96 protein-coding genes (2 of these 96 only partly in view) are annotated in these 115,343 nt (G+C 41.7%); 53 read left to right on the top strand and 43 right to left on the bottom strand.

What is annotated here, in order from left to right:
- The 6 genes from H8S90_RS09660 to H8S90_RS09635 form a co-directional block, all read left to right on the top strand.
- Positions 1–490, top strand: the 3' portion of a protein-coding gene (locus H8S90_RS09660; protein ID WP_187339332.1) for an IS256 family transposase. It extends 737 nt beyond the left edge of the window; only the last 490 of its 1,227 coding nucleotides appear in the window; its start codon lies off the left edge, out of view; its stop codon occupies positions 488–490.
- 173 nt (positions 491–663) lie between these two features.
- Complete coding sequence (locus H8S90_RS09655) at positions 664–1,551, top strand: dienelactone hydrolase family protein (protein WP_187342342.1); 888 nt, start codon at positions 664–666, stop codon at positions 1,549–1,551.
- Positions 1,552–1,782: 231 nt separating this feature from the next.
- Positions 1,783–2,217 (top strand): DinB family protein, encoded by a 435-nt coding sequence (locus tag H8S90_RS09650; RefSeq protein WP_187342341.1) that lies wholly within the window; start codon positions 1,783–1,785, stop codon positions 2,215–2,217.
- A 295-nt stretch (positions 2,218–2,512) separates the two neighbouring features.
- Positions 2,513–2,866 (top strand): helix-turn-helix domain-containing protein, encoded by a 354-nt coding sequence (locus H8S90_RS09645; protein WP_187342340.1) that lies wholly within the window; start codon positions 2,513–2,515, stop codon positions 2,864–2,866.
- Positions 2,867–3,482: 616 nt separating this feature from the next.
- The gene (locus H8S90_RS09640) at positions 3,483–4,106 is read left to right on the top strand and encodes a bifunctional 2-polyprenyl-6-hydroxyphenol methylase/3-demethylubiquinol 3-O-methyltransferase UbiG (RefSeq protein WP_187342339.1); all 624 of its coding nucleotides are present in this window, start codon (positions 3,483–3,485) and stop codon (positions 4,104–4,106) included.
- A gap of 731 nt (positions 4,107–4,837) precedes the next feature.
- Positions 4,838–5,344 carry a DinB family protein gene (locus H8S90_RS09635; RefSeq protein WP_187342338.1) on the top strand — a complete coding sequence of 169 codons (507 nt, stop codon included), beginning with the start codon at positions 4,838–4,840 and terminating at the stop codon, positions 5,342–5,344.
- 9 nt (positions 5,345–5,353) lie between these two features.
- On the opposite strand, the gene H8S90_RS09630 is transcribed toward H8S90_RS09635, so the two are convergent.
- On the bottom strand, positions 5,354–5,509 hold the full coding sequence (locus tag H8S90_RS09630; protein ID WP_222852270.1) for a hypothetical protein: 156 nt from the start codon (positions 5,507–5,509) through the stop codon (positions 5,354–5,356).
- 417 nt (positions 5,510–5,926) lie between these two features.
- On the opposite strand from H8S90_RS09630, the gene H8S90_RS09625 reads away from it, so the two are divergent.
- The gene (locus H8S90_RS09625; RefSeq protein WP_187342337.1) at positions 5,927–8,287 is read left to right on the top strand and encodes an ABC transporter permease; all 2,361 of its coding nucleotides are present in this window, start codon (positions 5,927–5,929) and stop codon (positions 8,285–8,287) included.
- Between the two features lie 408 nt (positions 8,288–8,695).
- Here the strand turns inward: H8S90_RS09625 and H8S90_RS09615 are convergent, their stop codons facing one another.
- From H8S90_RS09615 to H8S90_RS09605, 3 genes are all read right to left on the bottom strand, one after another.
- Positions 8,696–9,082, bottom strand: a complete 387-nt coding sequence (locus H8S90_RS09615; protein ID WP_187342336.1) for a BlaI/MecI/CopY family transcriptional regulator — start codon at positions 9,080–9,082, stop codon at positions 8,696–8,698.
- Entirely contained in the window at positions 9,063–10,730 is a 1,668-nt protein-coding gene (locus H8S90_RS09610; protein ID WP_187342335.1) for a TonB-dependent receptor plug domain-containing protein, read from the bottom strand. The genes H8S90_RS09615 and H8S90_RS09610 overlap by 20 nt, the downstream gene beginning before the upstream one ends.
- Positions 10,731–10,894: 164 nt before the next feature.
- Positions 10,895–11,845, bottom strand: a complete 951-nt coding sequence (locus H8S90_RS09605; protein ID WP_187342334.1) for an NAD-dependent epimerase/dehydratase family protein — start codon at positions 11,843–11,845, stop codon at positions 10,895–10,897.
- A gap of 134 nt (positions 11,846–11,979) precedes the next feature.
- Between H8S90_RS09605 and H8S90_RS09600 the strand changes: the two genes are divergently transcribed.
- The 5 genes from H8S90_RS09600 (at position 11,980) to H8S90_RS09580 (ending at position 17,149) form a co-directional block, all read left to right on the top strand.
- Positions 11,980–12,813, top strand: coding sequence for a helix-turn-helix domain-containing protein (locus H8S90_RS09600; RefSeq protein WP_187342333.1), 834 nt, complete (start codon positions 11,980–11,982; stop codon positions 12,811–12,813).
- Positions 12,814–12,942: 129 nt separating this feature from the next.
- Positions 12,943–15,258 (top strand): TonB-dependent receptor, encoded by a 2,316-nt coding sequence (locus tag H8S90_RS09595; RefSeq protein WP_187342332.1) that lies wholly within the window; start codon positions 12,943–12,945, stop codon positions 15,256–15,258.
- Positions 15,259–15,262: 4 nt separating this feature from the next.
- The gene (locus H8S90_RS09590) at positions 15,263–16,075 is read left to right on the top strand and encodes a DUF4249 domain-containing protein (RefSeq protein WP_187342331.1); all 813 of its coding nucleotides are present in this window, start codon (positions 15,263–15,265) and stop codon (positions 16,073–16,075) included.
- A 52-nt stretch (positions 16,076–16,127) separates the two neighbouring features.
- On the top strand, positions 16,128–16,565 hold the full coding sequence (locus H8S90_RS09585; RefSeq protein WP_187342330.1) for a hypothetical protein: 438 nt from the start codon (positions 16,128–16,130) through the stop codon (positions 16,563–16,565).
- Positions 16,566–16,678: 113 nt separating this feature from the next.
- Entirely contained in the window at positions 16,679–17,149 is a 471-nt protein-coding gene (locus H8S90_RS09580) for a hypothetical protein (protein WP_187342329.1), read from the top strand.
- 166 nt (positions 17,150–17,315) lie between these two features.
- On the opposite strand, the gene H8S90_RS26420 is transcribed toward H8S90_RS09580, so the two are convergent.
- A complete protein-coding gene (locus H8S90_RS26420; protein ID WP_370525698.1) occupies positions 17,316–17,489 on the bottom strand; it encodes a GNAT family N-acetyltransferase in 174 nt (57 codons plus the stop codon).
- A 269-nt stretch (positions 17,490–17,758) separates the two neighbouring features.
- Between H8S90_RS26420 and H8S90_RS09570 the strand changes: the two genes are divergently transcribed.
- From H8S90_RS09570 to H8S90_RS09555, 4 genes are all read left to right on the top strand, one after another.
- Positions 17,759–19,006 (top strand): ribulose-bisphosphate carboxylase large subunit family protein, encoded by a 1,248-nt coding sequence (locus H8S90_RS09570; RefSeq protein ID WP_187342327.1) that lies wholly within the window; start codon positions 17,759–17,761, stop codon positions 19,004–19,006.
- Positions 19,003–20,373 (top strand): four-carbon acid sugar kinase family protein, encoded by a 1,371-nt coding sequence (locus H8S90_RS09565; RefSeq protein ID WP_187342326.1) that lies wholly within the window; start codon positions 19,003–19,005, stop codon positions 20,371–20,373. Before H8S90_RS09570 ends, H8S90_RS09565 begins: the two co-directional genes overlap by 4 nt.
- 164 nt (positions 20,374–20,537) lie before the next feature.
- Positions 20,538–21,200: an aspartate/glutamate racemase family protein gene (locus H8S90_RS09560; protein WP_187342325.1), complete on the top strand. Its 663-nt coding sequence runs from the start codon at positions 20,538–20,540 to the stop codon at positions 21,198–21,200.
- Between the two features lie 94 nt (positions 21,201–21,294).
- A complete protein-coding gene (locus tag H8S90_RS09555) occupies positions 21,295–22,614 on the top strand; it encodes a bile acid:sodium symporter family protein (protein WP_187342324.1) in 1,320 nt (439 codons plus the stop codon).
- Between the two features lie 60 nt (positions 22,615–22,674).
- Here H8S90_RS09555 and H8S90_RS09550 read toward each other — a convergent pair whose 3' ends face one another.
- Complete coding sequence (locus tag H8S90_RS09550; RefSeq protein ID WP_187342323.1) at positions 22,675–23,004, bottom strand: hypothetical protein; 330 nt, start codon at positions 23,002–23,004, stop codon at positions 22,675–22,677.
- A gap of 985 nt (positions 23,005–23,989) precedes the next feature.
- Between H8S90_RS09550 and H8S90_RS09545 the strand changes: the two genes are divergently transcribed.
- The 3 genes from H8S90_RS09545 to H8S90_RS09535 all read left to right on the top strand — a co-directional run bounded on the left by H8S90_RS09545 (position 23,990) and on the right by H8S90_RS09535 (position 27,411).
- Positions 23,990–24,631: an ATP-binding cassette domain-containing protein gene (locus H8S90_RS09545; protein WP_187342322.1), complete on the top strand. Its 642-nt coding sequence runs from the start codon at positions 23,990–23,992 to the stop codon at positions 24,629–24,631.
- Complete coding sequence (locus H8S90_RS09540; RefSeq protein WP_187342321.1) at positions 24,622–25,752, top strand: hypothetical protein; 1,131 nt, start codon at positions 24,622–24,624, stop codon at positions 25,750–25,752. Before H8S90_RS09545 ends, H8S90_RS09540 begins: the two co-directional genes overlap by 10 nt.
- Positions 25,753–25,824: 72 nt before the next feature.
- Complete coding sequence (locus H8S90_RS09535) at positions 25,825–27,411, top strand: hypothetical protein (protein WP_187342320.1); 1,587 nt, start codon at positions 25,825–25,827, stop codon at positions 27,409–27,411.
- A 151-nt stretch (positions 27,412–27,562) separates the two neighbouring features.
- Here the strand turns inward: H8S90_RS09535 and H8S90_RS09530 are convergent, their stop codons facing one another.
- From H8S90_RS09530 to H8S90_RS09515, 4 genes are read right to left on the bottom strand one after another with little or no spacing between them, the layout of a single operon-like run.
- Positions 27,563–28,477: an AraC family transcriptional regulator gene (locus H8S90_RS09530; RefSeq protein WP_187342319.1), complete on the bottom strand. Its 915-nt coding sequence runs from the start codon at positions 28,475–28,477 to the stop codon at positions 27,563–27,565.
- An 18-nt stretch (positions 28,478–28,495) separates the two neighbouring features.
- Positions 28,496–28,729, bottom strand: coding sequence for an Atu4866 domain-containing protein (locus H8S90_RS26415; protein ID WP_187342318.1), 234 nt, complete (start codon positions 28,727–28,729; stop codon positions 28,496–28,498).
- Positions 28,662–29,228 carry a nuclear transport factor 2 family protein gene (locus tag H8S90_RS09520; RefSeq protein ID WP_187342317.1) on the bottom strand — a complete coding sequence of 189 codons (567 nt, stop codon included), beginning with the start codon at positions 29,226–29,228 and terminating at the stop codon, positions 28,662–28,664. Before H8S90_RS09520 ends, H8S90_RS26415 begins: the two co-directional genes overlap by 68 nt.
- The gene (locus H8S90_RS09515) at positions 29,195–30,031 is read right to left on the bottom strand and encodes an SDR family NAD(P)-dependent oxidoreductase (RefSeq protein WP_187342316.1); all 837 of its coding nucleotides are present in this window, start codon (positions 30,029–30,031) and stop codon (positions 29,195–29,197) included. Before H8S90_RS09515 ends, H8S90_RS09520 begins: the two co-directional genes overlap by 34 nt.
- A 225-nt stretch (positions 30,032–30,256) precedes the next feature.
- On the opposite strand from H8S90_RS09515, the gene H8S90_RS09510 reads away from it, so the two are divergent.
- From H8S90_RS09510 to H8S90_RS09475, 8 genes are all read left to right on the top strand, one after another.
- The gene (locus tag H8S90_RS09510) at positions 30,257–30,703 is read left to right on the top strand and encodes a hypothetical protein (protein WP_187342315.1); all 447 of its coding nucleotides are present in this window, start codon (positions 30,257–30,259) and stop codon (positions 30,701–30,703) included.
- A 196-nt stretch (positions 30,704–30,899) separates the two neighbouring features.
- Positions 30,900–31,133, top strand: coding sequence for a cupin domain-containing protein (locus H8S90_RS09505; RefSeq protein ID WP_255501885.1), 234 nt, complete (start codon positions 30,900–30,902; stop codon positions 31,131–31,133).
- Between the two features lie 52 nt (positions 31,134–31,185).
- Positions 31,186–31,380 carry a TQO small subunit DoxA domain-containing protein gene (locus tag H8S90_RS09500; RefSeq protein ID WP_255501884.1) on the top strand — a complete coding sequence of 65 codons (195 nt, stop codon included), beginning with the start codon at positions 31,186–31,188 and terminating at the stop codon, positions 31,378–31,380.
- Positions 31,381–31,716: 336 nt separating this feature from the next.
- On the top strand, positions 31,717–33,987 hold the full coding sequence (gene katG, locus H8S90_RS09495; protein ID WP_187342313.1) for a catalase/peroxidase HPI: 2,271 nt from the start codon (positions 31,717–31,719) through the stop codon (positions 33,985–33,987).
- A 165-nt stretch (positions 33,988–34,152) separates the two neighbouring features.
- Positions 34,153–34,488, top strand: a complete 336-nt coding sequence (locus H8S90_RS09490; protein ID WP_255501883.1) for a YciI family protein — start codon at positions 34,153–34,155, stop codon at positions 34,486–34,488.
- 54 nt (positions 34,489–34,542) lie between these two features.
- Complete coding sequence (locus H8S90_RS09485; protein ID WP_222852269.1) at positions 34,543–35,790, top strand: RNA polymerase sigma factor; 1,248 nt, start codon at positions 34,543–34,545, stop codon at positions 35,788–35,790.
- Between the two features lie 24 nt (positions 35,791–35,814).
- Positions 35,815–36,201, top strand: a complete 387-nt coding sequence (locus tag H8S90_RS09480; protein WP_187342311.1) for a DoxX family protein — start codon at positions 35,815–35,817, stop codon at positions 36,199–36,201.
- A gap of 4 nt (positions 36,202–36,205) precedes the next feature.
- Entirely contained in the window at positions 36,206–36,772 is a 567-nt protein-coding gene (locus H8S90_RS09475; RefSeq protein ID WP_187342310.1) for a DUF4256 domain-containing protein, read from the top strand.
- A gap of 63 nt (positions 36,773–36,835) precedes the next feature.
- On the opposite strand, the gene H8S90_RS09470 is transcribed toward H8S90_RS09475, so the two are convergent.
- The 3 genes from H8S90_RS09470 to H8S90_RS09460 all read right to left on the bottom strand — a co-directional run bounded on the left by H8S90_RS09470 (position 36,836) and on the right by H8S90_RS09460 (position 41,609).
- Positions 36,836–38,677 (bottom strand): carbon starvation protein A, encoded by a 1,842-nt coding sequence (locus tag H8S90_RS09470; RefSeq protein ID WP_187342309.1) that lies wholly within the window; start codon positions 38,675–38,677, stop codon positions 36,836–36,838.
- Between the two features lie 139 nt (positions 38,678–38,816).
- Positions 38,817–40,139, bottom strand: a complete 1,323-nt coding sequence (locus H8S90_RS09465) for an MFS transporter (protein ID WP_187342308.1) — start codon at positions 40,137–40,139, stop codon at positions 38,817–38,819.
- Positions 40,140–40,172: 33 nt separating this feature from the next.
- Entirely contained in the window at positions 40,173–41,609 is a 1,437-nt protein-coding gene (locus H8S90_RS09460; RefSeq protein WP_187342307.1) for a mannitol dehydrogenase family protein, read from the bottom strand.
- A 187-nt stretch (positions 41,610–41,796) separates the two neighbouring features.
- On the opposite strand from H8S90_RS09460, the gene H8S90_RS09455 reads away from it, so the two are divergent.
- A complete protein-coding gene (locus H8S90_RS09455; protein WP_187342306.1) occupies positions 41,797–42,813 on the top strand; it encodes a LacI family DNA-binding transcriptional regulator in 1,017 nt (338 codons plus the stop codon).
- 6 nt (positions 42,814–42,819) lie between these two features.
- Here the strand turns inward: H8S90_RS09455 and H8S90_RS09450 are convergent, their stop codons facing one another.
- On the bottom strand, positions 42,820–43,278 hold the full coding sequence (locus H8S90_RS09450) for a MaoC family dehydratase (RefSeq protein ID WP_187342305.1): 459 nt from the start codon (positions 43,276–43,278) through the stop codon (positions 42,820–42,822).
- Positions 43,279–43,580: 302 nt separating this feature from the next.
- Positions 43,581–43,952: a DoxX family membrane protein gene (locus tag H8S90_RS09445; protein WP_187342304.1), complete on the bottom strand. Its 372-nt coding sequence runs from the start codon at positions 43,950–43,952 to the stop codon at positions 43,581–43,583.
- Positions 43,953–44,307: 355 nt separating this feature from the next.
- On the opposite strand from H8S90_RS09445, the gene H8S90_RS09440 reads away from it, so the two are divergent.
- From H8S90_RS09440 to H8S90_RS09415, 6 genes are all read left to right on the top strand, one after another.
- Entirely contained in the window at positions 44,308–45,618 is a 1,311-nt protein-coding gene (locus H8S90_RS09440; RefSeq protein ID WP_187342303.1) for a paraquat-inducible protein A, read from the top strand.
- A 408-nt stretch (positions 45,619–46,026) separates the two neighbouring features.
- Positions 46,027–46,365: a hypothetical protein gene (locus tag H8S90_RS09435; RefSeq protein ID WP_187342302.1), complete on the top strand. Its 339-nt coding sequence runs from the start codon at positions 46,027–46,029 to the stop codon at positions 46,363–46,365.
- Between the two features lie 62 nt (positions 46,366–46,427).
- Positions 46,428–47,426: an ABC transporter transmembrane domain-containing protein gene (locus H8S90_RS09430; RefSeq protein WP_187342301.1), complete on the top strand. Its 999-nt coding sequence runs from the start codon at positions 46,428–46,430 to the stop codon at positions 47,424–47,426.
- Positions 47,419–48,777, top strand: coding sequence for an HlyD family secretion protein (locus H8S90_RS09425; protein ID WP_187342300.1), 1,359 nt, complete (start codon positions 47,419–47,421; stop codon positions 48,775–48,777). Before H8S90_RS09430 ends, H8S90_RS09425 begins: the two co-directional genes overlap by 8 nt.
- A gap of 6 nt (positions 48,778–48,783) precedes the next feature.
- The gene (locus H8S90_RS09420) at positions 48,784–50,226 is read left to right on the top strand and encodes a TolC family protein (RefSeq protein WP_187342299.1); all 1,443 of its coding nucleotides are present in this window, start codon (positions 48,784–48,786) and stop codon (positions 50,224–50,226) included.
- A gap of 377 nt (positions 50,227–50,603) precedes the next feature.
- Positions 50,604–51,209 (top strand): NAD(P)H-dependent oxidoreductase, encoded by a 606-nt coding sequence (locus tag H8S90_RS09415; RefSeq protein WP_187342298.1) that lies wholly within the window; start codon positions 50,604–50,606, stop codon positions 51,207–51,209.
- A 58-nt stretch (positions 51,210–51,267) separates the two neighbouring features.
- On the opposite strand, the gene H8S90_RS09410 is transcribed toward H8S90_RS09415, so the two are convergent.
- The 4 genes from H8S90_RS09410 to H8S90_RS09395 all read right to left on the bottom strand — a co-directional run bounded on the left by H8S90_RS09410 (position 51,268) and on the right by H8S90_RS09395 (position 55,630).
- Positions 51,268–51,954 carry an MBL fold metallo-hydrolase gene (locus H8S90_RS09410; RefSeq protein ID WP_187342297.1) on the bottom strand — a complete coding sequence of 229 codons (687 nt, stop codon included), beginning with the start codon at positions 51,952–51,954 and terminating at the stop codon, positions 51,268–51,270.
- A 153-nt stretch (positions 51,955–52,107) separates the two neighbouring features.
- A complete protein-coding gene (locus H8S90_RS09405) occupies positions 52,108–52,857 on the bottom strand; it encodes an AraC family transcriptional regulator (RefSeq protein WP_187342296.1) in 750 nt (249 codons plus the stop codon).
- A 208-nt stretch (positions 52,858–53,065) separates the two neighbouring features.
- Positions 53,066–53,794: a rhomboid family intramembrane serine protease gene (locus tag H8S90_RS09400; protein WP_187342295.1), complete on the bottom strand. Its 729-nt coding sequence runs from the start codon at positions 53,792–53,794 to the stop codon at positions 53,066–53,068.
- A gap of 195 nt (positions 53,795–53,989) precedes the next feature.
- Positions 53,990–55,630 carry an arylsulfatase gene (locus H8S90_RS09395; RefSeq protein ID WP_187342294.1) on the bottom strand — a complete coding sequence of 547 codons (1,641 nt, stop codon included), beginning with the start codon at positions 55,628–55,630 and terminating at the stop codon, positions 53,990–53,992.
- Between the two features lie 771 nt (positions 55,631–56,401).
- Between H8S90_RS09395 and sbnA the strand changes: the two genes are divergently transcribed.
- Genes sbnA through H8S90_RS09380 form a run of 3 tightly spaced genes read left to right on the top strand, consistent with a single transcriptional unit; the run spans position 56,402 to position 60,709 of the window.
- Positions 56,402–57,388, top strand: a complete 987-nt coding sequence (gene sbnA / locus H8S90_RS09390; protein WP_187342293.1) for a 2,3-diaminopropionate biosynthesis protein SbnA — start codon at positions 56,402–56,404, stop codon at positions 57,386–57,388.
- A complete protein-coding gene (locus tag H8S90_RS09385) occupies positions 57,385–59,259 on the top strand; it encodes an FAD/NAD(P)-binding protein (protein WP_187342292.1) in 1,875 nt (624 codons plus the stop codon). Before sbnA ends, H8S90_RS09385 begins: the two co-directional genes overlap by 4 nt.
- A complete protein-coding gene (locus H8S90_RS09380) occupies positions 59,249–60,709 on the top strand; it encodes a Y4yA family PLP-dependent enzyme (RefSeq protein ID WP_187342291.1) in 1,461 nt (486 codons plus the stop codon). The genes H8S90_RS09385 and H8S90_RS09380 overlap by 11 nt, the downstream gene beginning before the upstream one ends.
- A gap of 152 nt (positions 60,710–60,861) precedes the next feature.
- Here H8S90_RS09380 and H8S90_RS09375 read toward each other — a convergent pair whose 3' ends face one another.
- The 5 genes from H8S90_RS09375 to H8S90_RS09355 form a co-directional block, all read right to left on the bottom strand.
- Complete coding sequence (locus H8S90_RS09375; RefSeq protein WP_187342290.1) at positions 60,862–61,698, bottom strand: universal stress protein; 837 nt, start codon at positions 61,696–61,698, stop codon at positions 60,862–60,864.
- A 3-nt stretch (positions 61,699–61,701) separates the two neighbouring features.
- Positions 61,702–62,922: a Na+/H+ antiporter NhaA gene (gene nhaA, locus H8S90_RS09370; protein ID WP_187342289.1), complete on the bottom strand. Its 1,221-nt coding sequence runs from the start codon at positions 62,920–62,922 to the stop codon at positions 61,702–61,704.
- Between the two features lie 109 nt (positions 62,923–63,031).
- A complete protein-coding gene (locus H8S90_RS09365; protein ID WP_187342288.1) occupies positions 63,032–63,709 on the bottom strand; it encodes a TrkA family potassium uptake protein in 678 nt (225 codons plus the stop codon).
- A 217-nt stretch (positions 63,710–63,926) separates the two neighbouring features.
- Positions 63,927–65,708, bottom strand: a complete 1,782-nt coding sequence (locus tag H8S90_RS09360) for a TrkH family potassium uptake protein (RefSeq protein ID WP_187342287.1) — start codon at positions 65,706–65,708, stop codon at positions 63,927–63,929.
- A gap of 352 nt (positions 65,709–66,060) precedes the next feature.
- A complete protein-coding gene (locus H8S90_RS09355; RefSeq protein WP_187342286.1) occupies positions 66,061–66,228 on the bottom strand; it encodes a hypothetical protein in 168 nt (55 codons plus the stop codon).
- Between the two features lie 146 nt (positions 66,229–66,374).
- Between H8S90_RS09355 and H8S90_RS09350 the strand changes: the two genes are divergently transcribed.
- Entirely contained in the window at positions 66,375–66,806 is a 432-nt protein-coding gene (locus H8S90_RS09350; protein ID WP_187342285.1) for a nuclear transport factor 2 family protein, read from the top strand.
- A gap of 70 nt (positions 66,807–66,876) precedes the next feature.
- Here the strand turns inward: H8S90_RS09350 and H8S90_RS09345 are convergent, their stop codons facing one another.
- From H8S90_RS09345 to H8S90_RS09320, 6 genes are all read right to left on the bottom strand, one after another.
- Positions 66,877–69,060, bottom strand: a complete 2,184-nt coding sequence (locus H8S90_RS09345; RefSeq protein WP_187342284.1) for a hypothetical protein — start codon at positions 69,058–69,060, stop codon at positions 66,877–66,879.
- 22 nt (positions 69,061–69,082) lie between these two features.
- Positions 69,083–70,234, bottom strand: a complete 1,152-nt coding sequence (locus tag H8S90_RS09340) for a glycoside hydrolase family 76 protein (RefSeq protein ID WP_222852268.1) — start codon at positions 70,232–70,234, stop codon at positions 69,083–69,085.
- A gap of 69 nt (positions 70,235–70,303) precedes the next feature.
- Positions 70,304–72,112 carry a RagB/SusD family nutrient uptake outer membrane protein gene (locus H8S90_RS09335; protein WP_187342283.1) on the bottom strand — a complete coding sequence of 603 codons (1,809 nt, stop codon included), beginning with the start codon at positions 72,110–72,112 and terminating at the stop codon, positions 70,304–70,306.
- A gap of 26 nt (positions 72,113–72,138) precedes the next feature.
- Positions 72,139–75,453: a TonB-dependent receptor gene (locus tag H8S90_RS09330; protein ID WP_187342282.1), complete on the bottom strand. Its 3,315-nt coding sequence runs from the start codon at positions 75,451–75,453 to the stop codon at positions 72,139–72,141.
- A 201-nt stretch (positions 75,454–75,654) separates the two neighbouring features.
- Positions 75,655–76,842, bottom strand: a complete 1,188-nt coding sequence (locus H8S90_RS09325; protein WP_187342281.1) for a FecR family protein — start codon at positions 76,840–76,842, stop codon at positions 75,655–75,657.
- A 131-nt stretch (positions 76,843–76,973) separates the two neighbouring features.
- Positions 76,974–77,558 (bottom strand): RNA polymerase sigma factor, encoded by a 585-nt coding sequence (locus H8S90_RS09320; RefSeq protein ID WP_187342280.1) that lies wholly within the window; start codon positions 77,556–77,558, stop codon positions 76,974–76,976.
- Positions 77,559–77,830: 272 nt separating this feature from the next.
- On the opposite strand from H8S90_RS09320, the gene H8S90_RS09315 reads away from it, so the two are divergent.
- Positions 77,831–78,541 carry an RluA family pseudouridine synthase gene (locus tag H8S90_RS09315; protein WP_187342279.1) on the top strand — a complete coding sequence of 237 codons (711 nt, stop codon included), beginning with the start codon at positions 77,831–77,833 and terminating at the stop codon, positions 78,539–78,541.
- A gap of 69 nt (positions 78,542–78,610) precedes the next feature.
- Here the strand turns inward: H8S90_RS09315 and H8S90_RS09310 are convergent, their stop codons facing one another.
- On the bottom strand, positions 78,611–80,026 hold the full coding sequence (locus tag H8S90_RS09310) for an arylsulfatase (protein ID WP_187342278.1): 1,416 nt from the start codon (positions 80,024–80,026) through the stop codon (positions 78,611–78,613).
- A gap of 208 nt (positions 80,027–80,234) precedes the next feature.
- On the opposite strand from H8S90_RS09310, the gene H8S90_RS09305 reads away from it, so the two are divergent.
- A complete protein-coding gene (locus H8S90_RS09305; protein WP_187342277.1) occupies positions 80,235–80,648 on the top strand; it encodes a hypothetical protein in 414 nt (137 codons plus the stop codon).
- Here the strand turns inward: H8S90_RS09305 and H8S90_RS09300 are convergent.
- Positions 80,640–82,493, bottom strand: coding sequence for an RCC1 domain-containing protein (locus H8S90_RS09300; RefSeq protein ID WP_187342276.1), 1,854 nt, complete (start codon positions 82,491–82,493; stop codon positions 80,640–80,642). The two genes, H8S90_RS09305 and H8S90_RS09300, sit on opposite strands and share 9 nt — an antisense overlap.
- 124 nt (positions 82,494–82,617) lie before the next feature.
- On the opposite strand from H8S90_RS09300, the gene H8S90_RS09295 reads away from it, so the two are divergent.
- The 3 genes from H8S90_RS09295 to H8S90_RS09285 all read left to right on the top strand — a co-directional run bounded on the left by H8S90_RS09295 (position 82,618) and on the right by H8S90_RS09285 (position 86,200).
- Positions 82,618–84,660 carry a tetratricopeptide repeat protein gene (locus tag H8S90_RS09295; protein WP_187342275.1) on the top strand — a complete coding sequence of 681 codons (2,043 nt, stop codon included), beginning with the start codon at positions 82,618–82,620 and terminating at the stop codon, positions 84,658–84,660.
- Complete coding sequence (locus tag H8S90_RS09290) at positions 84,657–85,445, top strand: LytTR family DNA-binding domain-containing protein (protein WP_187342274.1); 789 nt, start codon at positions 84,657–84,659, stop codon at positions 85,443–85,445. Before H8S90_RS09295 ends, H8S90_RS09290 begins: the two co-directional genes overlap by 4 nt.
- A 92-nt stretch (positions 85,446–85,537) precedes the next feature.
- Entirely contained in the window at positions 85,538–86,200 is a 663-nt protein-coding gene (locus tag H8S90_RS09285; protein WP_187342273.1) for a LemA family protein, read from the top strand.
- A 22-nt stretch (positions 86,201–86,222) separates the two neighbouring features.
- On the opposite strand, the gene H8S90_RS09280 is transcribed toward H8S90_RS09285, so the two are convergent.
- Positions 86,223–87,785 carry a glycoside hydrolase family 43 protein gene (locus tag H8S90_RS09280; RefSeq protein WP_222852267.1) on the bottom strand — a complete coding sequence of 521 codons (1,563 nt, stop codon included), beginning with the start codon at positions 87,783–87,785 and terminating at the stop codon, positions 86,223–86,225.
- Positions 87,786–88,198: 413 nt separating this feature from the next.
- Here H8S90_RS09280 and H8S90_RS09275 point away from each other — a divergent pair, with 413 nt between their 5' ends.
- The 5 genes from H8S90_RS09275 to H8S90_RS09255 all read left to right on the top strand — a co-directional run bounded on the left by H8S90_RS09275 (position 88,199) and on the right by H8S90_RS09255 (position 96,642).
- Complete coding sequence (locus H8S90_RS09275) at positions 88,199–91,354, top strand: TonB-dependent receptor (RefSeq protein ID WP_187342272.1); 3,156 nt, start codon at positions 88,199–88,201, stop codon at positions 91,352–91,354.
- A gap of 20 nt (positions 91,355–91,374) precedes the next feature.
- The gene (locus H8S90_RS09270; protein ID WP_187342271.1) at positions 91,375–92,862 is read left to right on the top strand and encodes a RagB/SusD family nutrient uptake outer membrane protein; all 1,488 of its coding nucleotides are present in this window, start codon (positions 91,375–91,377) and stop codon (positions 92,860–92,862) included.
- 94 nt (positions 92,863–92,956) lie between these two features.
- Positions 92,957–94,201 carry a DUF4185 domain-containing protein gene (locus H8S90_RS09265; RefSeq protein ID WP_187342270.1) on the top strand — a complete coding sequence of 415 codons (1,245 nt, stop codon included), beginning with the start codon at positions 92,957–92,959 and terminating at the stop codon, positions 94,199–94,201.
- Between the two features lie 8 nt (positions 94,202–94,209).
- Positions 94,210–95,397 carry a DUF4185 domain-containing protein gene (locus tag H8S90_RS09260; RefSeq protein WP_187342269.1) on the top strand — a complete coding sequence of 396 codons (1,188 nt, stop codon included), beginning with the start codon at positions 94,210–94,212 and terminating at the stop codon, positions 95,395–95,397.
- A 6-nt stretch (positions 95,398–95,403) separates the two neighbouring features.
- A complete protein-coding gene (locus H8S90_RS09255) occupies positions 95,404–96,642 on the top strand; it encodes a serine hydrolase (protein ID WP_187342268.1) in 1,239 nt (412 codons plus the stop codon).
- A 4-nt stretch (positions 96,643–96,646) separates the two neighbouring features.
- On the opposite strand, the gene H8S90_RS09250 is transcribed toward H8S90_RS09255, so the two are convergent.
- A complete protein-coding gene (locus H8S90_RS09250) occupies positions 96,647–97,504 on the bottom strand; it encodes an AraC family transcriptional regulator (protein WP_187342267.1) in 858 nt (285 codons plus the stop codon).
- A gap of 240 nt (positions 97,505–97,744) precedes the next feature.
- On the opposite strand from H8S90_RS09250, the gene H8S90_RS09245 reads away from it, so the two are divergent.
- The 4 genes from H8S90_RS09245 to H8S90_RS09230 all read left to right on the top strand — a co-directional run bounded on the left by H8S90_RS09245 (position 97,745) and on the right by H8S90_RS09230 (position 102,498).
- Positions 97,745–98,641: a phytanoyl-CoA dioxygenase family protein gene (locus H8S90_RS09245; protein ID WP_187342266.1), complete on the top strand. Its 897-nt coding sequence runs from the start codon at positions 97,745–97,747 to the stop codon at positions 98,639–98,641.
- Positions 98,642–98,683: 42 nt separating this feature from the next.
- Entirely contained in the window at positions 98,684–99,847 is a 1,164-nt protein-coding gene (locus H8S90_RS09240) for a glycoside hydrolase family 172 protein (RefSeq protein WP_187342265.1), read from the top strand.
- Positions 99,848–100,017: 170 nt separating this feature from the next.
- Positions 100,018–101,598: a BCCT family transporter gene (locus H8S90_RS09235; RefSeq protein WP_187342264.1), complete on the top strand. Its 1,581-nt coding sequence runs from the start codon at positions 100,018–100,020 to the stop codon at positions 101,596–101,598.
- 18 nt (positions 101,599–101,616) lie between these two features.
- A complete protein-coding gene (locus H8S90_RS09230; RefSeq protein WP_187342263.1) occupies positions 101,617–102,498 on the top strand; it encodes a universal stress protein in 882 nt (293 codons plus the stop codon).
- Between the two features lie 179 nt (positions 102,499–102,677).
- Here H8S90_RS09230 and H8S90_RS09225 read toward each other — a convergent pair whose 3' ends face one another.
- The 3 genes from H8S90_RS09225 to H8S90_RS09215 form a co-directional block, all read right to left on the bottom strand.
- Positions 102,678–104,045 carry a RagB/SusD family nutrient uptake outer membrane protein gene (locus H8S90_RS09225; protein WP_187342262.1) on the bottom strand — a complete coding sequence of 456 codons (1,368 nt, stop codon included), beginning with the start codon at positions 104,043–104,045 and terminating at the stop codon, positions 102,678–102,680.
- A gap of 10 nt (positions 104,046–104,055) precedes the next feature.
- The gene (locus tag H8S90_RS09220) at positions 104,056–107,088 is read right to left on the bottom strand and encodes a TonB-dependent receptor (RefSeq protein WP_187342261.1); all 3,033 of its coding nucleotides are present in this window, start codon (positions 107,086–107,088) and stop codon (positions 104,056–104,058) included.
- Between the two features lie 274 nt (positions 107,089–107,362).
- The gene (locus H8S90_RS09215) at positions 107,363–108,895 is read right to left on the bottom strand and encodes a DUF4394 domain-containing protein (RefSeq protein WP_222852266.1); all 1,533 of its coding nucleotides are present in this window, start codon (positions 108,893–108,895) and stop codon (positions 107,363–107,365) included.
- Between the two features lie 309 nt (positions 108,896–109,204).
- Between H8S90_RS09215 and H8S90_RS09210 the strand changes: the two genes are divergently transcribed.
- Entirely contained in the window at positions 109,205–110,059 is an 855-nt protein-coding gene (locus H8S90_RS09210) for an ATP-grasp fold amidoligase family protein (protein WP_187342260.1), read from the top strand.
- A 228-nt stretch (positions 110,060–110,287) separates the two neighbouring features.
- Here the strand turns inward: H8S90_RS09210 and H8S90_RS09205 are convergent, their stop codons facing one another.
- The 6 genes from H8S90_RS09205 to H8S90_RS09180 form a co-directional block, all read right to left on the bottom strand.
- On the bottom strand, positions 110,288–110,497 hold the full coding sequence (locus H8S90_RS09205; RefSeq protein WP_187342259.1) for a hypothetical protein: 210 nt from the start codon (positions 110,495–110,497) through the stop codon (positions 110,288–110,290).
- Between the two features lie 38 nt (positions 110,498–110,535).
- Positions 110,536–110,739: a class IIb bacteriocin, lactobin A/cerein 7B family gene (locus H8S90_RS09200; RefSeq protein ID WP_187342258.1), complete on the bottom strand. Its 204-nt coding sequence runs from the start codon at positions 110,737–110,739 to the stop codon at positions 110,536–110,538.
- A 99-nt stretch (positions 110,740–110,838) separates the two neighbouring features.
- The gene (locus H8S90_RS09195) at positions 110,839–111,162 is read right to left on the bottom strand and encodes a DUF2013 domain-containing protein (protein ID WP_187342257.1); all 324 of its coding nucleotides are present in this window, start codon (positions 111,160–111,162) and stop codon (positions 110,839–110,841) included.
- Positions 111,163–111,214: 52 nt separating this feature from the next.
- The gene (locus tag H8S90_RS09190; RefSeq protein WP_187342256.1) at positions 111,215–113,401 is read right to left on the bottom strand and encodes a peptidase domain-containing ABC transporter; all 2,187 of its coding nucleotides are present in this window, start codon (positions 113,399–113,401) and stop codon (positions 111,215–111,217) included.
- A 10-nt stretch (positions 113,402–113,411) separates the two neighbouring features.
- Positions 113,412–114,602, bottom strand: a complete 1,191-nt coding sequence (locus H8S90_RS09185) for an HlyD family secretion protein (RefSeq protein WP_187342255.1) — start codon at positions 114,600–114,602, stop codon at positions 113,412–113,414.
- Positions 114,603–115,125: 523 nt separating this feature from the next.
- On the bottom strand, positions 115,126–115,343 hold the 3' portion of the coding sequence (locus H8S90_RS09180) for a WcaI family glycosyltransferase (protein ID WP_187342254.1). The gene runs 1,084 nt beyond the window's last position; the window shows 218 of its 1,302 coding nt (coding positions 1,085–1,302); the start codon falls outside the window, past its right edge — the gene reads right to left on this strand; it ends in the stop codon at positions 115,126–115,128.

Below are 115,343 nucleotides of genomic sequence, written 5' to 3'. Positions count from 1 at the left end.
ACAGGGTGTTTTTCCCGATACCGAAGTACAGACCTGTATCGTGCACCAGATCCGGAATAGCTTAAAGTATGTGGCCAGTAAGGACCAAAAGGAGTTTATGAGCGATCTAAAGCCTGTCTACCGGGCTGACACATTGGATCTTGCCGGATTGCGGATGGATGAACTTCAGGATAAATGGGGTGAAAAGTATCCGGTGGTCATCGACTCCTGGCGGCGTAACTGGGATCGTCTGACCACCTATTTCCGATACGATAAATCCATCCGAAAATTGATCTACACCACCAATACGATCGAGGGATTCCATCGCCAGGTCCGTAAGGTCACTAAAACTAAAGGTGCCTTCACTTCAGATATGGCGTTATTGAAACTGATCTATCTAGCCCATAAAAACATTAAGAAGAAATGGACGATGCCACTGGCCAATTGGGGAACAACAGCACAGAAATTAGCCATTTGGTTTCCGGGAAGAATGGTGTTAGATTTGCAATAAGCAAAATGGCTGAATTACCGCCCCGCGGGGCGGTAATTCAGCCATTGACACAGTTTGTTTTACACTCCCTCAATGTTTATCCGCCATATATCTATTGTTCTATGGTATTCTCTGTTAACATGTGTATTTTAGACCTGAATTTTTGAACTTTCACCCTGTAAATCGCTATTGCTATGCAAAACCTGAAAAAAGAAGATATCAACCAAGAAGTTTTTGACTTGTATAATGATTATGCGCATAATCGGCTATCTCGGCGAGACTTTATGCAGAAACTTTCCTATTATGCCGTGGGAGGATTGACGGTTGCCTCGCTGATGAGTTTTCTGAATCCTGATTATAAAGGAACCATACAGGTACAACCAGATGACCCGAGAATAGAAACAACATATATCAACTACCCTTCACCTAAAGGCGGAGGCACCATCAGGGCACTTTTGTGTATGCCGAGTGGAAACCAGAAAAAATTAGGCGGAATTGTAGTAATCCACGAAAACAGGGGCCTAAATCCATATATAGAAGATGTGGCAAGGCGGGCAGCATTGGCAGGATTTGTTAGTCTAGCTCCAGATGCGTTGAGTCCACTCGGCGGTTACCCCGGTAATGACGACGATGGACGTGCCCTCCAAAGCGAACGTGATAGGAACGAGATGCTGGAAGATTTTATTGCAGGATTTAAGTATCTGCAAAAAAATGAATTTTGCACGGGCAAGGTAGGTGTAGTGGGTTTTTGCTTTGGCGGGTGGATTTCCAATATGATGGCTACGCAGATTGCAGACTTAACTGCTGCCGTGCCTTTTTACGGAGCACAGGCTCCTGTAGAAGACGTTCCCAACATCAAAGCGCCGCTACAGTTACATTTTGCCGAACACGACACCAACGTGAACGGAGGGTGGCCTGCTTATGAACAGGCATTGAAAAACAACAACAAGGAATACACGGTATACCATTATCCGGGCACCAACCACGGTTTTCATAACGATACTACGCCACGTTATGACAAAGAAGCGGGAGAATTGGCATGGAAGCGTACCGTAGACTTCTTTACACAACAACTGAAGTAAAATATATCAATTCAGTGGACAAACTTTCTAAGGCAACTTTAATAGCTTTGCTATGCTTCACAGTATTGAGTTTGTAAGCAGCACGGCGGAGAAATCCAAGAAAAGAATAACGAGAATTACACAAATCATTATTCGAAGGCAGATTGGATTGGCGTAAAAGGACTTGGATTGCCCGAAATGATGATTGAGATTGAAATGAAAGCTAGAGTTTCAAAAGAACAGTAACGCTATATGAAAACTTTTTTTAAAGAGCTATTTGAATATAACAATCACTTCAATACGAAATTGGCTGAATCATTTTTAGCCAATCAATATATTGTTTCAAAAGAATCAGTAAAGGTATTTTGCCATATTCTCAACGCACATGAGATCTGGAATTCAAGGATCCAGGGAAAAACAAATATTTACGAGATTTGGCAGGTTCATAATCCTGTCGATTTTGCTAAGCTGATGGAATTAAACCAGGAAAACACAAATGCTATTATTGAAGGAAACTCTTTAAACGAGGTTATTCAATATTCCAATGGTAAAGTACAAAGAAAAATACAGGATATTCTATTTCACATGATCAATCATTCCACCTATCATCGTGGACAAATAGCAATAGATTTTAGAGAATGTGAAATTGAACCAATCGCCACAGATTATATACATTATAAAAAATGACTTGAGTCTATTCAGCTATTTTTATGGAATAAAATAGATCATTACCTCTATAACGTGTCTTAACTATCCAAGAATGAGAAATCGTTATAAACATTCGGACTTTCACCGTGCAATCATTCTGATGCTAATCCTCAAAATACGTCCAGTTTTCGCAGCAGCTCTTCTCCTCTCAGATTCTTAGCAAGAATCACACCTTCAACGCCCTTATGTGCAAAAGGGGACGACAAAATTTCATAAATTGTACCCCTTCTTCCTGCTCAGCGGTTTAGTGGGACTTCAAATTTGAGACGATATTATGAAAGAATTTCAGTACGACAATAGAATGTATTACAGTCCTGTTGAGTTTGCAATGGCACATATAGGCGGAACTTGGAAAATTCCAATCCTGTTGTGCCTTCGAAACGGTTCAATGCGATATGGCGATTTGAAAAAGTCTATACCACACATTTCAGATAAGATGCTGATCACCCAGTTACGGGAATTGGAAAATAAAAATATGCTCACCAGACACTCCTTTCTAGAGAAACCCCCAAGGGTAGAATATCAACTTACCGAAAAAGCCATAAGAGCCTTGCCTGTTATTGACCAATTGACAACGTACGGTATTTCGCTGATGAACGAAGCAGGCGTTGATCGAAGTTCTGATTGATGGTCTATAGCCTGACTTTCAACTAAAAAACCGAAAGTTTGATAACCTTTATTTCATTTTTCCTTTATATACAAAAAAGTATATAAAGATGGTACTAAATGCTAAAGCCCTTATGTTTGCAGTAAACAAAATTTTAAAAGAACATGGAGCATGTAAAGCATCAAAAGGAGTAGGTGACAATTCCTACTTTACCTTGCATATTGATAAAAGAAACCCTATCCTTTTGGGAAATATTGGGATTTGAGATTACCTATAAACTAACTCGACCCTACCAATATGGCATCATAGAACGAGGGGGAAATGCAGAATATTGTTGACCCAGGTAAACTTGGCAGACAAAGAGAAAGAGCGTTTAGCCCAGAAGCATGATGTTAAACTTTGACTGGACCAACTACGACAAACGAAAGGGTATGCTGAGTTATATATTTTACAATTATCATAAAATAAAAAGCCTCTATAAAAAAACTATATCAACCAACGCAAGCTCGGAGATTATTATGATTTATCGTAAAGATATATACCTTATTCTAGCAATCATTATCGGTATATTTGTACAAAGCAGATGCTGCTATAAATTGGCAAAATACGTAACTTGACAAAATACTGAGAAACACTTATGATAAACGCGAACGGCAAAACTGAATTTTGGGAAAAAAGCTTTGTTGAGAAACAGGAAATGTGGGGTTTTGAGCCATCCAATTCTGCCATATTGGTAAAGGATTTTTTCCTTGAAAAATCAGTGAAAAACATACTTATTCCTGGAATCGGTTATGGGCGGAATGCACAAATTTTCAAAGATAATGGAATAGCCGTAACAGGGATTGAGATATCGCAAACGGCTATTGAAATGGCAAGAAAACATTATGGAACAGCTCTGACGATCTATCATGGTTCCGTAACCGATATGCCATTTGACAATTCCTTATATGATGGAATATTTTGCTATGCTTTAATTCATTTACTGAACCGTGTGGAAAGAAAAAAATTGATTGCTGATTGCTATAATCAACTAATGGACAATGGATACATGGTGTTTACAGCTATTTCCAAAGAAGCCCCCACTTATGGCAAAGGCAAATTTCTCAGCAAGGATCGGTACGAAATATTCGGTGGGGTAAAAATGTTCTTTTATGATAGAAAATCGATCACCGAAGAGTTTAGCAAGGTCGGATTATTCGAAATCAAGGAAGTCATAGAAAATTATCCATTCTTTTTAATTAAATGCAGAAAGATCCGGTAAGCCGGTTTAACGGTTTTATCGGATAAGAATTGGTCACTAATAAGATTTAGTCATGGTAAAGGCTAATGCTGATAGTGATTTTTTATAAGAAAAATTAGATTTACCCTTTGATGTAATAAAGCATATTTGATAGCTATATGAAGTAAATCACCAAAACTATATGAAAATAAACATACTCCTGATAACGCTATCCTTAATTTTCCAAAAAACAATTCAAGCCCAAAGTGACAATAAAATTGACGATATATTCAAAATTAGGTTACGATAAAGAGATTACATTTAATGGATTTTTCATCTGGTAACACCATTTTATCTATACACAATCCACAGACGAAATGAATGAAAAAGGTATGGATATTCCGCTCCAAAGTACAACACTATTCCCAATATGTACCAGTAATTCCGAGGCAAAGTACACCAGTTTTTAAGTAAGATTGGTTAGCTGTTTAGGTTGCGAATTGAATGGTTATGGATACTCACTTTATGCAGTGTACGGTCTATGTGCCTTCTTCACCTTATTATTATATAACATCTGTAAATGGTTGTTTATGGTGGATAATCAAAGGTAACTTAAGATAAAATAGGCCTCGATGCACATTTAGAGGGATAACGTTAATGCAGAGAAACGGATAAATACTGTTAAAAAGAAAACAATTGCTGATCTGAATTTATTTTTGTTGGTATTCGCGAATGCTGGGCATTTTATCTAAGTTTGTGAAAAATAACCTTTTATGATACTACAATCCTTAATTGCTGAATTTGAACAAGAGGTAAAAAGCACAAGAAAATTATTACAGGCTGTACCTGAAAAAGATATCAATTACAAACCCTCTCCAATTTCATGGACAATGGGCGAACTTGCACAGCATATTGCCACGATATATTACTGGTATGTAGGAACACTCAGCCAAGATGTATATGATTTGGCAGCTGATCACCTTGGGCGTGGAGAGCCTGCAGACATCAAAACTACTCTTGATCTTTTTGAGAAAAACGTTGAAAAATCCAGGGCTGCACTGAACGCGACTACCGAAGAAAATTTACAGGACCAGTGGACCATGAAAATTGGCGATCGTACCGTGCTTGGCCCGATGCCCCGGAGTATTGTGCTCCGCAGTTTTCTTTTCAATCATGTTTATCACCATCGTGGCGAAATGGTCGTTTACTTGCGCGCCACCGGCAATAAAGTACCAGGTCTTTACGGACCAACGTACGAAGAAAATCCCGGAAGTAAGTAGCTAATCGAATCAATCAGTTATTTCCTCCAAAAGAGCAACAGTACACCAAAGATAGGGAACTTGCCCATAGTAGTCGCGGTAGTCGCCTTTGTCATTCTTTTTATTCGTTCCGACACAAACCTCAGTTACATCTCCTTGCTCATTAATGTAGGATACTAAGGCCATCCGTGTTTAACCCCTGTAATGAATGCGTATGTAAAGAAAGGAAAAAGAAGGGACAAAGTGAAGAATCTCTTCCGCATAACATGAAATTTTAAATTGTCCAACATTTCAAGCCATCGCGTTATGAGACGTTACTGTCTGTAAAAAAACACCATTTTCATCCAAAATCGCCTCAAATTTTATGATCTACAACTTAAATTAAGTGGTAATGTAAGGCAATCGAGTGTACTTAAAAATTCCCTGATCGTCAAAAAAGATTAACTCAGCAGTACACAAAGTGTCCGAATCCGAACACTTGCCGTCTGAATTCGGACACCTGCTGAAGCAACTGGATATCCATTTTCCCAGTCCCATCATACTTTTCTACATTGGCAAGTTAGTTGTAGCTTTTTTACCGCAATTCAGATAAACGGAAATACCATGATACGGAATCATCTCAAAATCGCCTGGCGGAATCTGAGTAAACACAGACTACACTCCTTCATCCATATTGTTGGTCTGGCAATTGGTGTTGCAGCCTGTCTACTCATTTTCCTATTTGTGCGGTATGAGCTCACCTACGATAAACACAATAAACACCATGACCGAATAGCACGGATAACATCTATTATACATACCCCAGAGTCGGATGACTTATCCCTTGCCACCTCCCCTTACCCCCTTGCTGACGCGTTATTACGCGAGTATCCTGAAGTCGAGGCCGTTGTACGCCTCGAATCATCACCGGCAGCGATAAGCTATGAAAATGAGTTGATCAGTGAACCAGGCTTTTACCAAGCCGATCAAAGCATCTTCTCTGTATTTTCGTTTTCGGTAATAGCCGGAAACGAGGTTGATGCGTTGACGATGCCAAACAGTATCGTGTTGACCGAAAGTATGGCAAACAAATATTTCAACATGCCGGAGCATGCCCTTGGGCAAACGATTATCTGCGACGGACAACCCAAGCGGGTTACTGCAGTCGTAGCAAATCAACCCGCCAACTCAGATCTCCATATTAAAGGCTTACTTTCAGCAAACTTTTCCGAAACAACTTCTTGGATGGAAGACGATTTCCCGGTATATACCTTCGTCCTTTTTAGAGAACAGGTGAATTTGCGGCTCTTCGAGCAATCATTGGAACGTCTGGCCAAGCAATATGTACAACCTGAGCTGGATGAATGGGGCGCAACGGGTTACCGTGCACGCTTCTTGGTTGAGGCACTTGCAGATGTACATTTCAGCCAAGGAAAGCAGATGGATACACCTAAGGGCAACAAGCTATTCAACTATGTCTTCTTTTTATTGGCATTATTCATCTTAGTTATTGCGCTACTTAACTATATCAACCTATCTACCGCCAAAGCGGCAGAACGAGGGAAAGAAGTGGGTGTTCGAAAAGTAAGCGGTGCCCGATGGTTACAATTGATAAGTCAATTTGTTATCGAATCATTTCTACTTATCGGATTGGCTTGGACTGTTGCCTTTGGACTCGTGCTGCTGCTAATTCCTTATTTCAATCATCTGCTCGATACAAAACTTTCATTCCGTTTGCAGGACTATATGTTGTTTTTGATCGGCACATTTGTGCTCACGACCGTTCTGACGTCACTTTACCCGGCATTAGTGCTATCAGGCTACAGCCCTATTGATGTATTGAAAGGGAAGCGGGATACAGGCTTGAAGGGCATTTCTTTGCGAAAAAGTATCGTTGTGGTGCAGTTTGTTATCACCATCGTACTGATAACAAGCACATTAGTGGTATACAGGCAAATGAAATACGTCACAAATGCAGATCAGGCATTTAATGTCCATCAGGCCGTGAGCATAAGGCTTCCCACAGATGAAGTAAATCGAAGTAAGGTGAATGGTCTCTACGAAGCCTTACAACAACTACCCGAAGTACGGTCAATAACCATGGGGAATGGCGTGCAAGGAGAAGACGTCGCACTAGCGACCACTTTAGGTATGAGCAATGGTGAACAACGCCATTTGTTTTGCAATTATTTTTTCGTTGATACTGATTTTGTACCCTTTTTTCAGATCCAATTATTGGAAGGCAGAAACCTATCCGATAGCCTTCTTACGGATAAGCAGCAAGCATTTTTGGTAAATGAGGCTTTTGTTCGTGTTATGGGATGGTCTGACCCGATAGGCCAGCCTTTGGAGACGGGATTTGACCGTAAAGGAGAGGTAGTGGGCGTCGTAAAGAATTTCTACTACCAATCCATGCATAACCTGGTAGAACCCTTGGTTATGATCTATCGGACGGACGCACCTTGGTTTATTTCTATAAAAATACAACCAAAAGATTTAGTTAAGGTAAAGACATTATGGCATCGTCTCTTTCCAGATAAAGTTTTTGACTATATTTTTTTGGACGATGCGTACGCGGCACAATATCGAAAAGATACCATAACCATGTATCTATTTAGCTATTTCACTTTACTGGCCATACTAATTTCCTCCCTTGGTTTATATGGCTTGGTGGCCTTGATGACGACAAGACGAATAAAAGAAATTGGTATCCGGAAGGTACTGGGTGCATCGGTGGCGGGAATGGTGGCGTTGCTGTCAAAAGACTTTGTTAAACTGGTGCTTGCTGCTGTTTTAGTTGCAGTGCCCATAGCTTGGTGGGCAGCAAGCAGTTGGTTGAATAGCTTCGCCTACCGCATTGAGGTAGAATGGTGGATGTTTACCGTAGCCGGATTAGCTGCGCTGGTGATTACGTTGCTGACAGTAAGCTGGCAAGCAATAAAGGCGGCGATAGTAAATCCAGTAGATTCCTTACGCGATGAATAAAACTGCATAATAGTGAAATAAAAGAAAGTAGTTAATAGGTAAGCCAAAATTAAATTCAATTATATAGTGAGGCTTAGAGGCCATTACTTCCGCTTTGCGAAAATAGAAGAAAGAAATAAACCAGACCTAGGGTTGTCTTATGACGAAGACTTAGACATGGGAATGTGATAGAATCTCTATATATCCATCCGTTCCATGCACGTGAATTCGTTGCCTATCTTTTATCAGTTTCATAGCATTTTCACCTCTGACAACTGCTGGTAACCATATTCATGCGATAACTGCTCAATGGGTCATCAGCCCACCAACTTGGGTAACTAGGCCTTTTATGGATACAAACAATGGTGTCCAACATCTCCCAAGCGGGAATCCATGTTCTGTTATTGCAAAAGTATTCAAGAACTATCCCTACTCTTCTTTTTCAATCATCCGTACAATATCTTTTAAATCTTCCGCAGTGATTTTTTCTTCTTTTGCAAAGAAACTCACAAGTTCTTTATAGGAGTTTTTAAAATAGTCGCTCACGAAATTTTTCATGAATAGCGTTTTGTATTGTTCTTCAGGAACAACTGACTCATACCGATAGGCATTTGCATATTTTACCCCTTTAATATACCCTTTCTTCTCCAGATTCTTGACGGTAGAAGCTAAGGTTGTATAAGGTAATTTGGAATCATCTAAATGGTTGAGTAATTCCTTGACGAAACCGCCATTTAACTGCCATATAGCCTGCATAGCTTGCTCCTCTGCAAAACTTAACTTTTCTAAAAATATTTTATTGCTTTTTTTTGTCATGTTTTTTTGTACTAATGTTGATACGGTCACGTTGTTGTTTTACATCTTTTATCACGTCAATGCTCGCAATAGCTTTCGGATCAAGCGCGCCCTTTTCTTCCCATGTTGCTTTTTTACCATCAATATATAAATCAATCTTCTTTTCATCAATCTGTTTTTTAACATCGACATCCACCTCTACTTGCTTATCTTTTTCTCGTGTTGGCGAAGTCGGAACTTTTCCTTCTTCTGGACGGCGCTGTTCAATGGACTCACTTTTTATTTCCTGAGCGGCTTTTTTTGTGCTTACCAGAATTACGCCATGCTTTCCTTTCTTACCATAGCGCTCGATGGCAGAAGTATTTTTAAGTACCTCTATTGAGCTTATCTCGTTTGGATCTATGCTGTTTATGTCTCCCTCATATTCTTTTCCATCCAAAATATATAAGGGATCAGCCCCACCACCTTTTATTCGAATGGTGCTGGCTTTTTGAGATCTTTTCGTCGTATCCGCGTGCGTTTTACTTTCCATTTCAGCAGAATCTTTTAATTTTTGTTCTTTCGCCCTCGTGGTAACAAATGCCACACCATAGGCAGCTTTTTCTCCATAGATGGCTTTGGCTTCTACTGATTTCACGACAGAGATCGATTCAGTATCTTCAGGCTTCGGCATTTTTTCACTCTCTTTTTTGGGAATGCCATCTATAACGTAGAGCGGTTTTTGCCCTTCCAGCGTATCCAGTTTTAAGGTATCCATCAACGATTGCTGAGGTTCAGCACCGTAGCCGACCACGTGTAACGCATCCTGGAAAGCAAGTGATTTATTAATGGTTAAAACAACCGCTAGCAGAAGCGGGGCCGAAAGAATATATTTGCTAAGGAGCAATTTCGAAGATTTTTTTTTATTCATCATAGCGATTCTATTTTTAAGTGATTTTAGCTTGAAGTAATTGTTTGCTAAAACTGGGTTGGGCTGGCCCAATAGATTAACTAAACTATGTTGATAACGCCTTTTATCTGCGCCATTGGCGAGCACGCGGCGATCAGTCAGGTATTCAAGATTCTCTTTAACAGCATATCTTAACAACCAGACCACGGGATTATACCATAGTGCAATGCTGGTCAACTCGATGAGCAATACATCAACTGTATGAAGCTCTTTGACATGCACAGTTTCATGTACCAGGATATTTTCTAATTCTTCTTCCGAATGAAGCCGTGGATTGATATAGATGGATTTCCAGAAGGAAAAGGGATTCACATAATCTAGGATCTCAAGGAATTCGTATGCATGGTATTGCGTAAGATGAGCGTAGCGATGGATGCGCGCAAGAGAGAAAAGACGTACAAAAAGCAACCCCAAAAGCATGCTGCCAACACCTGTAATTAGCCAGGTCAACCACATCCAATTGTTATCAGGGGTTTCTTCGGCTCGAAAGATCTGCGACCATCTAATGGTACCATCAATAGCGACTTCTACATGGCGGGGCGCTGTGAACAGTTGTTGCCAATCGATTGTTGGAAATGTAAAAGAAAAGAGCACAGCAAAAATAAAATAAAAGCGGTTGAGTTGATAGAAGGTCAGTCTTCGAAAAAAAACAATGTAAAAGACGTAGAATAGGGTAAGTGCTCCGTTCACTTGCACCAAATAATGAATCCATTCATTCATAATAAAGACAATTAACACAACTTAAATACGTTTATATCGTAAAGTTACGAATATTTCGTAAATAAAAAAGTTTTTTGCCCTTTTTATTATCGTCCGGATAAAAATGCCCGACAGACAATATGGAAAGCCTTTATTTTTTAATAAAAGATTTCAATTGTGGTGAATCATTTGTTCTGGCTATCCGACATATTTGAACTAAACCAGCGTGCGGTTTCCTTTATGCCCTCTTCATAAGATGTAGGGACAAAATTAAACGCTCTTTCAAATTTTGAAGAATTAAATACAAATGGGAATTCATCCTGATAGTTCATTTCGTATGCCTCGCGCATAAAAGCATTAAACCATCCTATTACACGCAGAAGCCATTTTGGGACGACGATGATATCCGGTTTTGCACCAAAATGACCGCCGGCTAAACGTACGAACTCTTCGCCGGTAAGCGGCTTAGCAGTAGGCAAATGCCATATCTGCCCGAATGATTGCTCATCTTTTGCAAGCATGTACAATGCCCGAGCGGCATCCGGAACGTAATTGAATGATCGAGGTACGTGGGCATTTATAGGCCATTGCGCTTTTTTGCCTTTCAATAGGTTGGCAAAGACGTACACTCCCGGCGCACTTTTATCGGTTACGCTAGGGCCGTAAAAATCAACTGCTCGGGCAATAGTTGCTTTTATCGTACCTTTGCATATTGCTGATTCCAATATATTGGCAATTTCTGCTCTAATCTCGCCTTTTTTACTGCATGGATTGTATGATGTGTTCTCGGTGATTATGCCATTCTGTTTCCCGTACATATAGGCGTCATCAAAGAAAATCAGCTTAGCTCCGTGTTCCTGGCAGGCTTCGATAACATTACACATAATAATCGGCCATTGTTCTTCCCAAATACTAGCCTTATACTGCAAGCCGACCGTCAAATATACTATAGACGATCCTTTTACCGCGTGATGAACCTGTTCGGGGTGTAATAAATCAGCTGCCAAACAGCTTGTTCCGTTAACAGGATTTGGATTTCTGGAGACTAACCTAACGGTTTCCCCATTTTTCAGTAAAACCGGCACCAATGCTTTGGCGATTGTGCCATTTGCGCCTAGAATGGTATGGATATTCATCTTATTGCCTTTTGTAAATTTTTAATAACACAAAGTTGTCCATTAACAACCTCGTAAAATTGTAGGAAAACGAAATTATTCTACATAATTTTGGAAAAAACGAATAGCAGCTATCAAGAAACAAATAATAACCCATGGCAATTATTAGTAAGAGAGTTCCTGTTGATGATAGATTATTAGACGTTTTACTTCATTTTATTACTATTCAATCTGAAAAGGATGAAGAAAAACAGCTTTTTCACCTTTCACCGACGCTGGAATTGATGGTAGTATTCAACTTCGGATCGCCCATTTCGGCTTCTTTCGGCCATTCAAAAGAAAAGCGACAGGTGATTGATCGTATAACTATTCTCGGCCCCATTCGGAAAACACTAAATTATGAACTCAGTGGAAAGGTGGACGTACTTGCTTTACCATTCATGTACGATGGCGTCTACCGACTTCTACCGGATCTTCAGGTAAATAAACATGTTGCCAAGATCGACAAGACCGTGTTAGAGGCTTATATCAACGGGCTTGAACCTATTTGGGAAAAGCTTACCAAGGAATCCTCAACTGTAGACCGTATTGCCCTACTTACCGATTTTCTATTGAATGGAGGGCTTGCCAAACGCGATATAGAATTAAAACCCCTTATGGCCGCAGAAGCAGACGTGCATGTGCGCAGCATCAATCCGGTAAAATCCATGGCAAATAAAGCTTCGCTATCCGATAGAACGGTACAATTACGTTTCCAGAAATATGTAGGTTATTCACCAAAGGAACTTATCCGTTTTTTACGGTTTAAACTGGTTGTGGTGTTTATCAGAGAACAGGCATTACCGATTGATTGGTTTGATATCATCGTCAAGTTTGAGTATCATGACCAGAGCCATCTTATCAAAGACTTTAAGTACTACACGGGTTTATCACCCCGACAATTCTTAAAAGTATGCAAAGGAGATAATTTTTGCATGAACCATCCATAGTTAGCTACGGCACCATTTCGTTTTTTTACAATTTTAGCTTTTACCACCCCGGTAGTTTTGCATCGTTTTAAAGATTTTACGATGCTACAACAATTAAAAATTTTCACTTTTATGCTAAAGCCGCCTTCCATGAAGCGGTACATCACTCTGCTCTTCCTCGCGTTGATAAGCCTCCCAGCTGCAAGCCAGCAGAAAATCACCATAAGTGGGCACATTAAAGACCACGCAACAGGCGAAGCCTTAATCGGAGCCACCATACAGGTGCAGATGCAAGGAAAAAAAGTCAGCACTCTGAGTAATGCCTACGGTTTTTATTCCCTCACCGTACCTGTAGGAAGTAACGACCTGGTAGCGCGCTTTGTAGGTTTTATAGAACAACAGCTAACCGTCAATCTGCAGGCCGACACCCTGCTTAACTTTCAGTTGCGGCTTCAGGACCAGCAGCTCGATGAAATTGAAGTGGTATCCACCAGAGAGGTAGACCCCATTGCCAGCCCCCAAATGGGTGTAAATAAGATCAGTGCCACAGAGATCAACCGCATGCCTGTGCTATTTGGTGAACGCGACTTAGTGAAGGCGCTACAGCTCATGCCCGGTGTAAAAGATGGGGGCGAAGGAAATGGCGCCATGTTTGTACGTGGTGGTGGTGCCGACCAAAACCTCGTGCTTCTTGATGAGGCCTTGGTATACAACCCAGACCATTTGATGGGCTTCTTCTCTACGTTCAATACCGACGCAATCAAGGACGTTACGCTATACAAGGGTAGCATGCCTGCAACATATGGCGGAAGACTATCCTCGGTACTCGACGTACGTATGAAAGAAGGTGACAACCAAAATTACAAAGTAAACGGCGGTATCGGTTTGATTTCATCACGTTTGAATGTAGAAGGTCCGATCGTGAAAAACAAAGGTTCTTTTCTTATGAGTGGCAGACGAACCTATGCAGACTTATTTTTGCGGGCAAGCTCCGATCCAAACGTGAACAACAACCAGCTCTACTTCTATGATCTCAACCTGAAAGCTAACTACACATTGAGCAGTAAAGACAAACTGTATGTCTCCGGATATCTGGGAAGAGATAGGTTAGGGTTGCGCGACTTATTTGGTCTCAACTGGGGAAATAGCTCAGCAACGCTACGGTGGAACAGACAGGTCAGTCCGAAAGTATTCTCCAACGCGAGCCTTATATATAGTGACTACCGTTACGACATTGACCTGAACACGGCATCCGTTGATGGGAGTATCAAATCGCGAATACGCGACATGAACCTTAAAGAAGAACTGAGTATTTACGCCAATGGAAATAATACGATCACTGTGGGCTTTAACACGATGTACCATCACATTAATCCCGGTCACTACTCGGGCGCCATCACACTAGAAAATATTCCTTCGAATTACTCCCTCGAAAACGCGGTATATGCCAGTAATTCCTGGAAAGCTTCTGATCGGCTTTCCGTTGACTACGGTCTTCGGGTAAGCGCCTTCTCGGTGCTTGGCGGCGAGCAAGAATTTTATACCCTCAATGAGAACGATCAGATCATTGGCATCAACACCTACAGTAGCGGACGGATCGTGCAAACCTACATCAACCCTGAGCCTCGGTTATCGGCTGCATTCACTCTTAATGAGATCTCATCGATAAAAGCTTCCTACACCCGTAATGCCCAATACCTGCACCTGATTTCCAATACCGGTGCCGGGAATCCTACCGATAAATGGGTGCCGGTAAACAATAACATCCGGCCTGGAACAGCAGATATGTTCGCTGCCGGCTATGTACGGCAGTTTGACCAAGCCAACTACACATTCAGCGCCGAGAGCTATTACAAAAACATGCACCGACAAATAGACTATAAAGACGGTGCAAATATACTCAGTAATGAACCTATTGACCCCCAACTACTTTATGGCCGCGGAAGAGCTTACGGAGTGGAACTACTGCTTCGAAAGAACACGGGTAAACTAACCGGGTGGTTGGGTTATACACTGTCTAGAACGGAGTTGCAGATCGACGGCATTAATGGCGGCAACTGGTACAACGCACGTCAAGACCGCACCCACGATATTTCAGTTGTGGCCATGTACCAACTGAGCAAAAAGTGGAATCTGTCTGCCGTATGGGTATATAACACGGGCAATGCTGTCACCTTTCCTAGCGGAAAATACCGCTCTGATGGGCAGGTTGTATACTATTACACGGAAAGAAACGGTTACCGCATGCCGGCCTACCATCGCTTGGACCTTAGTGCCACTTATACGCTACAGTCTAAAAAACGCTACAGCTCCGAGCTAAACTTTGGGCTGTACAATGCCTACGGACGAGCAAATGCTTTAGCCATTAGCTTCCGCGAAAGCCCTGACGACCCTGATCGTACCGAAGCGCTTCGGACAGCACTCTTCAGGTTTGTACCATCTATTTCCTATAACTTTAAATTTTAAGATCATGCACCTATCGGTTAAACGGTTATTTGTGGGCTTCAGCCTGCTGACATTAGCTTCCTGCCAGGACGTTATTGATGTCGACCTCAACTCCTCAAACCCCAGATATGTTATCGAAGGCGAAATAAATGATAGCGCTGGACCCTATTATGTACACATTACGCGAAGCAAAAACTTTGATGAAGATAATAATTTCCCGGTTGTGGGTGATGCCATTGTGACGGTGACCGACGTGGAGGAAGATATCACGGAGAGACTACAATTCGTTGATGGTGTGTACCGGACCTCTTCGCTGAGCGGTGAACCTGGCCATACCTATCATTTGGAAGTAAGAACAGCCGACCAAGTATTCACGGCCAGTTCAACCATTCCCGAGCAAGTAATCGGAATAGACAGTCTTTACATCAGAAGTTCAGAATGGGATGCCAACGAATTTTTTGCCACTGCCAATTATGTAGATCCGGAGGGCAGAGGAAATCATTACCGTTTTCGCCAGTGGATCAATGGACGGCTGATGGGTCTCTCCATTGTCACCAATGACGATTTTAATGACGGTCGATTAAATACACTTATCCTGGACTATAACATCGAAGAGGACAGTGGACGTCCACCGATCCAAACGGGCGATCACATCCGAGTAGAAATGCAGTGTATCGATAAAGCCGTTTATGACTACTACCGCACCCTGGAAAATGCGGGTGGCGGAGATGGTGGCGGTTGGCATAGCCCTGCAAATCCGGTGGGAAATATCAAAGGTGGTGCTTTGGGTGTGTTCAATGCCTGTAGCCATTCTTTTAAAGAAATTCGCGCAGAATAAGGGCTAAATAAAATAATTAACACAGATCAACTCCAAACAAAAATCTTCATCTATGAAAAATAAAATCACACTCGTTATCGGCCTCGTGGCTGCAATGCCCCTTATGAACAGCTGCGGGGTTATATTTGGTGGAAGCAAATATCAAGGATTGATTATCGCAAAAGACCGACCGAAGGCTACCATTTTTGTGAACGATGAAAAAGCAGGTGTAGGGCAAGTTACGAGCTTATACAAAAGAAATCGCCCCCTAAAGATAGAGCTCAAAGAAGAGGGTCATGAGTCTGTAGTCAAAAATTTCGACAACAGGTTGAGAACCGGCAATTTCATTTTATCCGTGGTAACTTCATGGGTAGTAGGTATTGCTGTTGATTTGGGAACAGGCGCTGCTTATAAACCTGATCACAAAGGGGATCCGAACATCCAGAAATTGAGCACCAAAAACTTTTCTTTCACCGTCGATAGTTTAACGGAGGAAAACGAAACGAAATAATAATCGAAGGTGTGTGTTCCCTCACACGACGAAGCGGGAAACTCTACCGAATTTATTAACCTGGGTTCATTGTTTGCTACGCCTGAACTCTTGATCTTTGTAAAAAAAAGAAGATGCCAGAGATTATTTTACCAATCGTTTTTTGTGTCGCGCTGCTTATACTGAAAATCAAACACAAAACCTATCAATTCGCCTTATCAGCAAGGATTGCGATGGCGGCTATGTTGATAATTACTGCTATTGCCCATTTTGTTTTCACAAAGGGAATGTCCATGATGCTTCCTGATTTTATACCTTACAAAACAGAGCTGGTTTACTTGACAGGGATTATAGAAGCTATGGCAGCAGTTGGAATATTAATATCAAAATACCAAAAGCTTACGGGATTGTTATTGATCGTCTTTTTTGTATTGGTTATTCCGGCAAATATATACGCTACCTTAAAACATGTAGATATGGAAAATGCAACATTTGAGGGGGATGGCCCTAACTACCTTTGGTACAGGATTCCACTGCAAGCGTTTTTTATTGCATGGGTTTATTTTTCCTCCATAAAACCCGTTGAAGGTAAAAAAAAGACTTGAGTAAAAACATAGCAGAAGCTGTTGCGCATCAGAAAAGAACACTGGAAAAAGCATAATACCTATATAATAAATTTGGCATTTTTCACCATTTTTTTAATCCTGGGAGTTTCTATCATATAACTAAAACTACAATGACTCACTTTATATTGCTAGTATGTTCGTTGGATTATAAAAACCTATCGATCATTTCCATGCCTATGCTTTCGTAAAAACCGGTTGCGCTTTCTGACAACTGAAGAATTAATTTGCATTCATTTCCCGCTTTCTCTTTCGTGAGTCTGACTAGCTCTTTTCCGATTTTACTATTCCTGTGACTCTTGTCCACACAAATATCCGACAGATAGAATAATGCAATAATTTTCTTCGACCCCTTCTGTCTTTAACAGCCCGAATTCAATACCTTCACATTTTTTAACACCTTACCTTACCAAGTAAGTAGCGTATGATCCAAATCGCTCGATTACCTCTATATCATCTTTACAACATTTTGTAGGATATTATCAAAAGCTTTTTACTCCAATTTTTCTTATGTAATTTCAGCTTTAGTAGACCTATATACACAATAACAGAAAAACTGATTTACCCAATTTCGGGACAAAATAATTAAAAATGGAAAGAGTGGTAGCTCATTATTACATAGAAACCCCTTTGGCCCCTGAGCACGCAGCAGCGGTCTTAGCTGGCGAACAATCCTCGGGCACTTTTGTGCCTATACCTGGCGAAACCGATGAACTAAAGCAAAGGTTCGCTGCAAAAGTCGAGGCCATTGACTTATTGGATGCCGTTAAAGAACCGGCAATGCCTGGAATAGCAAACAACGGAAAACTATATCAAAGAGCCCATATTAAAGTTTCGTGGTCCGTGGAGAACTTTGGCAAGAACCTTCCTGTAATGATCTCTACTTTACAGGGAAACCTTTATGAACTGACGCAATTTACTGGCTTAAAATTGATGGACATAGAGCTTCCCTTATCCCTTACCCAACATTTTAAAGGTCCGGAATTCGGTATAGAAGGAACGAGAAAACTCACGGATGTATACCACAGACCATTAATTGGAACCATAGTCAAACCTAGTATAGGGCTCACACCAGAACAAACCGCAGACATTGTACAGTTATTGATAGATGCGGAAATAGATTTCATCAAAGATGACGAACTTCTTTCATCAGCTGCAAACTCTCCTTTTGATAAACGGGTAGATGCGGTCATGAAAATCATTAACGATCATGCAGATAAAACAGGAAAAAAGGTTATGTATGCCTTTAACATCAGCGATGAAATCGACACCATGCAACGGAATTACGATAAGATTGTAGCCTCTGGTGGCACTTGTGCCATGATCAGCCTCAATAGCATAGGCATTTCGGGTGTCAAAAAGCTTTGTGATAACAGACAACTTGCCATTCACGGCCATCGTAATGGCTGGGGAATGCTCAATCGACATCCTCTTCTGGGGATAGCATTCCCCGCGTACCAAAAATTATGGAGATTGGTCGGTGTGGACCAAATTCATGTGAATGGCTTACAAAATAAATTCTGGGAATCGGATGACTCCGTCGTCAGGTCTATCCAATCCTGTCTAGCGCCTATTGTAGGAACAAAAACCATTTTACCTGTTGTTTCGTCAGGACAATGGGGTGGGCAGGCACCAGAAACTTATCGCAGAACAAAAACCACAGACCTACTATACATGGCTGGCGGCGGTATTCTGGGACATCCCGCTGGAGCTGCCGGTGGTGTAAAAGCACTGCAGCAGGCCTGGGAAGCGGCGATAGCTGGACTCTCTATCGAGGAAGCGGCTAAACGTCATCCAGCATTTGCGCAATCTGTGGCCAAATTTGGAAGAAAGCAATGACAAATGAAAACAGACTATTCCTGGCTTTTTACGGTGATGATTTTACCGGATCTACTGATGCACTCGATTTTCTTTGTAAAGCAGGTATAGAAACTGTTTTATTCATAGACACCCCAAGTGAAGAAAGGCTGAAAAAATTTGAAGGTATAAAGGCCATCGGTATTGCAGGAACAAGCCGGAGCATGACTCCCGAAGCAATGGAAAAAGAGTTAAATAAATCTTTTACCGCTTTACGGGAAATCAACCCAATACATGTGCACTACAAAGTTTGTTCGACTTTTGATTCAGCACCTCATATAGGGAGTATTGGAAGAGCAATAGATACCGGACTAGAAATATTTGGAAACCAACCCTTGCCACTGTTAGTGGCTGCGCCGGCGTTGGGAAGATATTGTGCATTCGGAAACCTGTTCGCAAGGATGGGTATAGGAGGCGGTGGGAAGATCTATCGTTTAGACAGGCACCCCGCTATGCGCAAACACCCTATTACCCCTTCAGATGAAAGTGACCTGCAACTGCATCTATCCAAACAGACTTCCAAATCCATTGGACTTGTCGACGTCCTTGATCTGGAAAAAGGTGAAGAACACTGTTTAAAAAAACTTGAAAGTCTAGTAAAAGATTCGGCAATTATTTTATTTGATTCTTTGAATGAATCTCACTTGACATTGGTGGGCGCTTTAATAGAAAAGAGGAGAAAAAAAGGTAAAGCACTCTTCTCGGTTGGTTCATCTGGAGTAGAAATGGCATTGGGTAGCTATCTGAATACCCAAAAAACCATTAAAAGCAAACAAGATTGGCCACAGCCTGAGCCAGCCTCTCCCCTGTTAGTTGTTTCTGGAAGTTGTTCTCCAATAACAGCTGAACAAATAAGCCATGCCTTAGCTAATAATTTTGCTGAGATTGAGCTAAACACAGATCAGTTAGCCTCCAACGAAAACCATAGCAAACTGGTTGACCGTTATGTGCAACAAGCAGTAGCGTTACTACATCAGGGGCAGCACCTGATTATCCATTCGAGTAAAGGGCCGGATGATGACAGACTACATTCGGCATCCAAACTCTTAATGTCTTCAAATAAAAGCTCGGCTAATGTTTTTGGAACGGCGTTGGGATTAATCGTTAATGGTATATTGTCCCGGATTCAATTAAAAAGGTTAGTAATTGCTGGTGGTGACACTTCTGGTTTTGTTGCTAAAACCATGGGGATAGAAGCTATTGAAATGTTATGCCCTTTTGCCGTCGGAGCACCGATGTGCAAAGCTCATACCGTTATCGGATATCCCGCAAATGGTATTGAAATAAATTTTAAAGGCGGACAAGTGGGTGCAAAAGATTATTTCATTAAGGCCGTAATGAATAGGTGAACAGTATGAGTTAGAAAATTTATGCAAGCTTCATCACCTTTAAAAGGTACCACTAACGAAAATGAGCTCATTAACCCAGTGTAACGGGCCCATCAATATCTTTTGAGAACAAACATTTATGAATCATGCCTTCTAAGGCATACCAATATTAATAATGTAGACAGATGAAAAATAAAACATTAGGATTAGTACATACGTCAGCAACATTAGTTCCCGTATTTCAACAGCTTTGTCAAGAACACTTACCTGATGTAAGCGTATTCAACATGGTGGATGATAGCCTGATCAAAGATGTTATAGCTAAAGGCGAGCTAACGCCAGCTACTGCGAAAAGAGTGGTCAATCAGATAACTTCTGCAGAGCAAGCAGGCGCCGATTTCATCTTGGTTACTTGCTCTTCCATTGGCAAAGCCGTGGAAACGGCTGATACCTTAAGTAATGTGCCGGTTATTCGAGTAGACTTGGCCATGGCGAATGAAGCGGTAAAGATTGGAAAAAGAATAGGTATTATCGCAACATTGCCCACTACACTGGAACCTACAGCAGACCTGGTGTTAAGGAGAGCTGCGCTTGCTGATACAGACATCACATTGATCTGCAGGTTATGTGAAGGAGCTTTTGAGGCATTAATGAGTGGAGATTCAGAACGACATAATAAAATGGTAAGCAGCGCTTTAAAAGAGTTAAATCATGAAGTTGATGTCATTTTACTCGCCCAGGCATCCATGGCCAAGGTCGTTGATACACTCCCCGAAGAAGACAAAAAGGTGCCAATATTGTCGAGTCCAGCGATGGCTATAAAATACTTAGCAACCACTATTTATTAAATTTTGTACGCAAAACCAGGGAAACTTAAGTTGCAGAATGATCCACACGAAGCTTGTAAACTTATCTATATAACTATCTAAACCCGTTTCTAAGATGAATACAATCCGAAAAGTAGCTTTGCTAACAGCTGGGGTTTCCTTTGTGATCTTCCTCCCTGCCGTACTTATGGGCCATCAGCAATTATGGCAGGCAATGGCCGTAACTAGCAGTATAGCGGGGAGCATTGGGCTAGGCGCTATCCCTGTACTCCAGGGCTATCAATATACGGCATGGGTTATATCGGCAGTTGTATGTGGAATGATTTATCCGGAACAATTGCTTCATATCGGATCTGTTGATATGCGCAACAAATGGCTTATTTTGTTTATCATTCAACTGGTGATGTTTGGAATGGGTATGAAGATGAGCATTAAAGATTTTACGGGAATTGCTAAATCCGGTAAGGGAGTAGTTGTAGGTCTACTGAGCCACTTTACCGTTATGCCTCTGATGGGCTTTCTATTGACCAAGATCTTTCATTTCGACATGGAAATAGCCGCAGGTATCATCTTAATAGGATGCTGTTCCAGCGGCTTGGCATCTAATGTAATGACCTATATCGCGAGAGGTAACCTCGTACTTTCTGTAACCGTAACTGCCATAACCACCATCGCTGCACCAATCATGACTCCCTTCTTAATGAAATTGTTGGCAGGAACCTTAATCGAAGTGAAATTTATCTATATGATGATGGAAATCATTAAGATCGTTATTGTACCGCTAAGTGCTGCATTAATTCATGATTTTCTGAAAACCGCTTCCCTCCATCAAGCCAAAAGGGTAAATAATATCATGCTGTTTGCCCTGCTATGGTTATTGGTGAATCTACTGATATGGAACAAGGTGTTCTATCCCAATCTTTCGTTGCCGCTTTTAGAAACTCTTGAAGTCTGCAATTTTTTTGCGGGCGCTATTGTAATCGGCGTACTTTATCATTTACTCGCTAAAAGAACACCTAAGATAGGTGATTTTATGCCTTATTTATCCATGGCAGGTATCGTGTATTTTACAATGGTTACTACCGCAGCAGGAAGAGATAATCTTCTACAGGTTGGATTCCTATTATTTTTAGCTGCTGTTATACACAATGGGGCCGGTTATTTTTTTGGTTATACCTTCAGCAGGCTCTTAGGATTGAACAAAGCCGATGCCCGTACGCTAGCCTTTGAAGTAGGATTGCAAAATGGTGGCATGGCTACTGGATTAGCGGGAACGATGGGCAAACTGGAAACAGTAGGTCTCGCTGCAGCTATTTTTAGTCCCTGGATGAATATCTCTGGTTCTATCTTGGCAAATTACTGGCGAAAAAAAGAAGAAAAAGTTAAGAAGCAGCAGCAAAACCATAAATCGTTGATGAAAAGTGAACTGATATAAAAATAAGCTTGCTACCGTAAACGCACCTATACTTTTTCCGAGATGGATTTAGGTGTTCATCTATTTCATTAAGTGATTGATATATTCCTCTATACTTTTAATATCCTTATCATCAACTCTGCTCCGTAACATATGGGCGAGTAATTCTGCACCTTCATCGGTAATACCTGTCACTAGCAGCTGGTTCTCATCGTGATAGCGTTCGTCCTTACGCTCAAACAATGTAGTATCATCGAACAGTTTAATAAATCCTTTCTGCTTCAGAAAGCTTGCAACGGTAGCCACTTCTTCGTTTTGATAGCCAGCTATCAGCAGGGGCTCACCATAACCGGAATTTATACCATTTGCTTTTTTAAGGATTTCGATAACCAGATTGATCGTTGTTTTCATTCGTCTATTGTTTATTCGTTTTAGTCTGTATGCCAATGTACTTATGGATCTGTTTTGCAGGTTTTATTTTATCGATGTTTTCTTCTGTTTTTTATGCGTCAACGGTGCCTGCAAGCTCGGTTCATTTGTTAGATAGCCCATCAAAATAATCATTGCTCCGTATGTTTAAAACGGAAGCATTCATGAGACTTCTAAAAACAACCAATTGGTGAATAATGATTGTTTTGATCCTTTTAGATTTCATCACAATAAAGTTATTTACGGCTCATCTGTTCTCAATGGCAGGTCATTGATCTCTCGCCTAGATTGCTGTATATCCTTGGCTTGGTAGCATTTAGTTATCAACTAATAAACAGTGATAAGGTACGATTGTTTGCCCGAAGTCATAGATCTAATTTGAACAAGCAATTTCCAAGTGGCTAATCCAAAGCAAAGTTTTTACATTTGCAAATTAACCCGAAGAACTTTCGAAAAACATGTGCTTGTCGTTCAATCGTTCGTTACAAACATTACAATAGCATAATCGTTATACCGGAAAGAGTTATATGAAGTCATCATCAGAAACAACCAAATCAATAATATTCATCATACTGTTTGTTGTAACAGTACTAATTTTGACTTTTTTTGGACTGAGGAGGACTAATAATAAGCTAGCCGATATAGAAAAGGAAAACACGCGGAGAAGTATAGAATCGGGTTATTAGATGTTAGCACTCAAAACGACCGTAGGAAACTAGGCTGGAAAGTATGCAGCACATTTATTTTTATGATCTACTAAACGCTATTAGCTCTCAAGCTGTCGTTTTTTTCAACCTACAGCTATTTCAGGTCCACCTCACTCATAGGAAACAATAATCTTTCTTTCAAAATTCCCAAGACTGAAAATGCCAGGCGAAGGACTTGCATAACAGTTTCACCAATTTATCCTCAAAGACTTGAAAAGGCAGCATTTGTAACAAAGTCCGTCTGTATAAATCTCAATTACATGCTGGAAGTAAAAAATTTATCAAAAAAATACGGAGCTAACACAGTATTAGCAATTTCTCAGCAAAAATTTAACTCTGGAGTTATTTGGATAAAAGGCAGCAATGGCTCTGGAAAGAGTACCTTGCTTAAAATTCTTGCAGGATTGATTGACTTTAAAGGTATAGTAATTTTTAACGAAAAGGTTAACCTAAGAAAACATCCCATTACTTACCGAAAGTTGGTCAACTTTGCTGAAAGCGAGCCGTTATTCCCTCCGTTTTTTACCGGATGGGATATGATTAATCTTTTTATTAAGGCAAAAAACGGCTCTCTCCAAGCGTTATCACCACTTTTGAACGATTTTAATATGGACGGCTATTTGAACTACGAAATAGAAAGTTATTCAGCTGGAATGTTAAAAAAGCTATCGCTTGTTATGGCTTTTACCGGTACACCGGAACTTATTCTATTGGACGAACCCTTTATTACATTGGATAACGATGCTATTGATAAACTTGCTAGCTGGATAACAAAAACTACCGCAGCAGGAACAAATTTCATTATTACGTCTCATCAAAGTATCCCTTCCATCGTACCTACCAGCAGTATTGTTATTCTTCGAGACAGAAAAATTGAAATAGAAACAGCACAATGTCTTTAGCCAAGTATCTTATAAAATCTTTTGGACAGGAATTCTATAAAATCAACGCTGGGTTTTTAATAGTTTCTTTTATTTTAATAATCGGTTATGGCCTCTTTATAAAAACGGCTGGACACATCCCGACTGGACAGGAACGAACAATTTACCTCATCTTATTGCTCAGCTTTGTTCAGTCACCCATCATCACTTTGATGGCAAGTTCACTATGGCTGATATACACGTTAAAATGCTGGTCATATGTATGGAAGGCGAGCTGCTTGGAAGAACACACCTTTTGGCGATATAGTACAAACGCTCTTCCAATATCGAAACAGTTTACCGCTTGGTGTTTATTCCAACTTTATCTCTTTGTTCCGCTAGTTATTTATTGGCTGCTTGCTACAATTTACGGTTTAATAGTAGGTAATCTGATGATACCTTTACTCACTTGTCTCTATCTGGTAGTTTTAGTTATTTTTAGCGCATTGATATACCTATATCGTTTTAATTTTTCGAAATTCAAGAAAGAGTATCGTTTTAACTTGATGGATCTGGTAAGAGAACTTCCTAAAACTCCCTTTAACGCTTTTTTTTATGAAATCTTTTTAAAACAGAAAACACCTTTTTTCATTACTAAAATACTTTCTTTTACTGCATTGTTTATTTTGCTATCGTCAATTTCCGAAATCGATGAACCTCTACGGTTAACTGCAATAATCGCCATTACGCTGGTTGCCAGTCACTGCATCTTGATTTACTTGGAATATAAATTCTCCCTAAACCATTTGTATTTCATTCAGCAATTGCCCTATAGCAGGATAAGGGTATATGCCCAGCTAATGCTTTCCTATTTCGTACTACTACTTCCAGAGTATCTATGGATATATTTAATGTTCCCCATATCTGTTGTGCTGTTATTTGCACCGCTTAGTTTAACTGGTATGTTACTTATTCGATCTATACTTTATTTTAAATCGGCTGCAATGAGGCCATTTTTAAAAATGACTTTTATATGGTTCAGCATGACTTTGACGTTAATTCTATTCGACTTGGCATGGGCACTGATTTTAATAAACCTGGCTTCTTCCTTTGCCTGTTTCTATTTGATGTTCTACAAACGTTCTCACCTAGCGATCAAATAATTATTTATACATCCGTTGAGATACCCACTATTTTTTAACTTCCGGAAATTAACGGCTATATTAGCATTCGTCATGAGATCATACCAGATGAAATTCATCAATTATGCGGCAATTAGTTTGGCATTAATCATGCTAAATCAGTTCGCACAGGCACAAATTACACCCGATTCCATCAAGTTTGTCAGGCAGGCTACAAAACGGATGGTTTTTGACGATGACCAGTCGATTCAACTATCGACCTTAGATCCGAAAACAATAGTGGGACTATCGGTTATGCATCCGGTTACCCACTATACCTCAGAACATGCAAAAATAACCCTTGAAAAGAATGAATTACTCCTTATTGAATCCGAAAGAGAAAGCCAAACAGCAATTTGGTTAGGTGGTTTCAATCCGTTTGCAACGTACACCCTTAATTTAGATTCAGGTGTCGGGGACGGTGAAGTTGGCTTTGAATTTACCAGCCCCATTAATGCCGAACGAATGGTCATAGTTGAACAATTTAAGGATAGCCTGATCATTGGTTTACAATTGAGCGTTTTTGACGCGGAGGGGAATCTGATCACCGACGAGTCAATTGCGACGGCTAATCTTAAAGAACAGAAAGTTTCCAAAGGGAACATCATCTTACAAATGCTGGGTAGCGGGCTGGTATTATACGCGAAGCATGAGGGCTTGCCAAAAGTAATTGGCCAAGCGGATTTTAATAAATATATTGACCTGAGAAAAAAAAAATACATTCATTCATTCCAATCCCGTTTATATGCCAAGTTGAAAGGGGGAGCAATCAAAGTTAAACGTGCTGAAATATCGCTCACCACAGGTGTCGGGTTGGCAGACATCAGACCAATAACCTATGAAAATGGAGAACCTCTACTCGATAACGGGAAGATTTGGTACACGATGTCGATTCGCGGGCGGGCGCTACCTCACCATCTTCAGGGGGTTTTCAGTATGAATCCAAGTGTTTTTGACATCAAATTGGAAGGAATTATTGTGTTTGATCGCCAAGACAGTCTACTGCGAAATGAAATCGCATCTCATATTTTTTTTGATAGAAATGACAAAGTTTGGCGAGGTGTAACAACCGGGTTCAGCGCGTTTGCAAATCCCGAAAAGGAAGAAAAGCAATTACTTCTTGTAGAAAGCGAAACCGATCCCAGGTTTGGGTTCTCTATTATGAATGCAAAGCCGTTTAATATAACTGGGGATATTGAAGATCCACATATTTTGTATGATGCTCATGATAAAAAATGGCGAATGGTTGCCTGCAAAAATCAAAATGGATACAAGGCCATCATGTTGGAATCTCGTTATTGGAATAAAAATTACAGGCAAATTGCCGGTCCGGTAACACATAATTCAACAGGGACTTCATTGCAAATGATAGGAGATAAACGCTACTGTTTCTCGGGCAGCTCTGACAAACAAATTTATATCTATACTTATCCTGATCTTAAGGAAGCGGGAACACTGAAAATGGATTTACCGCCATGGGATGAGCAGGCAGGCACTAGGGTTTGGCCAAATGTCGTCCAGATGCCCAACGGATACCCATTCAAATACATCGCTTTAATGATGGATCGCGTCAATTATCCTGAAATGCAAGAGCCAAATTGGACCTACGGTGCTCTATACCTCTATCATGGCTACGAATAATTATCGATAAAATAAAAATTAAACCACATGCCAGCGGATATTAACACTAAAATCACCTACATTAATAGGGTGTTTTCGGAATACACCTATTCTTATTAACACCTAAAGTATATGGTAATTAACATTTTACAAGCATAGCAATTAAAATTTTTTAGTTAAATAATTTGCGAAATGCGATGGGAGATAGATCCGTTTTGTTTTTGAATAACTTGCTGAAAGATTGTGCGTGTTCAAATCCTAGGTCGTAAGCAATTTCACTAACCGATAGGTCGGTAGTACTTAGTTTTTCTTTCGCTTTTTCAATCATCTTGTTCTGAATGTGTTGTTGTGTGTTAAGCCCGGTTGATACACGTAATAAAGTACCTAGATAGTTTGGAGAAATATTCAATTCTCCGGCGATTTTTCCAACTGTCGGCATCCCGTCTATCATCGGTTTTTCTTTCTGAAAATAGTCTGACAGTACTTGTTCAAAACGCGTTAAAATGCTATGGTTAGACTTTCTTCTGGTCAAAAATTGACGCTCATAAAAACGTTCTGCATAAATCAGCAATGTTTCAAGCTGGGCAACAATGAGATCTTGGCTAAATTTATCCATATTCGATTGGTATTCGCGTACTATTTTCTGAAGAATTTCAACTATAATCTCCTCCTCTTTTTCTGAGAGAAATAATGCTTCGTTCACAGCATATTGAAAAAAGTCATAGTTTTTGATTTTTGTAGCCAGCGGTGTGTTCCAAATAAAATCGGGATGGATAAGCAATAGCCAGCCCGTTGGTTCTACTATTACATCTTGATTGATTTCGAGCCGCAAAAACTGTTGCGGAGAAACAAAGCAGAGTACACCAGAATCAAAATCATATTGTTGCTGCCCGTAATTGAACTTTGCGTTAACATTCCGCTTTAATCCAATGGAATAAAAGTTTTGTATCCATTTAATTTCGCTATCGTCTACAGGATAACATACCTTACTGTAATCTATCAAACTGATTAATGGGTGTTCTGGCTTAGATAGATTACAGAAAGCATGGAATTCATTAATCGAATTAAAGCGGAATGTTTGATTCATGTTTAGCAATTTAGGGTATTACTTTTCTTTATACAAAATTATACCAGCGTGATGGAAAATACCATCTTTAAATTCACCGTCAGCGATAAATCCTGTGTCGTCTCTATAGTCAATATGGTTTCCTGTAGTTTTATAGCTGCCTTGGTAGACTTGCTCACGTTCACCTCTGGTTTCATCGTAACGATTATTTGACCGTAGCTCGTGGCCGATATACCCGTTTTCGGTTACCCATATATTCTTTGGTTTCTTCAATTGCGCTGTTCATTGCATTTTGTTTCTTATTCATTAAGAGGGTTAACTCATAGGTATCTAAAAACGCTATCGCACTAGTGATAAGCCCATCTTTTACTTCTAGTTTCCAGCAATAATTGTTCCTATAATCACGTCCATCTACTGCGGTAGCAGTTCCTTTCCAATGTAACCATACGTAACTTTCGTCTGCCGTTAAACTGACTAAAGTGGGTTCTATTCGAGTTTTTAATTGCGATGTGATAGGCAAAACCGATTGTTCCATAAACGCTTTTTTTCCATGATAAACGCCGGATACGGGCGAATGTCCGGCAACGATCCAAACAACATCCTCTGCCAAAATATCAAAGAAGTTAGCACTACCTTGTTGCCATTGTTCAAACTGATGGGCTATCAGTGCTTTTTTGGAAGCATCCATACTTGAAGACTGCGCATAGCTACTCGTATGCCCTACGCTTATTAATAGAATCAATAGGCTGTTGATAACGTGTATTTTTTCCATAATTCGACCGTATCAGTGATGATTTTTATCTTGTTAAACACCATATCATAGGCGTCTTCACCCAGGAATAAGTGTACCGGTGGATTATTTTCTTCAGTGACCGCAATCAGCACTTCCGCTGCTTTTTCCGGATCATTCGGTTGATTACCATCGATCTCATTCAGGTGCGCAGCTTCTACTTCCCGGGCTGTGGCATACGCTTCAATTGGAGTTGCGGGCGTCTGTACTGAACCTTTCGACAAAAAATCCGTTCTAAAATATCCCGGGTAAACCAAGGTCGTATTTACTCCGAAGGGTTTTATTTCTACAGCAAGCGCTTCCGTAAAACCGGCTACAGCAAATTTTGTGGAACAATAGATTCCGAACCCTGGGAAATTCCCCGCAAAGCCACCAATAGACGCGATGTTAAAAATGTGTCCTGATTGTTGCTTACGGAGATATTTAGCAGCATTTCGAATCACATTTAAAGCCCCAAATACATTCACTTCGAAGTTTCTTTTTACTTCTGCATCAGAAAGTTCTTCTAATGTACCAATCTGGCTGTACCCTGCATTGTTCACTACAACATCTATTCGTCCAAAATGGTTAACTGCTGTTTCTATCTTTTTTACAACATCATCATTGTTAGTGAGATCCATTTCAAGGGCTAAAAAATTACCACTATTGCCGATGGCATCGATAAGCGATTGCCGTTTCCTAGACGTGGCGACGACTTGATAATCCCGGGCCAATAATGCTTTAACCAATGTCAATCCTAAACCTTTGGATGCACCGGTTACAAACCATACTTTTTTTGTGTTCATAGTCATAAATTTTTATTATGTAAATACTAATACAAAGGTGGCTACTCCAAACAAGATGAATGTAGCTATATCGGAGATTGTTGTAGTTATATCGTGCAAGTAATCGCCAAATGATCTTACTTGACGAGTCTTTTAAATATCGCAATAATCAACAATACTGAAGAAAACACTATAAATTTGTCTGATCCTAAGAATAGCAAATGTGATTTTTTCATAATCGACACAATGAAACTATATATTCCTAAAATATCGCTAAAAACCCTCTCTGAAAAAGAATTGGAAAGGTATCATATGTTAGACAGCCGGGCATTTGGTAAAGGTCTAGCCTATCGGGTAGCCGCAAAATTAACACGAAGCCCTAACGAAAGCGGAGGACTTTATTTCGCACATAGGGATTATTGTGGTATGGGACTGTATCTCAACGACGGGCAATTTACCCTAGGCACCGTATATGACGGTCGAGGGCCTTTCCCGATTGTGGCAACATTCGAATCGGAGAAAGACTTTTCGCAATGGTTGGCCGAACAAAGTGATCAAAGCATGGCTTTGTACGGTGAAAAGTTCGACAATCAAACCATTACGAAAATACGATTGGAGTGGTACTTAGAAGAACACTATAGCACCAGTTGGAATGCATACTGTCACTACATCAGGATAATGGAGAAACTATGAAAAATTATCTATTCATTATGTCATCAGAACCGTTTATTTTTAGATTTCTTAAAACCACACGCATAATAGCGAGCCGTTGCATTAACAAAAAAGTATGGAAAAAATTAACTTTAAATTACTGGCTGAGTCGAACAGGAAGCCTTATTTTAATACGATCATCAGTCAGGTTAACGACCATGTCGTCAGGATGAGTGTTATGACAAGTGCATACCCATGGCATCTGCATCCTAACTCCGACGAAACCTTCATTGGCATGGAAGGAATAGTAATTATTGAAACTTACCAAGAGAGATACGAACTAACGCCTGGCAGTTCGATCACCATCCCTCGGAATGTTCCACATCGCACGAAGCCAAAAGGCGATCGAAGCGTCAACCTCACTGTAGAGCGTGCTAACATAGAAACGCACTATATGGAAGAAGAACAATGACAGAACAGAAGATGTTGATGTCTACGGTTCATTTCTTATCGGAATACAAATTTTGAACGAAAAGGGCGTAATTTTAAAAATGCTAAATGGAGCTGACCTTTCAAAATTTTCAAAGGAGCATATTTATAACCATTACGTTGCTAAAATAAAACCGGGAAAACACAGTTTAGTGATACCCTTGGGAGCCAAAGCAGACTTAATCATGCGAATGGGAGACATTCTCTTAGAAAAGACGAAACCTATATAGACATCAGTGGAATAACATGGCCTATTGAAATCAGATAGATAGAAAGACTGTATCTAGTACATGACGGTCTGTATATCCGGTATTTTGAAGCAAAAAGGTGTTTCTATTATAAGGAATGGTATAAGCTCAAAAAAACGAATGATGCTGAATGTGCTATCAGCAGCGAGGGTCTACTCTATTGAAATATCAACCTATTAGATTTTGATTGTTTAACCAAATTTTATAAATTAGTCAGTATAAACATAAATTAGTCAGTATTAAAACAGTACCTCTAGCCTGCTTGTTTTGTCAAGCGGCGTTTAGGAACATATTCATTCTCAACACAAATTTTTTAAAATGGAATCAAAAGACATCAATAAATGTCCATTTCATGGCACACAACCAAAGCAAGGTGTTGGTGGTAGTGGTACCAGAAATCAAGACTGGTGGCCTAATCAATTAAAATTAAGCATTCTACGTCAACACTCTGCTCTATCTAATCCGATGGACGAGGAGTTTAACTATGCAGAAGCGTTTAAAAGCCTGGATCTCGAAGCTGTAAAACAAGACCTTCATACGCTTATGACAGACTCACAGGACTGGTGGCCGGCAGATTTTGGTCACTATGGCCCGTTGTTTATACGTATGGCGTGGCATAGTGCTGGCACCTATCGCGTAGGTGATGGACGTGGTGGTGCCGGAGCAGGACAGCAACGCTTTGCACCCCTAAATAGTTGGCCCGACAATGTAAGTCTTGATAAAGCGCGCAGGTTACTTTGGCCTATCAAACAGAAATATGGCCGTAAGATTTCGTGGGCCGACCTGCTAATCCTTGCAGGTAATATAGCGCTTGAATCAATGGGTTTTAAAACATTTGGATTTGCCGGCGGACGCGAAGATACGTGGGAACCTGAAGAGGATGTGTATTGGGGTGCTGAAACTACATGGTTGGGAGGCGACGTGCGTTATGCCCATGGCTCTGAAGGTGTAGAGGAAGATCACGGTGTGCTTGTATCAGACGACGATGCAGATGGTGATATACACTCTCGCAATCTAGAAAAACCCCTTGCTGCCGTACAGATGGGATTGATCTACGTAAACCCGGAAGGTCCAGACGGCAACCCCGATCCCATTGCAGCCGCTAAAGACATCCGTGATACCTTCGGTCGTATGGCAATGGACGACGAAGAAACGGTTGCGCTGATTGCAGGTGGGCACAGCTTTGGTAAAACACACGGTGCCGCGCCTGCAACACATGTGGGAAAAGAGCCCGAAGCTGCAGAAATAGAATTGCAAGGGCTCGGCTGGAGTAGCAGTTACGGCACAGGTAAGGGGGCAGATACCATTACCAGTGGTCTGGAGGTTATATGGACCAAAACACCTACTCAGTGGAGCAATAATTTTTTCGAAAACCTATTTGGTTTTGAATGGGAATTAACTAAAAGCCCTGCTGGTGCACATCAATGGGTGGCAAAAAATGCAGGTGATATTATCCCCGATGCATTTGATGCTTCAAAAAGGCATGCGCCTACGATGCTCACCACCGATCTTTCTTTACGACTTGACCCCGGATTTGAAAAGATATCAAGGCATTTTCTCGAAAATCCGGAAGCATTTGCCGACGCATTTGCCCGTGCATGGTTTAAACTTACGCATCGTGACATGGGGCCTCGCAGTCGCTATCTCGGTCCGGACGTACCTGAAGAAGAACTGATTTGGCAAGACCCTATCCCTGCTGTTGATCATCTACTAGTAGATGCTAATGATATTGCGGCACTGAAAGCAAAAATCCTTGGTGCAGGCTTAGACTCATCGGCGTTGGTATCTACAGCCTGGGCCTCTGCTTCTACCTTCCGAGCATCGGATAAACGTGGTGGTGCTAATGGTGCACGCATTCGCCTTGCGCCTCAAAAAGATTGGGAGGTGAATAATCCTGCTCAGCTCGCCAAAGTATTGGATGCACTGAAAAGTATTCAGCAGGAATTTAATGCAACGCAAACTGGAGATAAAAAAGTCTCTCTGGCTGATTTAATTATATTGGCTGGTTCTGCTGCGATTGAAAAAGCTGCCCAAAATGCCGGGCACAATATTACTGTTCCATTTACACCGGGCAGAATGGATGCTTCTCAGGAACAAACAGATGTAGACTCTATTGGCTTCCTAGTGCCCATAGCAGATGGTTTCCGAAACTATCGCAAGAAGGGGTTCCCCGCATCTACAGAAGCACTACTGGTTGACAAAGCACAACTGCTAGGGCTCTCCGCTCCTGAGCTTACGGTGCTGGTAGGTGGCATGCGCGTACTGGATACAAATTTTGATGGTTCTGCTCATGGCATTTTCACAAAAACTCCCGGAACATTAACGAACGATTTTTTTGTTAACCTGCTCGATATGAGCACTGCATGGAAAGCAGCTTCTGAAGATAACGAGCTGTACCAGGGCCATGATAGAGCGACAGGGCAACCTAAATGGACAGCCACCCGCGCCGATTTGGTATTTGGTTCAAACGCTGAACTGAGAGCTATTGCTGAAGTATATGGAAGTACCGATGCGAAGGATAAATTTGTGAAAGACTTTGTAGCTGCATGGACCAAGGTGATGGACGCGGATAGGTTTGACCTTGTATAATAGTTGTTAATATTAACCATAGATAATAAAAAGGCGCTGGTTTCCCATCGCCTTTTTCATTGAAAAAAATATTTCTCCAAACCTGTCCAATTATGTATTATTCAATCATTATTATAGTATCACTCATAGATTCAATAATTAAAATCAAAAACAATGAAAGAATTCATGTTACTTTTTCGCATGCCCAACGATGTTGATGATAGTGAGGTTACTCCTGAAGAATGGGAGAAACTCGGTAAAAAATGGGGAGATTGGGTCGGCGGTATTGCAGCACAGGGAAAAGTAGTAAGCACAGGACCAAGGCTGGAGCCCACAGGCAAAGTACTGAAGAAGAGCGGCGTCGTTACTGACGGTCCTTTTGTGGAAGTCCGTGAGATTCTTGGTGGCTTTTTAAGAATTAAAGCTGATAGTTTGGATGAAGCCACAACACTAGCTCACGGCTGCCCAGCCATTGATCAGGGAGGCAGTGTTGAAATCAGACCAGTTTATGTGCAGCCCTAATTAAATATCAATCAAAAACCCACCGTCTAGCAAGACCGTGGGTTTCCGTAATTAATGATGAACAAAGAAACCGGAATTATTTCCAACTTGTTCCGACAGGAATTTTCTAAAATGGTTGCTGTTATCAGTAAGGGCTACGGCCTACAGTACATCGAATTAGCCGAAGATATCGTAAGTGAGACATTTTTAGTGGCAACAGAATCATGGAAGCAGAAAGGAATACCACCCAACCCTGCCGCATGGCTCTATACCGTTGCCAAGCAAAAAACAAATTACCATTTCCGCAGAAACAGAATCTTAAACGATAAAGTGATTCCACAATTACAAACCGGTCAGGAAATAGCAGAAGAAATTGCCGAAGTAAATTTTTCAACGCAGCATATAAAAGACAGCCAGCTGCAAATGCTCTTTGCCATTTGTAATCCGGCCATTGCAAGTGAAGCACAAATAGGTTTGGCGTTGCGTGTACTATGCGGTTTTGGTATTGAAGAAATTGCGGAAGCGTTTCTCACCAATAAAGAAACGATCAATAAAAGGTTGTTCAGAGCAAAAGAAAGATTGCGGACGGAAAAAATTAAAATGGAATTTCCCGCCGATAGTGAAGTCAGCAATCGCCTTGATAATGCTCTGCACATTATTTACCTGCTTTTCAACGAAGGATACTATTCCAAAACTCAAAATCAGCTATTACAGAAAGAATTATGCCGTGAAGCTATGCGATTGGGCGTTATGCTTATCGAAAACGAAAGTACAAATAACCCTAAAACAAATGCGCTCATGGCATTGATGTGCTTTCATGCGTCGAGGTTCGATGCACGGCAAAGCAGTGAAGATGATTTTGTGCTATATGAAAATCAAGATGAAAATAGCTGGAATAAGGAGCTTATCAATCAAGGGATGTATTTCCTTAGCCGATCGGCAACAGGGAATGAAATCACTTCTTACCACCTTGAAGCTAAAATTGCCCATAGCCACTGTTCCAAAGCTGATACAAAAGAAAAATGGGAAGAAATTTTGCAATTATATAATCAGTTGCTTTTGGTAAACTACTCTCCTGCTGTTGCGCTCAACCGTACTTATGCTTTATATAAAGCCGATGGAAAAGAGAAGGCATTGAAGGAAGCAGAGAAATTAAAACTGACAAATAATCATTTCTACTTTGTTTTGCTCGGCGAATTATACAAAGAGATAGACGATAACAAAGCAACCGAAAGTTTTCGACGGGCATTTGCACTTGCAAAAACCGATACGGAAAGGAAAATCATTACAAGACGAATGCAGGTAATTGATACGGAGAAATAGAGCTGCGTATAAAAATAACACATTATGAAAAAACGGGATAAAATTATCTATTGGATTGCTACCATTTGGCTTGCATTGGGAATGCTTTCAACTGGAATCGTGCAATTAATTAAAATGGAAGAAGAGGTAGAGGTTACAACAAAATTAGGCTACCCCATCTATTTCTTAACCATACTCGGTATCTGGAAACTGTTGGGAGTCGTAACCGTACTTATTCCTAACTTTGCTTTACTAAAAGAATGGGCTTATGCAGGCTTTTTCTTTGCCATGTCTGGAGCGATATTTTCACATATCGCATCGGGTGATTCGGTGAATGAACTATTTCCACCGTTGTTATTACTAATCCTGACGATAGTATCATGGTATTTCAGACCTGCAAATAGAAAAATCGTCTCTTTAATCAATAAATAGATAAATGAATAGCAAAAAAAAGGAATTGTCATCGGAACAAGCCGAAGAATTACTCAGCACATTGAAAGAACGTTTTGAAAAAAACAGGGATCGTCATAAAAATATTGAATGGACTAACGTGCAAGCAAAGCTAGAAACTAATACTGACAAGCTATGTTCTCTCCATTTCATGGAGAGAACTGGTGGTGAACCAGATGTTGTTAGTTATGATAAAAAGACGGATGAATACCTGTTTTATGATTGTGCAGCAGAAAGCCCTAAAGGCCGTAGAAGCATTTGTTACGACCGCAAGGCGCTAGAAGCAAGGAAAACGCATAAACCGGCTAATACCGCTAAGGATATGGCAGCGGAAATGGGTATTGAGCTGTTAACGGAAGAGCAATATCAGGAGTTGCAGCAACTAGGGGAATTTGATACGAAAACATCTAGCTGGATAGAAACGCCTGATGATGTAAGAAAACTTGGGGGTGCTATCTTTGGTGATTCGCGCTTCGGCCGCGTCTTTGTATACCACAATGGCGCGGACTCTTATTATGGCGCTAGAGGATTCCGTGGTTCGCTAAGAGTTTAAACTCCACACCAAAAGCCATAAAATCTAGGTAGATGTGACGTAGAACGTAAGACAAAAAACTGTTTATCGTTCTACAAGCTCCTTTACGTTTTCTCCGTAAAAATCGACCTCTTGGCTGTTCATTTTGAGCAATTGATACCATTTCCGGAATGCGCCAACAAATACGATTAACATCAATATCATTGCAACTATAGCCAGAATGGCCAGCAAAAATTCGCCCTCCGGAAGATACATGGTTGTTACTTGAATATACCCGGCCCAAAAGGTTATAAAGGCCATGAATACACCTGGTATTGCGGCACATAAGGCGTGCTTCCCTCGATTTAAACGGATCAACATTGTGGTACAAACGATTAATCCACATGCTGCAAGTAGTTGGTTACTGATACCAAAAAGTGGCCAGATGCTACTTACATTTCCAGTAAAGACCAAATAACCCCAGGCGAAAGTAAAGAGCAAGCTGCTGATAATAACTCCCGGTGTCCACTTTTGATCATTGAATTTAGGTAACACGGTTCCGAGCATCTCCTGTAGGAAGAAACGACCAACACGGGTACCAGCATCGATAGCGGTGAGGATAAAAACTGCTTCAAACATAATCGCAAAATTGTACCAATATGCCATGAGCGTATCCATGCCAGGAATTTTATTAAAGATATGTGCCATCCCTACAGCAAGGGAAACTGCTCCGCCCGTCCGACCGTGAAGATCAATCCCCACCTTCTCTGAGAAATAATCAATTTCAACTGCATGTAGAGACGGGTGAGCGGCCAAAAAAGCATCGTAACCTTCCTTAGGCGTATTGATGGCAAAATAGTCACCCGGCATTAAGGTACAGGCAGCAATCAATGCCATCAAGGCCACGAAGCCTTCCACCAACATAGCGCCATAACCTACAAAGAGAATCTCACGCTCATTGGCGATCATTTTTGGTGTCGTCCCTGTGGCAATCACCGCATGGAACCCAGAAATAGCCCCGCAAGCAATGACGATAAAGATAAACGGCAGCACAGGTCCGCCTATTACCGGTCCTCCACCGTGGATAAAAGAAGTCATTGCAGGCATCTGCAGCGTGGGATGAATGAAAACAACACCAATGGCCAGCATCACGATCGTACCTATTTTGAGGTAGGTAGAAAGGTAATCGCGCGGAACAAGCAGCAGCCATACCGGAAGTACAGAGGCCAGAAACCCGTAAAGTGGTATAGCTACGGAGATGGTTTTGATATCCCAACTGAACAACTTATCGATCACCTCGTACTGCATCAGACTGTGACCTCCAATGATTCCGGCAATGAGCAGCACCCCGCCTAGGATGCTGGCAAAAAGCACACTATTGGCCCGATACCTCATAATCAAACCCATCAAGATAGCGATTGGCATAGTAATTAGCACAGTAAAGAGCGACCAGGACGCTTCATGCATAGCGTTGATACAAGCCAAGGAAAGGCCTGCGAGTGTTAAGATCAGAATAAACAAGATGGCAAAACCGGCCACCGTTCCCGTCAAAGTGCCAATTTCCTTTGAAGCAATAGTAGCCAAACTTTGCCCTTTGTGCCGTACCGATGCAAAAAGCACAACCATATCGTGTACCCCACCTCCCAGCACGCAACCGATTAGTATCCACAAGGTTCCTGGCAGATAACCGAACTGTGCAGCAAGTACAGGGCCAACCAAGGGGCCAGCAGCCGCAATGGCGGCAAAGTGGTGCCCAAAAAGCACATTCCTATTTGTAGCCACATAGTCCTTCCCATCTGCGAACTCCACCGCTGGAGTAACGTGATTATTGCTTAATCTCAAGGTTTTATTTGCAAGATAAATACCGTAGAAACGATAGGCTATCGCAAAAATCAATATAGACGTAAAGACTAAAGTGAGGGCGTTGATACCGTTTAAAAATTCCATTGAACTATCATAGTAAGTGTTTACAATACTTGGTATTTCACAAATATAAAATTTATCGCGATACTTCCTCCCTATTTCATAATCCTATAGTCTTATCGCGACTAATAACGGCTGGCGGCCGGCTCCCATTTTTTAAACGCTAATTCACAATATCTTTTTCTTTTACACGAGACCCTATTCGAGCGTAATAAAGCATCAAAAGTTCACATACAACAGTTAAAGTCCAAGTCCATCGCCAAGACCCCAGTATATCGGCTAACCCTCCTTGTACTAGGGTGAACACTGCTCCTCCGAAAACAGCCGATATAAACACACCAGAGGCTTTTGAGGTGTATTTATTAAGCCCTTTAATTGCCAGCGAATAAATGCAGCTCCACATCGATGAATGTAAAAGACCGATAGCGACCAAAAACCATAAATTTTGTGTTATCATACTCACAAGGGCGAGTATGGTTGCCAATACCGTTGTGGTAGTGAGTTGTGTTCTTGCTGAAATATTACTGAAAAAACTGGATATAGACCGCCCCACAAGAAACCCACCCCAATATAAGGTGGAAAGCAACGCATGTATTCCCAAATCCAACCCGCCAAATACCATGTCCGTTCTCCCAAAAAACGTTATCGGATGACCGGAACGCATAAGTTCGAAAGCATGCAGATTAATATTGGCCCCTATGGCCACTTCAGTCCCCACATAAAAGAATATGGCAAGAACTCCCAGTGCGAAATGCCGAAAAGACCAGATACTTCTTTCCAACTTCTCCCCTACAGCCGCCCGGGTATGGGCGATATCAGGTAAATGAACCCTCTTGGTCATCAGAAATACGATACCTATACAGCCGATAATAAAAATAAAAGGAATAATCAGTTGCCGAACCTGTATTTGTTCTATGGATATACCACTAAATATGATCGCCGTAACAAAAAAAGGAGCAGATGTTGTTCCTACAGAGTTAACAGCAGTTGTAATATTTAAGCGCTGCACAGGCTGGGTTCCGGGCAGATGGTAAGACGCCACATAAGGATTAACAACCACCTGAATAATAGCTGCAGATGTTCCCATTAAATAAGACCCCAATAGGAAAATAAAAAACCCAGAAGGAATAGTAGCATCGCCATACTGTAAACTCACATTTGGGTACTTATATCCCACAAGGGAAGATAACAAATACGTACACAAGCCAAAAATCATGAATAACAAACCCCGTAATATGGTCTTTTTATAACCAAAGGCATTTACCCATTTACTTCCCAATGTTCCATTTATTAAGTAACCTAAAAAGAAAAAGAAAGAAATTAATGTGGTGAAGGTATTTTTGAGCCTGCCTGAGTTCTCGAGAAAAGTAAACTGTAGAGGTGCCTGTAACTGTTCGTTCACCGTAGTCAAGAAACCTACGAGAAAATATATAAAGGTTACGATAAGGAAGGGTAATATGGTCGCCTTTTGTGATGTTGATTCCATTATTTTACCAAATAATTTAAGTATACAGCTGTTTTAATGAACAGCAGATATCAATACTGATGTTATACCTTGATCTTTAATGCGATTTACAAATGTGCTATATAAAAGCACGAAAGGTTCAACCCTTTTTAAATGAATACTTTTGAAGGCAGATAAATCCAAGAAATCAATCGGTTCGTCACTGGCAATGCATTTTTTATCGTCTACAGTTAACCAAGGTTCTGCAATTTCATAGGACAATCCCTTTTCATCTACTTTATATTTTAGGTAATGTCTATAGGAAGCTATTAGAAAAGCAACACGGCTAAGGTCTTTCTGATCGTCAATCATTTTAGATAGGTTTGGCATAATATATACAGGAAACTTTGAAACACCGTCAAAACACAATCTACTGACTTGGTCACTTACAGACCGATTGCCAAATCTTTCCATAAGCGTTTGTTTATACTGATCCAAGTCTGTGTTGCCAGGTGCCGGTACATACGGCGTTATATCAATATCCATAAAATCACGAATGTATCGGCAGATCGTATCATCCTGCATCGCTTCATCTACTTTACGGTATCCTTTAATGAAAGATGGATAAGATAATAAAATATGCGACGCGTTTAAAAGACTTAGTTTCATGTTTTCGTAGGCAGCTACATCATTGGTAAACTCGACACCCACCCTCTCTAAAGCAGGTCTGCCAGCGATAAAGTTGTCTTCTATTACCCACTGACAAAAGTCCTCACAATAAACAGGAGCTTTATCATTGAAACCACTAATTTGATCAAGCCTTTTAATATCTTCAAGAGTAGTGGCAGGTGTTATACGATCTACCATACTGTTAGGGAACGTTACATTCGTTGCGACCCAAGAGGCTAATTCTTTATCCTGTGCTTCCATAAAGGATAGGAAGGCTTTTTTAGCTGTACTTCCGTTATGCTGTAAGTTGTCGCACGATAAGATGGTAAGACCTCCACCACGATTTTCCTTACGTTTGCGAAGTCCTTCTGCAATAAAACCGAATACAGTTGTAGGTTGGCTTGGGTTTTCTATATCATGCTTTATTTTTTCATCATCGAGGTTAAACTTATTGGTCTCTTTATCTAGATTGTACCCCCCTTCTGTAATAGTAAGCGTGACGATTTTAATCGACCTTTCCGCTATTTTCTTTGTTACTGCTGCCGGCTGTTCTATACCCCAGAGCAATTCTCGCAATGAACCTACTTTATAGATTTCATCGTTGCCGTCTCTACCAAAAACAGTTAGTGTGTAATCAAGATGCTGCGACCTTAGATTTTCAACTATTTTTTGATCTGAAGGTAATAAGCATACGCCACATATTCCCCACCCATGTTGATCTTTATCTGCTAATAGTCTATTGATATAAAACTGCTGATGTGCTCTATGGAAGTTGCCAACACCAATATGCAATATGCCAGATTCGATCGTATTGGGATCATAATTATAAGGTATGATATTCATTTTATTGTTATGTTTAATTGGCTTACGATGGTAAATTAAATCAATAATTGTAAATTAGTAAGCATAATCCCAAAGAAAAACGATTTGGGATCGTTACCAATCTTGTGGGATCGTTACCAAATGTAAAAGTCTTTTAACTTTTGCTAGCACTTAATGGCAAATTTTACTACCTTAATTGGGCAAAATCATGAAACGCATAACCATAAAAGACCTTTCGAAACACTTATCATTATCAACATCGACAATTTCCAGGGCATTTGTTAATGATAAAAGTATACATCCAGAGACCAAGAAAAGAGTATTACAAGCAGCAGAAAAATTGGGTTATAAGCCTAATCCGGCTGCGCTGAACTTAAAATATGGGCAGTCTAAAAACATTGGATTTGTAGTACCCGAAATGGTAACGCCGTTTTCTACTGCTGTATTACGCGGAATCCAAAAAACCCTCAATCCGCAAGGTTACAGAATTATTATTTTACAGTCGGACGAGAGCCCTGCAATAGAAAGACAGCATCTCTTGTTTCTGGAAGAATTTAATGTAGAAGCTATCATTATTAACTTGTGCCACGAGACATACAATCAGGATTTATATCAGGAAATTCTGGAAAGAGGAACACCATTGATCTTCTTTGACAGAATACCAAGTACTTCTCTGAACGTTTCGAAAGTTATTGTAAACGATCATATTAAAGCCTCTCTAATGGTGGAACATCTCATTGGGATTGGCCGGAAAAGAATCGCCCATATCATGGGTCCTTCTTCCATTCGGAACGCAACTGAAAGGGCAATGGGATACCAACGTATCCTTACAAAACATCAGCTTTTTGATCAAGATTTAATCGTAAAAACGGAAGGTATAGGTTTTGAATATGGACGAAATGCTGTACGACATCTGATGCATAAAAAGGTTCAATTCGATGCTATTTTTGCATTTACCGATACCTTAGCGATTGGAGCAATGAACTTTCTCCTTGAAAATAACGTTAAAATTCCCGATGAGGTTGCCATTGCCAGTTTTTCCGGAACCGAATTATCGACCATTGTTTATCCGGCATTAACCACAGTTGAGCAACCTCTCGAAAAAATGGGAGAAGCTGCTGCCGAACTGGTATTGGAAAAAATTCAGGGTGGCTCTGTAGCTAGCAGAACAATTGTTTTAGCTCCCGAACTGGTATATAGAGGCTCTACAGAACATCATAGTTGACAACCTTTATATAAAATGATATAGAAACACGACGTCACCAACGTAAGCTGGCTTTGCTTGATCTTTGATAGTAAGCGTAGCTTCAATAACAACTTTTGTAATTCCTCTTAAATTAACTACCGAATTTAGTTTAGCTTTCAGCTGAACCTCACTGTCTACCAAAACAGCCTGCCCAAACTTAAGACGTTCTATCCCGTAGTTTATTTCCATTTTAAGATTGCGAACGTCCGCTATCTGCTTCCACAGATACGGGATTAGCGAAAGCGTTAAATAACCATGTGCGATGGTGGTATTAAACGGCCCTTCACTTTCCGCTTTTTTTCTATCCACATGTATCCATTGATGATCTAGTGTGGCATCAGCAAATTTATTAACCTGTTCCTGATCTATTTTATGCCATTTAGATGCACCTAGTTGTTTACCTTCGTATGATTTAAACTCCTCAAAATTATTGATTACAAGCATATATTTTTTATTGGTCAACAAATGTTTCAAAACCTCTTCAGATACAAAATTTCCGAACCACAATAAATAATCGTGTAGTGTTTGCCTTCTAATCAATATTGATGTCCTGAAGGTTATAAAAGTATTGAAAAAAACTAAAAAGACCTATAAAAATTAATCGCAAAACGATATATATTCTTACTGACTTCAGGTTCTATCCGTAATGAAGTGTACAGAATCGTTAATTTGCGCCCTGATGAACGGCTGTTTAATCTGGACTTAGTACGGCCACTAATAACTCCTGTTGCACCATAGCTTTTCTGCTAACTTATAAGCACCTGATATTTCCTCCAATTATCGATAATTACCCAAAGGTTAATCAAGAACATGATGCCTGCTATAGCAAGCCCAGAGGGCATATAGATAGTATTATGTACAATAACACCTACCATAACAGGTAAGATAACAATTGCGCCCAACGCTCTGGTTTTAGGTAGAATAAATAATAGCCCTCCTATAATTTCAATTGCACCTACTAAAGGCATCATCCATTTAACCTGTTCGATAGCTTCGCTCACCGTTAGCATCTCTCCTTCCAGGGGAGGCACAGGCATGTAATGCAAGAATTTATCTAATCCGGCATTGATAAACATCAAACCAAATAACACGCAGAGAATAGTTTTTACCGTTTTCATAATTTATTGTTTTAAAATTGTTTACTGTTTTTGTTTTATAGCAAACCCAGCCATTTAAATGGCTACGAATTTTTGCCCGTTAACTTTAAAATCATTAAGCTATAACAAAATTAGCAAATTAAACCTGCCAAAACACGGATAAAATCCGGCAAATAAAGGGGCGTTATGCGACAAAAAGAACGAAAGCGTCTGCACTCGAGAGGACAAATATAGATATTGGCATACTTTTTATTCGCAATTATTGAAGCGATCAATCGTTATAAACCATAGTTAACATAAAAAACCAGGCTAATCTGAGGAGAAAACCAACTAAGAAACACAAACACGCGGCACTAACCTTCTATATATACATTTTATGTCAAAAAAAGCTAAGCAATTGCTCAACGCTGTCTTAAGCATAGTCTTGTTAGCAATGGTGTATTGCGGTTATCGGGAAATCCATTTGTCTCGCGATCAGCAAGAAATCATGGAAGATTACAGTACGGTCAACAGCATCGCCTTCGGCTTACTCTCCATCGACGAATGGGAAGATAAAATTACAAAAATAGTAGACAAGCAGATAGAGAACTTTACCTTCACTGAAAAGGAAAAGGCTGATTTACAGAAGGAAATTGAAAAAATCCTCCATTCGATGATTGATAAAGCCATAGAGGTTATCAATGAGAAACAGAAAAGTATTGGAGGGAAAATCAGAAAAGCTGCCGTGAATCTTTTTGTGAATGAGGAGAAGTTACATGAGCAGGTTCCAACCTTTGCTGAAACAATTGTAAATGAAATAACCAAACCATCCACTAAAAAAACGCTTAAAAATTTGGCAGAAGGAAAACTAGAGGATTTTACGGAATCTACCTTCGACAGCTCTATGACCGCTCAACGTAAGCTAACGCAAACCATATTTAAAAAATATGAGGTCGACAGCGTACAGGCATTTGAGAAAAAAGCGAACACGCTTTTTGAAAACATAAGATTTCAGAGCTATACTTATGCTGCTGCCTTAATTGTTGCAGTACTCTTATTTTTAATACTTTGGAGGCTTTTCAGAAATAAAAAGGAGGTCCATCAATCATTGTTCATTTTTTCATTATTGGCAGCCTGTATTATATTAATTGTAGGTGTTTCTTCAGTAATGATCGAACTGGAAGCCCGACTCGAAACAGTAGACTTCCATTTATTGGGCGAGCATCTCGTATTTGATAATCAGATACTTTTCTTTCAAAGTAAAAGCATCCTGGATGTGGTGTGGATTCTTGTCAAAAATGGGGAGATCGACTCTATAGTAATTGGCTTTCTTATCTTTACTTTCAGTGTGCTGTTTCCTTCAGGCAAACTAATCTGTTCGGGTATTTACCTACTCAAAGATAAAATACGGGCAAATAAAATAATCTCTTTCTTTGCCTTTAAATCCGGCAAATGGAGCATGGCAGATGTTATGGTTGTTGCGATAATGATGAGCTATATCGGTTTAAACAGCATATTGAACAGCCAACTTTCTGCCCTAAATATAGATGACGACACATTCACGAGTATCGCTACAAACAATACGTCGCTACAGCCCGGTTTTGTCATATTTTTAACATTTGTTCTATATGGGCTAATCCTTTCGGAAATTTTAAAGAAAATAACAGAAAAAGGCATCACTGAATGTCATAATGGTCATAACAAATAATTCACGAGAAGATGAACCCTTAGAACAAAATATAAATGTTTATTTTTATTCAACCTCGACTTCCCCTCCGTATGATCTGACGCACAAAGAGGAATTGAATAACAAAAAATATACAGGATCAGCTTAAACTAACTCAAAAATCATCTTTTTTTGCTCATTAAAATAACATTAAAGACTAAAAGCTAATTACTGACACGAAAAAGCCATCAAAACCATAAACAGTGAACCTACCAAACCATCGAACAAACGTTAATTATCAAAATCAATCCACCAATAATCAAAAAAAACACCAAGTAATCGTTTTTTCTCGTTGTGAGATTGGAATAAGATTAAAAAACAACATATTTTTTGCATAAGATTAACATTTCGGTGACATTTTTGTATTATTGCGCCCGTTATATTTGTGAAATGACGCAGATTTTTAGAAGCGCCCTTATACATAATCTATTCAGCTTGCTGCTGATCAGCTTATTAGCCTTAAAGGTAGGTTTAACCATTTCCACTTTAAAGAACGACAAATCTGTTAATATTGTTAAGATCTACACAGATGCCGAAAAGTCTGAAAAAGGAGAAAAAAAGGATACCGAAAAGCAGCATAAAACCTATGAGTACCTAACCTCGGATAACAGACAAACTCTTGAGACGGCCGGAAAGAAGCTAAAAAAATGCATTCGCCGATACAATTGCTTTTATAGCATAGACCACTTTAATTCGGTTCCCTCCCCCCCACCAGACCTGTCTGCTTAATCGCATACAACAATAGTAACAGGTTACTATCACCGCAACTTAATTTTTTACATTTATTTTTTATGAACGCAAAACCTGGGGCGCCTACGCCCCTACAAAGACTTATAGGGCTACTACACCCTGAGCGCAAAACGATCAACTATATTTTTTTATACGCAATAATCATTGGTATCTTTAGTCTGAGTATTCCGGTAGGGATAACAGCCGTTTTCAACTTATTGATAAATGGCGCCATGTACAGCTCCACCTATATACTGATTATCAGCGTAATAGCAGCAGTAATTATTGGAGGCACTTTACTAATCGGTCAGTTGAGTTTAGTTGAATATCTAGAACAGAAGATGTTCCTAAAATCTGCTCTTGAGTTCGCTTATCGGCTCCCGCGCATCAAACCATCAGAACTGGAAGGTGAAAACCTCATCGAACTTGTGAACCGCTTCTTCGATGTGATCGTGATACAAAAAGGAATTATCAAATTATTGATAGATATCATTGCGGCGGTTGTCACTATTTTCTTCAGTGTTTTACTCCTCTCCTTTTACCATCCCGTTTTCTTAACTTTTGGCGTAGTAATCATAGGAATAGTTGCTATTATTTTATTGGTTTACTATAAGCGTGGCTTGAGTACCAGCATAGAAGAATCCGAACACAAATATGAAACTGTCGCTTATTTGGAAGAAGTAGCTTCGAATATCGATAAATATCGCGGAGATCATGAAAAGATGAAAGACGTTATAGCAAACACCGATCTTATCACCGGCAAATATCTGACCGCCAGAAACGAGCATTTCAAGATTTTAAAGCGCTTCTTCGCTGGTTCCGTCTTTATACGTACACTGTTATTTGGAGCGATGCTGCTTTTGGGATCTCACTTTGTTATCGAGCGGGAAATGACCTTTGGCCAATTTGTAGCCGCAGAGGTCGTTATTGTCCAGATAGGTTATGCTATTGAAAAATTGCTCACCAACTTGGACACTATTTTTGATATGTTAACTGGGACAGTTAAACTAGCTGTTGTTACTGATCTTGAGCTTGAAGAGGAGGTAGCTAATCATGGGTAATAAGAAACTTATTTTACCTAAAACCATCAGCTGGGAAAACCTATCGGCCGAAGGGCGTAAACAATTGCTACGGAATAAAGGTGCGATCATGCTTGGCCGCATTCTCCTTGGAGCAACCATCGTTTTTGTAAGCATACTTTTTTTACCGTGGCGACAGACTATTCCCGGTCGTGGAACGGTGACAGCATTGCGGCCTCAGGATCGTCCACAAACCGTCCAAAACCAGATTGGCGGCCGTATAGAACGCTGGGCTGTCCAAGAGGGAGAAGAGGTTCAAAAGGGAGACACCATACTGGTTATTTCCGAGACTACCCAGTCTTATTTTGACCCGGAACTACCACAACGATTGGAAGAGCAATTGTTTGCCAAAAGAAACAGTGAAGAAGCTGCCGATCAAAAAATGACGGCTACAAAAGCACAGATCGATGCCCTTACAGCGGGTTTACGTTATCAGTTGGAAGCCGCCAAAAATAAGGTTACGCAGTCTCGCAATCTTGTAAAAATTGACAGCGCCGATTTAGTGGCCATTGAAAGTTTTTACGAAACAAGTAAGGTTCGTGTAGAACGTTATGAGCAAGGTTATGAAAATGGTCTCTTTTCCCTTACTGACATTGAAACCCGCCGACTTAATCTGCAAAACGATCAGGCAAAAGTAGTAAGCGCACAAAATAAGCTTACCAATTCACGCCAGAACCTGGTCAATGCAATTATTGATCTCGACAACATTAGGGCAAAGTATAATGAGTCCCTTGCGAAGGCACAATCAGACCTCAGTTCGGCGTTTTCCAGTAAGGCAAGCGTTCAAGGAGATATTGCCAAGCTCCGGAACGAAATTGCCAATTTTGATGTGCGCCGAGGGCTTTATGTAGTCCGGGCCCCGCAAAGTGGTTACGTCGTAAAAACATTAAAAGCTGGGATTGGAGAAAACATAAAGGAAGGTGAGTCCATTGCCACTTTGCAGCCTAAAACGCCCCTAATGGCAGCAGAATTGTACGTGGACGCCATAGATGTACCCTTGATTCTGCACGAAAGCGATGCTCGGCTCCAATTTGAAGGGTGGCCTTCGGTACAATTTTCCGGTTGGCCTGCTGTTGCTGTAGGTACTTTTGCCGGAAAAGTAACGGTAATTGATAAAGTAAGTAGCCCAAATGGCAAATATCGCATATTAGTACGCCCTACACTTCCAGTCCCCGATAAAGACGAGCCTTGGCCAGAACAATTACGATTGGGTTCAGGCGTATTCGGTCGGGTAATTCTAGAGGGTGTTCCCCTTTGGTATGAGATATGGCGACAACTGAATGGCTTCCCACCAAGCCTAGAAAAGGAACCAAAGGAAGAAACAGGGAAATAGCAGCATATGACAAGAGAAAAGTTGTTTAGCCTTATACTCGCGTTGTGGCTCATACCAGCAGTTTGGGCACAAGAGAATGAAAATAATACCGAATTAAAGGAGTTTACACTGAACGATCTGGAAGAGCTGTTGATGGCCCATCATCCGGTTGTGAAACAGGCACTGCTGTTGAGTGAAGCTGCAAAAGCACAGGTAGCACAGGCACGGGGCAACTTTGATCCGGCATTGAAAGCTACGTTCAATAATAAATATTTTGGCAACACTGATTATTATAATCACTGGAACAGCGAATTAAAGGTACCGGTATGGTTAGCAGGAGCAGATCTTAAAGTTGCATATGATCGGAATATCGGCCGTTATACCAATCCTGAAACAACCACTTCCACGGCTGGGTTATCTGGTGTAGGAATAAGCATTCCTTTAGGCCAAGGGCTGATCATTGATAATCGCCGCAGTACTTTAAAACAAGCCCAAGCAATGCTCAACTATGCCGAGGCAGAACAGGTAAAACAGATAAACAGTATTTGGTTCGAAGCCGTGCATGACTACTGGGATTGGTATTTCGCTTTTCGTCAGTATGAGCTGCTAGTGGAGGGTGTGCAGCTAGCTGAAACAAGGTTTAGAGCGATCAGTATGCAAACCGTATTGGGGGACGCACCCCCCATTGATTCTGTGGAAGCCGCGATAACCGTGCAAGAAAGGCAGATCGAGTTGGCCAAATATATCGTCGAACTAAAGAATAGCCGATTGGCTCTTTCAAACCATTTATGGAATGAAAACCAGCAACCAGTGGAGCTACCCGATCACGCCATTCCATCTGACGTTGACACGACTGGACTAAAACCCGACCCTACTATTCTCCATGATTTGCTTAATCTTGCGCAAGATCAGCATCCTGAATTGTTGAAACTGGAAAGTAAAAGCGAACAGCTATATATCGAAGAAAGATTCCGTAAAGAACTATTGAAGCCCAAGCTGAATGTTTCTGGAACCCTGATATCAAATCGTCGAAACTTTAACGAGACCATCCCTCATCATTATGATTTCAACTGGAGCAATTACAAGTTAGGTGTTGATTTTGCTTTTCCGCTATTCTTGCGAACAGAACGTGGAAAATTAAAGGAGGTCAAACTCAAGCAAGAACAACTCCAGTATGATCAATTGGTCATAGGTCGTAACATCTCCAATGATATTACGACCAAATACAACGACCTTACTGCATATAGTGATCAATTGGAACTGCAAGTATTAAGTATTACTAATCAGCAAGTATTGCTTAATGGTGAACAGCAAAAGTTCGGCCTTGGTGAAAGTACACTTTTTATTATAAACAGCAGGGAAAGCAAGCTTATCGAAATGAAAATAAAAAGGGAGAATCTCATTGCAAACTTTAACAAAGCCCTCGCAGAATTATATTATAAAGCAGGGACTAGGCTGTTAGGCGAATAATACGCGCCGCATAACTTCCAGCCTGGGCAGCAAAGGAATATCTTCTGTAAACGCAAATGTACATTGCATTATAAGCCAGCCCTAGGACACAACGGCTAGACTCGGGAAATTCCTGAGCCTAGCCGCTGTATTACAACAATTAATGCCTTATTTTTATTTCAACTACTCATCAGCCAGTTTAAGCAGATCATCCTCTTTTTTTGCCTTTACAGTTCACTTTTCACTAAATCACGTGTTCTGGTTTATCGTTAGTCATCATTAAGATAGCGCTTTTGGCATGTCGACTTTTTATATGTTTAAACATTTACGCAAACAATTAGGTCATGTTGATCCTTGTAATAAAAGATGTAGTATTTTTCTAATTAATTTTTTACAAGATGCCAACAACGAAAATAGCCGTTATTTATTACAGCTCTACGGGCACAAATTATAAGCTTGCGAAATGGGCTGCCGATGCTGCCGATGAGGCTGGAAATGATGTAAAACTATTAAAAATAAAGGAAACTGCTCCCGATGATGCTATAGACTCAAATCCGGATTGGAAAAAACATATTGATCAGACGAAGGATGTACCGGAGGTTAGTCTTGATGACTTGGAATGGGCTGACGGTCTGATTTTCGCTTTTCCCACACGATACGGAGGTACGCCTTCACAAGTCCAGCAGTTTCTTGATACCACCGGGGGATTGTGGTCTAAAGGAAAATTGGCAAACAAAGCTGTGAGTGCAATGACCAGCGCAGTAAATACACATGGAGGACAAGAAACAACTCTACTTTCATTTTACATATCAGTCATGCATTGGGGCTCAATTATTGCCGCTCCAGGCTATACCGCTAAGGTATTGTTCAAGGCAGGTGGTAATCCCTATGGAGTAAGTGTAAATGCTGAAGCAGCAATTACAGGAGATACTGAACTGGCCGTCAAACATCAGGCAAAACGAACAGCGGACATCGCAGGAGCATTAAAAGGTCTTGCAGGCTAGTCTGCGATGAAATAATCTCAGCATCACCTTGAATATGACGTGATGCTGAGATTCTGTATTATTGATCGTAGCCATTCCTAACTGGAATATTGTCTAGCGATTGCACCGCCTCTTTAAGTGCATTACGCCAAGTCTGCGGTGTAAACTCATGGAAAGCTTTGTCGGGCATCGTCGCACCGAACAGCACGACATCTGGTTCTAGCTTGGCAAGAAGTTCTATACTTTGTAAGAACTGCTCCCGATCAGACTCATCCACAAGAGCCTCCCACTTTCCTCCACTGGGATAGATCGTATCGCCAATGAACAGGTAGCTGCGTCCATCCGAAGCGCGCGTTAGGTAACAGGCGCTACCCGCCGTATGCCCCGGACACGGAATAACCTCAATGCCATCTGGGTGATGCCCACGGGCATGGAAAGTCTCGTCAACTTGTGTAAAGGTTTTTGCAAGTGGTTCGGCAGCGCTATGGGTGTGTAAGGTATTACCAAAACGAGCCTTGATGGTCGCCAGACCCGGTCCAACTTCGTGATCATGCGAAAGATAGTGCCGCTTAACCCCACCAAGAGCCTCAAGGTCATCATAATTTTCCGTGATATCACCCGTGTAAAACAAGATATTACCTTCGTCACGCTTAAGCAGGAAAGCATGAAATTTCAAATCCGGCCAATCCTTCGGCTCTGGAAACACAGGTTGGCTCAACCAGAGGTCTGGATATACCTGTTGCATCTTTAACTGTTGCTGTTTCATATCAAGCTCCTATTTTATAGTTCGAAATATACAGGCTGCCACTAGCATGAATACCTGTCTATACAAGCAGCAGCCATCCTTGTTAACAAAGGTATATAGCAAACGGCAGTATGATATAGTAAAGAAGTCTGTGTCTTTGGTAGTTTTTTCTGTTCAGTACACTTGTATGCGGAATTCGCCGGGCGTCTCCCCTGTCCAATTCTTAAAGGCCTTGGTGAAATGGGAGATATCTTCATATCCCAGTTGATAAGCGACCTCTTTAATAGGCTTTTTGGAATAACTGAGTAATGTTTTTGCTTCAACGCCCAGGTGATATCCGATCCACTTTTTAGCTGTCCACCCCGTTTCGGACAATAAGATTTCGCTCAAATATTTCGGCGTAATGTTCATTTCAGAAGCGTAGAATGAGACATTTTTATGGTTCATGAAATGTTTGGCCAAGAGCGCTCGAAAGGTGGCAACAAATGATTCCTTGCCCGTAAGTGCACGTGTGTAGTTTTTATACCTGTGAACAAATGCTTCATGTAAAAGCATTAATAAGGCTTGTAATACACCCGGTATTGGCGTTGGTTTCAACCTGAAAAACTTCAATGTGTCAAGCAGCACAGTTAGTTCATCGTATTTTGCCTGCTCCGTATCAAAAACGTTAAATATATCAGGACAAAAATAATCCAGTGAGTAAAAAAAATTATCGAATGTATGCTTAAAAATATCTTCACTGAATATGACAACGTCAAATATCAGTTCGCGCTGGTTAATCCATTTATATGGCAGGCCGGCACCTATTGTAGCTATACTACCCTTTTTTATCGTGTACTGATTAGTGCCTACCGAAAATTCCGCATCACCTTGGTGGAAGAAGAAAACACTGTAATAATAGCTTCGGAAAGATTTTGCGCCCATCCGTCCAAAATCTTGTTGATCGGCAATGACTATCGGAGCTGCATCGGCTGGTCAACTATTGTTTGATAAATGTTTGAGGGGATCAATCGGATACATCATAAAAATACAAGTGGTTATTCCATGTAAAATAATTTATACTATAATAATAAAGGTTTTATAATCGCAATTCCAAAAAAGGTTAATATCAGCGAAGTTTGCTAGCTTTCTATTAACGTTTTCTGAGGCGATTGACTATCAACAAACCAAATATAAAACCTCCAATATGCGCTGCATAAGCCACTCCGCCTGCCTGCTCACCACCTAGCGCACCAAGTCCGTTGCTTAACTGAAAGAGAAACCATAAACCAACTACCAAAAAGGCAGGCACCGCAATAACCGTGATTAATATCCAAACAAATATCCGTTTACGTGGAAAAAGTACGACATATCCCGCTAAAACTGCAGAAATGGCTCCGGAAGCGCCTAAACATGGTGTTAATAGATCCTGACCTAAAAAAAGAGTACTGAAAACATGACTTAATCCAGCCAACACACCACATAATAAATAAAAAAAGAGGTAATTCAGATGCCCTAGCTTATCCTCTAGGTTATCGCCAAAAATCCAGAGGTAGAGCATATTACCTCCAAGATGTGCTAATCCACCGTGCATAAAGATAGCGGTGATAAGTGTCAAAAACACGGGGATGTCCGTGTGCTGTAATCCAGGCATGTCAAAGGTTTCTCCCGAAACGGGGTCTACGATCGACTGGTCTTCGGTAACAACATCTTTCCCTGTTAATATCTCTGCAGGTATTGTTGCGTAAGAAAAAGTGAAATGAACATTGGTACCTAAACCTTGAAGGTATACAAAAACAAAAATATTCAGGATAATCAGCATATAATTTACGAGGGGAAACGATTTCCGATCGCGATTATCATCTCCTATAGGTAGTAGCATATAAAAAACCTTTCAGACCGGCCTAATATAAGGATAATTCAGTTACCGCCATTGCAACTCACCGAAAGCCTAATGATATTTCTAATGGAAGGTTCTATTAGACCTGCTGATCCCGGCAGCTGCTACACCACATGAACAATGAAGCCACCTCCTCGGTGGCTCCATCAATTTCATCTAATATTATATCTCGCTACGCTATTCTAGCTTTTCTACTACTTGATTTGAGTGTGCTTCCTTTTTGGCCTTCTCATAATCGTAAAACCATTTCACATCTTTATCCCACGGTTCAGCTTCTACACGCCGAGACCATTCTTCATAGACTTTCTTTAAACGGGCAGCCACTGCAGACTCTTCTACAATCAGGTTATGAAGCTCGGTACGGTCGGCTTCCAGATCATAGAGCTGCCATGTTTCAGGCTTTTCAGCCACCAACTTCCACCTGCCATCCAACACCGCCCTATTCCCTTCATGTTCCCAGAAAATAGGATTTTTCCTGTTGATTGGCTGTCCGGAAAAAGCGGGTTTTAAACTGGTGCCCTCTGTAGGTAGAATAGCATTACCCTTAAATGTCTCCGGATAACTGGCACCACCCAAATCAACCAATGTCGCCAAAATATCGGTAATATGTGCAGATTGTCGCTCAAAAGTACCTCTGCGGGTTGCCGGGATTCCCGCAGGCCAGAAAACAATACCCGGAGACGAAATCCCTCCTTCATGTGTATGGTGTTTATATGACCAAAAGGGAGTACAGGCGGCCTCCGCCCAGCCCTGCCCTAAAAATACCGTCGATTGCGATGAACCGGGATTTTCACCGATATATCGCGCCTCTGCGCCGGGTTCTGCATTACCACCGTTATCCGAAACGAAAAGAATCACGGTATTATCTAACACACTACGATCTTTTAGCCCTGCCACTAAATCGCCTATACTTTTGTCTAGATGGGCAATCACGGCTGCATAAATAGCCATGATGTGATCGTATTTTTCTTTCTCCTGATCACTCAGGCTATCCCATTTCGGTACATTTGGATTAAAGGGCGGTAATTTCCAAGATGAGTCTATCAAGCCTAACTCCAGCTGTCTTTCGTAACGCTCCTGACGAAGCTTTTCCCATCCCTCCAAATACTTTCCTTTAAATTTTTGAATTTCTTCTTCCGGAGCTTGCAAAGGAAAATGCGGGACGTTATGCGCTAAATACAATAGAAACGGTTTTTCCTCGGCAAGCGCATCATCAATGAAACGCAATCCGTAATCCGTCCACAAATCGGTTGAATACCAGTTTTCCGGCAGTTCTTTCGAATAGTTATCCAACAGCCTACCATTCAAAAACAGCTCGGCTCTCTCTGAATCGCCATAATAAAATCCACCAGCCGGTGCATTCAAAGAACGGTCGAACCCGCGCTTCCAGGGTACAACTCCATGCGGCTGTCCCACATGCCACTTTCCAGTCATGGCAGTAAAATAACCAGCTTCTTTTAATACTTCAGCAATCGTTACCGTCTGTTCATTCAAGTGTCCGCGATATGCGGGATGATCATCCCCTTGGTCTTCCATCATATGTCCAATTCCCGCCTGATGTGAATAGACCCCGGTCAAAAGAGACGCACGGGACGGACAACAACGGGCGGTATTATAAAAATTAGTGAATCGAACCCCGTTTTTTGCCAAATTATCGAGATTGGGAGTGGGGATTTCACCTCCGTAACAGCCCAGATCGGCATAGCCCAAATCATCGGCTAAAATGACCACGATATTGGGTTTCTCCTGAGCGAAGGGCGTTTTAATAGGTAATAGGGTCAAAGCCCCTGCTAACAATACCAGTAATTGATGTTTCATAATGTTCTATTTTAGATTTATCAGGCACTTTCCGGTGCGCATTCACTAATGGTTCAGGTAACAATCCGAGCAAGCTATTTGTACATTTAAACCGCCAAATCGGAAAAGCATCTGTTATCATGAGATTATTTTTTATGAGGTAAATATACACACAAACATTTAGACTACTAAAATAGTAGACTAAATATTTCACCTGATGCTTCTACATCGAAATCATTTTTTATCCTATAAAAATTAGCTTAATTGTCATTTTTTTCATCGACATTAAAGAGTTTGCTAATATATTATAAAGACAATACATAGATTTCCAAATGCAATGACTGAAGCTTGAACGCCACAGCCCATAATATTCCCACCTGTGATAAATAAAAACGGAAAACAGTCGGCATTACAATTCCGACAATATCGCCGCTTACGTATTTCAACTTCAATTTTCAGGATCTCGAACTGAAGCCGGTAGAATGAATAAAAAACGAGGCAATAAAATAAGTCAAAGAGCGTCTTTCCCGATATGGACGCTCTTTTTTCCTTTTAAAAAACTGCTAATGCTTCAATTTGAGCTGCAGGAAAACATTTATATACATCTTGTTGTTAATACTAAGATCTTAAATAAGATGCCTTTCATTTTTATGAAAGCATATAGACCGGGGGCTGCTGAGGTCGATGGAAAATCGGTTAAATTTTTCGCATTGCCGATCCATACACGGAAAGTTCGCTAACGTTTTGGGATACGACAATATAAAATAGATACAAATACCTAGAAAATCATACATGCAAAAACACCACGAGAGACCCGGGATACTTTCCGTCATCGGAAATACCCCACTGGTACGTTTTTCGCGACTTTTCTTCCCTTGGACTTTCCCTTTTTACGGAAAAATGGAAATGTTTAATCCCGGGGGTAGCATAAAAGACCGCACTGCGGAGAACATTATTGACGATGCGTTAAAGCAAGGCCTGATTAATACAGGCAGCACCATCATTGAGTCTACATCCGGGAACATGGGTGTTGGTCTTGCCCAACTGTGCCTTTATCATGGTCTCAAGCTCATCTTAGTAGTTGACCCACATACGAACGCCACTGTGGTACAACTACTGAATACGTATGGGGCTAAACTGGTATTCGTAGAGACGCATGATGGAGAAGGCGGGTACCTCAATACGCGTCTCCTAAAAGTAAGGGAATTGCTGGCGGAAATACCCGGAAGTTTCTGGCCTGATCAATATCATAATCCGGCAAATCCTTTAGCTCATCAACAGACTTGGCGAGAAATCATACGAGATCTCGGTAAAGCTCCTGATTACCTGTTCGTTCCTACGAGCACCTGCGGAACGCTAATGGGGTTTGCCAATGAAATCCGCCAATGCGGAGGCAAGACAAAGGTTGTGGCAGTGGACGCCAAAGGGAGTGTAATATTCGGCGATAAACCAAGTAAAAGACAATTGCCCGGTATCGGCTCCAGTCGACAATCCGATTTTCTTGATATGGCGGCCATCCATGGGGTTATACACGTGTCTGACAGGGACTCTGTAGAAGGGTGTAGGTTATTGCTCCAGAAAGAGAGTGTACTTGCCGGAGGATCTTCCGGTGCTGTGGTACACGCGATATCGGAAATGACACACCGCTTTCCACCTGAAATACAAGTGGTAGGCATATTCCCCGACCGTGGTGAGAGGTATTTAGATACTATTTATTCAGACGATTGGGTGGAAAATAATTTGGGTGATCTAAAGCATGCAGAGGAGGTGAGCGTATGATTTGGAAAACCGCACATTTACAGCAACGCGCCCTTGAATCGGCAACAGAACTCGCTACAAGATGCATTTCTCCACAATTGTTGGAAAGCAGTGCAGACCGAATACACCTTGCTATAGTGGGTGGAGGACCGAAGGGATTCTACGCACTTCAAAAGCTAGCAGACTCCTTACGTGCGGAAACCTACCTCTCTCGTCAAATAGAAATTCATTGGTTCAACAGTGACCACAATTTCGGCGCTGCCAGAAACTTCAATACCGACCAACCGGAATACCTCCTGATCAACAACTGCATCGGCACGATCCACTGCTTCTCTAAAAGTAACCTGCACAAAGAAAAGCCGGAGCAAGCACTTTCTCTGGTAGATTGGATAGCATACCATAAAACAGAAAACAAGTCTGTACGCTCATTAGATTTTGCCTCTCGGGCACTTGTTGGGCATTACTTGGCCAATACCATAATGCTATTTTTAACTAATCTTCCTACCAATATACAGGTCAACATGGTGGTTACCACGATCACGCAGATTACCGAAAACGGTCGAAATTACCGTATTGGTATATCAGATTCACGGTGGTTACTGCCTTTTAACTACCAGAGTGTACTCCTCGCTACTGGTCACTCCTATTACAGCGAAAACCGCGATTTGCAGACATTTGCGGACCATGCCTCTGACGTTCATTACATTTCAAGCATCTATCCAGTGCAGCAATTGGACAGGATAAAAGCAGGTGTGAAGGTAGGTATACTGGGTATGGGACTGACATTTGTTGACACCGTGTTGGCTCTGACAGAAGGACGTGGGGGTAGGTTTGAAGAAAACGAAAGAGCATTGACTTATATGCCTTCTGGCGAAGAACCAGCCACACTCTATCCGTTTTCCCGCAGCAATCTCCCTATGTTACCCAGAGGGCCTGCCAATAAACAGCAGAGGTATTATTTACGATTCGTGACCCAAGAATGGGCAGACACGCTACTACAACAATGCACCGTTGGTATCGATTTTCCGGAAGCTATATCGCCAGTTTTGGAAAAAGAGGCCCAGCATGCTTACTACCGTACGCTTAGTAAGGATTTTTCTTCGTCCGATAGCTTTATAGATAGACAGATTGCCAACATACCACAAACAGAACGATTCTCCCTTAAAAAATTACTTTTCCAGCCGTTTTGTTTAATCGATCAACATGCTGAAGATCAACACACCAACGTAGTCTCCTATCTGCGACACACACTGGAAGAGGCAGAGAAAGGCGAGCTAGAGAGTCCACTCATGGCGGCGGCGGCGGTATGGCGAGAAGCTATCCCTATTATTGGCCAGTTGTACAGGGAGGGGAAACTCACGGCTGAATCACACGAACTCTTTGATCAAAAGTATTATGGTGCATTTTGCCGCACTGCATTCGGCCCGCCCATGGAAAACGTCCGGAAAATACTTTGCCTGGCCAAAGCCGGCTATATTCGTTTCCGCTTCGATTCACCGCCTAATGTAGCTACCGACCGTACACACAATATGTTTACGATCAGCAGCAATAGACAAAAGTTGGACACGAAAGTGTTGATCGATGCCCGCATGCCACGACCCAACGTCGTTGCACATCACGCTGCGCTGTACCAAAATCTGGTGAAAGAGGGGTTTGCCATGCCAATGGTCAACGGCTCATACCGTCCAGGTTGTGTACAATTAACACCTCATGGACAACTGGTAGATTCTTCAGGCAAAGCAACCGCGATATTCGTTTACGGCACACCTACTGAAGGGTTTACCCTCGACAACGATTCACTTTCACCCGACCGGAACGATTTCGCAACGCCATGGGCCCAGTTTGCAACACATTTAATCAAACAACAAAACGCCATACATTATGAAGCCTGAGACCTCTAATACAGGTTTTTTTCCTCTCACCCCACGGATACATCCCTGGATAGATCAACTCACAGCCAATAGCGCCATACTAGTTGAAACGCTTGAGCGATACGGCTCACCCTTGAATATCCATTGTAAACGGCCATTTGAGGAAAATCTCAAGTATTTCCGAGAGGTATTTCAAGAATACGGAATGCAGCACAAAATTTACTTTGCCCGTAAGGCAAACAAATGCCTTTCTTTTGCGAAAGAAGCCTGTCGCCTCGGCGAAGGAGTGGATACGGCCAGTTACAGGGAATTGCAGCAATGCCTCGATACCGGTGTCCCTCCCAATGCCTTGATTAGCACAGCTGCAGTGAAAAACGAGCAGCTGTTAAGGCTGGCATTAGCAAATGAAGTGACAGTTGTACTTGACAATCTCGATGAATGTAGCCTGCTCCAATCTTTGGCCACCGCCATGGAGAAGCAGGTACATGTCTGTTTGCGTGTCGGAGGGTTTGACGATCAAGGTAAGCCCCTGCATACCCGTTTCGGCTGGCCAATAACCGGAGCTGAACAGTTTATCCACACACAGCTTGGACCAGGAAACCGTTTCGATCGGCTCCGCTACTATGGTCTGCATTTCCACCTAAACGGCTACTCGATAACCCAGCGAGTAGAGGCGATCAAGCAGTGCCTTTCGTTAGTTGACAGGTTAAAGACACAAGACATCCATACGAATTCTCTGGATATTGGAGGTGGTATCCTTGTCAATTACCTTCAATCATCAACCGAATGGAGAAGCTTCCATCTTGCGTTAAAAGACGCCGTAGAAGGCAGGCGGTCTCCTCTTACGTATCTCAACGATCCGCTTGGCATGGCCGTAATTGAGGGGAAAGCCTATGGTGAGCCTACTGTATATCCGTACCATAATTCACTTCACAAGGAACATTTTCTAAGGGAAATTCTCAAGCATCAGGGTACAGATGGAAGACCTATTGCCGAAGGTATCCGCCGCCGCGGCTTGGAATTGCGCATGGAGCCTGGTCGCTCTGCGCTGGACCAATGCGGCATCACAATAGCTAGAGTGGCTTTCAGGCGTGAAGATACCAGAGGCGAATTGCTTGTTGGACTGGAAATGAACCACACGCAACTAAAGAGCTCCAGTGCCGATTTTCTACTAGACCCGATTCACGTGCCCAAAAAATCTGAAGAAAAAGATACTCCTACATTCGGATTCCTAGTGGGTTCCTATTGTTTAGAGCAGGAGCTTATTCTCAAGCGTCGAGTGCGTTTCCGTACCTTTCCACAAGTGGGTGATCTCCTCATCTTCGTCAATACAGCTGGTTATATGATGCACTTTTACGAATCGGAAGCCCATTTGTTTGAATTGGCCAAGAATGTCTTTTACGATATGGATACCAACCAAATCCATGAGGATGCCCTCTATGCTACCGCACCTGGGCTTCAAAAGGCATAAAAAAGCGGAAAGAATATAGATATCACCGGATTATTCCCCTCCCAGCGTCAAATGATTTATGAAGTGTTTCCAGAAATATATCAATGCGTTGTTAGCTAGCACCTTGATCGTTATTTTTGGCTCACCGAAGAAGATCTTGGTTCTGGCAAATCTTATGATCGTACGAGCAATACCGGTGTTTTAGGCTGATGAATAACGGCCTTTGTTAAGCTCTTATGGAACAGTTGTTCGAAAAATGTTTTCTCAGCTAAGCTCAATGCAATTAAATCTGTATGATAACGAGCAGCAATTTCATTTACTAAGGTTACGCTCTGTTTACCATGAACCAACTCCCATGACAACTGATCGAGCCCCACCCTTCTACCAAGCAAAGAAGCCCATTCCTGAAGCATTTTTAGCGCAGTATTCGATGGTTTATCATCTACTTCATGTATATGAACAAGTTTATATGAACTTTCTTTTGAACCAAATAAGGTGTTGAGCCTTTTTAAGACTTGCACGTCTAAATCGCTATAATTAGTAAAGAAAGTAATTTGATCAAGTTTGAAGTTTTCTATTTCCAAAGGTACAACAATGACCGGGACGGAAGAAGATTTTGCCACATCAAACGAATTACTACCGAGCAGTTTTTCCCTTAAACCCGATGCCCCCTTTGTTCCCATAATAATAAGATCAGCCTGTTCTTCCCGCACCCATTGCTCAATCGCCTGTAATAGATCTCCTTTAAACAGGCTTGACGTAATGTTGATTTGCTGATCGTTCACTAAACTACGCTGAATGAAATTCTCCATCTCTTCTTTGGCTTCACTTTCTACCTGTTGCCTATCGCGCTCATTAACTTCTTCTCCCTGGAATGCAGAGTGAAAAGATGTGTAGGCATGTGCTATATGGATCTTACAATCGAACTTTTCTGCTAATACAGCAGCATACTTTAACGCAGAAAGTGCATTTTCAGAAAAATCGGTAGGAACTAATATTGACTTAATCATATCTTATTCACTTTTGTCTTGTTGAGCCACATTAGAAATAGTTTTCCGTTTCTCCCTTTTATTTATTGCTACCAGGAACAATGAACCACATATACCGGAAATGATCGATGCTGACAACACAGAAAACTTAGCTTCGGCCATCAACAGTTCCCTCCCTGAGAACGAAAGTAACGCAATAAAGATAGACATTGTAAAACCAATACCTGCTAGCATACCCACCCCGATTACATGCCTCCAGTTTGCATGTTTAGGCATGGAACAGACACCAAGTTTAACCGAAAGCCAGGAAAATAAGAAAATGCCGATAGGTTTACCCAGGAATAGCCCTAGAATGATACCGAGGCCGAGCGGTGTGACTAACCCTTCTACCATGCCATCAACAAAAGCAATGTTGGTGTTAGACAACGCAAAGATAGGCATGATTACTAAATTTACGGGCCGAGTGAGTGCATGTTCTAATTTAAGCAGGGGTGCTTCCTGTCCTGCAGATTTGCTTTTAGTAGGTAATGCAAATGCAGTTAACACTCCGGCTATTGTTGCATGGATACCTGAATGGTGAATGAAGTACCAAATAAAAAGGCCCGGTATTAAATAAGCGGCAATACTTTTAACACCAAAGCGATTAAACAATAACAGTAATAGAAAGATCCCTCCTGCATAAAAAAGATAGGTATAATGGAGTTCTCCAGAATAGAAAACTGCAATCACTAATATGGCCATCAGATCGTCAACAATGGCCAGTGCAGCCAAAAAAATCTTGAGTGAGATGGGTACTTTCTTGCCTAAGAGCGTGATGATAGCCAGTGCAAAAGCAATATCTGTAGCCATGGGAATTGCCCACCCGCCGGCAGTTTCTGTACCACTATTGAGTAAAGTGTAAATCAGCGCCGGAGCGAGTACCCCTCCAAGAGCTGCAAATACCGGAAGTGCTGCTTTTTTTGGTGAGGAAAGTTCACCATCCACAAGTTCCCTTTTTATTTCAAGACCTACCAAGAGAAAAAAAACAGCCATCAGTCCGTCATTGACCCAAAGCAATATGGGATATCTCAGCTGCACAGTTTCAGCGTAGTAGCCTATTTCTGTGTTTAGGAAGTCTTCAAATGTTGGCCCAAGAGGTGAATTGGCAGTGATGAGAGACACCAGCACACATGCTATTAACAGTAAGCCCGGCCCTGTGCCCGAATAAAAAAAATCTTTGAAACGATGAAAGGCCTTGGACGTCATGGGCGTAAAAATAGGGTATTTACATGCGAAGGACAAGTATAAACATTAAAATACTACCACTACAAAACGAACGGCGCAGATGGCAGCACCCTATGCAACGGATCTTATTTTATTTGATCAATTTATTGATATGGCTCAGCTCACCGAAAAGAACCAAAATATCTTCCTTTTCTAATACCGTGGTTGATTTGGCAATGCCGGTAACCTCTTTTCTCTTCTCCAATTTATTGCTGATTTCTACTGTATGTTGTTTAATTGTTGTCAGCACGATTACCTTATATTCGTTAGTGAAATTAGCTTCTTGCAAAGTTTTTCCGACATACCTTTCGGGAACTACCGCTTCAACGATACTGTATTTATCAGAAATTTTGAAGCTGTCAATAATATCAATATTATCCAGACGCATCGCAAGCCGTTCTGCAGACTCCGTTTCGGGACGGATATATTCGTCAATTTGCATAGCTTTCAAGACCGTTAGCTGCAATTCGGAAACCACTCGTCCAATGATCCGCTTAACGTTTAACTGCTTCACCAAGGCTGTTGTTAACAGGGATGCTCCTTCATCTTCTCCAATGGCTACAATCACCGCATCACTATCTTTTAATGGCAGAGAGCTAACGGCGTCTTGGTCTGTACAATCCATACAAACCGTGTGAGTAATCTTTTCACGTAGATTATCCACCTTAGACATGGCATTGTCTACACCTATCACCTCATGGCCTAATTCTGTTAACCGAATGCTTAATGCTTTGCCAAAATTTCCTAAACCTAAAACAATATATTTCATTCTATAAATAATTATTCGTCGTTTTTATTTTACTAATGGCATTCATGGACACACACTGCCGCTTCGATGAGCCACCAAACCTGTTTTATTATCAGAAGGAATCTTTACCAAAAAAAAAGTCATTAACTAATATGTTTTAATGGCTATTTTTTCTTGTCAAATTCATCTACGGATTAAAACGTCAACCTATCTTTACAATGAAGGTAGTTACCTCACCCTAAAACAATACTTTTTCCTGCGGATAATGATAATTTTTAAAGCGGACATCTTTAATCAATGCCACGAGTAAGGTTAAGGCCCCCACCCTCCCAACAAACATACTGATAACCAGTACGACTCTCCCCGCGTTACTAATCTCAGGTGTAATACCCAAACTCAATCCAACCGTTCCGTAAGCCGAGAAGCATTCAAAAGCAAGTGATTTGATATCTTTTTCACCCTCTGTCAAGCACAACCCAAAAATAGAGAGTCCCAGTCCCAATAAAGACAAAAGAATAACCGCGGAGGCCCTCCGTATCGAGTCAGGTGAAATCTCACGTTTAAAAATCTCTACCTTATCTTTTCCCTTTATCAGGCTAACCATATTCAATACCGTTACGGCAAATGTCGTGGTTTTAATACCTCCCCCTGTAGATGCCGGCGAAGCACCTATCCACATAAGTAGCATAATAACCATAACTGTAGGCGTAGAAAGTGCCCCTACCTGTACAGTGTTGAAACCAGCGGAGCGCGGACTCGAACCAAGAAAAAAAGATGTTGTCAGCTTTCCGATAAAACTATCGTGCTCGGTAAGGCTGTGCTGGTACTCCAATATAAACAAGACCAGTGTTCCGAAAACGAGTAAAATGAAGGTTGTCCAAGCAATTAACCTAGAGTTAAAGCTCATCACCCAAGCTTTATGAACAAAAGGTTTACCGTAAAAAACACGTCTGAAAAAATTGATAACCCAACGTTTAAGAAAGGTAAATGTATTAAATACAATTCCAAAGCCTAATCCGCCCAAGATGAACAATAGGGATATAATAAAGATTAGCGGATAATTGAAGCGGATAGATTCCATATAAAGCCCATTGGGCACTATAGAAAACCCAGCGTTACAAAATGAGGAAATTGAATGAAAAACAGCAAAAAACAAATGGTCGCTCCCCAAATCTTTCGCAATATCTAGCGTGTTAAAATAAATTAGCATTGTTCCGATAGCTTCGATAAAAAATGTGATCGATATAATTTTTAATAACGTGCTGATAACAGAACCAAGTTTCTTTTCACTGAGCAGCTCTGTGTACATTAACTGATTTTTATAGGAAAATCCTCCCGAAAAAAAGTACCCAAAGAATCCGGTGAAGGTCATAATACCTAAACCGCCCAACTGTACCAATACGATCAGAACGGTTTGGCCAAAGTAGGTAAACTGTGAAGCAATATCTACCACAGATAATCCCGTAATACACACAGCACTGGTTGCCATAAATAGAGCGTCTACAAAACTTAGCGGAGCACCAACCGTAACCTTTGGAAATAGCAGTAGCACGGTACCTAGTAAAATCAAAAAAAGAAAACTTAAAACAAACAGCAATGTAGGGTTAAAATAAAATCGGTCAAAAAACAAACTGTTCTTTGACGTTTCGACCAATAAAACGCTAAAAACACCTACGTAAAGCCACTCTGCCTGATGAAAGTGGACGTCTATAGCTATAGGTCCTAGGATACGTTCAAGAATAACAAACCAAAAGTAAAAACACAGTATGAGTTCCGAATATTGAAAGGCAGTATCTTTTCTTTTTACAAGAAATCGTAATATTGTTTTCAGCAATAGCATAATTGCAAATCCATAAAAAACCTTAACGATCAGCGTATCAAAAATACGTGTAATAGCAATATTCCAGTTATATCCAATATGGACGAGAATAAGTATGGAGCAAAGCAAGCTTAAGTACAACATACCAAGGTCAGTATACCTCAAACTTTTTCTTATGTGCTCCCTGTTAAGAAAATCCATTGAAACAACGGTTTTGATTCTGCACAAACTTAATTTTTTATTCAATATAAGGTAAAGTAATCTAGATACTTTTTGAAATAAAAGATAACAATCCGATCGTTTAGTGCTATCCTTTACTATTTTCGCTTAGTGCATATTCCGGTTTTCTTTTGGTTTTCATGATAAAAACTTATTTTTGGCTGCTTTGTTAATTTAAGTCCCTTCTCTCATATTTCCTAACAAAATCTATAAAACTCCGCTCAAGTCCGCTAAACTCCGTTCAGGTCCGTTCAAGTCCGCCATTTCTTTAGTTCTCATTTGGCTATGCTTCAGTTATACTCCGGAGATACTTCTCCTATTTCTCACCTATACTTTACCTGTCCTTCACCCATAATCCGCTATAAGATTTTCTGGAGCGATGCGGATAGGAGGCGAGTATCACCTGAATAGCATAGGAATCTGCCCTGGATGTCCCAGCAGAACGGAGACTTCTTACACCATGGTTTTCCAGGAAGATATAGGTCCACCGGGAATATCCCATCGTTTACCGAGTTCTTCCAAGGGCTCACCTAATCACTATCGCCCAAAAGCCTCTTTTAACCTACTTTTGAATCAAACATTAATAAACAAACAAAATAAACATAAAGAAATTAACACACTTCATTCACCCTTTTAAATCTTTAAGTCATGAAAACGCTCATCAGATTATTCTTCGCCGCCATCATCATCAGTGCCACCGCCGCTTTCGCGCATGCCGAAACAAAAGCCATCAATAAAGTGGCCAGTGCAAGTGTTGTGGACCGCTACATCGAAATAGTTGCCAAAGGGAACACCCTAAATATGGAAGCCATCTTCAGTAACCAGTTCACCCAACAGGTTGCCAACAAGGGAAAGGTTGTGCAGCACAACAGGGCACAGGTCATCGGTTTCCTGAAAAAACAACCCAATATACAGCAGAACTGCGAAACCGCTTATACCATGATCGAACAGGGCAACGACAGCGCCATTGCCAAAGTAGAAATGCAATATGAAGGTTTCACCAGGGTAGAATATGTAACCCTGAGCAATGAGGGTGGCCGCTGGAAGGTAAGCCAGGTGCTCACCACCTATGAAAAATAGTACATGCGCCAACAGCGCATTCCATCATACCAGTTTAGGAAAATCGGGGCAGATATTGCCCCGATTTTTTTCACCAATGAATATCAACGTCTACGCCTTCACTATAATTTTCAAAGCCCAGTAAGAGCGTTTTAGTACGATCATCCCATTGATTCTTTATCAACGGAATTTCATCGACTGTAGAACCTGTAGCTGTAACATTTTCCGGTTCACTAGGCAACGATATCCGCATTACATTTATCGTATTTGAAGGACTTTTAACAGTAAAGGAATAACCGTTGCCACCAACCTTCTCATCATACACCCTTGCCGCCGCCGCCAATACCTTAGGTTCATCCGTAATGTTCTTACCAAGATCGTACAAAAAGCCTTGTTCTCCAGGATTTATTCTGACGTTATCGCGTACGGGGAGATTAGGATCGAAAAGGTCAATAACCGGCCCATTGATAACTAACGGACTTTTGTCAACATGCTCATCAAGTACAGCAGCAATCAAATAAGGCCCCCGTTCCAAAAGAAAGTTATTCTTTAGTTCAAGTTTACCGGCACCAGCAAAATCTTTATAAGCGGTTTTTACATGCACCATAAAATCCTTATCTCCTTCTACTTCCATCACCAATTCCTTTGGGTCTTTCCTTACAATAAGAACCTTCCCTTTCCCTACCATATGCTGCAGTTTGGTTTCATTTTTACTTATATTCAACATCTCAAACAAATGTTCGGAAGGCGTACTAAAATTATTTTCACCGGTATTCCACCACTCCTTTACTTGCTGGAAAGGGTCATCATCTCGGCCGTAATATATTAATGTGCCACCGTTGTTCACCCATTTTGCCAATGCTTCATGATAAGTTGGAGATAAAGGTTTCATATTTGCGTAACTCATAATCAACACCTTAATATCTTGCAAGCTATGTTCATTCATCAAATTCTCCATATGTACAGTTTCTACCGGAACGCCCCGCTTTAATAGCGGCATAGCCATGCCATAGAAATTACTGAGCTGCGGATCTTCATACCCTGTATGTATGGAAAATCGCTGAAACATCATAGAATTTGCTAATAAAACGCCTATACCCCTGCTACCATTCAAACTATTTTCAGCAAGAGGCATCTCATTCAGAGCGTTAATCATAATTTGCATCTGTGTGGCATATGTAGGCGCTATACCTTGTTTATCGACACTTCCTTCTACCTGAAATTTACCCCCATAAATCCTGTCTGGCCAAGGCATTACCTCATAATTATTTACCGTAGGATAAAGTAGCTTAGCCGTAAAGGTGGCTTGGTAATTTCTTTTATAATCATCCCATGATCGCTCCCTATCTTCAATAGGATCGGTCAAGAAAAACATTTTCTTGCCAGTAGGAGCTGTCATAGACACCATTGATCCATACTCTAAAAAGGCATTTTCAAACACCCTTTCTTTAGCCTCACCATTAAAATAAACAGGTTCCCTAGCTGTACCCGTCCATACCTGTGCGATATACCCATCCATACCGGGTAAATTAGCCAAAGCTGCTTCAGGACTTACAATCTGCCAAGAAGAATAGTTAATCAAGGAATGCGTAGGCACATAACATTTAACATGTTTACCTTGAGATTTGCTATAAGATTTGGCGTAAGTGAATACGTCTTTAAGTGCGTCAAAATATAACTGATATTTTAATTTGGAGGATAAATAAGTAGCTTCGGGTGAGGTATGTTGTGCTACCCATGGAGAGCCATAGTATTTTTGCCACTCCTTTTTGAACGAATCACTATAACCCGCCCTGGCCCAAAATTCAGGTTCCTCCAGATAAATAGCAGAAACGCCGGCATCAATGGCACGTTTAATATGCGTTTTTATATAAGTAAGGTAGTCCTTAGATGGTACGATATAGGGTACGTGATGACCATGCCAGATCGTATCACCCTCCCTGGTTACCTGCCCATCTTCCCAATGGGTTTTTCCATCGAATTGCCCCAGGAAAAAATCTTGGTATTGCCCCCAGGCAATACCTGTCATAAACTGCACATTATAACCTTTATCCCGATAGCCTTTTACCCGCTCTTCAAAATTTCCTCCTGCATCATTAATGCCATAAACGATAGCCACATCGGCTCGTATATCATAGGTTTCTTTCCATGGAGCGGCAACTTGAAACGCCGTTTTTTCTTTTTGCTGAAGTTGTGCAAAGGCCATATTCCCTGCGACTATCAATCCCAATAACCACAATGATCGCAGTAATGGATGCTTTTTAAGAGGCTGCATAATTATTTGTTTTTGTAGCTGACTATTCTGTTAACGGATCGAACAATTGCATAAACGCGACGCCACTGCTAGACTCATATGACTGCACTACACCTGTAGGACAGGGCGCTGTATAATCACGATGCATAATACCTCGTGCAGTATCTCGATTCCGCCAAGCGCTGTTAATATTATCATATATCCATGCCCGGTATTGATCCTGATCAGCTTCTTCAATCAGCAGGTGGATATAATGTGCAAAAATAGATTTAAGCACACCCTGTTCATTCCAATCGCCTTCCGCGGGTAGGATGCCGCTAGCATCGGACATTTCATTTTTTGTGTAGTCTGCTGCCTTAACAGCGTCATCTAAGTAAGCCGAACTGTCTGTCGCCTGATAAAGCATTACCGCAGCGCCGATGCAAGTTCCCTGATTATACGTATAGTCTTCATAGCCTGGAGGATTATCGCCAATCTTATGATCGGCTACCTGCCCATTGCTGTTATTGAAAAGGTTTTCTTTAGACCAAGCATAGATATCCTTTGCTTTATCTAAGTAATCTACTTCACCGGTAATATGGTACAAACGCATCGCCGCTATTACTGTAGGATAATTGATACAGGCATTTTTTCCAGTATGATCAAAAGACCAATACATCCCCCCGTCCACCGGATCGTATGAATCACGCCAAACACGGGCGAAACCACTGATTGATTTTTCGAGGTATACGGGATTCTCTGTCAACTCATACGCTCTGGCCAATGCAATCACCCACCACATGATATCATCATAGATAAACCATTCCGTCGTATTTTCCCAGTTATATCCATCATACTGATCGTATCCTCCTTGATAAATGTCATGCACCAAACTTAAATCTACCTCATCACCTGTGCGTATATAGCGATGCATAGCTATGTCCCAATAAATAGCTTGTGTCCATATAGCACCTATATCATCCTGATCGGTATTGCTATAATACAATTTTGCCGTAGGATTATAATAGTATGTATTAAATGCATTAAAAGCGGCTGTGGCATCTGCGGCTGTATACGATTGCTCTTCTGTCAGTGAAAGAGATGCCGCCATAGGATCGACCATTTTTTCGGAACAAGCAATGCTACAAACTGTAATATAAAGCAGTATTATTCCTACGCTATATTTGATAAGCGATTTTTTTACTATTCTATTCAACTTATTCATTTTTATAATTAATTAGTATTTCCTATTTAACGTATTTTTTATGAAGTACTTGTGTATATTTTACCAGCCGGGGTTCTGCACCAGTAAGCGATCAACATTGATGTCATTTGCAGGTATCGGAAATAGATAATGTCTCTTATTGAACACTCGGGTTTCAAAAGGCACCACATTTAGAAAATCGGGTAGGTTGCTGTTGATATCGAGCCCGTAGATCGGACCATTATCGGTTTCTTCAGCTATTTTCCATCTACGAGTATCGAAAAAACGTACATTCTCAAAAGCCAATTCTACTCTACGTTCTTTCCAAATAGCCGCTCGCATAGCGTCTTGGCCATCAGGAGCAGGTAGTTCGGCCGACCCGTAGTTGGGTATGCCGGCACGCTCACGAATTAAGTTCAGGTACCTCAATATGTCAGCGTTACCGGGATCCGCCTCGTTAAGTGCTTCGACATAATCTAAAAACACGTTTCCCAGCCGATATAGTATATTGGTTCGCTGACCTGCATCCCAATCGCCCAAGCCCATTGCTTTACGTACTATATATCCGGTTGGTGAATAATCATTGCCTCCAGTCGCTCTTCCTGAATTGCCATTATTGTACAATTCTGTTACAATACGCACTCCACCATTGGTGTTTAACCAAATACTACCATTATACGTAATGTTTACATAGAAACGAGGTTCTCTATTCACCCATTGATTATAAGTACCTTCTTCCGTGTATTGCGTTGCTTCCTCTGCAAAACCATCTTCTAGGTATCCAGATATGGGGTCGTCTATACTTCTTCCATTAGCCATAAAAAAAGCATCCACCTGATTTTGCGTGGCACCTAAACCGCCACTGCCTCTAAACTCCCGTTCATAGCCATTATGATAGGGTGTCATTTCGTACTGGCGGGCAGTCATCGAATTTCCTACACGGCAAAGGATAACCTCCTGATGCCAATCGGTAAGAAACAGATCACGACAGGAAAGATAAGCATCAAAATTGCCGTCAACATCATTTTTACGGAAAAGATCATAAGTTCCCGGCACAAACTCGGCAATAAATGCACGATAGGCGTCGGCAGCACGTTGCCATTTACCGGCATCATAACTTTGGCCGACCAACGGCGTACCATCTAAATTTTGCAAGCCTGCAAGGTCAGTATTACCATTGAATAAAGGACTTGCGGCCAATAGAAACGTTTGCGCGCGGAAAGCCATGGCAATACCTTTGGTGATGCGGCCAAAATTATTATCATTTGATGGAACTACCGGAAGGTCCGCTGCGGCCAATTCCAATTCATTGGCAACATACTGGACGCACTCTTCCATGGTATTTCGGGGCAATTGTACCTGCTCTATCGGTGCATCCGGCTCGATAACCTCTTCTCCAAGAATAATAACTGGGCCAAATAATCGCATCATGTAAAAATAATACATGGCCCGAAGTGCCCTTGCCTCGGCAAGATACTGTGTTTTTAATGCTTCAGACATATCCGGCACCAGATGCACATTAGTCATAAAGAAACTCGCCGAACGTATACCTCTGTAATAATTCGTCCAAAAATCTCCGACAAAACCAGAAGTTGCGTCCCAATTGCCGATATTCATATTATTCGATTGTACAAAACCCCAGACATACTCGGCCTCGTCGGAACCTCCGGTCCAAAGGCCTGCATTTTCATCACCTCCGGGATTACGCTGTCCGAATTCATTCGGAATACGCGAATACACATTATTCAGAAATTTTTCTGCCGTTATCCGATTAGCAAAAGTTTCTTCTAAAGTTAGACGATCATCCGGAACCTGATCAAGAAAACCCTTCTGACAAGCGCTGGTAAGGATCAGAACGGTAATCATTACAATATTTAGGACTGTTTTCATAAATGTATCATTAAGCGTATAGCGTGTTAAAATTTAAGATTTAAACCGAGAGATAAGGTAGCGGCCAATGGATACTTACTTCCATTGCTGGTATTTAGTTCCGGATCCCACAGATTGAATTTACTGAAGGTTAACAAGTTCATACCGATCAGGTATACAGCGGCATTCTGTATGCCGAATTTGTTCGTGAAATGCCGTGGTAGATTATAGCTGATCTGTGCTGACTTTAGCCGCAAAAAACTTATATCCTTCACCCACCAACTGTTTGATTGGATATTATTGAAATTCTGGTCTTCACCGTAAGCAAGTCTTGGATAAAAGGCATCTTGGCGTGGATTTTCGGGTGTCCATCGATCGGTTATGTTACTGTAAGAATTGCTTAAACCGCCACCGCCATTGAAAGGAATAATTGCCGAACCGCCCAACATGACATCTGCATCATGCACTCCTTGAAACAAGGTACTGAGGGCAAAGCCTTTGTAGGAGAAATCAAATCCAAAGCCGTATACGGTTGTAGGTACATCTCCGCGGCCGATCCGTGTTCGATCATAATCGTTTATGAGGCCGTCACCATTCAGATCAGCAAATTTAATGTCTCCAGGTCGTATCTTTGAGCGATCACCCGGAACCGCACTATTATCGATTTCCTCTTGTGTATCAAATAGTTTTTCGGCTATATAGCCATAGCGGGATAACACGTTATTTCCAAGATAGCTCATCCACGGATACGGTTGCTCAGGCCGATCGTCGTTCACCAATTTATCCATGTTATAGGTAATATTTCCACGCAGTCCGAGATTAACCTGCCCTAGCTGAAAATTGTATTCAAGCGTTGCATCAAAACCTCTGTTATCCACCACACCCAAATTCCCAAAAGGTGCATTTTCGAGTCCAATGAAGCTCGGAACTGATTGCCGCTGCAAGAATATGCCTGTTCTATTCTCCCTAAAAATGTCAAATATGAGGTAAAGGTTATCTTTTAATGTTCTTATTTCTACACCTAAATTCTGTTTCCGTGATTCGGCCCAACGAATATCCACGCCATAATCGGTTACATTGATACCACCGGTATTCTGAAATCCTCTACCCAAAGCATAACCTAACGCATTGTCGGCTACCAAAGTAAGATAAGCAAATCGTCTCCCGTTTCCATCGCCTATACGGCCAATACCTGTCACCCCGTCTGAATACCTGAATTTTAAGAAGGAAACAGCCCCTTTTAGCGGTTCAAAAAACTTTTCGTTGGAAGGTACCCAGCCCAACCCGAAGGCAGGAAAGAAACCGTAGCGGTTTCCGGGAGCAAAAAGTTCCGAGCCGTTATATCCTGCATTGAGTTCAACGAAATAGCGATCGTCATATGAATATGTGCCCCGCATAGCCAGCCCTACCTGACGCTCCGGAATGGAAGACGTAAAGCTGCCAGCAAAGGGGTTATTATAATCCTGTGTATAAAATAACGCCAAACCTCCCACACGATGTTTCCCAAAACCACGATCATAATTGGCAGACGCCTCGGTATAAAAACGCCTATTACCTGCTCTATGGGGGTCATATCCCAAATAATTTCCGCCGCTATTAAATGTTTCTACTAAATTCAAGCTTCCGTCTTCATTATAAGGCCGATTCATGTCGGGAAAATAAGTGCTTTCCCGTTTCGATCGTTTGATAAAATTCTCATTATAAGCATCAAAAGAAAACATGGCACTCACATTAAGTCCTTCCGTGAGCATCGCCAGATCTTGAGTTAAGCGGATATTCGAATAGAGTTGATTTCTAAATTCCGTACGATAGCCCCTTCGGGTTAAATCGGCATAAGGGTTTCGGAACCCCCCTTGTGCAGCTCTACCCGGTATAAAACCCCCAGGATACATCACGGGATACTCTACGGGCGATACGTCAAAGGCCGAACCAAAAATATCTTCTGTATTTTCGCCTGGATAATTGCCATTGGAAACGAAGCCCTGCAGGCCTAAATCCAGTCGAGTTGTAGCCGTTAATTTTAGGTTGAGGTTACTGGTAAAATTATAGCGTTTAAAATCCAGGGCGGAATTATACTGTTCCAGATCATCTGTTCTCAGAAAACCCGTTTCGTTGAAATAAGCAAGCGATACATAATACTGTGCATTCTCCACTCCACCACCTGCATTGAGATTGGCGCGTCTGTTTCTGCTCGTTTCGTTAAATATCTCGTCCATCCAGTTCACATTCGGGTAAAGTAAAGGGTCAATACCGGAGGCCGTGTTGTTGATATACTCTTGACTGTATCGCTCTGAAAGCCCTCTTCCCACGCTTGCTTCATTTGCCATATTCATATAAGTGATACCATCAGCAAGTTTCGGCCTACGGGTAAAAGTGCTTATTCCTTCATTGTAGTCGAAGAAAATCTGTGGTTTTCCGATTTTTCCGGATTTGGTTTTCACCAAGATTACACCGTTTGCCCCCCTAACACCATAAACAGCCGTTCCGGAAGCATCTTTCAATACCGTGAAGGATTCAATATCTTCAGGATCAAGGTTATTGATCGAACGTTCCACGCCATCTACCAGTACCAATGGCGCACTGGAGTTGCCGCCAAAAGTAGCAATCCCCCGGATCCAAATATCTGCCGTACTTCGCCCCGGTTCTCCACTTCGCTGAACGCCTACTACCCCAGCAAGCCTACCTGCCAGGGACTGGGTAAGACTCGCCACCGGCAATTTTAATTCATTCGGACTCACTGTTGATTGTGCTCCGATCAAGGAAACCTTTCGTTGTGTTCCGAAACCCACAACAGCGACTTCTTCCAACTCCGTAGCATCAGCCTCTAAAACAATCAGCACGTCGGTTTGATTATTCAGGGGCACCTCCTGTGTGCGAAACCCTACATACGACACAACCAATACACTATTGCTTGGTACATCTAAAGCAAAAACGCCGTTTTCGTCAGTGCCGGTTCCGATGTTCGGATTCTCCTTCACACTAATAGAAACTGAAGGTAGGGGTTCACCATCAACATCTACTACTTTGCCGGTAACCGTTACTTGCCTTGCGCTGGCAATGCTCAAGGGAACGGTTGGTTTGATAAGCACCGTCGTATGATCGATGCGATAAGTTAGCGGCTGTTCCTTAAAGCATGCGTCTAGAATCTCTCTTAAAGAGACATCATAAAAATCAAGACTCACCGGCTTTGATCTTTCTAAGTCTTCCGTAGCATAGAGGAAATCATAGCCCGTTTGTTCCCTTAGTGTTTTTATTACCGTTTTGATGGATGCATTCTTCACCTTAATGCTCGCATTCTGCGCAAAAACAGTTGCTTTAGCCTGCAAAATGGTAGCAAAAAACAACATAACACATAATTTCATGACGAATAGACGTTTAATGAAAGCATAGGTCTTCCTGCTGCACGTAAATGCAGTATTTTTTTTATACATTTGAATATTAGGTTATAATTAATAAATAATATGTTACAATTGGTTAATTACCTAATATGGCTATTTTAAGCTTTAACCAGAGGTGTTTCCCCACTTCTGGTTTGTTTGGTAATTATTATGCTTAAATACTCCTTAAGTCATCACAATAACCCTCCTTCCTTCTTTTTTAAAACGCACCTTTGCTAAGTCTTCAAGATATTTCAATAAATCATCCAAACTTTTCGACCTAGAAAAGGTGCCTCCTATTTTCCTTTTCGGGCTATCTCCCTGAAAGATGATATCGACATCGTACCATCGGGATATATTTTTCATGATGGTTTGAATATTCTGGTCTTCAAAAGTAAAGTAGCCATTCTTCCATGATATGGCTAAACTGGCATCAATATCATTCTTCTTCAAGAGCTTGTGTTGCTTAAAATTAACCACTTGCTGCCCCGGCGCTAAAGCCATTTGCTGTCCTCCTTTTTTCACCTCAACGCTCCCTTCTAATAGTGTGGTGACTATCCGACTTTCATCCGGATAGGCATTAATATTAAAATGAGTACCGGTAACAAGCGTTTCCTGCTGTTCTGAGGACACAATAAAGGGCACTTTTTCTTGGCTTTCACCACTATGCTGACCATTGACTTCAAAATACGCTTCACCAAGCAATTGCACGCGTCTTTCCGTGATATCAAAGCACGCTGGATAACGAAGCGATGAAGCCGCATTGAGCCATACCTTAGTGCCATCGGGTAATATCACCTTATATTGACCTCCACGGGGAGTGGAAACTATATTATAGACATTCGCTTGATTTTTATTTTTTACAGGAGATACGCCTCTTGTATCGTATACAATTTCTCCGTCTTCGTTTTTGGAAATACGAATACCTGATTCTTGAGCGATCTCTCCCGTTGTAGTTTCAGCCAGTTTTATCCGCGATCCGTTTGACAAGGTTAGGGTCGCTGTTTTGGTTCCCGGCAAAACAGCCTCCCGTAATGTACCTGTTTGAAGGAGCTTGGTTTTATCAGAATCAACTATGAATGTTCCGTAGCCATAATAGAGCATGGATACCACTAATAAAATAGAGGCCGCGATACTGATAGTTTTCAAACGATAGATTCGTTTCGTTTTTTCTCCAGACCCACCGTAACCCATCTGCTTTAACTGCTTTTTGATACGAGATCCGGTCGTCATTCGCTGTTCTCCATCTGTCCATTCCCAATAAGTCTTCCTCGACCGAATATCCGCCCACTCTTCAAGTAACTGGATTTCTCTTGCGGAACATTTATTTTCACTATAACGTTTTAGTAAATTCTCAATATCATTTCGGTTCATAGAAGCTATCGTTCACTTGGATTAATATAGAAGAGTAGATTTTAAGCGATTAGTGGTACAGCCACCGCCAACAAAAACATAAACAACTGTAAATGAATATAATAATTTTAAAATAAAGAGAAGTTACACAGTTATAAATATTTACAGATTAGGAGTATGGCAACGCTAGACAGGTATTCCCTATTAATTTTTGTTTTTAAGTATTTCAGCGAACGATGAATCTGTTTTCTTACCGTCTCATCGGAAATCCCAAGCCGTTCGGCTATCTCTTTATAAGATAAATGTTCTTTTCTGCTCAGCAAGAACACTTCCTTCATTTTCTCCGGTAATTTATCTATTTCATGATCGATAAAAGCATTTAATTCTTTCAGCACCACTTTTTCCTCCGGGTTTTCCGATTTATCAGAAAAATACTGAACCAGTGAATCTACATAATCCAGTTTCTGAACATTAGCCTGTATATGTTTAAGTGCTTTATTTCTAGCAACCGCGAAGAGGTAAGCTTTCAATGATTGAATTTGGCCAAGCTTGGTATTCATCCGCCACAGGGCCATGAATGACTCTTGTACTAAATCCTCAGCGTCACCTGCGTCTTTTACAATACGCATGGTATACAGGAACAAGCCTTCCCAATATTTATCATATACGATATCATAGGCATTCGTTTTCCCGGATAATAGCTGTTGTAGCAATATATGGTCTTCTACAATTTCCATGTAGTGGGCTGTTAACTTCTAATGCTATAGGTTTTCAAGCGTTCCGTATTTTTAACCAGGTTAAAGGTAATACATATTTATTTAAGGAAACAACTCTTTATAGGATTTGGATTTACGATACTTTGCGCTGACTATTTGACAAGCAAAGGTCAAGCATAAGTAATAAAAACGGAAAAAAATTCAGTAGAACCTTTTCTCGGTATAAACGTTTTTTAAATGGCATACACCTTGTTTAAGGTTTAAGGTGTTTTTTTGATAAAAAAGGAAGTTCTATGCAGCCTATTATCTATCAAAATATCATTTACGAAGATCAACATTTAATTGCTCTGAACAAACCGGCCAACTATTTAGTAGAAAAAGTGTCTAATGATGATGTGCCTTTAGACGAATTGCTCAGTCAGCACTTGTCAGATACTTATGCACGGCCAATGCGGGCACAGGCCGTCCATCGATTAGATCGACCGGTAAGTGGGGCACTCATGTTTGCTAAAACCGAAGAAGGCCTACAAGGTATGCAGCGATTATTTAAATATAGAAAGATAAGGAAAACCTACTGGGCAGTTGTACGTCAGGCGCCAGCAAAAGAAAAGGACAAACTGGTACATTGGCTAACACGCAATCGCGAAGAAAATATCAGCACTGTTTACAACGAACCCTGCCGTGATGGCCTTAGAGCAGAACTTGATTACCAGTTACTGGGTGAGGTTGACGGTTATCATTTAATAGAAGTATTCCCAATCACCGGTCGGACACATCAGATCAGGGTACAATTGGCATCTATGGGCTGTCCTATTGTGGGCGATTATAAATACGGTTTTCCTCGGGAAGGCAGCAGACCCTCTATTTTGTTACATGCTAAAGAGCTCACCTTTGATCATCCCATTCATCAGGAGAAAACAACAATCAAGGCAGGCCTACCTGTGTATCATGCCTGGAGAAAATTTGAAAGCTTTTATCAGCGAACATCATTGGCCATGGCTTAAGAAAAGAAACACCAATAACTCTATAAGGCGCAGAGAATCAGTGCAGACTCCGTAAAAACAGGCCTTATGTTAAAAAGGGAATAATTTGCTTGGCGTGTGCGCCTCTTCCATATAGTCGCTGATCTGTTTGACTATCGCAGGATGAGAAGCAGCTACATCATGTTCTTCCCTGGGGTCTTCCAACAAATTATACAACTCAATAGGGCCTTTGGGATTCTTGGCTACTTGCAGGCGGATTCCCTTCCAATTACCTATCCGTATAGCTTGCCTACCACCGTCTTCATGGAATTCCCAATATAAATAAGCATGTGCCTCTTGGGCCGACTCATCTCCCAACAGGATAGGCAATAAAGAAACGCCATCCGTGTAATTCGCTTTCGGGGTGCCTGCAATATCCAATAAAGTAGGCATCACATCCCAGAAAGAGCCGATGAAGGCACTTTCACTTCTTGCTCTGATTTTTCCTGGCCACCGAACAATGTAGGGTGTTTTGATCCCACCTTCATATAAATCTCTTTTAAAACCACGCAAACCACCTGAACTATTGAAAAATATTGGATCGGCTCCTCCCTCCCGGTGGGCGCCGTTATCACTGCTAAAGATAACTAAGGTATTTTCCGTAAGTCCCAATTCATCCAATTTAGCTAGCACCTCCCCTACATAGGCATCCATACGGCTAACCATTGCAGCAAATGTAGCTCGTGGCTTCTCCACTCCCGCATAGCCGGCAACCGTTGCGTTCGGGCCGTAATCATTTCCTTTATAAGGGTGTTCTTCAAAACTATTTTCATACATTTTGTAATATTCATCTTCCGGCCCCTGAAGTTCGGCATGAGGTAAAACCGTGGGTATAAAGAGGAAGAATGGTTCTTGTTGATGCTCCTCGATAAATTGCAACGTCTTTTCCTGAATCAAGGTTGGCGCATAATGCACTTTATGGGCTAAATCATTACCTTCGAGCATCACTTTTTGTTCATTATGCCACAAATGCGTAGGATAATAGCGATGCGACTGCCGCTGACAAATATATCCAAAAAAAGTATCAAAGCCTTTTTTTAAAGGTGCCCCTGAAGTGCCTACCATTCCTAAGCCCCATTTCCCGAAAGCTCCGGTAACATAACCCGCCTCTTTTAAAAGTTGTGCGTAGCTTTGTACCGAATCTGCCAAAGGTTCTTGCCCCTCTGGTTCAATTTCCTTATTCCCTCTAATATACGTGTGCCCAGTATGTTGCCCGGTTAGTAATGCCGAACGAGAGGGCGCGCAAACAGAAGTGCCCGCATAGAACTCCGTAAATCGCATACCTTGTTCTGCCAAACGATCGATATGAGGTGTTTTTATGATCTGTTGTCCATATACACCCAAATCGCCATACCCCAAATCGTCGGCTAGGATAAATACGATATTGGGACGTTGATTTTCACTTTGCGCAAAACAAAAATTGATTGCAAAAAAAACAATAACACTAAAAAACGCTTTATTTATCATGGTTGGTTATTTCTTGCACACTCCTTTGAATTGTGCTACAATAATAATAATCTTTGATAAAAAGCAAAGCAATTAGATCATTTAATCTAATTGCCCTAAATAAAATTTATCCATACTCCTGAATGGAATTGCCGCTAAAAAATGGTTGTTTGTAACATTTCAGACATGACAGCCGTTATAACAGCAACTAACCATTAAAACTAACACCATGATGAGACGAATACTAGCATTTTTTTTATTAGGCTATGTCTTATTACCTTTCATTTCCTGCGACAAAAATGGTCTGGAACTAAGTCAAGAAGAAGAAAGGAGGCAACTTGATGAACTGCGACAAGAAATTGAAGCATTGTCGCTGTCGCACATTTGTGAAAACGCTGAAGACTGGCGCGTTACGGCCATTGGTAGTAAAGCCTGCGGTGGTCCAACAGGTCACATTGCTTATTCTACCAAATTAGACACCAACAGTTTTTTGAAGAAAGTGAACGAGTACACTCATAAAGAGTTGGCATACAATAAAAAATGGCCAGTTTACTCCGATTGCAGTGTGCCTTCTCCACCAGATCAGATCCTATGCAAAGATGGAAAACCCGAATTGGTATGGTCATCCGCCAGCTTACCTTAGTACGGCGTCAATTGCCAGATATTTTTTGCTGACATCTTCAATATTCACGGAACCTGATTTGGCCAGATCTGAGCTACTTATTTTTCGATGAAAATTATATTTCCCTCCGTCCCATCGCCAAACAGGAAGCTCAAAGCCCGGTCCGCCAATAACCAGATCCGGCCACTCTTCACCAGCTGCTTCCAACACGTCGGGTAAAGTACCGGGAAAACCCAGGTAGGCCTGATAATCCGCACCGCCACTCACCTTTAAAAAAGCAATGATATTGCTCCCGGTCATTCCTGAGGTATATGAGTTGCCATATAAGATGAAATACTCTTCCATACCATCTTTATTTAGGTCTGTGGGGAAAACATACGCTTCAAAAGGGTAGTCCTTTGCCTCTGCTCCAAGGATAAACCGTTTACCGTCATCCGCTACAGCAAAACCCAATTGACTATATATACTGTTTTTCTCCGCAATACTTAGCTTGCACTTTAAATCTCCAAACAGCAAGGCCGCGCCTTGGCTTAACTGTCCATTATCACCAGATGCATAATTGGTTGTTTTATTCGCGATAACAGGTGTAGGCAGGGCAACCTTAACCAGCTTGTCGCTGCTTTCTTTGACGCCCCATCCCAATTGGCCATTTGCATTGATCCCATAAGTCCAGATATTTCCTTGCAGATCGACCAAAGCCGTAAAATTCATTCCCAAATGTGCCTCTCGCCATCTGCCATTGATATGCATTCTTTTTAGTACTGTCGAGCCCGATTCTTCACCGATTTTAGTCGCATTATAGCGTTGGTAGTTTCCGCTATGCCATAAAGAACCATCGCCCTCCAAGGCTATGGTATAGTTATCGCCAAAGGCAAAGTCGATCCAATTACCTTCTACCGTTAGTCTTTCCGGGTAAAGTCGCTCCTGCTCATCACCCAAACCTAGTTTTCCAGAGCGGTTTGATCCCCATGTCCAGACGGTGCCGTCCTTTTTTACCGCAACCACACTGGCTCCCCCATGCCGACTATGTACATAAACATTTTCCCAGTCACTATCCACCCCTACCTGCGTAGGCACCTGCACCACATCGTTAACTGTCCGTATACCCAATATATTGCTACCGGTATTCCTTCCCCAAGCCCATAAAGTACCATTGCTTTTTATTGCAAAATTTACATGCTGTCCAGCCACTGCCTGATTCCAATCTTGATCAGTTCCTACCTTTGTGGGGATATAAACGCTCGAATTAGCAGTTTTTCCTACACCTAAGCAGGCATTGACGTTCGATCCCCACACCCATAGTGTACCATCATTTTTCAACCCCACACTATTGCTTGAGGCTGTCGAAACAATCCTCCAGTCGTTGTCTATACCTACCTGTGTAGGATAATGTGCCTTCGAGTTACCTTGTCCAAGTCCCATTTCGGCACTATTTCCCCAACCCCACGCCCATAAGGACCCATCTTGTTTTATCGCCAAACTATGAAAAAAAGCCGCCGCAACCATCTTCCAGTCGTTGGTAGTTCCAATTTGTCTTGGTGTATATTCCTTACTTAATACCCCTAAACCAAGTTGCCCCTGTGTATTATCTCCCCAACCATATAAGACACCGTCGGCTATCGCCAGCACATGATAGTATCCCACCACCACTTGCACGTTTAAGGGTGAGATGGTACTTTCTTGCATTCCCTGCGGCTCTCCTTGCCCTTCCTTTGCTGAATCCTTACTTTTTTTGCGAAATAGATTTTTTAATGTTTCTACATTTTGCTTCACTTGTTCAACCGCTTCCTGAGTTGTTTTCGCTTTCGTTTGGGCACCACTGTTTCCAGGCAAGAAAAGCAATGCCATCATCAAGTACTTCCACATATTACTGTAATTTGCACATTAAATTACTCAAGATTACACCATAACACAAGGACCATTTATTTTTCGCTACTTATTACTTATTTTTTGCGTAATTTTAACCGGATCACCACCTAATCAACCACTTATGCGCAGCTTGGGCTTTTTCTTATGCTACCTGTCATTTACTGTGGCACTGCAAGCAACTATAGACTCCCTTCGGCAGCAGCTTGCACAAAATAACCTTAACGATACGGCAAGAATAACGCTCTTGATCGATCTCGCATTCTACAACTCTTCAACAGATCCTAATGCCGGTATCCGTTACGCTGAAGAAGCCATCAGGCTGGCACAAGAAACACAACAGGATATCAGATTAGCAAAAGCGTACAGCTACAAAGCCTTAAACCTTCACCAAAGCGGTCAAGATTCACTGGCCATCATCTGGTTTAAAAAAGCCATACAAACCGCCCGGCAGCGGAAGCAGGTGATCAACGAAGCCAGTGCACAACATAACTTAGCCTTGTTGTATACCGATAGGGGTGAATACGGAAAAGCCCTTGCAATACGGCAACAGGTTAATCTGCTCTTAGAAAAAGCTGGTGACCAACAACGTTTGAGTAATGCACTGAACAGTACAGGCGCTATTCATTTACATTTGGCCAACTATCCCGAAGCGCTCCATTTTTTTCAAAAATCCCATCAGATGGCGCTTGAGGGTAATGAACAGTACATTTCCCAGCTTGCGCTTGAAAATATCGGTCTTGTTCATAAAAAGATGGGTAATTACGCTAAAGCCTTACATTATTACAATCAGGCCTTAGCAGGTTATATGAATGGCCAAAATGCCCTATCCAAAAGCAATCTGCTTGCCAATATCGCTTCGCTGTATGATGAACAAGGTAACCAAACAAAAGCACTTAACCTATTTAAAGAAGCCTTGCTGATCAACCAAGAGGCAGGATACCCAAGAGGCGAAGCGCGGTGTTTAACAGGGATCGCTACGGTTTATGCGGGCATGAAGCATTATCCGGAAGCCTTTTTATTCTTCAGAAAAGCCGATAGCCTGTTTGTCCATAGCCCAGACCCAAACGCTATGAGCGCACTATATACTTCTTGGGCAGAGGCCATCGAAGCTGCTCCCGACAGCACACTCCAGCATGGTGGATATGGAGCAGCAAATCGTCTCTCCATAACCCTAAGCCTCGCACAGAAAGCACTTAGCTATGCACAATCAAGTGAACTGAAAGAAAGAGAAATGCATTTGATGTATTTCATCAGTAAGGTTCACGAACAGTTACAAGAACATCCGGAAGCGCTAAAAAGCCTTCATCGCTACGCCTCGTTAAAAGATACCCTCTTAGGGGAAGACCGTAAGATAGCCATTGTTAAAAAAGAATTACAGTTTGAAGCCGACAGAAAAGAGCTCCAGAACCAGTTGATGCTACAGCGTGAGCGTACGCAACAAAAATTGATTATTATATGCGCTACATTTTTACTGTTACTTGGAGTGATCGCTTTTATTATTTATAAAAAACGCCAAAATTACCGGCAGCGGCAGCAGGAACTTCTACTGCAAACAAAAATAAGTGATACGGAGATGAAGGTACTCCGTTTACAGATGAACCCTCATTTTATTTTCAACTGCCTGAACTCCATTAGTCATTATATTCTAAAGCAGGATTACAAGCAAGCCGACTATTACCTCACAAAGTTCGCCAAGCTCATGCGTACTACACTTGAATATTCACAAGAAAAACTTATTCCGCTTGAAGATGAACTGGACCTGCTCACGCATTATATCAAACTTGAACAGATGCGTATGAACAATACTTTTGCATACAGCATAACGGTAGATCCGGCCATAGACATTGAAAATACCAGCGTACCTCCTTTAATTCTTCAGCCTTTTGTAGAAAACAGTATATGGCATGGTTTTTCTGACGGTACAAGCCTTGGACATCTGAATATCACTATCCTTCAGCAAAACCAGCACTTGCTATGTACCATCGAAGATAATGGGAAAGGTCGTAAGGTCCGGCGCGCACAAAAAAGAAAATCCTATGGCATACAGCTTACACGGGAACGCCTGCAACTCTTAAGCAACGAAAATGGAAGCCATACGGCAGATATCAGTATCAACGACTTGACACCCGGCACGCGCGTGACGGTAAAATTACCTATAGTATGAGCGATTGTATGATACGTACGTTAATAATTGATGATGAAGCACACGCCATCGAACGATTGACGCAGCTTTTGGCGCATCACTGCGGAGACGATATCCGAATATTAGGGCATGCCCAACAGTTTGAGGAAGGATTCAACGCGATACAATCCACTCAACCGGATTTGATATTTCTTGACATCGAAATAGGCGAAAATACTGGTTTCGAGTTGTTACGGCGTTTTGATCAACCCAGTTTTTCGGTGATATTTACTACAGCTTACGAGCGGTATGCCCTACAGGCAATTAAATTCAGCGCCCTGGATTACCTGCTTAAACCGATCGATCCGGAGGATTTGATCGTGGCTGTGGAAAAAAGAAAAAATTTATACGAAGCCAAGCAGCACCATGCACAACTTGAGCTTTTATTTAACAATTTATCTTTGTTTAAGCAAGGGCTTTCGAAGATAATGGTTCCCTCCTTACAGGGTTTTGAATTACTGAATATAACAGAGATTACCCGTTGCCAGAGCGATGTAAATTATACCACGATATTTCTCGTTAATGGAAAAAATATCATGGTGGCTAAAACCATCAAGGAGTTTGAACATCTACTATCCCCCCATCATTTTTATCGTATCCATCAGTCGCACCTCGTCAACCTCCAATATGTTCTTCGTTATCATAAAGGAAAGGGGGGCACCGTTATTCTCCAAGATGGCCATGAGCTACCTGTAGCAACACGTCGAAAAGATGGTTTTCTACAAAAAATTCAAAGCGTCATTTATCGTTCAAAAAGAAACGGATAAGCAATACCTATAATCGCTTAATAAATCAAGCTTGACTTTTTTCTTAAATTGACATTCCTTCGTATATCGAAGGAGAAAAAATATAAAATATTATGTTGATTTTATTTACCCTGCTTATTCTAGGTCTGTTGTTTGGTACAGTAAGTTCTTATAACAGTTTACAAAAACTTGCGCAAGATGTAAGGGCGAATGGCTCAAACATTCAAGTTGCGCTAAGTAAAAAACTCGCTTCGATCAATCAATTAATTGATGTGGTCAAGAATTATCAAGAGGGTGAGCAATTAGTGCAACTCAAGGTATCTCAGGATACTTCTACTGCCAACATGGCCAATTCTTACCAACAATCTGGAACCGTTTTGGCCACCGTTCAGGGCATCGCAGAGAAATTCCCCAATTTGAAGGCAAGTGAACAATACCATCGTTTAATAGACAGTATACAAGCTTGCGAACTGAACATTCAACAGTCGCGTGAGAAATACAATCACGCTGTAAAAGAATACAATACAAAAAGGGTAAGGGTACCCACTGTTTTTATTGCCAAGTCCTTCGGTTTTCCGGAAGCGCCCTATTTACAGTTCGACATTTCCGGCATCAATGAGATAACTTCATTGAAGGACTTTAAGACCGACGATGGCGAACGTTTACAGCAAATGCTAAGTGGAGCTGGCAATAAAGTCGTTAATCTCGCTAGTAAAGCAGGCAAAGTAGGTAAAGACTTTGCCACCAAAATAAAGGAAAATAACACCAATAAATAGCAACACTTGAACAAGTTTAAAGTCATAAAACTCCAGATACCGTTCCATAAGTAATGGTAAAATTTGAAAAAGATGCATGATCGGCTAACTCTCCTTGATGTACCAATCCCGGACGCGGACTTCTATCCCACGGCGGCAAAAAACTGGCCTTATAAGGATATTCTGCTACATCTTTTAATTCCGTCCAATTAGGCTGGTTTTGCTGTTTGTAAAAGAACCGATAAATTGCTCCTTCCTGCGCTTCAATTTTCAACTGTACAGGAGATCCCTGTGCAATTTGCTTCTGCTGAAAAACTTGTCTTTTTCCATCTTTGACTTCCCATAATTCTACATGTCCATCACGCACTCCCACACCTATCGCCTGATCCATATCACCATATACTACCAAGGACTTCAGCGACGCATTTTGATTGGTTACTTCCGTTGTAACAGCGTATTCTCCATAAGCTGGTCGGATAGTCAGCGCTGTCCCTACCAGATTCTCGGAATCTGTCTCTCCTGATAGAAGTAACACGCCCTCATTGATTGACGTTTTAGGACTTGCATGTCTGAAATCCCATTGCCAGAGATCCGCCAATCCCTTGCCGGTAAAGTCATCGCTCCATTCTTTTTTCTTAAGATCTTCTGCTATAATACCTAAAGATTTTCCGTCAACATCAAAATAAGGCCATTCACTAGCCTCCTCCCAATACAACTCATCCAACAGGCCCTGTCGCCCGGTAAAAACATTGTCGCTTTTTCGATAGGCATGGTACATATAATAATCTTTTCCTTCAGGCGTGCTCACGAGTGTACCATGTCCAGGGCATTGCCACTCACTATTTTCCGCTAAGATGGGATTCTTTTCAAAATCTTCGTAAGGCCCAGTCACACTTTTTGAACGGGCAACTCTTACATTATAATCGCACTTTAAACCACAGCAGGCGCCAGCGGAATACAAAAGATAATAATATTCATTCCTTTTCACCAAACATTGCCCTTCAATACCTATCCCCTGTTCATCCTTCAACAGTGTAAATGTATCATCGTTAAGTTTCAAGCCATCAGCAGATAGGGACGCTCCCAGAATCTCGATAGGACGCTCATCCAGCCCGTAAGCTTTCCAGGTGATATACAATTGACCATTGTCATCAAACACAAATGCATCAATAGCTTCACTACCATAAGCAATCAGCACACCATGGTCTTTAAACGGTTGATCCATTGAAGGACTGGTAGCTACCCCTATGCAAGAAACGCCATCTGACTTACGCCTGGCAGTATAGTAGAGGTAGAACATATCTTGGTGATAAAACAATTCGGGTGCCCAGAAAGAGGCACTTGCCCACTCTGGGGTCTCCATCAATAGGTAGCCCGCCTGTTCCCATTCCTGAAGATCTGAGGATTTGAACAAAGGAAAGTGCGGTGCCCACTCGGACGAAGTTCCAGTAGCATAATACAACTCGCCTGCACGGATTACCGAAGGATCGGCAAAGTCTCCCGGTACAGCTGGGTTTATTCCTAAACGCTGACCGTGTACGACTGCGCCTTCAAACATAAAACAACAAAAAATATAAACAACAAATAGTTTAACAATCGGGTTCATTTTTTATTTTTTTTTACAATCAGAAAAATCCTAAACGAAACTTAAATTCTATCGGGATCATCTATTCATTGGTGACAAAACAGGTAAATTCATTTTTGTTTTCTCCTCTACCGTTTGAATCTGTTTATATAGCGGAAATAACGTAATCTATGCTGTAGGAACTTCTCCCTAAAGCCACACAAAATAAGTTAATAATTTATCAAAAAAGGCAAACACTGCTAAAAAAGCGTACGGTAGCTTTGAAATATCAATTATAACATCATGTAAGTAAAAAACATTACTGGCTTAAATAGCAGCTTAGATCATATACATTTTATATGCAAAGGCGTCATCAGCCCGTTGACTCTCCTCCGGCCACAAGGAGTTCGGTGATGCTTTTTTGCTCCAATTGACGACCTTTTAAAATAAAATACATGAGAAAAAATCAACAAATGAAATGGCTGTTTTTTAGCTGCTACTTGCTACTAGGCAGCAGTTATGCAATAGCGCTTCCCCGACACTCCGTTTCTTCGTTCAGCGGTATATTACAGCAGGAAAGAATAATTAGCGGCAGGATAACAGCGAACAATGGAACTCCTCTGCCGGGGGTTACTATTAAAGTTAAGGGCACGGCCAGGGGAGCCACCTCGAACGACAACGGATATTACACCATTAATCTGCCTAAGGACGACGTTACATTGGTTTTCACTTCCATTGGTTTTAATAGCCAAGAGATTGACGTAGCTGACCAGACCACGATTTCGATCGTGATGCAGGCCGCTCAATCGGAAGAGCTTTCCGAAATTGTGGTTATAGGATATGGTACCGCTAAAAAGAGTGACCTTACCGGGTCTGTCTCTTCTGTTAAAGCTGAAGAACTCCAGGCAATCCCTGCCACCTCCATCGACCAGGCATTGCAGGGGCGCGCTGCTGGGGTACAAGTTACGCAGGTTTCGGGGCAACCGGGTGGACAAACTTCTATCCGTATTCGGGGAACCAGTTCCATCAATGCAGGTAACGAGCCTCTGTATGTGATAGACGGTATGTTGGTCAATAGCGAAGGTATTGGAGCGGGCACCAATAGAAGCCCCAGCATCAATCCTTTATCGGCAATTAATCCTAATGATATCGAATCAATCGAAATTCTAAAAGATGCGTCAGCCTCTGCCATTTATGGCTCGAGAGGCGCCAATGGAGTGATATTGATTACTACAAAAAAAGGGAAAGAGGGTACTTCTGCCATTAACTTCGAAAGTTACTACGGTATGCAACGTATATCCAATAAAGTGGAAGTGCTCAATGCTGCCCAGTTTGCAGACCTGGTAAATGAAGCCCAGCTCAACGCAAATGCCACTCCTGTGTATGTAAACCCTCAGAATCTAGGAGAAGGCACCAATTGGCAAGATGAGATTCTAAGAGATGCGCCAATGGCTACCTATCAGGCGTCGCTTTCCGGTGGCGATGCCAAAACACAGTATGCGCTCTCCGGAGGTTACTTCTCGCAAAAGGGAATTATTGCAAACTCTGACTATGACCGCTATTCTTTCCGGGCCAATCTAAACCGACAGTTAACGGAAAGACTTGCTGTAGGGACCAACTTTACCTATAGCCGATTAGCAACCAGCGGTGTATTGACCAACTTAGGCACTTTATTGCCCGGCATCACAACCTCTGCCCTCCTTTTTAATCCGGTACAACCAATTTATGATCCCAATGGCCCTGGGGGTTACACCTTTGAAGACGACAGAGGCAGGGGGTTAAGCAATCCGGTGGCCGACCGCGAGATGGAAACCGTCAGCCAAAGCTCCAGAATATTGGGAAATGCTTTTGCGAATTTTAAAATCATTGAAGGGCTGGAATTTAAAACTAGCTTTGGTATCGACCAATATTTTACCAAAGAGAATTCCTTTGTGCCTAACTTCCTAAAACGGGCACATAGCAGTGAGGGTGAAGTAGGGATTGGTAATAGTCAAGCATTAACCTGGCTCAACGAAAATACGATCACTTATAATAAAACCATCAACACTAAACATCAGCTAAACATTGTAGCGGGTAATATGATACAAAAGTTTTTTCAAGAAAACAGCAACATGCTCTCTTTTGGTTTTTCTGATAACCGCACTGGTTATCACGATATCCGATCAGGACTTAATCATCAACCGCCGGCCAATGGAGAATCCTCCTGGAGCATGGTATCTTACCTTAGCCGCATCAACTATACACTGGATGACAAATATCTTTTCACGCTCAGTGGCAGGATGGACGGCTCTTCAAAATTTGGAAGTGAAAATAAATATGGTTTCTTTCCTTCAGGAGCATTCGCCTGGCGACTCTCCGATGAAACCTTCATGCAAAATGTAAATGTATTCAACGACCTTAAGGTAAGAACAAGTTATGGATTGATCGGAAACCAGGCGATCGCACCTTATCAATCCATTCCCTTGGTAGGCCCTTTTGGCGAGGGTGTCTTCAACAGTTCTCAAGGCAGTGAAGTTTATAAAGGTAAAGAACCGCTCAACTATGCAAACAACCGGTTAAAATGGGAAAGTACCCAACAGCTAGATATTGGCTTAGACGCCTCTCTTTTTCAGAGCAGAGTCACCATTACGGCCGACTACTACCATAAAAAAACCACCGACCTACTGCTCTCTACCCCCATCCCGTCTACCAGCGGTTTTATTACATCGATTCTCAACATTGGAAACGTGGAGAATAAAGGCTTCGACTTAGACATTCGGACGGTAAACACCACCGGAAAACTAAACTGGAATACTGCGATCAATTTTTCTGTCAATAGAAATCAGGTTACCAGGCTCAACAGCGATGATGATATTTTACAGGGAGGCTTTGCCCCCGGTTGGAGTATTTTACGGGTAGGTGAACCCATTGGTTCCTTCTACGGATATATTTTCGACGGTATATTCCAGACAGATGAAGAGGCCGCCAGTAGCGCCGTATTGAGAGGGCAAGAGGCCTCTTCCCCCAATCCTGCCTCTCGAGCCAGGGCGGGCGATCGTAGGTACCGCGACATCAATGATGACGGCGTAATTGACGAGAATGACCGTACACTCATCGGAAATGCTCAAGCAGATTTCACCTGGGGTATCAACAATTCTTTTACTTATAAAAACATTGATTTCAGCTTTTTCTTTCAGGGTTCCCAAGGTAACCAGTTGGCTAACTTCAATTCCTTCGAACTGCAAAACTTCAATGGCGAACAAAACGCGCTAGCCGAGGCGGCACTCAACCGATGGACACCGGACAACCCTAGTAACCTATACCCAAGGGCTTTAGCAAGCGGCAGTCTTGACGTCAACACCTTCTCATCGACCATTGTTGAAGATGCTTCCTATATCCGTCTGCGAAACATCGTGCTGGGGTATACGCTACCCGAAAATCTGCTTCGAAATCTTCGAATGAAAAGCTTGCGCGTATATGTAAGTGGAACTAACCTTTTTACTTGGACGAAGTATAAAGGCTACGACCCAGAGGTGAATTTCTATGGCCAAAGCACCACCTTCATTGGGGCTGATTACGGCAGTTACCCCATGGCCAAAACCTTGCTTTTCGGATTAAATATTGGTTTTTAATAATAATGCAATTACACGCTATGAATACGCTGAAAAATCTTTATAAAACAGGCTTAATCCTGGCATTTGGCTTGCTATATTCCGGTTGTAAAAAATTTCTGGAGGAAGATCCCAAAAATTTTGTCTCCACGGCTAACTTCTATACTACTGCAGACGACGCTATTTCTGCAGTTAATTCGATTTATGCCTACTTAAATGCTATCAATGAAGGCTCCTTTGCTGGGGTTTATCATAGCTCCTTTTGGGTTGCAGCCGGTTTAGCTTCCGATGAGCTCCATAACCAACAACCCGGAGCTCCAGCGCTCGATCAATTGGCAAACTTCACGTATGCCTCCCAGAATAGTGCGTTACTGGAGATATGGCGTATCCATTACAAAGCGATAACCGTTGCTAACATTGCCATTGAGCGCATTCCGGCAATTGACATGGATGGCACTCTACGTACCCGACTGATAGGAGAAGCTCGGTTTTTACGTGCTTTACTGTATTTCAACATGGTGCGTATGTTTGGTAGTATACCCCTTGTTCTACAGGAAGAAGAGCCTCTCGTTCCTGAGGTAGCAGCTGTAGAAATTATCTATCAACAGATTATAGCAGACCTCGAGGAAGCCGAAGCGCTCCCCTTTAGCTACCCAGCGGGTAACGGCAGAGGCAGGGCAACCACTGGTGCAGCAAAAGCCTTATTAGCCAAAGTATACCTCACGTTAGCGAACTGGGAACAAGCGGCGGCCAAAGCCCTTGAAATTATCAATGAGCCGAGGCATGAATATGGTTTGTGGGATGATTACGCCCAAGCATTCAGCATCGGCAACCGTGGAGGCAAAGAGGCTGTTTTTTCCGTCGGTTTTGGATTTGCTGGTGGAGCTATTATTTTCTGGGAGGATGGACAACAGAACATCCGCCTCCTTCCCCGAGAACTTACTGGAATGATCCCTGGAGTTAATGCACAAGGCTGGCAATATCCCACGCAACAGCTATACGATGTTTTTGAACCGAATGATAGAAGACGAGCAGTGACATTTATAACGGAAATCAATAATCAGGATGGATCTACAACCTCTATCATGCCATATATCAGAAAATATTGGGATAGCCTTGCCGAACCCAATGCTGGAGGTACTGAAGCAGACTTTCCGGTAATACGCTATGCCGATGTACTGTTAACCTATGCAGAAGCGGCCAATGAGCTCAATCAGACGGAAGCTGCGCTCACTTACCTGAACATAATTCGTAGAAGAGCCCGTTTTGATGGATCAACTTACCAAAACACACTACCAGACTACACCAATCTGGGACGTGACGCTATCCGACAAGCTATACTTCAAGAACGTCGAATGGAATTTGTAGCAGAAGGACACCGTTGGTTTGATTTGGTGCGTACAGGAACATTAGAAACCGCCGTACCCATAGCAAAACCTGGCGTAACACCAGCTGCCAGAAACTACCTCTTTCCTATACCACTAGAAGAACGTGATCTGAATGAGCATCTGCCTGCTAACGGTTATTGACTTTAATATGAGCATTTCGAACCCAAAGTTCTTTCATCCAAGATTTATAAAACTTAAATTACCCGAAACATTATAGACCTTAAAAGAATACATTATGAACCAGCAACCCATACACACTAAAAATCGAACAAAAAGCTTTTTATTCTTCCTTTCTTTGGTATTCCTGACCATAAGTTGCCAGCAACAACAAAACCCTAACTCAGCAGATGAGGAGGCCTTATTAACAGATACCGTTAATCTTCAATTTACCGTGGAAGAGGCGCAGGAGTGGACCAATCTATTCAAACGGAACAACGGATGGTTCGGTGCAGATGGTATTTTTGCCATCCCCATGAATGGCGTAGATACCACAGGATCTGCTAAGGATACCGAAACTCTTCTACTCTTCAGCGACACCATGCTGGGAGAAATTAAAGATGGTCAGCTACAACCGGGTTATGTAATGATCAACAACTCGGTAGCCACTTTAAAAGGGACAGAACCCAAAGAAGAAAACATACAATTCCACTGGGCGAAAGACCAAGAGGGAAAACCAAATGCAATTTTTGTACCTAGTACCCCCAATACGAAAAAGGGCGAGTACTATTGGCTGGGCGACGGCTTCGTCAACCATGAGCTTGACAATACCACCTACATTTTTGGATATCGCATCCGAAACACCGGTGCAGCCGTATTCGGATTTGAAGAGGTTGGTAATACACTGATCGCCATTCCCAACGGCAGTACACCTCCATTTACGGATCAACGTCAAATGGATACACCGTTTTTTCTACAGGTAGGAGAAGAAAAAAGTGACTACGGATCGTTTGGAGCGGGTATTTTTGTAAACACGGAAAAAGCAGGAGCGCCACAGCCCGATGGTTATGTATACGTATATGGCGTACGTGGAAAGGAAAAGAACGTGATGGCAGCCCGTGTAAAACCTAAAGATTTTGAAAACTTTGATGCGTGGCGCTTTTGGGATGGGCAGGAATGGAATACCGATATGAATCAAGTGGCCCATATTACAGATAGAGCATCCAATGAGCTTAGCTTGACGCCGCTTCCCGACGGCCGCTATGCACTCGTTTTTCAGACGGATGGTATGGGGTCAAAAGTAGGGTTACGCATTGGCCTCAGTCCCGTAGGACCATTTGGACCTATCAAAGAGCTGTGGGACTGCAAAGAGAGCGAAATCAATAAAAACTTCATCGTATATAATGCCAAAACACATTATAACCTTTCGAAGAAAAACGAGCTACTCATTAGTTATAATGTCAATTCCCTCGATTTCTGGAACGACATTAAAACACATCCAGATCTGTACCGCCCACGATTTATTAAAGTAAAGTTCAAATAAACTCGACAATGAAACAGACGTTATTCCAAGCATACCTGTACAGCACTTTATATCTAATAGTTTTTTGTACGGGATGCCAACAGACAACCGAGCAAGAGGCAGCAAAAACACAAGTAATAGCCGAATCGTCGCCTGAGTGGAGTAATCTGCTCCTCAACAAAAAAGGTTGGATCGGCGCAGATGGTATCTACTGCGTACCCCTGAACGGCGTAGAAAGACCAGGTGAAGCCCAGCAAACAAAAACGCTCTTCTGGTTTAGCGATACGATTATCGGAGACATTGAAGACGATTCCTTACAGCAAGGATGGGAGATGGTACACAACTCTATTGCTTATCTGACCGGTGGCGATCCTGACAAAGAAAAAATGGATTTCTTCTGGGCAAAAGATGACGACGGAAAAGCCCGATCGGTATTCGAACCTCATACTCCGGAAGCCCAGGTAAATGAGTATTACTGGCTGGGCGATGGTTTCTTCAACCATCGCTTAGACAGCACCATTTACATCTTCGCCTACCGCATCAGAAATCTTCCTGAAGGTGCATTCCCCTTCGAAGATGTTGGTGTCAATCTCATCGCTATACCCAAAGGTAGTCAACCTCCCTTCAACGAGCAGCGGCAAATGGATACTCCGCTGTTTCACATCGGCAAAAAAGGTAAATCAGTTTTCGGCATCAACGTTTTGGCTAACACAACAGGTGCAGGAGCACCTCAACCCGATGGATATATTTATGTTTATGGCATCCGTGGAACGAATAAAGAGCTGCTGGTAGCAAGAGTAGAGGAAGAGCTTTTTGAAGACTTCCAAGCCTGGACCTACTGGGATGGTCAGTCGTGGAACTCATCAATTGACGAATCCGCTGCGATCACCGACCGAATATCGAATGAGATGAGTGTAAGTTTTATGGAAGATGGTCGTGTTATCGCCGCTTTTCAGGTAGACACCAACTCGCCTTCAATTGCCATACAGGTTGCCAAAACACCTATTGGACCATTCTTTCCTTTCAAGAAAGTTTATGAAACACCCGAAATTTATGAAGACATTGACTTTTACACGTATAATGCCAAAGCACATCCACATCTTTCAACACCGGGAGAGCTACTGATCAGCTACAATGTCAACGCCTTTGATTTTGAAAATAAATTATACCAACATCCTAATCATTGTAGACCACGTTTTATACGGGTTAAATATTAAACCAATATGTACCTAAGAATTTTAATTATCGTCTGTATTTATTTCGTAGCTGCTCCAGCTTCTTTTGCGCAGGAAGTGTTAGCACATCGTATTACGCAAGCCCTGCAAAAATACGTAGATAGCAACCAAGTTGCTGGGATAAACGCACTAGTGCTGAAAAGAGGCAAAATTATTTATCAGGCCAGCATCGGTTTCAGCGATAGAGAACGACAGACTCCTTTACAGCACGATCATATTTTTCGCATTGCATCCCAAACCAAGGCGATTACCTGCACGGGCATCATGATGCTGTATGAAGAAGGTAAACTACTGTTAGATGACCCTATCGCTAAATATATTCCAGCATTTAAACATATGGAGGTACTTAAATCCTATCATGCCCCAGACACCAGTTACACTACCGTTCCCGCAAAAAAGGAAATTACCATTAGACATCTGCTCACACATACTTCCGGTATCGGGTATGCAGGTATCGGAAGTGAAGAAGCTAAAGCGATTTATGCCAAGGCAGACATCCCGGCGGGTTTTGAAAAACGCCGCATTGTACTCGGCGATAAAATGAAAGCATTGGCTCAGTTTCCACTCCTGCACGAACCAGGAGAAGCCTTTACTTACGGTTTAAGTATTGATGTTTTAGGCTACCTCATCGAATGCATCTCCGGTAAGTCTTTGGACGATTTTTTCCGTGAACGGATATTTGAACCTTTGGGGATGCAGGACACGCATTTTTACTTACCCAAGCAAAAACACGAGCGATTAGTGACGTTATACACCGAAAATGAACAAGCAGAAACCATGCTCCAAAAAAACAACTATCAGCATTATCCATTGGTAACAACGGGAACCTATTATTCGGGCGGAGCGGGCCTGTGTAGTACTATTGCAGATTATGCCGTCTTTTTACAAGCCTTGCTTCAAGGAGGGAGACAGAAAGAATTTCGCCTCCTTAGTCCGAATAGCGTCCGTTTGATGACTTCCGATCAGGCTCCCGACGTTTTCCTCGGTGGTCCAGACCGTATAGGTTTCGGCTTTAGTGTAATTACCAAAAAAGGAAGTGTGGTAGGCCCGTGGAACGAAGGCACATATGCCGGTGGCGGTTATTTTGGAACGCATTATTGGGTAGATCCCAACAATGAAATGATTGGCCTGATTTATACGCAAAAACACCCCAACAGTTCTTGGGAAGAAATACAGTCGGTGTTCAAGGCTATGGCTTATGGTTCATTTCTAAAAGACGATGAATAAATGCTTAGCAGATTTTGCGATACTGTATACGATAAACTTGCGGTGCACACCCTTTAAATTTCTTAAACTGCCTATAAAAAAAAGGAAGGCTTTCATAACCGGAGGTATAACAAATTTGAGCAACCTGTAGGTCGGTATCTATCAACAGCTTACAGGCTACATTTATTCTATATTCATTAAGAAAAGAAAAGAAAGGTTTCTTCATGATCTTACTAAAAAAGCGCGAAAAGGCCTCTTCTGTCATGCATACCTGAGCCGCTACTTCCAAAAGCGTAATCTTCGTTGCATAGTTATTTTTCACAAATTGAAGGATGGTATTTACCCGTTCATTTTCGCGATAGTTGAGTATATGTTTAAAACCTTCTTCACATAAAACAGTATAAGAAGCTGTTTCTGCTAATCGGTGCATAATTTCCAGCAATGTTATTAAGCGCTTAAAGGGGGGAAGATCGATCATTTCAAGCATTAATGGTCTTAATTGAAGGGCGATCTCTTCTCTGAACCTTATTCCTTTCTCCGAAAGCGCTATTAACTTCCCAATAGCCTCAAACTCTTTTGCCTGAAACCAGTCCTCTCCTAGGAAATCAGCCCTCCATTGAATAACAATGGCACTGGCATGGTTAGGTTGTTTTCCTGTATTCTTCCAGCAATGTGGCAAATTAGACCCCACCATTACCAGATCGTTTTCATAGAAATCATCAAAATTATTTCCTACATATCTTACTCCTCTACTCGACAAAATATAGGTTATTTCAAATTCAGGATGATAATGCCAAGGGTAATCAAACTCTTTTTTTTGCTGTAAAAACACATTAAAGGAATTTGATTCCAACGGTGATATTGCCTCATATAACGCTTTCATCGAAGAAACTATGTTAGGTATTTGGAATTGGTTAGGGCAAATTGCCTTGCGTAAATATACCTTAATTTTATATTTTTTGAAACAAACACCTACAATTTAATGCAAAATAGGTTACTCTTTTGTTAAGATCAGCAAATACAAAAGCCTTACAGGCATTTAAATTTGACGATCTATTAACACCAAAATCCGCATTCGTTTGAACTCCTAACGCGGAACCTGGATTAAAACTGAAAGTAAAAGATGAAGACAACAGCAAAAGATCTTTCCCACTATCACGAACAAATAACCGATTTATTCCAATGGCCCCAAAGCCCAAAAGATTGGGAGCAGTACCGTTTGACCCAGGAGCAAGTTGATTTCTTTCATGAATATGGCTATCTCAGCAATATCAAGCTGCTGAATGATCAACAGGTAGCGGCACTGAATAACGAGCTTGCAGCAATAACCGACCCTTCGCATCCCGGCAACCAGCTATTTTATGAATTCAACTCCAATGAGTCGACAGACCCCAATGCTATACTTTTCCACGCCCTTGGCGCTTGGCGTATAAGTCCCGGTTTCCACGACGTACTGTGGAACCCTGCTTTTGTCGTGGCAGCAAAACAGTTATTGAACGGGCAAAGGATACGGTTTTGGCATGATCAGCTTTTTTGTAAACCGGCACAGCACGGCGGTGTCGTAGCTTGGCATCAGGATTATTCCTACTGGACGCGTACCGTACCCATGCAACACCTCACCTGCTGGATGGGTTTAGACGACGCCAGTACCGAAAACGGTTGTCTCTACTATGTTCCCGGAAGCCATAAATGGGGTCTCTTAGACAAGCCAGAGCTAGCAGGAGATATGGAAGGTCTTTTCGACTACCTCGATGATCAGCAAAAGCAGGCTTTTCAGCCTATCCCAATAGTCATGAAGCAAGGATATGGAACCTTTCATCACCCACTTCTCGTGCATGGATCGTACGCCAACACTTCCGACCGTTCACGCCGGGCCCTTGTACTAAATGTTTTTGCCGATGGCACCCTATCCAACAGCAATGAAGAGGTATTACAAGGCGTCCCCATAATCCACAAAGGAGAAAAAATGCAAGGCCAATTCTTTCCATTGTTAAACCCAGAATCCGCGTTAAGCCAATAGCATATAGTAATTATTTGATGAGTACGATGTAGATCTATATTTATGAAAGCTTTATTTTCTGTCATGTTTTTATACCTCATAGCCTATTCATTTAGTTGGGCACGGCAGTCTTATCCATTCGATGGCCTCCAATTAAACATGGGTAACATTTACCGTTTATCAGACGCAAAAACAAGGTCCATTACCCCTGAGAACTTCACAGGAGGTAAGGGTGATGGAGCCAAAGCCACTTTAGCCGACAGCGTGCATAGAAACCGAGCCAATAATGCCCCTTCCGCTAAACATTTAGGACAGGGGTGGAAACTTAATCCGTATATCAAAATCGAGTCCGGTGAGACGTTCACTATCGCTGATATGGAAGGCCCGGGAGCTATTCAACATATCTGGATGACAGCTACGGGTAATTGGCGTTTTTCCATCCTTCGGATATATTGGGATGGAGAAGAAGCTCCGTCGGTAGAGTGTCCGCTAGGTGATTTCTTCGGCATGGGTTGGAGTCAATACGCACACCTAAATTCTATACCGGTAACCGTTAACCCTGGAAGTGCGTTCAACTGCTACTGGCCGATGCCTTTTCGGAAAAAGTGCAGGGTAACTGTAGAAAACATAGCTACTGAGCAGATGGTTTTGTTTTACCAAATCGACTATACCCTAACGGAAGTTCCGACTGACGCCGCCTATTTCCATGCCCAGTTCCAGCGGTCAAACCCAACCGAGAAAGCATTGCATACCATTGTAACAGATATCAAAGGTAAAGGCCATTATGTAGGCACGTACATTGCTTGGGGCACCAATAACAAAGGCTGGTGGGGTGAAGGAGAAGTCAAGTTTTATCTCGATGGCGACAGCGCCTTCCCTACCATCAGCGGAACAGGTACAGAAGACTATTTCGGGGGCTCTTATTGTTTTGAAGTGGAAGGTCAGTATGTTCCCTTCTCCACAGCCTATGCCGGCTTACATCAAGTTATTAAACCTGATGGTGTATATCAATCCCAGCAGCGTTTCGGCATGTATCGCTGGCACATTATGGATCCCATTCGTTTCGATAAAGACCTCAAAGTAACTATTCAGGATCTTGGTCTCAAAAACGATCTGATGTATCGCACGCAGCAATCAGACATCAGTTCTGTTGCGTTTTGGTATCAAACAGAACCTCATCATCCATTTTCGACATTACCGACAAAAGATGAACTTGAAATAAATTAATGCTTTATGAAAAATATTTTAACCGTCATATCTTTTTATTAACAACATATCATGAGCATAACGAGGCCGCTTCTCATTTAAACACGAGCTGTTTCAACAAATTATCATTTGTTTTGTTGCTCCAATAATGATTTTCGTATATTTTGTACCATCGAAGCAAATCACTCACTATGCTAAAAAATATTACGTCCTTCAGATTGGTAGTAAACAGACCTGTCTTCTACACATCGTTATCATTCATAATTGCGAGCATAGGTTTCTGCTTATTCTTTCAGGAATCGATAGATGAATGGTTCGCCAGTGCCCAGTTGGCCATTACCGATAATTTAGGATGGTTTTTTATCTTAGCGGTTAACTTCATATTGATTTACTGCCTATACCTAGCTTTTAGCAAATATGGGAACATTCGCTTAGGAGGAGATCATGCCGAACCTGAGTTCAGCACTTTAGCCTGGTTTGCCATGCTGTTCAGTGCTGGTATGGGCATAGGCATTATGTTCTTTAGTGTAGCGGAGCCTGTATCTCACTTTTCGGAACCACCCAGACCGACAGCAGACCCCGCGGTCAGGGCCATGCAGTCTATGGAATTTACTAGTTTACATTGGGGGCTACATGCTTGGGGCATTTATTCACTGGTAGGATTGGCATTGGCCTTTTTCTCTTTTAACAGCAAACTTCCACTTACCTTCCGCTCGTTATTCTACCCCTTTCTGGGTGAACGGATTCATGGATGGTGGGGGCACATTATCGATATTTTTTCTGTTATAGCTACCATCTTTGGCTTGTCTACTTCTCTGGGCTTAGGTGTGCAGCAGATGAATGCCGGACTCAACTTTCTATTCGGTTGGGATATATCCATTAGTCTACAGGCCTGGCTCATTCTTGTTGTCATTTCCATAGCGACATTATCAGTGGTATCTGGTCTCGACAAGGGTATTAAGCTGCTAAGTCAGGGGAATATGATCATGGCATTGGTATTGATGCTTTTGGTTTTTTGCCTGGGTCCTTCTGTTTTTCTGCTGAAGAGTTATTTTCAGCACACGGGAGCTTACCTGGCCGATTTAATTGAAATAAGTACGTGGAACGATGCTTATAGCGATAGCGGATGGCAAAACAAATGGACTGTATTTTATTGGGCCTGGTGGATCGCTTGGTCACCATTTGTGGGTAGCTTTATTGCACGCATATCCAAAGGACGAACCGTAAGAGAATTTGTGTTAGGTGTTCTTCTTGCTCCAGCACTGATTACGCTCTTGTGGATGACTATTTTTGGTGGTACAGCACTACATTTCATCCTTGACGGGGATAGCAGCTTGGTCACTGCAGTGAAAGACAATCTGTCTACAGCCTTGTTCGTTTTCTTACAAAAAATACCGTGGACAGGCTTACTCTCCGTGCTGGCCATTCTGCTAGTAGCATTCTTTTTTATCACTTCCTCCGATTCGGGCGCGCTGGTAGTAGACAACATTACTTCAGGCAATGCTCCACAAACCCCAGTAATTCAGCGCATATTTTGGGCATTTTTACAGGGTATCATCGCTATTGTGCTTTTATGGGGTGGCGGATTGGAAGCCCTACAGACTGCGGTTATTATTGCCGGCCTGCCTTTTGCTATTATCCTATTGATCATGTGTTACAGTCTTTATCAAGGTTTAGAGGAAGCATACCGACGTAAGCAAAAAAAATTACAGGTACATCAGGAAAGGAGTTATCGCGACATCATACAGGATTTATTGGATGAAAAAGAATGATCATTTATTAATATAGTCATGGAACCAGCAAAAAGCATACGTCTTCTTATGGGGCTTGACCTCTCAGAAATGGACGCTGCACTTATCGACTATCTTTCGGTTGCACGTAAGTTATATCCTATTGCCCACATCACCTTCTTACATAATGTAAAAGTGAGTGAGCTCCCTGAAGAACTACGATCGCCCGAGATGTTGGAAAAAATAAAGGCTAGTGTGAGCAAAAAATTAAGTGCACTCATCAGCAAAGGCTACCTTATAGAGGAGCCTTACCAAATAACTGTTACCACTTCATCTTTTAGTGAAACTGCCTTTTTGGACATTAGTAAAAGGATAAGTCCCCACCTCGTATTACTCGGTAATAAGCAGGAACATGAAGGTAGCGGGGGGCTTCCTCAAAAGTTAATCAGAATGCTTCCTTGCGCTACGCTGTTGGTTCCGGAAACCTTTGATCATTCTCCAAAAAAAATTATTGGAGCTATTGATTTTTCCAAGTATAGCCAAATTGTAGGCCGCATTGGGCAACAGCTCCTGCATCACAACCAACAAGAGCAACTTACTTTTGAGCCTATTCATATAGCAAAAATATCCTGGCAATTTTTCCCTGGACCCAGTGAAAAGGAAATCAAGAAGATATTGAAAGAAGAGACCCAGGCAAAACAAAAAAAATGGGCAAAGGCGCATCCGGATCTGCCCCCCTTAACCGTTGTTGATGCTCAAGAGAAAAACATTGCTTCTACAATCATACAATATGCGGAGCGATCTGGAGCGGCAACACTCATCCTAGGTGTAAAGGGTGCTAGCTCACTGACCGGACTTTTTATGGGCAGTGTGGCCAATGAATTGATACAGCGATCAACGCACTTAAGTATTTTATTGGTGAAGCAAGTCCTACCAAATTAAGTTTCTATTACTTAGCGATCGGGGATAAAAACAGCCGTTTAATTGTTGAGCCTTCAAAAAGTTCAAATACCAAAATTTAAATTTGCAGTATAAAAAAGAAGCTGTCCAAGAGTGGCTAGTTCTACAACAGCCACTTCTGGACAGCTCATTTTAGGTAAATCTAGAGGCTCTCTTGGGTATCAGTAACCTGGGTTTTGTACCAATAAGGAGTTGGCATCCATCTCTCTTTGTGGAATTGGATATACTAATGCGTTATTATCATAAGAGAATTCTCCTATGGCACGACCTGTTCTTTTCAAATCGTGAATCAAGAAACCTTCAAAAGCAAGTTCAAGCTCCCGTTCCAACAGAATGTCATCCAAAGTCACCGATGATTTTGAACTGGCATTTGCACGACTACGGATAGTATTGATATCCGCTGCCGGCGAAGCACCAATGCTTGTACCCAAGCGTAAATTTGCTTCGGCTCTTATCAAATACATTTCGGCAAGACGAATGACGGGAATGTTGCCAAACTGGTTGGTATACTTAGACGTCAGTAAATCACCATAGTCTCTACTCACATAGAAGAAGTCACCACGCACGTCGGTATCAGAGTCAAACAGATCCACGTAGCCCTCTACCGCCACATCGCCCCCGCGACCTCCGTTTGCCTGATCAGCATAATGCACGATAAGCTGGTTCTCTCGGGTCACTGCATCATCCTGACTGGTTACCTGAATCGCGAATAGATCTTCGCTGGAATTCGCATCATTATTGAAAGCTGCTGCATAGGTATTAGTGAGTGAATGGCCACTGTTAAGGATCACTTCGTCGGCAGCATCTCTTGCTTCCGCATAGTTTCCCTGCTGTAAGTAGACACGGGCTAGTAGTGCTTTAGCCGTGTATCTATTTGCTAAAGCGCCATTCGACTCTGGTAATTCCTCAAACGCATCGTTCAAATCTGTGATCACCTGTGCATATACTTCCTGAACGGTATTGCGTGCCACTTCCAAGTTTCCGGTATAATCAACAATGCCACTTAAGGCAATTGGTACACCAAGCTGACTATTTGCTTGACCTTCTTCATAAGGAGCACCGAACATTCTTACCAGATCGAAATAAGTCAGCCCTCGCAAAAACTTAGCCCCTCCCGAAACATCTGCTCGAATATCCTCATCAACAATTTCCAGGTGATCAATAATCAAATTTGTCATATTAACTAAGGTGTAGGCGTCCAGCCAATAAGCACTGACGAATGAATTATCGACCAAGACACTTTTGTTAAAAACCTGTCTGGGTTGTTGAAAGGTGCCGTACCAAGCTGCTTGATCCGTAAATCCATAGAGATCCGACAGCAGTTGTAAGCGTCCTCCATACATATCTATTCTCCCTGCTCTATTATAAGCACCCGTAAGAAGATTTTCAATGTTTTGGGACGTTGACAAAGCGACTTCTGTGGGAATAGACTGTTCCGGTTCGATGTCCAGTCGTTTATTACAGGCCATTAGACCGCATAGTATAAGGCCTAATGCTACCATCTTATATTTATAGCTAAATCTTTTCATTTTCTTTCTTCTAAAAACCTATATTAACACCAAATGAATATGTTTTGGCTGCAGGGGCCGAGTAAAAATCCAATCCTCTGGCAACTGAAGTTCCTGCAGGATTCGTTCCATCAGCATCACTTCTTGCTTCAGGGTCATAACCATCATAATTAGTAAAGGTAAGCAGGTTGAATGCCGTGAAATACACTCGCAAGGTTTTCACCCCTATTCTTTCGGTGGCACTACGAGGAATGGTATAACCCAAATTCAGATTCCTCAAGCGGATAAAATTCGCTTTTTGCAGGTATCTTGTTGAATTCACAGCGCCGTTTCCTAAGCCAAAGCGTGCCTGTGGAACATCGGTTATATCACCGGGGTTCTGCCATCTGCGCAACTGATCGCGCGACTGATTGTCGTAATAATCACCATTAGCCGATTGATAAACACCTCCCGAATTATAAATACTTGCTCCCCATTCTCCCTGAAAGGTGAAGCTGAAATCGAACGCTTTGTACTGCATGGTATTGGTTAAACCACCTATCCAGTTCGGAATCGGTGAGCCAGCAACGATACGGTTAGCCGCATTGAAGCTATTGGTCGTTTCCCTATTGATCGTGCCATCTCCATTATCGGAATTCAGGTAATATAAAGCATCTCCATTGGCCGGGTCCACACCGGCATATTCTACCAAGTAGAATGCGTTGAGTACTTCATTTTCCCGAAGGATATTTTGGCCAGTTATGACATCTACTCCATTAGGTAGTTCCTTTATACGGTTTCGATTATTGGAAATATTAAAACTGGTATTCCATTTGAAATCATCTTTTGCTACATTCTCCGTGTTAACAACAAATTCCCATCCTTTATTTTCCATTAAACCAATATTTTGGGTAAGGGTACGGATACCCGATGTGCCCGGTAGCGGTACATCAAATAATAGTCCGTCCGACTGCTTAACATAATAATCGATCTCTCCCGAAATACGGTTATCCAAAAACCCATATTCTACTCCCACATCATATTGATCGACACTTTCCCAAGTTAAAAATGGATTGGCTGCCTGTATAGGTGCTATCCCTGGACGTTGATTGTAAGTAACCGCATTAAATAATGCCCGTGAGGCAAAATCATCAATCTCCGCATTCCCGGATTGGCCCCAGCTCGCTCTTAGTTTCAGAAAAGACAGGGTTTGCGAATCTTTCAGGAAGTTCTCTTCCGACAGGATCCACCCTGCAGACACGGCGGAGAACGTTCCATAACGGTAATTGCGACCAAAACGGGAAGACCCATCCCGCCGCACACTGGCCTTCAATAAATATTTATCATTGAAGGCATACGTTCCACGGGCAAAGTAAGACAAGAAACTGTAGCCCGTATTCGATCCACTGCCCGCGGTAATTTCAGCGGCCCCATCAATTGTTTGGAAGTCATCCGAAGGAAATTGAATTCCTGTTACACTTTGAAAGCGTCTGCGGGTATCGTTATACTCCATACCAGCAACCACTTCGAGGTCATGCACGCTGTTAAAGTTTTTGCTAAACGTAAAATAATTACTGGTGATATAAGATTCTGTACCTACGCTGGAAGCATAGCCCTCTCCATTGGTGGATTGGAACGGCGCCAAGCGCCCTGTGTAATTATCTTCCGTCTGATAATATAAATCGTATCCAAAATCTGTATTGAACTTAAGCTCAGGCAAAAACCGATATTCACCAAAAGCCTTACCGGTTACCCGTCGGATATTCGTACGATAAAAAGCATATTTATCGTGCAGTAAAAAGTTTGCGTATACGGTATTGCCATTTGGTTCTCCATCCGGCAAATAAGCAGGCGATATTGGAGACAGGGCTACGGCTTGCATGGGGGTAACGAAAGCATTATCGTTCGCGATACGGTCAATGGTTGTCCTTGAAAAACTAAGATTGGCTCCAGCTGTAAATTTGTCGCTGAATTTATGCGACACGTTAGCACGGGAAGTGATCCGATCCAGATCATTGCCACGTATGATACCTTTGGTATTGTTGTAAGCACCGGAAAAGAAATAGCTGGTCTTTTCGTTACCACCGGAAAACGCTAAATCACCATCTGTTACATACCCATTTCGCAGCGCCTCACTCTGCCAATCGGTATCCACCTCCCCATTTCGCCAATCGGTTCCAGCTGAGTAATAGTCTAAAAAAGATTCCAAACGCTCGGTTCCATCCTCTTCACCGTACCTATTCCGTAAGGATTCGCCGATTAACTCCACATATTCTGCGGCATTTAACCACTCTCTTTTGTTTGTAGGGCTACTGAAACCATGCGAAACATTTGCGGAAATATTGCTTGTACCCGATTTCCCACGCTTGGTGGTAATCAAAACGACACCATTTGCACCACGGGACCCGTATATGGCTGCTGCCGAAGCATCTTTCAAAATATCAATGGATTCTATTTCATTGGGGCTTAAGGTCAGTAAAGGGTTTTGTGGAGCTGAATTGTTTGACTCATCGCTATTAATCAGAGGCATGCCATCCAGCACATACAAAGGTTGAGAACCGGCGCCTACACTTGCCACACCGCGTATACGGATATTAATACCGCCTTCCACTTTCCCGTTAGTTTGCGTAACCTGCACACCTGCTGCCTTCCCTGCCAGTGTGTTCTGAAAAGCAGGAGAAGGAATTTCAGCGATATCGGAAGCGGAAAGTTTGGCAATGTTATCCGTCAACCTCCTTTTACTTTGCGTACCATAACCTACCACGATTACCTCATCCAAATTAGAAGACGCAGCTTCCAATTGTATGTCGATAGACGTGATTCCCGGTCCTACTTCCCGCTGTGCACTTACCATACCTATGTAGGAGAACACCAGGGAATTGCCTTCCGCAACTTCGATTGAATAATGTCCATCCGCATCGGTCATCGTACCTTGTACGGTACCCATGACTACAACGCTTACGCCCGGCAAAGGGCTCCCCTCTGTGCCGTAAACTGTACCTGTAACGGTTTTTTGCTGCGCAAAAGCATTTGACACACAAAAAAACAGGAAACAACAGATTTTAATTAGTAATTTTTGCTTCATATGTTCGTCGATTTGGTTGTTTTTGATTGAAAAAGAGTTTTTTTAAATCAAATTTATACATCAAATTGATATTTGCAATACAAAAATCAAAAAAAACACATAAAACTTTATAAAACAACGATTAAAACAGCCTTTTTATTAAAAATCATGTAACAAAAACACCAAAAACACACAAAAACAACAACTTTAAAGACAAATAAAAAACGGGAGCCTGCGCAATAATTGCGCAAGCTCCCGTTTTTTATTTACATCCCTTTAGGCTGAATACATTTATTTAAAAGCCGATTCCCGTTCCAACTGTAAATCCTTTTACCGGTTTAGGGAAGTTACCTATCATATTAGCGGCCCCAGAGCCAAGATCAATTCCGTATAATCCGGTTTGGCCACCAGCCGTCAGAATAGCATACCCGCTGTTGCTTGCAGCGCTAATATCAAAACCGCTGCCCGCCTCCACATCAATGCCTAAAGGTCCGACCGCGGTTAACACACCATCGTTCGGCGGGTCTTGTTTAAAGAGCGTGCTAGTTGCCGCATCGATCACAAACATCTCTGTAGTGGCATCTCCACTGCCCAATGCCTCTGGATAATTGTTGGTATAGGCGGTAGCTGTCGCAGCAGGTTCATCAGGATTCAGTCGTCCATCTACTTCTACTAAAGCCCCTGTTTCGGGATGTACCCGTAAATTCTGACCGGTATTGCTTATGATACGAATACGGTCGACAGTTGGATTGAAGTCAAAGCCAAAATCATCCCCTTCCAACAGCGTGCTAAAGGCCGCGGTCCCTACAGGGCTTAGTTCGCCTGAACTCGTATTCACTGTATAAATACGACTAGCGCTTCCCAAGGCATATAATTGACCATTAAGTGGGCGAAAATCTAAGCCAACAATTTCATCTCCAGACACCATTCCAGTGAGTTCCTTTGAAATCACATCCATGTTTTCCGGATTTACAATATGCAGGACATTCTCATCATCCACCGCATAGCCTACTAGACGTGTAGGGAGTGCCATGCTTCTAAAACCGCCACTAATAGGATCTGAGACAATCTGTGCAGCTCCGCTACTCAGATTAATGGTACATAACAGTTGTTGCCCATTGATTTCCAATGTGGCCAAGGCTATATTTTCATATACAGAGATATCAAAACCATGTACAGCTGTGATGTCCACACCTAAATCACCTACTTCTACCAAAGTTCCATCATTTGGCGGGTCTTGTTTAAATAATTTGTTGGACGTTACATCAATATCGTATAACACGGTCGAAGTGGCTCCTGCAAAATTATCCTGGTAAGCCACCCCGGCTATCTGTGCTCCAGACGCACCATTAATATTTCCATCAGTCGCTGCCACCACACCTGTCTCCGGATCTAATCGCAGGTTTTGCCCGCTGTTCGTAACCAATCGTATACGATCAACTGTAGGATTAAAATCAATGGATACGATATCGCCTTCAATAGCCGGGCTAAAAGGTTCAGCACCAACTGCGGTAGCCACACCAGTAGCCAAATTAACAACATATAACCTGCTTGCACTGCTCACCGCATAAAGCTGACCAGTAGCTGGTCGAAAATCGATAGACAACAAGTGCTCTCCACTGGATAAGCCGGTTATACTCAATCGATTCCCCTGAACATTTGCTGCCTGTGCGTTATAGAGCATCAGTTCATTATCGCCTGTGAGCACAAAGTACTCCAAGTTTGGCGCATCCATCCGCCATTCATCATCTCTGTTTCGATTACAGGATAATATACAAAAGGCGGTTACTGTAACCACCAGGGTAAGTAAAATTTTAGTTCTTCTCATAAAACATGTTTTCTAGTAGATGTTCAATTAATTAAAATAGGCTTACAAATTGTATAGGCTTGCTCTATCTCTTAATAAACGAGATTGCTACCAGTTTGGATTTCTTTATTTGGTAACAAAACAAACGTTAAAGATTAAAACAATATTAGCATAAGATTAGCTCTAGCATACCATGCGAAAAAAATGAAGGAATGTGTGAAGAATATGAAGAAAAAATGAGAAGTGATTTGTGCTATTTTTCGGCAAACCATGCCGTAACTTTTTACGTAATTTTAACAAAACATTATACTAAATCTATATTAACTGGTGATGATAAAACGTATCCGTGATTTTCTAGACAGCCAGGGGGAACTGCCTCGAAGAATCCGAAACCGACACCACGCATTTTGGAGTGATCCCTGTAGTGAAACTGTAAGGAATATGCCTATGACTGCGTCTGACGCAATGACCAACTGGAAAAACACGACCTATTGGCAGCGTAAATTGAGCAATAAATATAACGCCCGCGAATTTGCCATATTAAATGGCTGCCAAGTGCCAGACCTTTACTGGAAAGGGAAAGATATGAACTATCTGGATTTCTCGGCCCTACCTGAAAATTATGTCATTCGTCCAAGCGTTGGCCATAATTCCAACAATGTATTCATCATGAAAGATGGTCTAAATTTATTCGATGGAAAAACGTATACACCCAAAGAAATCATAACATATTGCCAATCGGTTAGGCAGACAAACCCAGCTATTGAATTTTTAGTAGAAGAGTTCCTGCAATCAACGGATGGCACTTTCCGCATCTTGGATGACTATAAATTTATGTGCTTTAACGGCCATATTGCCACTTGTCATGTAATCAATCGATTAAGTCCGAAAGCTGGTTTTGGATGTTTTTATGACACCCAATGGAACAAGATGAAACCACTTCATACCACTTACCCTATGCGTGATGGCCAGGTCAAACCAGCATGTTTTGACGAGATGGTACAGCAAGCACAAAAGCTAAGTAAGGCTTATGAAATCTTTGTAAGAATAGATTTCTATGCGACGTGTAAAGGGGCCGTTTTTGGAGAATTCACCCCTACTCCCGGTATGGGTCAAGGGTTTAGCGCATACGGAAAAAAATTGCTAATTAGTTATTGGGACCAGTATTGCCCTGGAAAAATTTAAATGAGCGAGCTAATGCTTCATTAAAAATCCCCCCATGTTTGATATGCCCAGTAAGCATTAAGGGAGGATTTATTATTAAAAAAGGTAAAGAAATATTAGTGGGTTACATAATATAAGAACTCACCAAAATTCTTCCCCAGCTGATAGATAAAATAAACAGCAAGGAGAAATAATGCTATTTGAACGAATTTATTTTCTAACAAATATGCGTATTTTTCCATAGCCTTCTTAATCGTTAATCACATGGTAAGCAAATTCTCCGGCGGCCTTGCCAGCTCCGTAAATAGCTGTTCCTGCAGCTGCGGCAGCGCCTATTGCTAAAAAGCCGGCTCCCGCTGCTGCTAGAAAACCAATTCCACCATGCACCTCGTGATGTTCCACTTCAGTTAATTCTGTTAGCCCTAGGGTATCTATATTATTTAACGCTTTGTTTTTCATGATATTATCATTTTTTAAAAGTTATACCATACGGTTATTTACTTTCCAGCTTCCTTATAGCCCACGTAGGCCCCGGCTCCGAATATACCTGCTGCTCCAGCTCCGGCAGCGGTCCATCCTGCCGCCTTAGCAGAAATTGTTACTCCAGCAATAACAAGGGGGAATAATCCACCGTTGTTTTCTTCCATCTCTGTTAAACTTAACTCTTGAACTCCGTAATTTTCCATTTTTAGTGCTTCCATAAAATTAAAATTTAATGCATTGAACAATCTCAAATTTAGCTTTGAGTTTAGCTGTTAACATTTAACAATACTAAGGTAGATTCTTTCGATCTAATAAAATTACAGGGAAAGAAAATTTTTAAAAAAGTGCCTAAAACTAGTTATTTGGTTTCGAAAACCTCCTACTTGTTGGTATTCATGATCATTCAAAGGCTTCAGTTGCACATCGATCAACACCTCGTAGGCGTTGGTATAATAGTAACTTTTCATGGTTCGTGAGTAAGCAATGGGTACTTGCATAATCTTAAGTTCTTCAATAATCTGATGTACTCGGGAGACCGAAAGATTTAACTTTTTGGCCAACATCTCCGGAGTGCCTGTACTTTTTCTTTTAATCAGCTGGTGTAAGTGGTTGATCCGATCGATATACATAAATAGCTTCATCTTTCCTTAAATTTTAATTATAAAAACTCCTATATTATTCTGTAGTACGGCATTATAAACTAGCAACGTGGTTGAGACCAGATACAACTTGCTCCGGTATCTGAGGTTGCCACATTTTATAGTAAACTCCTTTACGCTGCATCAGTGAGCCGTGATTGCCTTCTTCCATCACTTGCCCTTGTTGCAACACTACAATCTTATCAGCGTTTATCACCGTACTCAAACGATGTGCGATAAGAATAACCGTTTTACCTCGGTCGCGTAAATTCGCTACTGCCCGTTGGATATATTCTTCTGAAGAAGAGTCGAGCGACGAGGTTGCTTCATCTAGAATCAGGATTTCCGGTTCTCGGTACAATGCCCTGGCAATAGCCAAGCGCTGCCGTTGCCCACCAGAAAGTGCCGCCCCATTCTCACCAAGGTAGGTGTTAAAACCATTAGGTAATTGTTCTATGAAGGGCAGCACACCCAATTCAGAACAGATCGTGACCATCCTATTCATATCGGGCGACAACTCTCCTACAGCAATATTTTCTATAACACTTCCTGCAAACAAGTCGATCTGCTGTGGCACAACTGCAACCAGCCTGCGGAGACTTTCAGTCTGTACATATTTAATATCCAGCTTACCTATATATATACCTCCTGCCTGTATCGGGTAGATACGTTGCAAAAGCGAAAGGAGTGTTGTTTTCCCGGAACCACTTTCACCCACCACCGCCGTCACCGCACCCTTTGGCAACTGTAAATTAAGCGATGTAAACACGGGAGGCCTTGACCCATAGCAAAAGGTCACATCCTTAAAAACAATTTCTCCCATATCCGCTGCTCTTAACACGGCCTTTTCAGCTGTCTCCTCCCGCTCAAGGTCCATAATTTCGAAAAGCCTATCGGCTGCAATAACCGCATCCTGAATACTTCTGTTCATCTCAATAAGTGAACTGACAGGGCCGGTAAAGTATCCTATTATTGCGTAAAACGAAAGTAACTCCCCCGGAGTAATCCGCCCATGTAGTACGAAGGCGGCCCCTGACCAGAGCAAAATGATGGTAAACAAGCTGGAAAAGAAGCTACCTGAGTTGGTTATCCATAAATTATTAACAGATGAGCGGTAGACGGTTTGCAGCAGCTTAATAAAGCGGTTTTCGGTTTTCATGTTGGCAAATCCTTCCAGTCCAAAACGTTTGACTGTTCCGACTGCATTGACCGACTCGACCAGCTGGCTCTCTAGATCGGCAGAACGCTCCATCATTGCCCGCTGTGTTTTTTTGTTCAAGCGATCAGAAATATAATAGATCAGTCCGTAGATAGGGATAAGCAATAGCATGATCAACGCTAATTTCCAGTAATAAGTGAACATCAGGATGAAGGAAAAAACCACGATGAAAATGTTAACGGCAAAATTCACCAGTACGTCATTAATAAAAGCCCGTATTTTCACTGCATCATTGATGCGGGAGATAATCTCTCCCACTCGCATGGTATCAAAGAATTGCTGTGGGAGTTTGAGTAAATGCTTATAGTATCCTAAGATAAGGCGTGCATCAATCTGCTGACCGCTTTTCAGCGTAAACAATGTTTTCGCATGATTGATAAAAAATTGTAGCAATAGCAATACCACCATAACCACGCCCATAAGATTCAGCAGGTTAAAATTACTATTGGGCAATACCTGATCCACCACTTTTTGCACAAAAATGGCGGTAGAAAGACCGAGAATGGTATAAACTACTGAACCAAATAGCACTTGAAGTAGCGTTGAGCGATGTGGCTTCAATAAGAAGGCAAACCTACGGGCTACAGATATCGTTTCATTTCCTTCATTAAAGTGCTCACTAGGGGCCAATAATATCAGAATATTACTCCATTGTGCTTCAAATTCATCATGCGACAGCCTATGCACCAACCCATCAGCTGGATCCATCACCTGGATATATGCTGGGGTTACTTTATAAATAACCACATAATGATGTAAACCATCCTTATAAACCACGTGTGCTATAGCTGGTAAAGGAATTTTAAAGAGACTCTCCAAAGGCCCTTTTACACCTTTTGCTGTAAAGCCAATTTTATTAGCGGCATCAATCACTCCTTTTACACTCGTGCCCTTTTTATCGGTGTTGGCATATTGCCTGATACGAGCTATCGGTACTTTCAGTTTATGATGGGCCGCAACGGATACGAGGCATGCAGCACCACAGTCGGTAATATCGTGTTGTTTTATCTTTATCTTAGCCATCGTATTCGTCTTATGTTTGCAAATCAGTTGCTTGTCTCTGCGCAGGATTTAGCCAATTGTCTACCTTATCATAGAGTAGCTGAAAGAGGGTACGCTTGGTCACTTGAAAACGCGCCTGAATACTCATACCTTTTTTTAACTCACCCTCATAGCCATTAGGCAAGGATAACGTATTGCTGTTCAACTTACATTTTACCTGAAACAGTGGACCTTGATGCTCATCCAGATACACATCTTTGGATATATCCATCACCTCACCCTTTACCATTCCCCATTCATGATAGTTAAAGGCATCTATCTGAAGATTTACAGGCATATCCTGTTGTAACAAACCAATGTCCTTTGGACGTACATGCACGTTAGCGATCAAACCAGAATCAGGAGATATTTCAGCTACTGTTTCGCCTATATTCACAAAATTGCCCGGCAGTATCCCATTAAACTGTTGTATTGACCCATTGATTGGAGCCTTTACCGTATATTGGTCTTGCTCATGATCAAAACGCTCTTTCTGTGACGACAGCTCCATCAGCTCCGCATGCAGATCATTGAGATCGGCATGCCATTGGCTCATTTGCTGTTCATAAATCAGTTTTTTGCTACTTAGTGCCTTATCGTACTCAAATTGCACTTTATCGAATTCCGCATCAGATATTACCTTTTTACCGTGCAGGATTTTATTCCGTTGATACGTTGTCTCGGTATTCTTCAGCTGGAGCTGCGCTTCCTGGTATTGTTGTTTATACAAATTGAGTTGCTGGCTGTATAATGGCGACTGTAAGATCATGTCATTGCCTTCAGGTACAACGGGCTTCAACAATGTCAATTTCTCCAAGTCTTTTATCCGCTGGTGGATCTCTTCTCTTCGTTTTGACAAGTATCCCGCTTGCTCTTCCAAAATATCCGACTGGATACTAAACAATATTTCACCCGCTTTTATCGGTTGGTTCAACCGAACGTACACCTTATTTATTCTACCAGAGGCCGGAGCTTTGACCATATTGCGTTCATTTACTGAGGTGAGGATACCATTTCCATTTACACTGATGTTTACACGAATAAAAAAAAGAGAAACAACAGCTGCAACAAAAAAAAACAGCACGATCAAATAAATAATTTTACTTCTTGCGTTATGTTGATAGAAGTGATGTTCCACCGTAAACTCAGCAATCTCGGCCGGAAAAATCATTTTTTCACTCATGTCTTCAAAAGTTTAATGCATAGTAATCCCTAGACGCATAATAATTGCATCTGCAAGACATTTTACCTACTTAATTAACCGATTATTTAACGTTTATTGCTTCTGGGTCAGCAATGGAAAGCCTTTATCACGAAATGAAGAAAATTGATTGAAAGTTTCCCTTTGTGCTTGCTTTTTGCTTGTGTTTTCATCTGTAAATAATTTTAGATCCTTAAAATTAATTTAACATGCTAGCCAAGCATTGGCCAATCATTATGTTTTTCATAGTAGTCATCCCCCCCCTTAAACTTTACAACGTCTTTCTACTTGCTTTATTATATCGTTAAACACTGATAAATAACGACATACAATAAACAGAAATTATTGCTCTTTTTATAACGAATAATTTGCCGGCTTGTTTTGGATTAATAATTTCGTAACATTATGGGGCTTCGTTGAAAATGTTCACTAAACAAAAAAGCCAGCATTCATCATGCTGGCTTTCAAAAAAATACGGCAACTAATTAATAGATTTACGCTACAGTCACGCATTCTTCAAATCCGCGTATTCTAATTTTGGTAGATCTACAATCTTCGGCCCTTCCAACTGTGACATTAGATTTTGGATAACATAATTTCGATTAAGAAATTCCTCAGCAAACCGCCTACCGTTAGTAACCAATTTTGAATAGTCAGATGAACAGCTATCCAGTATAGCCTTTTTCAGCGATTCTTCTTCCTCGCAAGCCACTACTAATCCCA

Source organism: Olivibacter sp. SDN3 (assembly GCF_014334135.1).
In the GTDB taxonomy this organism is placed as follows: Bacteria; Bacteroidota; Bacteroidia; order Sphingobacteriales; family Sphingobacteriaceae; genus Olivibacter.
This window is presented reverse-complemented; position numbering and strand designations above follow the sequence as displayed.

Coding starts and splice junctions, on each gene's coding strand:
- H8S90_RS09400 (WP_187342295.1), bottom strand. CDS start 53,794: ATGCTACTACCTATAGGAGATGATAATCGCGATCGGAAATCGTTTCCC.
- H8S90_RS09325 (WP_187342281.1), bottom strand. CDS start 76,842: ATGAACCGAAATGATATTGAGAATTTACTAAAACGTTATAGTGAAAAT.
- H8S90_RS09425 (WP_187342300.1), top strand. CDS start 47,419: ATGGGTAATAAGAAACTTATTTTACCTAAAACCATCAGCTGGGAAAAC.
- H8S90_RS09490 (WP_255501883.1), top strand. CDS start 34,153: ATGTTACTTTTTCGCATGCCCAACGATGTTGATGATAGTGAGGTTACT.
- H8S90_RS09355 (WP_187342286.1), bottom strand. CDS start 66,228: ATGGGATATTCCCGGTGGACCTATATCTTCCTGGAAAACCATGGTGTA.
- H8S90_RS09285 (WP_187342273.1), top strand. CDS start 85,538: ATGTTGATTTTATTTACCCTGCTTATTCTAGGTCTGTTGTTTGGTACA.
- H8S90_RS09300 (WP_187342276.1), bottom strand. CDS start 82,493: ATGTGGAAGTACTTGATGATGGCATTGCTTTTCTTGCCTGGAAACAGT.
- H8S90_RS09615 (WP_187342336.1), bottom strand. CDS start 9,082: ATGACAAAAAAAAGCAATAAAATATTTTTAGAAAAGTTAAGTTTTGCA.
- H8S90_RS09460 (WP_187342307.1), bottom strand. CDS start 41,609: ATGAATATCATACCTTATAATTATGATCCCAATACGATCGAATCTGGC.
- H8S90_RS09485 (WP_222852269.1), top strand. CDS start 34,543: ATGATGAACAAAGAAACCGGAATTATTTCCAACTTGTTCCGACAGGAA.
- H8S90_RS09600 (WP_187342333.1), top strand. CDS start 11,980: ATGGCAATTATTAGTAAGAGAGTTCCTGTTGATGATAGATTATTAGAC.
- H8S90_RS09450 (WP_187342305.1), bottom strand. CDS start 43,278: ATGCTTGTAATCAATAATTTTGAGGAGTTTAAATCATACGAAGGTAAA.
- H8S90_RS09505 (WP_255501885.1), top strand. CDS start 30,900: ATGACAAGTGCATACCCATGGCATCTGCATCCTAACTCCGACGAAACC.
- H8S90_RS09405 (WP_187342296.1), bottom strand. CDS start 52,857: ATGGGCGCAAAATCTTTCCGAAGCTATTATTACAGTGTTTTCTTCTTC.
- H8S90_RS09360 (WP_187342287.1), bottom strand. CDS start 65,708: ATGGATTTTCTTAACAGGGAGCACATAAGAAAAAGTTTGAGGTATACT.
- H8S90_RS09315 (WP_187342279.1), top strand. CDS start 77,831: ATGCAGCCTATTATCTATCAAAATATCATTTACGAAGATCAACATTTA.
- H8S90_RS09445 (WP_187342304.1), bottom strand. CDS start 43,952: ATGAAAACGGTAAAAACTATTCTCTGCGTGTTATTTGGTTTGATGTTT.
- H8S90_RS09380 (WP_187342291.1), top strand. CDS start 59,249: ATGAAGCCTGAGACCTCTAATACAGGTTTTTTTCCTCTCACCCCACGG.
- H8S90_RS09220 (WP_187342261.1), bottom strand. CDS start 107,088: ATGAAGCAAAAATTACTAATTAAAATCTGTTGTTTCCTGTTTTTTTGT.
- H8S90_RS09415 (WP_187342298.1), top strand. CDS start 50,604: ATGCCAACAACGAAAATAGCCGTTATTTATTACAGCTCTACGGGCACA.
- H8S90_RS09185 (WP_187342255.1), bottom strand. CDS start 114,602: ATGAGTGAAAAAATGATTTTTCCGGCCGAGATTGCTGAGTTTACGGTG.
- H8S90_RS09455 (WP_187342306.1), top strand. CDS start 41,797: ATGAAACGCATAACCATAAAAGACCTTTCGAAACACTTATCATTATCA.
- H8S90_RS09225 (WP_187342262.1), bottom strand. CDS start 104,045: ATGAAAAGATTTAGCTATAAATATAAGATGGTAGCATTAGGCCTTATA.
- H8S90_RS09240 (WP_187342265.1), top strand. CDS start 98,684: ATGAAAGCTTTATTTTCTGTCATGTTTTTATACCTCATAGCCTATTCA.
- H8S90_RS09245 (WP_187342266.1), top strand. CDS start 97,745: ATGAAGACAACAGCAAAAGATCTTTCCCACTATCACGAACAAATAACC.
- H8S90_RS09410 (WP_187342297.1), bottom strand. CDS start 51,954: ATGAAACAGCAACAGTTAAAGATGCAACAGGTATATCCAGACCTCTGG.
- H8S90_RS09605 (WP_187342334.1), bottom strand. CDS start 11,845: ATGAATATCCATACCATTCTAGGCGCAAATGGCACAATCGCCAAAGCA.
- H8S90_RS09555 (WP_187342324.1), top strand. CDS start 21,295: ATGAATACAATCCGAAAAGTAGCTTTGCTAACAGCTGGGGTTTCCTTT.
- H8S90_RS09540 (WP_187342321.1), top strand. CDS start 24,622: ATGTCTTTAGCCAAGTATCTTATAAAATCTTTTGGACAGGAATTCTAT.
- H8S90_RS09560 (WP_187342325.1), top strand. CDS start 20,538: ATGAAAAATAAAACATTAGGATTAGTACATACGTCAGCAACATTAGTT.
- H8S90_RS09270 (WP_187342271.1), top strand. CDS start 91,375: ATGAATACGCTGAAAAATCTTTATAAAACAGGCTTAATCCTGGCATTT.
- H8S90_RS09520 (WP_187342317.1), bottom strand. CDS start 29,228: ATGGAAAAAATACACGTTATCAACAGCCTATTGATTCTATTAATAAGC.
- H8S90_RS09290 (WP_187342274.1), top strand. CDS start 84,657: ATGAGCGATTGTATGATACGTACGTTAATAATTGATGATGAAGCACAC.
- H8S90_RS09470 (WP_187342309.1), bottom strand. CDS start 38,677: ATGGAATTTTTAAACGGTATCAACGCCCTCACTTTAGTCTTTACGTCT.
- H8S90_RS09610 (WP_187342335.1), bottom strand. CDS start 10,730: ATGAATGAATGGATTCATTATTTGGTGCAAGTGAACGGAGCACTTACC.
- H8S90_RS09375 (WP_187342290.1), bottom strand. CDS start 61,698: ATGATTAAGTCAATATTAGTTCCTACCGATTTTTCTGAAAATGCACTT.
- H8S90_RS09205 (WP_187342259.1), bottom strand. CDS start 110,497: ATGAAAAACAAAGCGTTAAATAATATAGATACCCTAGGGCTAACAGAA.
- H8S90_RS09395 (WP_187342294.1), bottom strand. CDS start 55,630: ATGAAACATCAATTACTGGTATTGTTAGCAGGGGCTTTGACCCTATTA.
- H8S90_RS09385 (WP_187342292.1), top strand. CDS start 57,385: ATGATTTGGAAAACCGCACATTTACAGCAACGCGCCCTTGAATCGGCA.
- H8S90_RS09235 (WP_187342264.1), top strand. CDS start 100,018: ATGCTAAAAAATATTACGTCCTTCAGATTGGTAGTAAACAGACCTGTC.
- nhaA (WP_187342289.1), bottom strand. CDS start 62,922: ATGACGTCCAAGGCCTTTCATCGTTTCAAAGATTTTTTTTATTCGGGC.
- H8S90_RS09480 (WP_187342311.1), top strand. CDS start 35,815: ATGAAAAAACGGGATAAAATTATCTATTGGATTGCTACCATTTGGCTT.
- sbnA (WP_187342293.1), top strand. CDS start 56,402: ATGCAAAAACACCACGAGAGACCCGGGATACTTTCCGTCATCGGAAAT.
- H8S90_RS09190 (WP_187342256.1), bottom strand. CDS start 113,401: ATGGCTAAGATAAAGATAAAACAACACGATATTACCGACTGTGGTGCT.
- H8S90_RS09510 (WP_187342315.1), top strand. CDS start 30,257: ATGAAACTATATATTCCTAAAATATCGCTAAAAACCCTCTCTGAAAAA.
- H8S90_RS09565 (WP_187342326.1), top strand. CDS start 19,003: ATGACAAATGAAAACAGACTATTCCTGGCTTTTTACGGTGATGATTTT.
- H8S90_RS09280 (WP_222852267.1), bottom strand. CDS start 87,785: ATGAACCCGATTGTTAAACTATTTGTTGTTTATATTTTTTGTTGTTTT.
- H8S90_RS09655 (WP_187342342.1), top strand. CDS start 664: ATGCAAAACCTGAAAAAAGAAGATATCAACCAAGAAGTTTTTGACTTG.
- H8S90_RS09345 (WP_187342284.1), bottom strand. CDS start 69,060: ATGCAGCCTCTTAAAAAGCATCCATTACTGCGATCATTGTGGTTATTG.
- H8S90_RS09515 (WP_187342316.1), bottom strand. CDS start 30,031: ATGAACACAAAAAAAGTATGGTTTGTAACCGGTGCATCCAAAGGTTTA.
- H8S90_RS09545 (WP_187342322.1), top strand. CDS start 23,990: ATGCTGGAAGTAAAAAATTTATCAAAAAAATACGGAGCTAACACAGTA.
- H8S90_RS09465 (WP_187342308.1), bottom strand. CDS start 40,139: ATGGAATCAACATCACAAAAGGCGACCATATTACCCTTCCTTATCGTA.
- H8S90_RS09275 (WP_187342272.1), top strand. CDS start 88,199: ATGAGAAAAAATCAACAAATGAAATGGCTGTTTTTTAGCTGCTACTTG.
- H8S90_RS09595 (WP_187342332.1), top strand. CDS start 12,943: ATGAAGCGGTACATCACTCTGCTCTTCCTCGCGTTGATAAGCCTCCCA.
- H8S90_RS09335 (WP_187342283.1), bottom strand. CDS start 72,112: ATGAAAACAGTCCTAAATATTGTAATGATTACCGTTCTGATCCTTACC.
- H8S90_RS09260 (WP_187342269.1), top strand. CDS start 94,210: ATGAAACAGACGTTATTCCAAGCATACCTGTACAGCACTTTATATCTA.
- H8S90_RS09550 (WP_187342323.1), bottom strand. CDS start 23,004: ATGAAAACAACGATCAATCTGGTTATCGAAATCCTTAAAAAAGCAAAT.
- H8S90_RS09530 (WP_187342319.1), bottom strand. CDS start 28,477: ATGAATCAAACATTCCGCTTTAATTCGATTAATGAATTCCATGCTTTC.
- H8S90_RS09475 (WP_187342310.1), top strand. CDS start 36,206: ATGAATAGCAAAAAAAAGGAATTGTCATCGGAACAAGCCGAAGAATTA.
- H8S90_RS09330 (WP_187342282.1), bottom strand. CDS start 75,453: ATGAAATTATGTGTTATGTTGTTTTTTGCTACCATTTTGCAGGCTAAA.
- H8S90_RS09570 (WP_187342327.1), top strand. CDS start 17,759: ATGGAAAGAGTGGTAGCTCATTATTACATAGAAACCCCTTTGGCCCCT.
- katG (WP_187342313.1), top strand. CDS start 31,717: ATGGAATCAAAAGACATCAATAAATGTCCATTTCATGGCACACAACCA.
- H8S90_RS09200 (WP_187342258.1), bottom strand. CDS start 110,739: ATGGAAGCACTAAAAATGGAAAATTACGGAGTTCAAGAGTTAAGTTTA.
- H8S90_RS09630 (WP_222852270.1), bottom strand. CDS start 5,509: ATGGCCTTAGTATCCTACATTAATGAGCAAGGAGATGTAACTGAGGTT.
- H8S90_RS09320 (WP_187342280.1), bottom strand. CDS start 77,558: ATGGAAATTGTAGAAGACCATATATTGCTACAACAGCTATTATCCGGG.
- H8S90_RS09640 (WP_187342339.1), top strand. CDS start 3,483: ATGATAAACGCGAACGGCAAAACTGAATTTTGGGAAAAAAGCTTTGTT.
- H8S90_RS09350 (WP_187342285.1), top strand. CDS start 66,375: ATGAAAACGCTCATCAGATTATTCTTCGCCGCCATCATCATCAGTGCC.
- H8S90_RS09580 (WP_187342329.1), top strand. CDS start 16,679: ATGCCAGAGATTATTTTACCAATCGTTTTTTGTGTCGCGCTGCTTATA.
- H8S90_RS09635 (WP_187342338.1), top strand. CDS start 4,838: ATGATACTACAATCCTTAATTGCTGAATTTGAACAAGAGGTAAAAAGC.
- H8S90_RS09585 (WP_187342330.1), top strand. CDS start 16,128: ATGAAAAATAAAATCACACTCGTTATCGGCCTCGTGGCTGCAATGCCC.
- H8S90_RS09590 (WP_187342331.1), top strand. CDS start 15,263: ATGCACCTATCGGTTAAACGGTTATTTGTGGGCTTCAGCCTGCTGACA.
- H8S90_RS09365 (WP_187342288.1), bottom strand. CDS start 63,709: ATGAAATATATTGTTTTAGGTTTAGGAAATTTTGGCAAAGCATTAAGC.
- H8S90_RS09310 (WP_187342278.1), bottom strand. CDS start 80,026: ATGATAAATAAAGCGTTTTTTAGTGTTATTGTTTTTTTTGCAATCAAT.
- H8S90_RS09230 (WP_187342263.1), top strand. CDS start 101,617: ATGGAACCAGCAAAAAGCATACGTCTTCTTATGGGGCTTGACCTCTCA.
- H8S90_RS09435 (WP_187342302.1), top strand. CDS start 46,027: ATGACGCAGATTTTTAGAAGCGCCCTTATACATAATCTATTCAGCTTG.
- H8S90_RS09535 (WP_187342320.1), top strand. CDS start 25,825: ATGAGATCATACCAGATGAAATTCATCAATTATGCGGCAATTAGTTTG.
- H8S90_RS09625 (WP_187342337.1), top strand. CDS start 5,927: ATGATACGGAATCATCTCAAAATCGCCTGGCGGAATCTGAGTAAACAC.
- H8S90_RS09440 (WP_187342303.1), top strand. CDS start 44,308: ATGTCAAAAAAAGCTAAGCAATTGCTCAACGCTGTCTTAAGCATAGTC.
- H8S90_RS09305 (WP_187342277.1), top strand. CDS start 80,235: ATGATGAGACGAATACTAGCATTTTTTTTATTAGGCTATGTCTTATTA.
- H8S90_RS09195 (WP_187342257.1), bottom strand. CDS start 111,162: ATGAAGCTATTTATGTATATCGATCGGATCAACCACTTACACCAGCTG.
- H8S90_RS09265 (WP_187342270.1), top strand. CDS start 92,957: ATGAACCAGCAACCCATACACACTAAAAATCGAACAAAAAGCTTTTTA.
- H8S90_RS09420 (WP_187342299.1), top strand. CDS start 48,784: ATGACAAGAGAAAAGTTGTTTAGCCTTATACTCGCGTTGTGGCTCATA.
- H8S90_RS09430 (WP_187342301.1), top strand. CDS start 46,428: ATGAACGCAAAACCTGGGGCGCCTACGCCCCTACAAAGACTTATAGGG.
- H8S90_RS09215 (WP_222852266.1), bottom strand. CDS start 108,895: ATGAGAAGAACTAAAATTTTACTTACCCTGGTGGTTACAGTAACCGCC.
- H8S90_RS09210 (WP_187342260.1), top strand. CDS start 109,205: ATGATAAAACGTATCCGTGATTTTCTAGACAGCCAGGGGGAACTGCCT.
- H8S90_RS09250 (WP_187342267.1), bottom strand. CDS start 97,504: ATGAAAGCGTTATATGAGGCAATATCACCGTTGGAATCAAATTCCTTT.
- H8S90_RS09645 (WP_187342340.1), top strand. CDS start 2,513: ATGAAAGAATTTCAGTACGACAATAGAATGTATTACAGTCCTGTTGAG.
- H8S90_RS09255 (WP_187342268.1), top strand. CDS start 95,404: ATGTACCTAAGAATTTTAATTATCGTCTGTATTTATTTCGTAGCTGCT.
- H8S90_RS09295 (WP_187342275.1), top strand. CDS start 82,618: ATGCGCAGCTTGGGCTTTTTCTTATGCTACCTGTCATTTACTGTGGCA.
- H8S90_RS09650 (WP_187342341.1), top strand. CDS start 1,783: ATGAAAACTTTTTTTAAAGAGCTATTTGAATATAACAATCACTTCAAT.